We start from the raw sequence: 115,343 nt of genomic DNA on the forward strand, positions 1-115,343 counted from the left end.
GACAAAAGTTTATTGGACAACTTTTTTGAACATCTAACGATGGAAAGATACGCCAATGTTCAATATTTTTCTATGTATCTTTGGTTTCAAGAACGTGATTTAAATGGATTTGCTTCTTATTTTCTAAGTGAATCACAAGGTGAAATGGAACATGCTCAGAAATTTGCAGATTATTTAATCGCTAGAGGACAAAGTGTAAAATTAGATGAAATTTCTTCCCCCGTCCAAACATGGGATTCAATAGAGGATCTGATTTCTTATTCTTTCAACATGGAGGCTGATCTAACTTCATCTCTGCAACAACTTTATTCGATTTCAGAAAGAATTTCAGATACAAGAACCAACGTATTTTTAGATCCAATCATAGATGCTCAAACAAAATCAGAAGATGAATTCGCAAACATACTTGGCAAAGTTAAGTTTGCGTCTAATCAACCTTCTGCAATCTTATTGATAGATAGTGATTTAAAGAAAAAATAAATTACTCTCAAATTTATGTTCATTCAATGTCCTCTTGGTTATTTCAATAAGTAAATTAGAGAAGTTGATTTTCTCATTATTTTTTTTATTTAAGAGCTCAGCTATTTTATAAATCTCATTAACTCTGTTAAAAATATTTTTGTTTTCAGAAAATAACCTTTCCTTCAATGATTTATTTTCGGTAGTTTTGTAAGACTGTTTTATATTTCTGAGTCTATTTGATAAAACTTCTACTTCCATTAACAAGTTGTTAGTAAGCGATTGTGATTCGTTCATCTTTTTATAGGGGTGATGTTTCAATAAAAGAAGGTGCAACACTGACTGTTTGGGTTCCAATAGGAGCTATTAATAACTCAGATGATCTTAATTTAGAAATTAATCTTGTTGATGTTACACGTGTAGAACCGATTAATTCACCAATCCTTTCGTGAGTAAGCCTAAAAGGTAATTCACACCATTTCCCACATCTTCTGCCTAAACGATTTACAAGTATTGAAAACAATGCTTGTAATCGCTGTTCTGCATTGCCTAAATGTCTAATCCTAAGGAGTTGTAAAGTCCATTCATTTACTGCATCAAAACCAATATTCTCATCAATATTTACATTGCTATGAAATGACAAATCTGTTAATGCTTCAACACAGACACCATCGCTACATAAAAGGTCCGTTCTTAATTGATCACCTGATTGTAAAAATGCAAGTGTCATACCCTCAGTTTCTTCACAAGGGCAATAAACTCTAGCAATTCCACTTTCAACTTCAAGGCATGTGCCTTTTGGTCTTGATGAAGGGTCTATTAAAACGGATTGTCCAGTTATTATTCTTACTGATTTTGAAGGAGATTCTCCATAAATATGGAAATTCATTAATTTAATTTTGATAATGAGAATTATTATCAATTATGCACTAAAAAAACACTTATTGCAATAGATTCTCATTATCAAAATAATTTTGAAGTTTTTCTTTACATAGTATTTAGCAATATAATTTAAATAGAATCGTTAAATACTTAATTTATAGATGAGTGTAAAAAGAGTTTGTTTTAAATGTGGAAGTTCTTCATTCGTTTCAGATCGATCTTTAGGAGGTAAGATTGTGTGCTCTAAATGTGGATCTTCTTCATTTACCAATAAATCCTCTTCATTTTTTAAAAGAAAAAAATTAGTATTTCTTGCAATTGCGATAGCTGTTTTTATAATTGTTATTTAGGTAATCTGCTTATGCTCCAAAGTCCATTATTTTTAGTTACTTCTGCTTTAATACCATATAAATTATTAAGATTTTCACTATTTATAACCTTATTTTGATTCCCATCAGCGATTATTTTGCCATTTTTTAGCATTATGACCCGGTCATAAATTTTTGTTATCATTGAAATATCATGAGTTACGCATAATATTTTGGTATTTAATTTTGATAATTCATTAATCTTATCAACTACAAAAAACTTTGATTTATAATCCAAATTTGCAATTGGTTCATCTAAGATTAATATATCTGGTTTTTTGATTAACGCTCTTGCAATAAGTGTAATTTGTTTTTCTCCATCTGATAAGTGGGAAAAATTTTTTTTAGATAAATTTGATATATTCATATTTTTTATGATATTTTCCACCATATAAATATCTCTTTCAGATTTATTTGTTATGTAACAATATTTTCCATATAGTCCACTTAAAATTAAATCAAAAATTTTTAGATTTGGATTTATTCTGTTTTTAATATCATTATTTACAGTGCTTATTCTTTTTCGTAGTTCCCATAAATTTATAAGTTCTTTGTCAAATATTTTCAATTGAGATTCAATAGTTATTACTGGGTAAATGTTTCTATTAATTACTTCTATTAATGATGATTTACCTGATCCATTAGGTCCAATTAAAATTACATTCTCTGAATACTTTAAATTTATATTTAGATCCTTAATTACTTTAGAATTACCCTTAAAACAATTTATATTTTTTGCCTCAAACCAAAATTCATTAACCACTAAAACTTATTGCTCCAGAATACAATCAGTTGAATTGAGCTTAAAATAAATATAAATAGATACAGCCAATTTAACCATGAAGGTCTATTTACTTTCTTCATAAATTATATTATTAACATAAAAAATATTAGTGGAGCAGCAAATCTTACAAATGTTTTTCTAATAATATCTATATTATTTATGATTTCTAACTTCTTTATCTCAGGTGGATATTTCAGTATTACTTTGTCGTATACATCGAGATTTTGAGTTTTATTAATAATTTTCCATGGTTCATCTTTATCTTCAGACTTCTTGTACCATTTCCAAAAATAATTTATTATTCTGTCTTCTCCCAATAATTTTATTTCATCATTATTTATAAATCCCATATCGTGATTATATGTTTGTGTTTTTAAAATCATATAATCCTCATCGAATATCTTATAAAAAATCTTTCTTTGAGTCTCTTTAAATAATAAGAGGTTATTAAGAAGTTTATTTTGTAGAAATTTCCTATAGTGTCTTACTATTACTCTTGCTTTGTTGTTTCCTAGAGGAATATGATCTAAAACTTGCAAATATCTTGATGAGGAAGGATCGCCTTTGTAAATTAATATCCTTCCTGGAGGTATATACTTTATCCGGATAAATTCTTTTGTAGGATCATTCTTGTAATAATAAATACTTTCAATGTATTTGGGATTAATATTAATTTTCTGGTTAAAACTAACTAGTACATTTTTATTAACATCTTTATCAGGGATTGTATCGCCATGAACCCAAAAGATATGAAGGATATCCAAGTGATTTTCAATAATCCTTGACCAATCACATTTGAAGTCAACTAATACCTCCTCAAAGACATAATCCTTGTGTGAAAACCCATTTTCATATAATAGGTAGTTACTTATAGGTGTATCTTCACTTATATTATTTAAATCAGTCTCAGATTTTTTAGAAAAATGTACAAAAATATATCCATTTTTTTCTGAAGTCTTGTATTGAGATAAATGAATTCTTTTGGCGTAGTTATCGTAATTATTATCAACTATATGGCTACATGTTATTCTGTCTAGATTTTGGCAACTTCCCCCAGATGAAAACTTAGCTCCGTGATAAGGGCAGGTTATTACTCCATCTGATAATGTCCCTCCAAAGAAGGAGGCCCCTCTATGTGGACAAATATTTTTAATGCACCTGACGTTTTGATTTTCATCTCTATAAAGAACAAGTGGCTCATCGTAGAGCGAAAAGTAATATAGCTTATTTTTTTTTAGTTCCTTAGAGGGACAAATTGCATACCAACCAAATAAACCTATCTTTAATTCTTTTTGATTTTCTCTAATATCAAACGAGTCAATTTTTACTACCGTTCCTTTTTTAAATGGCTTAAGAGCGGTATTAAAGTCTTTTGATTTAAAAAAATTAATTTGTCTGTTTTCCATAAATTAATTTCTTTTTTTAAATGACTGTTTATCTTTCGGAACTATAACCCAAGTAAATAATCAATTTCTTATAAAAAGAAAATTCTCTATTATTTGTAGCAATAATTATGTAGTTATTGAAAAATATTGAATATCTGTCGTACCTATGTATATTTATTTCATGTTTTTTGTATCTTTTGTGATTCTTTCAAATTTTTAATGTAATCAATAGCATCATCAATATTTTTGTGGAAATTGCACTGACCCAAATAACAACCTATAAATCTTAAGAATTTTCTCTTGCCTCCACTAATTTCATATCTATGTATTGTTCCGCCATCTATAGGAGCATAAATAAGTTCTGGTAAAGCCATATTAAATTTGTATTTAGAACTTAATTAAACAATAATTCATGTTCAAATACATTTCCATAGCTCAATCCATATATTTAATAATTAATTTATTTATTTTTAGATAATTATTTATTGAATACCAAACTATTATTTGTTATTTATTAATTACTGATATAGATTTTTATTATGCCGAAAGCATTTAGGCGTTTTTTAAAAAAACTACCAAAAAAAATTCAAACTTTAAAATACTCATTTAGAGAGTTTTTATCTTCCAAAATGTAAAATAGCTATTATGGTTAACAATTTTTTAATTTCTATATTTTTAAGAAAACATAGTCGGCAGAGTTAAATTCTAAACTATATTAAACTTGCAATTTATGAAATATTATGATCAAAAGAGTTTTTACGATATTTATTTTAACTTTGCTTTTTCTTTTAAGTAGTCCGGTTTACTCATTAGATACTTCTTCTAAAAATCTAGAAAATTATACTAAAAAGATTTCTAATAAGTTCACTAGAACTTACTGCAATACTTACAAATTCGGTATTTCTGATGAAGGAGCTTTGAAATTTGCTATTGGAGAGACTAATAAGGAATTTAAAAATAATAAACTCAATAAGTTGATAGATTATTCTCTTTTAAAAAATTCAATAGTTAATGATTTAGAAAATAATTGCCAAGTTTATGATTTTGCTACTAGTAGTTTAGAAAATTTAAAATTTAACTAAAAAATTTAAATTACTAAGTCTTATTTTTTACCTATCCAATCATTGGGTTTCTCCATCATCCATTCGAAAACTCCCTTAGCATCGAGGTTTTTAGATGCATAAACGAACAAAATTGGAAATATTAAAATTACTGCTCCAATAACTGCTAACTCTATTTTACCTATTCCCATCTCAGTAACTGTTAAGGCAAAATAATTAATCATTATCTTTATTAAATTAAAATTTATATCTACTTAATTTATAAAAATTTCTTGATTCTTTCACTTTTTTACAAAAAATCTTAATTGTTTATAGCTAAGGATATTTGTATAAAGTACCTATTTTATTGATGCAGACTTTTTAATAATTTAAATATTATGCTTCTATTTGATGGTTATGAACCATGAAATTATTTTTTTCAGTCCCATAATTGCATTATTGATGGGATTAATAGTTTTTAAAATTTTAAAAAAAAGAAAGAGATCAGCTAAAAGTATTTATAAATTAATAGATGATTTAGAGAAAAAATATATATATTAATTAATAGATGATTTAGAGAAAAAAATATATATATATTAATCTTTTTCGTAAAAAAAGATTAATCAAACTCTATACCAACCTCTTCTTTTAAATCTCTCTCCAAATCTGGAAGATGAGGTTCAACCCAATGATCTTTGTTATCAATACCAGCTGCATTGACATAATTCATAATGTGTTGATCCACTTGCTTGTAGAGATCATGCAAATTTAAATCCATACGAATATCATGAGCAATTTCAGAGACTTGTTTTTCTGTTAGACAATGATCTGGATGAAGTAAATCACAACATGGAATTCTCTTCTCAATCAATTCATTTAGATTGATTTTTATTTCGTAATCTTGATGGACAGTCATTGATTCTATATCTTTATTATCATTCTAATTATGTTTAAGGTTTTGTATATCTTTAGTCAAGAAACAAAGTTCTTAAGGACCTATAAAGTAATTTTATATAAATAGATCTTCCAAGTCTTTATGCAGATCATCATTCTCTTCTTGTTTTTCTGAAAGGACATTGTAATCCAGTGAAAGTTCTTTTTTTGATGTGTAGAAAAGATATCCAAGGAATCCTAAAAGTAAGGTTGTAGGTAAGATCATTAGCATTTAATTGACTTATAATGAATATAGTGCAACACTTATTACAGTCAAGTGCTGAACTTTAATTAATTTTTAGATGCCTACCAAGAAAAAAAGAGTTGGTTTCATTCCTAGAGAAGATGTTATGAAAATAATTGACAAGTTGAGCATAGAGAACAATTTAAGTAATTCAAAAATAATAAGTATTTTGGTGGAGGAAGCACTTTCTGTAAGAGGTATATTTAATAAAAAAAATGGAAAAGAAACTCAATCATTTCCAGGGAATTATGATCATTTAAAAAACTTACCGGATAATTCTGGTGACTTTATAGGTAATACAAAACTCTCAATTGATACTAAATTAGATCATCGTTTTAATTCTAGTAAATTACCCCATTTTAATGAGGTAAATCAGGAGAATTTTGACTTGCAAACTTATAAAAAGTTTTTATCATTCCTTAAATTTCAGGAAATGATGAATAAATATAACACTTAAAAAGTGTTGCTAAGTGCTGTACTGTGCGTTAAATTTTATTTGTATTTATTGGAGATTTGCATATTAGAAATTATTTATAACCATTTCAAAACTTAAGTTCAATTTATCACTAAAATATTTATTCCTATGCATTCATCTCTCCCAGTTTTATCTGTAAATCTACTCCCTCCAGAAAAGTTATATTGTAATTTTAGTTATTGGAGTTCTTTGTTCTCTCAAGATATGCAAATTTTGTGGGATAGAGCGCATGGAGTACCTTTAGAAAAACTGCCAAAAGGAGTTTCTGATATGATTTTCCCTTATTTATTGCTTGCACTTTCAGACTATAAGACTTCTCAAATTAATAAAATGAATGGAATAGGATTAGACAATCTATTAAGCCTTTGGTTTGATAAGTACTTATTAAATAAAAATGGTTACTTTGAGCTAATTAAAAAATAAGTTTTAAATTAGCTTATTTAATATCAAATTTCATTTATACAAAAATTTATTGCCTTTAATAATTTTTAAGTGTTTCTTTTATAGATGGCGCACATCAATAGTCATGCTATTAATAAATTAAATGGTTTGATGATCATTTCTTTAAATTTCTTTTTAGCAAGTATGTTTATTGTCGTTTTGATAATCTTAATAAGAAGAGATATAAAATTAAGAAAGGCAAGATAAATGAAAATGAATTCAAAGTTTCTGAGCTTGGTATTAAATCTATTATTTTGTTTGTTTATATTTATTATTTGAATTTTTTAGTCTTTATTCATTAATTTTTAAAAATTTCAAAAATCAATATTCAATATTCAAATTTGGTTGACTTTTATTGTTAAAGAGATGATAATATCAAAAATAATTTTTGAATTGTGAGCTCTCTTTCAGATACTTTTGATGATTTTGTTGATGATCTACTTTCATCCGATGTTAATTTGTTGAAAGGGGAACTTGATTTTCTGCTTATGCAACATTTATTTAATTCTTTAGATTTGAAGCTTACAAATAAAACTGAAAATGAAGATTATGAATCATTAGCTGCTTGATATTTATGAAATTTTTTTATGAAAAGTTTTGGGTTCCAGTTTTTGGTCATATTTTATCAAAATTTGTTTTTTTGATAGAAGGCAAAAAGCAAGATTCTAAAAAAAAATAGATTAATTACTTTTTGTCTTTATAAAGTATCTTTAAATACATAATTCAAGTCTATATATTTTGATAACAACAAAAGATGTACTTTAAATTTATGAACATATGCATGGTTGAGATATAAAATAATTGCTTTTTAGCAAATAAAAATGAACAAAAATAATATATTGAAGCCATATACGGTACATTACCGTGATTTTCAAAACATAAGATTAGAAAATTGTTTTTATGCTTTTGACGCTTATGAGGCTAGAACACTAGCAATGGAATTTAATAAGTATATAAATGAGCATCCAAACAGTATAGATCTTATAAGATGCGAAAAATGAATAAAAGTTTTTAGTAATCTAATATAATTTTATTTAAACACTTAAAAACTTATCTATAACTGCTTGACTCAACTCACTAGTATTTCCACTTGCAACAATACCTCCGCGTTGCATCGCATAATATCTATTAGCTTGTCTTACAAAATGTAAGTGTTGTTCAACTAATAAAACACCAATTCCTGTATCTCTAATTATTTGGTTAATTGCATTTTCAATGTCTAAAACTATGTTCGGCTGAATACCTTCCGTTGGTTCGTCAAGTAATAGAAGTTGAGGTTTGCCAAGCAATGCTCTTGCAATAGCTAATTGCTGTTGTTGTCCTCCACTAAGATCTCCTCCTTTCCTCTGAAGAAAATCTTTTAGGATTGGGAAGAGATCATAAATAAATGGATCTATTTTCTTGTTCTTAGATAATCCACCCGGTAGAGACTCCATTCCTAACATGAGATTTTCTTCAACTGATAGATATGGAATAATTTCCCTTCCTTGAGGAACATAAGCCATTCCTTTCCTCGCCCTCTGATGAGGTGCTTTTCTATTGATATTTTCACCAGTCAAATAAATATCGCCTTTTTTTTGTTTTAATAAACCAATTAGTGATTTCAATAAAGTTGTTTTGCCAACTCCATTTCTTCCAATCAAACAAACCATTTCTCCTGATTTAACATTTAAATCTACATCTCTAAGAATATGACTCTCACCATAATAAGTATTTAATGATTTTATTTCGAGTAAATTTTCCATAACTAGTCTTCAGGTCTTCCTAAATAAACATCAATAACTTTTTTGTCTTTTTGTATGGTTTCCATCGTTCCCTCACATAATACTGTGCCCTGATTTAAAACTGAAACATTACTATCAAGTCTTCTTATAAATTCCATATCGTGATCTATTACCACTACGGTATTTTCTCCTGATAAAGATTTTAATAAATCAGCTGTAAGATCAGTTTCTTCATCCGTTAAACCAGCAACAGGTTCATCTACTAACATCAAATCTGGCTTTTGTCCTACTAACATGGCTATTTCGAGCCATTGTTTTTGGCCATGTGATAAGGATCCAGCTTTAGAATCAACTTTTTGAGCTAAATTAACAATCTTCATAAGACGTTCAATCTCATTTAGCTGCTCATCCTTAATACTTTTATTTATAAGGTTTAAGGGACTTTTAGGAGTTGTCACAGATATTTCAAGATTTTCTTTAACCGTTAGATTTTCAAAGATTCTTGGACTTTGAAACTTTCTTCCCACTCCAAGCCTTGCTATTTTATGCTCCTTTCTACCTACTAAAGATTTTCCTTTGAAAATTACTTCACCTTTTGTTGGCTTAACCTTTCCAGTTATTACATCAAGAAATGTTGTTTTACCTGCCCCATTAGGTCCTATTACAGCTCTTAATTCTCCTTTCTTTAAATTTAAATTAAGTTTGTTAAGAGCTAAAAAACCCTCGAAACTAACAGTAATATCTATTAAATTTAGAAGATCCTTATTATTCATTATTCCCCTCCTTATTGTTAACTTCTAAGCTTGGATAAGTTTCAATCTTCCTTTTCAAACCAAATCTTTGAAGAAGGTTCCTAGGACCATCTCCTTGAATCCATCCTAAAACTCCTTCTGGCAGAGCTGTTACAACTAGGATAAATAACCCTCCTTGGATAAACATCCAGCTAGCAGGTAAAGCTTCACTTACTAGACTTTTTGCGTAGTTGATAAAAACTGCTCCTAGTATTGCTCCCAATAAAGTTCCTCTACCTCCAACAGCAACCCATATAACCATTTCTATAGAAAAGGGAACTGTCATAAATTGTGGTGATACTATTCCAGACTGAACAGTATATAAAGCTCCAGAAATTCCAGCGAGACCTCCAGCAATAGAAAATACTATCGTCTTGAATATAACTGGGTTATATCCTGTAAACCTAACTCTTGGTTCATCATCTCGTATTCCTATAAGAATATTTCCAAATCTTCCTCTAACTACCCACTTTGCAAAAAACCATGCCGCTATAACTAGTATGGCCGTTATCCAAAAGAATATTCTTTGCATGGACTCAGAACCTACCATCTGACCAAATAGTTGTGTTACATCTGTTTTCAATCCATTTGTTCCATTTATAAGTTTTTGTTGTCCATTAAAGAAGTTAAAGAATACAAGGAGAGAAGCTTGAGTAAGTATAGAAAAATAAACCCCTTTGATTCTATTCCTGAAAACAAGAAATCCAATTAAACCAGCAACCAATGCTGGAATTATCCAGATAGCGAAGAAGGTGAAAATTGGCGATTTAAACGGTTCCCAGAAAAAAGGCAATTTTTCAACACCGTATAAAGCAAAAAATTCAGGAATATTATTTGGGAATTCAGAAGAGCTTGTTATTTGCAAATACATTGCTGCGCAATATCCACCTAATGCAAAAAATATACCTTGTCCAAGACTTAACAAACCTGTATATCCCCAGATAAGATCTACACCAAGAGCTACTATGGACAAAGATAAGTATCTACCTAGAAGGTTTAGTCTAAATACAGGGAGTAAGGTTGGTGCTGCAATAATTAGAGCTATTAATATTATCCAGAATGATAATACTATTTTTTTATCAAATTTAAATTTACTTAGAGACATTAGTTTTCCACCATCCTGCCTTTTTGAGGAAATAAACCTGTTGGTTTAAATTGCAAGAATATAACTATTAATGCAAATATCATTACTCTTGCCATACTTGTTGTAGCAAAAAAGTTGATTGTGTTTGAGAGTGGTAAAGGCATATCTGGCCAAATTGATAAGAGCCTTCCAGCTCCAATTAAATCAGTCATTATTCCTATTCCAAAGGAAGCAAGTACTGTACCTAATAAATTTCCTACTCCTCCTAGCACTACAACCATAAAACAACCAACGATATAATTTCCGCCAACATTTGGTCCTACAGAACCTAATAGTGATACTGCTACTCCAGCAACTCCTGCTAAGCCAGATCCTATTCCGAAGGTAATTATATCCACTTTTTCAGTAGATATACCAAGGCAGTCACTCATTTGTCGGTTCTGAGTAACTGCTCTAATACGCATCCCCCAAGCACTTTGGTTTAGAAATAATGTTATTGCAATTACAGAGATAAGTGTAATTACAATTATCATTAATCTTGTTTTAGGAAATGCAGTTCCTAAAATTTCTACTTGACCTCTCATCCATGAGGGAGCTGTTACATCAACATTACGAGCACTCGCTCTACTTATTTTGCTTACATTGGATGAAATAACGCTACCGGTAAGAACACCAGTTAAAGCAGCCAATATCCAAGAACTAAATCTAAAATATTTGAAATTTATTGATTCTTTTATTTTTTGGGGAAACGTTGTTGGTAAAAATAAACCAATTATAAGACTTATAACTAAACCAGTCCCATAAGCCAATGGTACACTTCTGACAAATTGTTGAAGAATTAAGCTAACACCCCAAGTGGCGAGGAGAGTTTCTAGTGGACTTCCATAAAGCTTCCTAATTATAGTTTTTTCCAGGAGAATGCCTACTACTCCACTAACAATGAAAGCAAGGAAAATTGAAACTATTATGTATGAATTGTAGAAGGGTTTTAATATGGGTAATTTGAAAATTAATTGCGTAACGTATGTTGTGTAAGCCCCAAGCATCATAAGTTCTCCATGGGCAAGATTTATAACACCCATAAGACCAAAAACAATCGCAAGACCTAATGCCGCAACAAGTAGTACAGATCCGATCGCAACACCATTAAAAAGACTGTCGAGAAGTAACTCCAATGTGAAAAAGTAAATATTTGTTTATATAAAATAAAAGGAGGTGTTAACCTCCTTTTATTTTGAAGCATAGGTTTTAATTAAATTAAAGCTTATACTTTTCTCCTTTTGAAGGATCTGTCCAATCGCATGCAAATCCTTTTGAGCTTGGATGTTTTTGGTTCCATGCTTGAGGAAGAACAACTCCAGTCTCTTCAAGAATTGTAAAGCCACCCTCTGCATTAATCTCTCCAATTCTTACTGTTTGAGATAAGTGATGGTTAGGCATAACTTCAACTGGACCTTGTGGGGCATCAAACTTTTGTCCAACTAGTGCTTCCCTTACTGCGTTGTCGTCGAAAGTTCCAGCATCTTCAACTGCTTGTTTCCATAAGTAAACCATGTTATAAGCAGATTCTTGAGGATCAGCTACAACACGATCTGCTCCCCATCTTTTCTTGAAACTTTTAGCAAATTTCTTAGATGCAGGAGTATCAATTGACATCATGTAATTCCATGCACCGTAGTGACCTTCAAGGAACTCAGGACCAATTGTACTAATCTCTTCTTCAGCAATTGAATAGTTCATTACGTAGTAGCCACTCGAAGGAGTGATACCAGCGTCTTGAATCTGTTTGAAGAATGCAACGTTTTGGTCACCATTAAGTGTATTAATGATTATTCCACCTTCAGGAAGCGCCTTTTTGATTTTTGAGATAATTGGAGCAACTTCAGTATTTCCTAGTGGAAGATAATCTTCTCCAACAACTTTACCGCCCAATTGTTTTACCTGAGCTTTTGTAATTGTGTTTGAAGTTCTTGGGAAAACATAATCAGAACCTACAAGGAAGAAATCTCCACCAGCTGCGGGAGAACGCTTATACATGAAATCTGTAGCGGGTTCTGATTGTTGGTTTGGTGTGGCTCCTGTATAGAAAATGTTGTTAGAACATTCTTGAGCTTCATATTGAATTGGGTAGTAGAGGAACGCATCTTTTGATTCGTAGACAGGTAACATTGCCTTTCTACTTGCAGATGTCCATCCACCAAATACGACAGGAACTCCGTCTTGGTCTATAAGTTTCTTTGATTTTTCAGCAAAGGTAGGCCAGTCAGATGCACCATCTTCAACTATGTATTCTATTTTGTAGCTTTTGCCGCCGACATTAACACCACCAGCAGCATTTATCTCTTCAATAGCCATTTTTTCTGTATCAACAAGAGTTGATTCAGAGATAGCCATTGTTCCGGATAACGAATGCAAAATACCAACGGTTACTGTGTCATCGAAACTTCCGGAGGTTCCGCCTCCACCACACGAAGTTGCAGTGACCGCAAGTGAGGCAGTAGCTAAACCTGCCAAAATACGCCTTGAAATTCTCATGAATTAGGATAAATTAGGTAATTGACCCTCATTAGGGGGATAAAATAAAAGTTATTAACGAGTGAGGATTCGTTTTGTATCAGTCGTAACTTTTTGTTGAATCCAATATATAATTAATTAACATTTTTCTAGTTTGGATTGTTGGGAATATGTGATTCTAAAAATTGAATTATTTCTTCAACTCCTTTGCCGTTACTTAGATTGGTAAAAAACCAAGGTTTCCCTTTTCTCATAAATTCAGTATCACTTTTCATAATATTTAAATCTGCACCAACCATATCTGCTAAGTCAATTTTGTTTATTAATAATAAATCTGACCTTGTTATCCCTGGTCCCCCTTTTCTAGGAATTTTGTCACCGGCAGATACATCAATCACATATATTGATAAATCTACAAGTTCTGGACTAAAACTAGATGCTAAATTATCACCTCCGCTTTCTACAAAAACAAAATCTAAAGGATTATATTTAATTTCTAAATCTAAAACTGCGTTTTTATTTAAGGAACAATCCTCTCTTATCGCTGTATGAGGACAACCTCCTGTTTCTACACCAATAATCCTTCCTTCCTCTAAAACTTTTTTATTTATAAGAAAGTTAGCATCTTCTTTGGTATAAATATCATTAGTAACAACAGCTATCTCATAATTTTTTTTCAGGCTTAAGCATAGAGTCTCTACTAATGCAGTTTTTCCTGAGCCTACAGGCCCAGCAACTCCTACTCTCAATTTGCTGCTCATAAATTAATTTCTAAAAAGCTTTGTATAAAGGTCATTATGATTTTGTTGTGCCATAGCTAAACCTACATTGCCAAAATAGATGTCATTAATTTCTTTGTCCATAATTTCTTTAGAAACTTTTGAAATTATTGCTAATAAATCTCTCTGAATTAATTGTGCTTTTGTTGAACCAATAGGAATAATCCTCAATGCTGCACTAAGTTGGTTTGCACTCCATGCGTAGAAAAAATTCTCAACCATTTCTAACTTCGTAATTTCAAAACAATAACAAGCCCAACTCCACGCAAAAGACCAGGAGTTTTTCTTATTTTTTTTATATATATATTCGAATCCAAATTCTTTGTTTAGATCAAAGAGAGATTTTGCCATTTGAGTTTGTTGTTCTCTCATTTCGACTGAGTCTTTTGATGCGAGGATCCATTTATCCAAACTCATTAGCTTTTGCAAATTACTTTTTAAATTTTTGCCATCGTTTAACTCTTTATAAATATCAAAAAAATCTAATAATAGTCTAGCATCTAGTCTAATCTGGCCAATTTCTAGTTCACTTATGATTAATTCTTTTACCGAATTTGAGTCTTTTAAATCTTTGGTATTTAAGTAACTCTCTAATCCCTCCGAATAACAAAATCCTCCAACTGGTAAGTTAGGGCTTATTAATAAATATTTTAATAAGTGACTTTTACTCATGACTATGGGCGCCTCTTTCCGGAAAAAACTTTTTTTTTGTATTTTTTACATCAACATTAAAATTAAGAAGCATATTTTTAATAACATAATCACTTTTTGTAAGAAGAATGCCTTCTTCGATTTCTACCTCTACGTGCCTATTTCCAAGATGATAAGCGGTTTTAATAAGTTCAATTTTAGAATTTGAACTTATTTCAATTAAATTTTCTGTTTTGGCAATTATCTCTACATAAAAATTGGACTCATTAGTTGAAAGAATATCTCCATCATTTAATTTTCCCTCTCTAGGTAATTGTAAAATTATTTCTTGATCACAATCAGTTAATCTTTTTCCTCGTAAGATTCTTCTTTCTTCTGAACTTAGGGTAAGTTTTAAAAATGAACCTAATTTCGGTTTTTCCTTAATCCAATCAGTTACAACAATTTGTTTATTCATTCTCATAATCAAAATTTTTGGTTACTTTAATCTAGTAATTAAAGAAAACAATTTATGATTAAAACTTCATGGGAAGGTAATTGTTTCTTAAATTTTTTCAATAATAAAGCAAGTTTAGGAAATGTTGATAAAACAATCTTTAAATCTAAATCAACTTCTCCTTACAAGTTATTAAAGTCTACTCATGATCAGGAGGGTAGGTGCATTTTACCTGTACTTCATACTGCAGGGGGATTGGTTGGCGGCGATTTACTTGAGTTTGAGGTAAACCTTGAAAAAAACTCTAAGGTATTGTTGACTACTTCTTCAGCTCAGAAAGTATATGGATCAGTTGGGATATCTAAAATCAATCCAAAAGGAACTTTTTCAAAGCAAAAAAATCTAATAAATATTCTTGATAATTCTCATTTGGAATATCTCCCTCAAGAAACAATTATCTTTGCAAATGGTTTATTTGATCAAATTTTTAAAGTATCTATTTCAGAAACTTCAAGTTTTTTATTTACTGATTTAATAAGACTTGGAAGATCTTCCTCTGGTGAATCTATTGAGAGTGGAGTTTTTAGGTCTAAATTAGAAATTATGAGAAATAATGATTTATTTGATGATTGGGAATATGTTGATCAAATTGAATTATCTAAGGCAAGTTATGCAGCCAAATCAGGTATGGATTACATGCCTGTTTTTGGATCTTTAATTTGGATTTGCAAAAAAGATTTTTCCAAATCGAAAATAAATAATCTTGTGGGAAATATAAAAAAGATTTTCAATGAAACTGATAATAATTTATCTATTGGAATCCTTGAAAATGGAATCTCTGTAAGATTTCTGGGGAGTTCTTCTCAAGAAGCTAGGAAATGTTTTTTTTGTATTTGGAAACAAATTAGGTCTGTTAGTGGATTTTGTGAGCCAAAATATCAAGGTGTATGGCCTTTACAAGATTCTATGAATTATTAATTATGTTCAGAAAGAACCTTTTTTAAGAATAAATAGATTAATTTTTTATTATGCATCTTTCACCTCAAGAAAAGGATAAATTACTGATTTTTTCTGCTGCTCTCTTAGCTGAAAGAAGGCTTAGTCGAGGTCTTAAGCTTAATTATCCTGAAACAATTGCTTTTTTGAGTTTTCAAGTTCTTGAAGGAGCTCGAGATGGAAAAAGTGTAAGTCAATTAATGTCAGAGGGAACTACCTGGCTTTCAAAATCACAAGTTATGGAGGGCATTCCTGAAATGGTTGATGAAGTCCAAATTGAAGCAGTTTTCCCAGATGGGACAAAGTTAGTTACTATTCACAATCCGATTAACTAGTTATGAGTAATTTAATTCCTGGCGAAATAATACCTGAACAAGGTGAAATCGAATTAAATCTTGGTAAGGAAGTTAAAACATTAAAAGTTTCTAATTCTGGAGATAGGCCTGTACAAATTGGATCTCATTATCATTTTTTTGAAGCTAATAAGTCTTTAATTTTTGACCGAGAAGAAGCATTTGGTATGCGTCTTGACATTCCTGCAGGAACAGCAATTAGATTCGAACCTGGAGACACAACTGATGTCAAATTAGTTCCATATTCAGGTTTAAGGTTTGTACATGGTTTTAATTCATTGGTTAACGGTTCTTTAGATACGTAAAATTATGTCCTATAAAATTGACAGAAATACTTATGCGCAAACTTACGGACCCACGACCGGGGATAGAGTAAGACTTGCTGATACCGAACTTTTTATAGAAGTAGAAAAGGATTTAACTACATATGGAGATGAAGTTAAGTTCGGTGGAGGTAAAGTTATTAGAGATGGGATGGGACAGTCTCAATTAAGAAGATCTGATGGAGCTGTAGATACCGTAATAACTAATGCTTTGATCGTAGATTGGTGGGGAATAATTAAGGCTGATGTGGGTATAAAAGATGGAATGATTTTTGAAATTGGTAAGGCTGGTAATCCTGATATCCAGGATAATGTAGATATTGTTATTGGTGCATCAACAGAAGTAATAGCTGGAGAAGGCCATATTCTTACTGCGGGTTCAATAGATACCCATATACATTTTATATGTCCCCAACAAATTGAAACGGCATTAGCTTCTGGAATCACAACTATGTTAGGAGGAGGAACTGGACCTGCAACTGGCACAAATGCCACTACTTGTACTCCAGGTTCTTTTCATATTTCAAGGATGCTTCAATCTGCAGAAGCATTCCCCATGAATTTAGGTTTTTTTGGAAAAGGAAATTCAACAAACGAGAGAAATCTTATTGATCAGGTTGAAGCTGGTGCATGTGGATTGAAGCTTCATGAGGATTGGGGAACGACTCCCTCTACAATAAATTCTTGTCTTAATGTTGCAGATAAGTTTGACGTACAAGTATGTATTCATACTGATACTTTGAATGAGGCAGGCTTTGTTGAAGATACCATCAACGCTATTGCAGGAAGAACTATTCATACTTTTCATACGGAAGGAGCAGGTGGAGGACATGCGCCAGATATTATTAAAATTTGTGGAGAAAAAAATGTTCTTCCAAGTAGTACTAATCCAACAAGACCCTATACGAAGAATACATTAGAAGAACATCTTGACATGTTAATGGTTTGTCATCATTTAGATTCTAAAATCCCAGAAGATATTGCATTTGCTGAATCAAGGATCAGAAGAGAGACTATTGCAGCTGAGGATATTTTGCATGATATAGGTGCCTTTTCAATTATTGCTAGTGATTCTCAAGCTATGGGAAGAGTTGGTGAAGTAATTACAAGAACTTTTCAAACAGCTCATAAAATGAAAGTACAAAGGGGGCCGCTATCGCAGGATTCTGATAGAAACGATAATTACAGAGTAAAGAGATATATTTCTAAAGTTACAATTAATCCTGCAATAGCTCACGGTATTGATAAACATGTAGGGTCTATAGAAAAGGGTAAAATTGCAGATTTGGTATTGTGGAAACCTTCTTTTTTTGCGGTAAAACCTGAATTAGTTGTTAAAGGAGGATCTATTGTTTGGTCCCAAATGGGTGATGCAAATGCTTCAATTCCTACTCCAGGTCCTGTACATGGTAGACCTATGTTTGCAAGTTTCGGCCAATCTCTAATTAAAAGTTCTTTTACCTTCTTAAGTAAAAATGCAATTGATCAAAATATTCCTAATAAATTAGGTTTACAAAAGAAATGTATTGCCGTTGAAAATACCAGAAATATCTCTAAATCACACTTGAAACTTAATAGTAAACTACCAAATATTTCAGTTGATCCTCAAACTTATGAAGTTTTTTCTGATGGGGAACTTCTTACTTGTGAACCCCTTGATGAAGTCCCAATGGCTCAAAGGTACTTTTTACTTTAGAAGTTTTTAATTAATTCTTTTTCAGTTGTCTTTATATCTTGTGACCCTGCAATTGCTAAATCTTCTTGCAGTTTGTTCTCACAAGATAGAACTCTTGACCAACTTGGTAACTGCTGTGTTGTAGGGCAAGCTAAATAATCTACTGTCGCTGGTCTTAAAAGTTTCGCAAATTTTTGTACTGATAGTTCTTCTTCATGCCTATCGTATGGAAGTTGATTAACTGCTGAATCTAATCCAAATTGTTTTACTCTATCTTCTCCAACTCTTTTATAAAGAACTTCTAAGGTTGATAGTTGAGTACTTGTTAAGGTCTCTGCTTGATGCTCCATCAGACCTCTTAAAACACTTGAAAGTATTTCTGTGCACATTTTTTGCAATCCTTCTTTAGATGAATCACCAATATTCTTATGTTTATGATCAAACAAACCTAGGTCAACTTGGGCTATTTTGGAGGTTCTTACGTTTCTATAAACCTCTGATAATAAACCTATCTCTAAACCCCAGTCGCAAGGAATTCTTAAATTCATTGCAAGGTCTTTAGTGAAAGCAAACTCACCAGCTAATGGATATCTAAATGATTGAAGATATTGTAAGAAGGGACCCTTCCCTACCAACTGTTCAAGACTTGCCAATAAGGGACCTACAAATAATCTTGTTGCTCTACCTTGCAATTGATTGGTCTCTAAGGATAACCTGCTGTAAAAGGCCTTTACGTATGATATTCCATAAGATTCATCGAGAAGTGGAAGTATCATTCTTGAAGGATACAAAGGACTAAAAGTTCTTATATCAGCATCAAAAAGAGCAACAACTTCTGATTTTCTAGTGGCAACTCCTATGCCTTGCCAGACAGCCCATCCTTTCCCTGGAGTTCCTAAAAGTTCTAAGCCATTTTTTTCTTGGCTTTTTAATAGTTCTATTACAGAGGGAGAATTAGTCCATTGAACGTGAACTGGAAATGGCATTGAGTCAAAAAAGGAATTTGCTGCTTTAACTTGCTCAACTGTTTTTGCAGATAGAGCAATAACTAATTCATTTAAGCCTGTAAGGTCTTTTAAAACTTCTCTTATGTCTTTTAATGCTGGACGCTCAAACTCTTCATATAAGCAAGGTATTAAAATGCTAGTTGATCTATTTTTAAGACTTTTGTTTAATTCTTTAAGTAAATTTCTTGTAACTCCATATTCATGTATTGTTGTGATTAACCCTTGTTGAAAGTCCATTTTCTAATTGATGTGCAGAATAGTAATAATACTTCGTTGATTTTTTCAAAGTGAAGCAAATTGATTCAGAGAAAAAATTAGATAGATTAAAGATTGAAAAATTGTTAAAAACAATTTATTCAAATAATACTACAGAAGAAATTAATTTTATTTCAAATCAATTATTACAGATTTTAGATGATTTCTCAGAGAAATCTGCTTATGAAGAAATAAGAGATAACGAAAGGTGGAATGAATCTCATTCGGTTTTGATAACTTATGCAGATAGTATTTATAAAAATGGCGAGGCAACATTAAAAACTCTTGGTGAGTTGTTAAGTAAATATTTTGGCAGTCTTTCTAAAGTTGTACATATTCTTCCTTTTCTGAAATCTACAAGTGATGGAGGTTTTGCAGTCTCAAGTTATGATTCCTTAGAAGAAAAATTTGGTGGTTGGGAAGATCTCAAAAGTATTTCTAAAAATCATGATTTGATGGCTGATTTGGTACTAAACCATGTCTCATCATCTCACCCATGGGTTCAACAATTTATTAAATCCCAAGAACCGGGTATATCAAATGTTTTTTCACCGAAACAAAATCTTGACTGGTCAAATGTAGTTAGACCTAGAAGTTCCTCTTTGTTTTCTCAAATAAATACTGAAGATGGCCCTAAACAAGTTTGGACAACTTTTGGCCCAGATCAAATTGATTTGAATTGGCATAATCCAAAAATGACTCTTGAGTTCTTAAATTTAATTATTACTTATTTATCCAATGGAATTAAATGGTTCAGACTTGATGCAGTAGGTTTTATTTGGAAGGAATCAGGAACAACTTGCTTGCATCTACCAAAAGCACATTCAATTGTGAAACTCTTAAGAGTTCTTTTAAATAATCTTCTTGATGAGGGAGTTTTAATAACTGAAACTAATGTTCCTCAGAAGGAAAATCTATCTTATCTGATTCCTGATAATGAAGCCCATATGGCATACAATTTCCCATTGCCTCCTCTTCTCCTAGAAGCAATTATTACTTCAAGAGCTGATATTCTAAATTCATGGATTTTTGATTGGCCAGCATTACCTGATGATACTACTCTTTTTAATTTCACAGCATCTCACGATGGTGTTGGGCTAAGAGCTCTTGAGGGTTTAATGAATGAGCAGAGAATAAAAGATTTATTAATTAATTGTGAGAAAAGAGGCGGATTAGTAAGTCATAGACGTTTATCAAATGGTGATGATAAACCTTATGAATTGAATATTAGTTGGTGGAGTGCAATGGAAGACTCCAGTAGGGATGCTAAAAGATTTCAATATGAGAGATTTATTTTGAGTCAATTATTAGTAATGGCTCTGAAAGGGGTTCCTGCCTTTTATTTACCAGCATTACTAGCTTCAGAGAATGATATCAAAAGTTTTTCTATGACAGGTCAAAGAAGGGACCTCAATAGAGAAAAGTTTAAATCGGAAAATCTTCTAGCAGTTTTAAATAATTCTGAATCTAATGCTAATAAAAACTTAAAATATCTTCGTATTGCTATGGATGTCAGATCTGAATTAAAGCAATTTCACCCTTGTTCGGATATGAAATGTTTATCTAAAGGTAGAAGTGATATTGTTGTAATCAAAAGAAGTAAAGGACCTAAGTCTGTTTATGCAATCCATAATATGACTGAAAATAAAATTAATTATCAATTGAATGATAATGACCTCCCAAAAATAATTGATAATGATTTTAATACCCAAGATTTCTTAACATCCACTAAATACAATTGCAAAAATATTAGTCTTGATCCTTTTCAAGTAATTTGGCTTAGTGCTTTATAAAAATGATTGAAAATTCTTCTATTTGGGTTGTAAGTGATGTAGATGGTACTTTAATGGATCACTCCTATGATTTATCACCTGCTAGAGAAACCATAAAAAAACTACAAAAATTATCTATACCTGTAATTCTTTGTACAAGCAAAACCGCTTCTGAAGTAAAAGTTATTAGGAAGGAATTAAACTTAACAGATCCCTATATTGTTGAAAATGGTGCAGCAATATATGGTGAATCTCTTGAAAAGGTTAATGGAGAAATTATCCTTGGAAAAAAATACGAATTTCTTGAAGAAATCTTAAATCTTATTTCTAAAGAAATTGATTATAAGCTTATTCCTCTAAATGATCTAACTGATGAAGAAGCGACTGATCTTACAGGGATAAAAGGAAACTCATTAAGCTTAATGAGAGATAGGCATTGGAGTATGCCTTTTTTAAATCCGCCAGATTTTTTAGAAGAAAAAATTAAAATCTGTTGTAAAAAGCTGAAAGTCGATGTCTTTAAGGGAAATAGAATGAGTCACCTATTATCTATAAACTCTAATAAAGGGAAAGCAATAAATGCTCTTAAAAAATATTCAAATATTCAAAATATTCAAATTGTAGGTTTGGGGGATTCTCCAAATGATTTGCCTCTACTTTTAAACTCAGATATTAGAATTGTTATTCCAGGAATACATGGACCTAACTTAAATTTAATTAAAAAATTAAAAGATTTTGAATTTACTTTAGCCTCTGAACCAAATGGATATGGTTGGAAAAATGAAATAAATAAATTAATAAATAAGCTAGGACTAATTTAGAAATGTGAAAAATTTAAATATTAATTTTCCTCTTGATAAATTTGAAAAATTAATTATTGATATAGGTTGGGAATCTTTGGATGATTGGTTTAATTTTTGGAATAATCAAAAAAGCATTATTTCAATTAATCAATATTGGAATAATAAAATAAATGATGATTGGATTTGGGGTTTAGCTCTTCCTCTTTTGTCACATGCTTACAAATTTCATAATAATTTTTCTGATAGAAAAATAATTGGTATCTCAGCCTTACCTGGAACAGGCAAAACAACTTTAGGTAAATGGCTTGAAGCAATATCATTAAAATTAAACTTTAAAATTGGGGTTATTTCAATTGATGATTTTTATCTTCCTTCAAATGAAATGAAAATAGCAATTAAGAATAATCCTTGGAATGTCGCAAGAGGTTTTCCTGGTAGTCACTCTGTAAAATTAATGCATGAAAAATTATTAAATTGGAAACTAAAAGGAGAATTAAATGTACCCGTTTTTGATAAATCTTTGAGAAATGGCTTAGGAGATAGATCTCATTGGAGATTAGATAATCCTGATCTATTAATTATTGAGGGATGGTTTTTGGGCATAGAACCTCTTTCTGGAGATTTTAATTATCAAAATGTAAATTCAGTAGAGCTCAGCGCTCATGAATTATCTTATAGGCATAATATTCAAAATAATTTACAGGAATATTTAGAAGTCTGGAGTTTAATTGATAAAATTTGGCACTTTAAGCCTTTGAAGTTTGAATATATGAATATTTGGAAGACAAATCAAGAAAAAGAAATGTTTTTACAGAAAGGAAATGCTCTTCAGGATGAAAAATTATCTAGTTTCTTGAGAATGCTAAATGTTTCTATCCCTCATAATAGTTTTGATGATATAAAATCTTATGCGTTGTTATTAATTGATCAAGAAAGAAAATTAGTTGAGATCGGATTAAATACGTAGAACTTTCTAAATATTTTTTTTAGTAATTTTTTATACATTTTAATTAGCTCTTAATGTTGTTTAATTGTATATATTTTGTTGTTTAGGAATGGTTGAGTTTTCTTACAAAAACGAAAGCTGTAGGATGGTTGTCTTGAGATGTATTGGCCCATCAAATTTTTTTCTTGAGAGAGTTTTATTCCCAACTGATATACTTACTTTTAAAGCACCAAACGATTCAAGAGTAGAAATCTGGGGAAATGAATTATATGGCCCTAAGTTGGAAGAGAGAATAAGAATTTCTGCTGATAATGAAGATTCGACTTTAGTAGCTTAAAAAAATCTTCTAATTGTCTTCGAGTCATAATTTTTTACAAATATATATTTTTTATTGATATTATCTAACTAGTTTTAGTTTTTATAAATGTATTATTTTTCTTCTTTTGCGATAGGCGGCTTTGTGCCTTCTGCAGCTATAGCAGGTGTGTTACTTTTAGTGGGTTTAGGAGCTTTCTTTTACCTTGGTATTAAGGGTCCAACGGATTATTAAACCCGTAGAGTAACTAACAAGTGATTATTTAAATTTTTCATTCAATTATCAAATAACTATGGATTTAACAACTGTTTTATTTATATTAAGCTTACCTTTTGTTTTATTAACTATTTACTTCGGCACAAAAAATGATTTTTATGAAAGTGAAAATTATAAGGGTGATGGTTGTGCTCACGATGTGAAAAGGTAAATCTATTTTTCAGTTCCTATCATTATGAATTCTCTTTTTATATCAAATAACAATTAAATCTATATTTTAGTTTTACCTGCTTTATTTTAATTATTTTTCAAAATTATAGGTATTCAATTAAATTTTTTATATGTTGTCGGAATATTTTAAATTTTTTTTATATGGTTTAATACAGGGTTTAACTGAATTTTTTCCTGTAAGTAGCACTGCACATTTAAAAGTTATATCTCATTTTTTTAGAATTGATGATCCTGGATCTTCTTTATCTGCAATTATTCAATTTGGGAGTGTTTTGGCTTTGTTTTGGTACTTTAGGAAAGATTTTTTAAAATTAAAAAGCCAATCATCAAAAAAAATCTATTATTATTTAACTCATGATAGGTTGTTCAGATCAATTTTGATTGGAACTATTCCAATTATTTTGATTGGTGGGATTATAAAATTATTCGTTCCTAATTTTTTTGATGAGATTCTTCGTTCAAATTTGTCTATAGCTTTAGTTTCATTACTTATGGCATTTTTCATGTACATAGCTAATAGTTCAAATAAGGGTTCTATAAATTTAAAAAATCATAATTATACAGATAGTTTTTTGATAGGTCTTTCACAAGCCCTTGCTATTTTTCCAGGTACCTCAAGATCTGGCGTTACTATTTCTACAGCTTTAGTATCTGGTTGGAGAAGAAGTGATGCTGTTAAATTCTCTTTTCTTTTAGGCATACCTGCTATCTCTTTTGCCGCTATCGTTGAATTCATTTCTTCTTTTGATAAATTTTTCTCATTTAGTTTTGCCCCTCTAATTGTTGGTCTTACGACTACATTTTTATCTTCATTATTTGCTATACATTTCTTATTAAGGTATTTCTCTTCCAATGGTTTGAAAATATTTATTATCTACAGGGTTGTATTTGGTGTAGTAATTCTTCTGAATTTATAAATTGTTGTAAAAAGATTTTGCAATTATGTTAATGTTTAAAAAAATATTGTCTAATGAATATTTTTATATCTTTCCAGCTTGGTGAAGTTGAAGTTTCAAACTTCACTATATTAGTTCTAGTCTTTTTTTCATCTTTTACTTTTATAGCTGTCGGCATAAGCTCATATAAACTGTACAAATCCCTCATAAATGATGAAGATAAGTAATCGGAACGGCGGGATTTGAACCCACGACCCCCACTACCCCAAAGTGGTGCGCTACCAAACTGCGCTACGCCCCGTATTGTTACTATAAAGATAAGTAGGATTTAAATGTTAATCTTTATAGGATTGTTATCAGATCTCAATACACACTTTTCAACTTCCCAATTAAAGTTTTCCCAGATATTTTTATTTAATTTGTAATTACTTCCAGTAAAATCTCCTAATTGAACTTTTGTAGGAGAAGCAGAACAATATTGTCTGCTTCCCGGCGATGCAAGATATTGTTGATGGTAATTTTCCGCATAAAAATATGTATCAATCATTTTTATTTCTGTTTCTATTAATCCATGATTCCTTTTATTAAGTTCTTTTTGATATTGATCTTTACTTGCTAATATAATTTTTTTATTATTTTCATTTTTATAATATATAACTGATCTATATTGAGTCCCAATATCATTACCTTGCCTATTCTTTTGTGTAGGGTCATGACATTCCCAAAACATTTTTAATAGATCACTTATATCTATTTCTCTTTTGTCCCAAATAACTCTTACAACTTCTGAATGACCAGTTAAACCAGAACATACTTCATAATATGTTGGGTTGACCTTATCACCACCAGCATAACCTACTGAAGTTGTAACAACTCCTGGTAATTTCCAAAAACATTTCTCAGCTCCCCAAAAACAACCACATCCAAATATTATCTCATCTTCTTGAGGGGCAGGATCTTTTTTAATATCTGTTTCTAATATTCTATGACTTGATTTAATATTATTGGAAATATTTGTTTCTTCATTATTCATGATATTTTTTAGGAATTCAAACATTACTTAAATTTTTATATCATAAGATAAAAAATCACTTTTTAGCTTTTGATAATGTTAGTGGCTAATTCTCTTTCCCAAAGTTGTTTATATAAACCATTCTCTTTTATTAAATTCTTATGACTGCCTTCTTGTACTATTTCACCGTTATCCATTACCAAAACTCTGTCACAAGTTGCTGCCACAGATAATTGGTGACTAATCATTAAAATCGTTTTGTTACTAATTTCTCTCATCTCATCGATTATTAATGTAGCTGTTTTATTATCGACACTTGCTAAAGCATCATCAAGAACGACAATAGGAGCATTTACGAGCAATGCTCTTCCAAGAGCTGTTCTCTGCCTCTGTCCGCCACTAAGTGTAATACCTCTTTCTCCTACAATTGTTTTAAATTTTTGAGGGAAATTATTAATATCATCTATCAATCCAGCCTTTTCGGCACTATTTTTAACAGATCTCGTTGAAGCTTTTGGCTCTCCAAAACGTAGGTTTTCTGTGATTGTTGAAGTAAATAAGAATGCTTCTTGAGGAACTATTGCAATATTTTTTCTGAGATCTCCTAATTTCATATTTTTTACATCAATTTCATCTAAAAATAATTGCCCGTCTGGAATTTCGATAGTTCTGCCTAAAGACTTTGCGAGGGTGGTTTTGCCACAACCTACAGGGCCAACAATAGCAATAAGTTCTCCTGGGTATATTTTAAAATTGAGGCCATTTAATGAATTAAAATTTGATCCTGGATATTTTATAGTCAAATTTTTAGCTTCTAAAAATCCTTTTATTTTTCTTTTTAAAAATTTCGTGTTCGCTGCATCAAATATATTTGGGTTGTTCTGAAAGATTTCTTCTACACGATCTAAACTTACTTGACCGAGTTGAAAAGTATTCAGTGTAAAGCCCAGAAGTGCAGTTGGGAAAACAAGCCTTTCTACGTAAAGAATTAAAGCAACTAAACCACCTATTGAGATAAATCCACTCTCTAATTGAAAAGTTCCCAAGCCTAATAATATCAATAAAGAAATTGAGGAAATACCTTGTAATAATGGGAATAGGGTACTAGCTGTTCTTGCAAGTTTTATTGCTGAATTTCGATAAGCATTATTGTATATATTAAATTCTTGAATCTCGGCATTTTCTTGAGCATAAATTTTTATTGCACTTATTCCAGAAAGATCTTCTTGTATCAGATCACTTAGTTTGGATAGTGACTCTTGCTGAGCTTTTCTTTGTTTAACCATTCTTCCGCCGAATAAGCTTACTATTCCAAGAATTAATGGGAAAATCATTAAGGCAGATATTGTTAATGTTTTGTTAATCGAAAACATCGATGGGATAGTAAGTGAATATGCTAGGACAATATTGCATAAACTTAAAACAGTAAAACCTAGAAGCCTCCTTATATTTTCAACATCACTTGTAGCTCTACTAATAATATCTCCGCTGCCCTTTTTTTGTATCCATTCTGGGTCTTGTATCAGTAGATGATCGAAAAGTTTCTGACGAAGATTTACCTCAACCTTTCTACCTATTCCAAATACTATTTGTCTAGAAAATAATCTTATTAAACCCATACAAGTTGCTAAAAAGATTAACCATAATGATTTAGAAATTACAAAATCTGAAGAAAAACCGTTTTGTAACTGGTCAATTATATTTTTTACTTCTAGAGGTATTACAACGCTCAATATATTAACTACTAGTAGTGCTAAAGCCCCGTATAAAAACTCTTTTTTGTAAGGTCTTAGGTATTTTGATAGGACTTTTAACTTTAAATTTTTCATTTAATATTTCCAATATGATTAAGATAATGTTTCATTTTTAAATATGTGAGCTAATTTTATAAATGATTCAGTAATTATCTATGAGTAACGAACAAACTCATCCTTTACATACAACAGACAAAAATATTATAGATTCTCTTATTACTAAAGAAAAACCAGAAGAACTTGATTTTATTAATTTAGCTAGATTAATAAATCGTTATGAAAATTTTCCAGGTGAAGTTGAAATGAAAAATGATATTGAGAAAATTTTGAAATTTTGGAAAATAACTAAAAATGAACTTTTTTCAAAAACAAAAAATATTTGGTCCAAAAGTTTCAGGCCTTCTAGTACAAATAAAGATTTAGTTGGTTCAGGTTTTGATACCTCAAACTGATTTTATCTGAATACTTTTCTCAAATAAATGTCTTTTAAACTATCGAATACTGAAATTCTTAATATTTTAATGGAAGGGAGAAACCTTGATGATGCAACCTCTAGATTGCTAATGCAAAGATGGGTTAATGACGAAATCTCTGAGGTTCAAACTGGAGCTTTTTTGAGCGCTTTAAGAGTCAAGGGATGCTCAGGAATAGAATTATCTTCTATGGCTCAAGAACTCTTAAATGTTTGTAAATTGCCAGTAACTAGGCCAAATTTGTATATGGTAGATACCTGCGGAACTGGAGGTGATGGAGCTAATACTTTTAATATTTCTACTGCAGTTGCATTTGTAGCAGCATCTTGTGGTGTAAATATTGCTAAACATGGAAATAAAAGTGCAAGTGGAAAAGTTGGCTCTGCTGATGTTTTATTGAATCTAGGTTTAAATCTTAATTGTTCATTGGAAAAAGTAATTTCAGCAGTCAATGAAATTGGAATAACATTTTTATTTGCACCTGTTTGGCATAAATCTTTAATAAAACTTGCTCCATTAAGAAAATCCCTTGGAATAAGGACAGTATTTAATCAACTTGGCCCATTGGTAAATCCTTTAAGACCTAATGCGCAAGTATTAGGTGTTGCTTCCGAGGATCTATTAGAGCCAATGGGAAGTGCACTATTGAAAATGGGCATGAATAGAGTAGTAGTAGTTTATGGTTCTGGAGGTCTTGATGAAGCTTCACTTCAAGGAGAAAATAAATTAGTATTTGTCGAGAAAGAAACATTAAGATTTTCAAAAATAAATATCACAGATTTTAATCATGAAAATATATCAAATGATAAGCTTGTTGTTTCTGATAGTGACTCTAACGAGGAAATATTAAAGTCTGTTTTGAATGGTTCTGGGAAAAAAGCTCATAAAAATGTTGTTGCCTTAAATACTGCATTAGTCTTATGGGCATCAGGAATAGAAGATGATTTGCATGCAGGCTTTAATAAGGCGTTATTATCAATTAATCAAGGAAAACCTTGGGAAAAATTTTTACTCTTGAAAACCTATTTATCCTCAGATGAATTGGTTCCAAGTTAATGAATAATCCTTATAAAAAAAATGCCAAATTAGTTTTAAGTAATGGGATTATATTTCCTGGATTTTCTTTTGGAGCTTCAGGTACTGCCGTTGGCGAAGTGGTTTTTAATACAGGAATGACTGGTTACCAGGAAGTTATTACTGATCCAAGTTACTATGGACAATTATTAACATTTACTTATCCAGAGATTGGAAATACTGGCATTAATCTTGAAGATTCAGAATCTAGTAATACTGTTAAAGGGATAATTGTTAGAAATTATTCATCAAATAAAAGTAATTGGAGATCTCTTAAGAGTTTTGAGCAATGGTTAGTGGAAAATAATATCATAGGTCTTTATGGAATTGATACAAGGGCTCTTGTTAAAATCTTAAGGTCTAATGGCTCTATGAATGGAGTTCTTACCTCTGAAGATAAAACTTTAGAAAGTTGTTTGAAGATAATTGCTGAAACGCCAAAAATGGAAGGGTTAAATTTATCAAAATTTGTTACGACAAAGCAACAGTATTTTTGGAGGAGTCCTAGTGAAACAAATTTTGACGTCAGAAAAAAACATTCTGAAAAGCGTAAAAAATTAAAAGTAGTTGCAATAGATTTCGGAATAAAAAAATCAATTTTAAACAGATTAGTCTCCCATGGTTGTGAGATTTTAGTTTTACCTTCTCAATCTTCTTTAGAGGAAATCCTTTCTAATAACCCTGATGGGATATTCTTTTCAAATGGGCCTGGCGACCCCTCTTCTGTTTCTGAAGGCATTGCTTTGGCCAAATCACTCATTAAATATGGTGAAATACCTATGTTTGGAATTTGTCTTGGTCATCAAATATTTGGATTGGCTTTGGGGGGATCTACATATAAACTCACTTTTGGACATCGAGGTTTAAATCATCCTTGTGGAAAGGATAATCAAATTGAAATAACTAGTCAGAATCATGGTTTTGCTATTGATCCTAATTCCCTCTCAAATAAGATAGCTAAAATAACCCACTATAACCTTAATGATAAAACTGTAGCTGGATTGGAAGTTAATAATAAGCCAATATTTAGTGTTCAATATCATCCAGAGGCAGGACCGGGTCCCCATGATTCAGATTATTTATTTAAAAAATTTGTTTCTCTAATGTTAGAAAGATGTTGACATATTGTATTCTTTTGATTTGATAATTACATTTGATACTTTTTTGGAGGGATTAGATCATAGAAGATTTCCAAAAGCTAACGGTTTCTTTAAGAGGTAACCTCGATATTAAAACAAATATTATTGTTTTTACTTTTAAAGGGCAACTTGATGCCTTTTCAGAAAAACAATTTAAGACTTTTGTTACTAATAATTTTAAAAATCAGCTTCCATTGGTTATTGATCTAACTAAAATAGATTTTTTAGATTCTTCAGGTCTGGGAGCTCTTGTTCAGACTGCCAAAGAATGTAAAAAATTGAAGTTAGGTTTCTCAGTTGTTGGTAATTCTAGAGTTGCTCAAACAATTAAACTTGTTCGCTTAGGGGATTTTCTTAACTTAAAGTCGAATCTTGATGATGCATTAATTTACTTGAAAAATTGAATTATTGGATTCAAAACTTGGTCCCATATGGATCTCCTGAAGAAATAGGTGTTATTCAACTTGCTTGGCTTGGCGATTCTGTATGGGAACTGCATCAAAGACTTAGACATGTTCATTTTCCTATGAAATCAAAAGAACTACATTTATCAGTTGTGAACGAAGTAAAAGCAAAATCTCAATCAAAATCTTTAAGTCAAATTGAGCACTTATTAAATGCGAATGAAATAGATTTAATTAGGCGTGCTAGAAATAAAACAAAAAGATATCCAAAGTCTGCTGATCCAACTATATATTCAAGAGCAACTGGTTTTGAAACCCTTATTGGCTGGTTATTTCTAAAAGATCCTAAACGATTATCCATACTTTTTGAACATCTTGAAATTTAAAATGCATTAAACTATGAAAAAATCCTCAAATAATTCTTCCGGAAAAAATAGCAAACATCATAAAAAAAATTCTAATTTTTACTCTAAGAATACAAATCTTTCCAAAAAAAATGATAGGTTTTTAGATAATCCTTCTAAAAATAAAGTAAGAAACAGTTTTAATGATAGTGATCAAAAGAAAAGTAATTTTTCATCTTTAACAAAAAGAAACCCATCAAATAAATTTAATGTTGAAGTTTCTCATAAAGAACGGAATAACTATCAAGAGCATTCAAACAAAAGCAATTTTGATGACTGGATATGGGGAAAACATTCGGTTTTTGAAGCACTTATTGGTAAAAGAGCTATTAATAGGATTTGGTGCACATCAGAAATTTTTTCTTCAGAAAAATTTTATATTTTACTTAAAGACTTTAAATCAAAAGGAGTCCTCATTGAAGAAGTCTCTTGGAACAGGCTTTCGCAATTGACTTGTGGTGCCTCACATCAAGGTATCGCTTTACAACTGGCCTGTGCTAAAACAATATCTTTAGAAAAATTAATTTATTATTCTAAAAATAACTCTGCTAATCCCATTATTCTGGCCTTAGACGGAATAACTGATCCACATAACGTCGGTGCAATTATAAGATCAGCAGAGGCATTTGATTGTAAGGGTATAATCCTCCCTCAAAGAAGATCTGCTGGTTTAACTGGTACAGTTGCCAAGGTTGCTGCAGGAGCCCTGGAACACTTACCAGTAACTAGAGTTGTTAATTTAAATAGGGCACTGGATGAACTAAAGAAAAATGGTTTTCTGGTTATTGGTTTGTCAGGAAATGGTAAATTATCGATTTCAAAGTTTTATGAAAAAACGCCCTTAGTTGTAATAGTGGGGTCTGAAGATAAAGGAATTTCATTACTTACACAAAAAAAATGCGATTTTTTATTGAGGATTCCTCTTAAAGGAAAAACTTCAAGTTTGAATGCCTCCGTAGCAGCTGCAATATCACTATTTCACTTAACAAATAAATAATATTTTTCTTGATAATTATTGTATTGATATTCTCTAAAATATTGTTGTTTCAATACATTTATATAATTAATCAAAATTTATTGAATTTTTACTACAAAATTGTATAGAATTTAACAAGAATTATGGCTTTCATAAGCCGATACAATTGATTAGAAATTTTGGTAACAAACTCGGTCTAGCTTGGTGGGCTAAAATTGAGACACAGCATCCTAATACCACATACTGGTATGGTCCATTTATTACAAAACGAAGCTTAAAAGAAAATATGTCTTCTTTTATAAAAGATCTCACTGATGAAGGTTCTACAAACATTAAACACATTTTTGTTCGTTGTAAAAAAGAAGAGCCATTGACTGTTTAATAATCTTTATTTTTAGGAAATAAGTTAAAAATGGATTTTAATTCTTTTAGAAAAGAAATTAATAGTAAGAATGCTTCAGTTAAAGAATTAGTTAAAGATATTTTTTTGAAGATAGAGTCTAAAGATTCTGTTATCAATTCATATACATGTACTACAAAAGATATAGCAATTTCGCAAGCAGAAAACATAGATAAATTAATTGAAAATAAAGAAATTCTTCCTCCTCTTGCAGGCTTACCAATAGCAATTAAAGATAATATTTGTACAAAAGGTGTTACCACCACTTGTGCGAGCGAAATGCTCAAAAGGTTCGTTCCACCTTATGAATCTACAGCTTCAAGTAAATTATGGTCCTCAGGAGGTATTTGTTTAGGTAAAACAAATTTAGATGAGTTTGCAATGGGGAGTTCTACAGAAACTTCTGTGTTTGGGGTTACTTCAAATCCTTGGGATGTTAATAGAGTTCCAGGAGGAAGTTCAGGGGGCAGTGCTGCTTCAGTCGCTGCAGGATTATCTGCTGCAGCTATTGGTTCTGATACTGGAGGCTCAATAAGACAACCAGCCTCTTTCTGTGGTGTAGTGGGCCTTAAGCCCACTTATGGAAGAGTAAGTAGATGGGGATTAGTAGCCTTTGCCAGCTCACTTGATCAAATTGGTCCCATTACTAATACTGTCTCAGATGCTGCTGAAATCCTTTATTCAATATCTGGTAAAGACCCCTTAGATTCAACATGTCTTGATAAGCCAGTACCTAATTATTTGACCGATTTAAATAAATCTATTAAAGATTTAAAAATTGGAATTATTAAAGAATGCTTTGAACATCCAGGTCTTAATTCAGAAGTTAAAGAATCTGTTTTAGCAGGAGTTGAGCGATTTAAAACTTTAGGAGCTGAAATTATCGAAGTTGCTTGCCCTAGGTTTAACGATGGAATTGCCACTTATTATGTAATTGCACCTTCTGAAGCATCAGCAAATTTAGCTAGATACGATGGAGTAAAGTATGGTTACAGATCTAATGAAGGCTCTAATCTTATAGATATGACTTCAAAAAGTAGAGCTGAAGGATTTGGAGATGAAGTACAAAGGAGAATTTTAATAGGAACTTATGCTTTGTCTGCTGGATATAGTGATGCCTATTACAAAAAAGCTCAAAAAGTTAGAACATTAATAAGAAATGATTTTGATAATGCTTTTCAGAAAGTTGATATTTTATTAACCCCCACTTGTCCAACTACTGCTTTTTTAAAGGGTGATTTTGTTAATGATCCGCTTTCTATGTATTTGTCTGATCTATTAACAGTACCAGTTAATTTAGCTGGACTCCCAGCAATTAGTATTCCATGTGGTTTTGATAACAAAGGCTTACCAATAGGACTTCAACTAATAGGTAATGTATTGGAAGAGGATAGAATATTGAATGCTGCAAATATTTTCGAAATTGATGCTCAGGTAATCAAGAATAGACCGATATTCTAAAACTGTATTAATAATTAATTTGTAATCATAAAGTATAGATTTTTTTAAAATTTTCCCTATTTTATATATATAAGTTGATTGAACATGGGTTACGTTTCGCTTCATAATCATAGTGACTACAGTCTGCTTGATGGGGCGAGTCAAATTTCAAAAATTGTAGATAGAGCTCTTGATCTTGGCATGGATTCTATTGCTCTGACAGATCATGGAGTTATGTATGGAGTTCTTGATTTAGTCAAGAAGTGTAAAGAGAAAGGAATAAAACCAATCATTGGAAATGAAATGTATGTAATTAATGGTTCTATTGATGATCCTCAACCAAAAAAAGAAAAAAGATATCATTTAGTCGTATTAGCAAAAAATCTTACTGGCTATAAGAATCTTGTAAAGTTAACGACAATTAGTCACTTAAATGGGATGAGAGGTCGAGGTATTTTTTCTAGACCATGTATTGATAAGTTTCTATTAAATAAATATAATGAAGGTCTCATAGTTTCTACGGCTTGTCTTGGTGGAGAGATACCTCAGGCTATCCTGAAAGGAAGATTAGATGTAGCAGAGAATATAGCTCTTTGGTATAAAAAACTTTTTGGAGATGATTTTTATCTAGAAATACAAGATCACGGATCTATTGAAGATAGAATTGTTAACGTTGAATTATTAAAAATTGGGAAGAGGAATCAAATAAAAGTTGTCGCGACCAATGATGCGCACTACATTTCAAATATGGATGTTGAATCACATGACGCTTTGCTTTGTGTGTTAACGGGAAAATTAATAAGCGATGAAAAAAGATTGAGATATACAGGTACAGAATATATTAAGAGTGAAACTGAAATGCTTGAACTTTTTAAAGATCATATTGATGATGAATCAATTAAAGAAGCAGTGAATAATACGGTAGAAATTTCACAAAAAGTTGAAGTATTCGATTTGTTTGGTAAATATAGAATGCCAAAATATCCTTTGAACGAAGAGAAAGACTCATTTTCTTTGCTTACACAATTATCTAATGAAGGTCTTTTAAAAAGATTAAAAGAAAATAATATTACTGAGGTTGATGATATTTATAAAAGAAGACTATTTTCGGAATTAAAAATTATAAAAGATATGGGTTTTCCAGATTATTTTTTGGTTGTTTGGGACTATATCAAATTTGCTAGAGATAACTCTATCCCAGTAGGACCAGGAAGAGGTTCTGCTGCAGGCTCACTAGTAGCTTATGCTCTTCAAATAACAAATATAGATCCAGTTGAACATGGATTACTCTTTGAGAGATTTTTAAACCCTGCAAGAAAATCTATGCCAGATATTGATACGGACTTTTGTATTGATAGGAGAAATGAAGTTATTGATTATGTTACTAATCGATATGGTGAGGATAAAGTTGCTCAAATAATTACTTTTAATAAAATGACTTCCAAGGCGGTTTTAAAAGATGTTGCAAGGGTTCTAGATATTCCCTATGGAGAGGCGGATAAATTGGCAAAGTTAATACCGGTTGTAAGAGGGAAACCTTATAAACTTAATGAAATGATTGACAAGAATTCTCCTAGTCAGGAGTTTAGAGATAATTATATTAATGACAATAGGATAAAAAGATGGATCGATTTGGCATTAAGAATTGAAGGAACTAATAAAACATATGGAGTTCATGCTGCAGGTGTTGTTATTTCATCAGATCCACTCGATGAACTAGTACCCCTTCAAAGGAATAATGAAGGCCAAATAATAACCCAATACTCAATGGATGATATTGAATCACTTGGGTTATTGAAAATGGATTTCTTGGGTCTTAAGAATCTTACGATGATAGAAAAGACTGTTTCTCTTATTAATCAATCCACTGGAAAGACGATTAACATTGATTCGTTGCCTCAAAATGATTGTAAAACCTTTGAACTTATTGGGAGAGGAGATCTTGAAGGTATATTTCAACTTGAATCTTCTGGGATGAAGCAGGTTGTAAAGGACTTTAAACCTAACTCTCTTGAAGATATTTCATCTATCTTGGCTCTTTACAGACCTGGTCCTCTTGATGCTGGCCTTATACCTAAATTCATAAATCGAAAAAATGGTAATGAAAAGGTTGATTTCCCTCATCCTTTAATAAAGTCAATTCTTACCGAAACCTATGGAATTATGGTTTACCAAGAACAAATCATGAAAATTGCTCAAGACTTGGCGGGCTATTCTCTAGGTGATGCTGATTTACTTAGAAGAGCAATGGGTAAAAAGAAAGTATCAGAGATGATAAAACATAGGAATATTTTTGTTAGCGGCTCTATAAAGAAGGGAGTTAATGAAAAATTAGCAAATGATCTTTTTGACCAAATGGTATTATTTGCAGAATACTGTTTTAACAAAAGCCACTCAACTGCTTATGGTGCAGTAACTTATCAAACTGCATTTTTAAAAGCCCATTTTCCTGTTGCATACATGGCTGCTCTTTTAAGCGTTAACTCTGGCTCTAGTGACAAGATGCAAAGATATATTTCTAACTGTTATTCGATGGGTATAGAAGTAATTTCACCTAGTATTAATTTCTCTGGAAATGATTTCACTATTAAGAATAATCAGATTTTATTCGGTCTCTCTGCTATTAAAAATTTAGGAGATACAGCCATAAGTAAGATAATTGATAATCGTAGTAATTTTGGTAACTTTAAGTCGTTAGCAGATTTATGTGATCGTTTACCTTCAAATGTTCTTAATAAAAGAAACCTAGAATCCCTAATTCATTGTGGAGCACTAGATGAGTTTTCAAATAATAATAACAGAGCTCAATTATTGTCTGATCTAGAACGTGTCATTGAATGGGCCTCTTCACGAAATCGTGATAGATTGTCTGGCCAAGGAAATCTATTTAATTCTAAAGAAGAGTTTTCAAATATTGCATTTTCTGATGCCCAATTAGCTAAAGTTGATGATTATTCTCTTATTGAGAAGTTAAAGTTAGAAAAGCAGCTTTTGGGCTTTTATTTATCTGATCATCCTCTAAAACATTTAACTAAGCCAGCAAAACTAGTATCTCCAATTAGTATTTCTCAGTTAGAAGACATAAAAGATAGAACTAAAGTTTCACTTGTCGGGATGATCCCAGAGTTGAAACAAATCACTACTAGAAAAGGAGATAGGATGGCTATAGTTCAGCTTGAAGATCTTTCTGCTAGTTGCGAAGCAATAGTTTTTCCTAAAACCTATGTCAGATTATCAGAATTTCTCTTGACTGACACTAGATTATTGGTGTGGGGAACGATAGATAAAAAGAGTGATAAAACTCAATTAATTATTGATGATTGTAGAGAAATCGATAATCTTAAATTACTTATTATTAATCTTGAAAGTTCTCAAGCATCAGATGTAAGAGTGCAAAATACCTTAAGAGACTGTTTAATTAGATTTAAACCAGATAAAGGTAAATGTGGAATAAAGATACCAGTTTTAGCTGCTGTAAGAAATAAAAATAGTGTTACCTATGTTAAATTTGGCGAACAATTCTGTATTGGTGATGTCAATGGAGCATGCAAATCGTTAGAAGATAAATCATTCCAAGTTAATTTGAAATCTTTAGTTTCCTAGATCAACTATTCTCCTCAAAATTTTGAGTTGCTGGCTTAAAAGCTGCTTTTGCTCGTTGTATGTTCATGGGAATATTTTCTATACCGAAAAAAGATCCAGGCTCTTTATCCCAACTAGCTGATAATATTCCAAAGCTCAATCCTGCGAGACCTAACAAGAAAAATAATGCTGAAATTGCAATTGTTGAAGATGGCGGTATTTCAGCAATATTTCTTGTAACTAAAATATAGCTAACAATAAATACTGACATCCCTAAAATAGTAGGTATTCCTGCTGTAAAAAAAATTCTTCTTGCCATTCTGTCAGCTACATATTTTGGTATTCCACTTGATGATTGCTTTTGAGTGGTAATTCTTTCAGTTTTTTTTTCTAAATTGGCAAAAGCTTTTTTCTCAGATATATTATTTTTCTTTTTTTTTGATTGCTTTTTTTTCATAGATGGAAATCATCCTCTGATTTCTAATTTCTTTATTAGATCTTTATATTCTTCTACATTTTTGTCTTTTATGTAAGAAAGTAATCTTTTCCTTTTGCCAATCATTTTTAATAATCCCTGTCTTGAGGCAAAATCATGGATGTTGCCTTGTAGGTGATCACTTAATTTTGAAATTCTTTTTGTGAGCATTGCTACTTGAACTTCAACCGAACCTGTGTCAGTTGCATGAACTTGATGAGTTTCAATAAGCTTTTGTTTCTCAGCTGTATCTAGTGACATAAAATTTATTTTTCTGAAATCTATTTTACTACGTTATCTGACTATATTACTACTATCATTATCTAAATAGTTCATAGCTAATTTCAATAAATGTTCAAATGAAATATTTTCTTCTTCTTTATTTATCAAATCTATTATTTTTGTTTCTTTAATAATTACTGGCAAAATATTGTTGATTTCTTTTTTCGTATAATTTAATGATTTTAAGGTTAACTGAACATCATCAAGAATTTTATTAATTTCATTATTGTCTTTAAGGCATTCTTCTTTATTTTTCTCTTCGTTAATATTATATTCATATTTAAATTTATTTTTTAATTCTAAAATTAACCTCTCGGTCATTTTTTTACCTATTCCAGGAACAGAACCTATTAAAATTTTGTTTTGTGTATTAATTGCATTGATAACTTCGCTAATAGAAAATTTATTTAACAAACCCATACCAATCTGAGATCCAATGCCTCTAATATTTAAAATTTGGATAAAGAAATTCTTTTGATCCTTAGAAGAAAATCCAAATAATAAATCGGTATCTTCCTTCTTGATATGTTTTATCCAAAGGGTAATCTTTTTATTAGATGTGTTATTTGTTTTTAATTTAAGAAAAAACGACTCTAATATTTGAATTTCGTATCCAATTCCTTGGCAATTTATTAAAACAAAATATTTCTGATTTGTATGCCAAAATTCAACCAGTTCTCCAGTTATCCAACTAATCAATTAACCACCATCCACCTGACAACCAATTGCTGCTCCAGTTACCGCACCAAGTGGAACTGCCCACCAACGACCCTGTTTTCTAGAAATGGCACCACCTACTCCTCCACCAATTAATGCACCAGCAATCTTCCCATCAGTGCATTCATCATCTTTAATTTTCTCCGCTTTTGCTCCTCCACAAGGTATTTCTACATCTACTTCATAACTTTTTACATAGCCTGGATTTGATTTCGTTCCAGGAATATATTCTTCTCTATATTCAGTCCTGGTACAAGTTACTGATTTTGGAGTTGTTGCATAAACCTGAAGAATAGGAGAAAAACACAACAAAAATGCTAAATAGAAAAATTTCACTGGAATTTTTATTCTTTTTTTATATTCTATGTCCTTTTGATTATTTTGGAAGTAGATATAATAGTTCCTAATAAAACCAGCGAAGCACCTAATAAAAAATTTATATTTATAATCTCATTAAAAAATAGAATGCCCCATATTGAACCAAATAAAACTTGTAAATAATTAATTATTGATGCTTCAGAAGCAGGTAAATTTTTTAATCCTATAGTTAAGAAAGTCTGACCTAATTGAGTGAATAAGCCAATTCCTATTATCCAAACTAATTCACTCCAATTTGGGGTAACCCAATTGATTAATACAATTGGCAATAGAGTTATAAAAGAAACAAGTGGAAAATATTCAATAATTACATAAATATTTTCAGTAAATGAAAGTTTCTTAACTGTGACGTAAGCTAATGCGGTGCAGATTGCTCCAAAAAATGCTATCAGAATCGAAATAATTTCAATTTCAACGTTTATATTTGATAATTGGCTTGGATTCAATATTACTAATATTCCAATCCAGGCAATAATTAAAGCAAAAATTATATTACGCGTTATTTTTTCATTTATAAATATGCCAGCAAATATAGATATAAAAATAGGATATGTGTACTGAATGACTGTAGATATACTAAGAGGCATATTTCTTATAGCGTAAAAAATACAAACTAAAGCTAAAGTTCCTAAAAAACCTCTTAAGATAAGTAATGGTTTATTTTTCCCCCAAGGATTTATATTTTTTATTTTAATTATTAATAATGTAATTATTAAACTTAACAATGATCTGAATAAAACTAATTCATAAATAGGTATCCTTTTATCAATATTTTTTACGCACAAAGTCATCAAACTGAAGAAGAATGAGGCAAATACCAAATTATACTTTTTCAATGAATCAAGTTTTTTTTCTAATTCTTCGACATTTATCATTTTAAAAAATAATTTTATTGTGAAATTAAGTAGATTCTTATTTGATTTTGACCTATAACAAATAAATCATTATTTATTTTTCGATAATAATCTCAATGGTTCATTCTATACACCCAAGAACTATTCAAGAGGTTAAGGAAAAAGCAGATATTGTTGACGTTATATCTGAACATATTGTTCTTAAGAAGAAAGGCAAGGAATTTGTTGGGATTTGCCCTTTTCATGATGATACTAAGCCATCTATGACAGTATCACCTAGTAAACAATTCTATTATTGTTTTTCTTGTGGTGCTGGTGGTAACTCTATTAAATTTTTAATGGAATTTACTCGTGCAAATTTTTCAGATGTTGTACTTTCTCTCGCTAAAAAAAATAATATTAATGTTGAAAATCTCGAGGGTCCCCAAATAGAAGCCTATAAAAAACAATTATCTAGAAAGGAAGAGCTTTATAAAATATTAAGATTCACTAAAAATTGGTTTAAGTCTCAATTAAATAATTCTCTTGGTGTTGACGCTATGAAATATTTAACATCAAAGAGAAACTTGAGTAATAAGATTATTGATAACTTTGAATTAGGTTTTGCCCCAAATTCATGGAATGATTTATTTAATTATCTATCCAAAGTAGAAAAATTTCCTATCAATTTAATATTAGCTTCAGGCCTTGCAATTTCTAAAGATAATTCTGACAAGATTTATGATCGTTTTAGAAATAGATTAATTGTTCCAATACATGATATGCAGGGAAGAGTAGTTGCTTTTGGAGGAAGATCTCTTGATGGTCAGGAACCTAAATACCTTAATTCTCCTGAATCAGAGATATTTGAAAAGGGTAAAATGTTGTTTGCATTCGAAAAAGCTTCTAGCAATATTAGGAAAAGAGATAAAGCTATTATTGTTGAAGGCTACTTTGATGTTATTTCTCTTCATTCAAAGGGTATTACTAATTCTGTGGCTTCTCTCGGTACCGCATTAAATAAGTATCAAATTTCTCAACTATGTAGATGTACAGATAATAAAAATATTATTTTGAATTTTGATTCTGATAATGCAGGTATTTTAGCTACAAAAAGAGTAATTAAAGAAGTCGAGAGTCTATCCATTCATGATCAAATTAATCTTAAGATACTTCAACTAAGTGATTTTAAAGATCCTGACGAATATTTAAATAGTCATACTCCTGAAGATTATTTTAATTTAATTGATAATTCATCTTTTTGGATTGATTGGGAGATTGATCAGATCTTTAAAGATAAAGATTTAACAAAGTCTGAAATTTTCCAGAGCGTTATTTCGTCATTGGTAAAATTGTTGAGTAAACTACCTCAATCATCAACCAGAACTCATTATCTACAAAAAGTTTCCGAAAAATTAAGTAAGGGACAAGCTAGGTTAGCAATTCAGTTTGAACAAGATTTAAGAAATCAAGTAAAGGGATTTCGTTGGCATGGTAGATCAAAAAAATTTGAACAACCAAATGAAATTTCCCGACGTGAGAAAAATGAATCGGAAATAATTTTTTATTATTTACATTGTCCAGATCTTAGGCTATTTATTCGTGATGAATTTCTCAAAAGAGAAATTAATGGTTTTAATACTAGTTATATTCAAAGTTTATGGGAAGCTATTTCAAAAATTGAACAAAATAATTTAGGTCTAAACTACTTAAATGATTTAAAACAATCAAATAGTCAAAATCTTCAAAAAGATTTTTCTTCTATTAACTTAATTTCACTTCTGCCTGATTACTTAGCTGTCAATAATCCTGAATCATCAAATAAAATTAATATTTTTATTAATCCAAATGAGTTGTTTTTAACATTGTTGAGTAATCCTAAAGACAATTTACTAGGAACATTATCACTTCTTGAGAAATATAATTCTCTTAAAAGATGTAGACACTTAATCGAATCTTGGGGATCTCAAAGATTAAAAACTTTAGAAAATTGTATATCTATTTTAATTGATAATCCTTCTTCAGGTTCTTCAAATACAAATAAAGAGATAGATGATCTTTTTAAAGATTTAAACTCAGATGCTATCAAATTTCAGGAATTATATTACTTAGAAAGGCAACATATTAATTTTTTAGATAAACAGCGTTGTGGCAATTTCATCGCTAGTTAATATAAAAAATTTTAATTTATAGGCAGTATTTTTTAATCAAGTTTTTAACTTTTTTGGGTTTATCTTCAAGAACATAAGCTTCTACTTCTTTCGCATAAGTCCCAGAAAAATTTGAACTAGAGAACTCTAATGCTTTTCTTTTACTTTGATGCAATTTGCTTTCTAATTTTTTGATATCCCCTATTGTTTTATTGTTATTACATTTTTGTATCGCATGAGTTGCTTCGTGTCTTAATGCTTTTCTTATCGCCCTTTCTGTTTTGAAGCTATCTTTATTTGGTTGTTGATTCTTATTTCTATAATTTGTTTTCCTTTTTGCGTTTTCAGTACATATTATTATTTTATTTTCTTTAAAATTATGTAGTCCTTTTATTTCTTTGTTTAATAGACATTCAATTTTATTTTCTTCAACTATGTAGTTTGCTTTAATTAATAAGTTAAGAATCTCTTTATCTAATTTGCTTAAAAATAATATAAATTCCATTCTATTTTGTTTACTTCACTATAGTTGGAATTTGTTCTATATCAGTTGTAGATGAGCGACTTAAGAAATTCTTATTCATCTTCCAACTTTGTGGATTTTTTGTAATGGCCCATGTAATTGCATTGTTATTAAATCTTTTATTTAATAAATCAATCGTTCTCATAAGATTTGCAGATTTTTTTAAGTCTTCCTGAGATTTGTAATTGATAACTGATTGCTGTAAATATTCGCTATTAGTTAAATCCTGCATTAAAACACCAGCTTTTGAGAATTTATATTCGGGATTATAAATTTCTTCAGATAATTCAACTACTATTTTTAAAATTTTATTTGTGTCATCTGTTGCATTTGTAAGTTTTCTATGAGCACTTCTTTGATAATTTTGACTTGAATATTTACTGGTTCTGGCAAACACTCTAATATCAGATGATTGCAAATTCTGACTTCTCATTTTTTCAGAGGCTTTTATTGCGTGAGTTGCCAGTGCTTGAGTTAAGTCTTCTAATTTTGTGATAGGCGTGCCGAAACTCCTGCTCACCTGAATTTCTTTTTTTGATTTCTTGTTTTTTTCTATGGGCAGGCATCTATGGCCTTTCAGTTCTAATTGCAGTCTTTTCCCTACGATGCCTAATTTCTTAATGATTTCATTTTCTTCCATATCTCTTAGTTCTCTCGCATTTTTAATACCTTTACTTTGCAACCAATTAGAGGTTTGTTTCCCGACTCCCCATATCTTATCTATACTAATTCTTTTCAAATAATTATTCTCATTTTCGGTTCTAGCTAAATCAAATATTCCAGCTGAATAATCAATATTTTTAGCTAGTTTATTAGCAATTTTTGCTCTTACTTTATTTTCTCCTATTCCTACTGTTATGGTAATCCCTAGATTCTGATATATTAATGATCTTATGCTTCTTGCCCAAGGATATAGATTTTCATCATTAGGTCTAGAAATCGAGACGAATGCTTCGTCAATAGAATAAATTTCTATCTGTTCACAGTAATTTTTCAGTAAATTCATTAGCCTTCTGCTCATATCCCCATAAAGTGAGTAGTTTGAGCTTAAGACTGCTACCTCTAATTTATTTAGTCTTTCTTTGACCTTAAAATAAGGAGTTCCCATTTTAATTTTTAAAGCTCGCGCTTCAGGGCTTCTTGCAATGATACATCCGTCATTATTAGATAAAATTACTACTGGTTTATTTCTCAAATGAGGATTAATATTTTGTTCACATGATGCGTAAAAATTATTAGCATCTATAAGAGCTATTGCATCAATATTTGAAATTCTCATAAATAGCTATGTATTGAATAAATAACAACCCCCCATATCTGTACATCAATATGGTTTTTAAATATAAAATCAGGATAATTATGATTTTCTGCTTTTAAATATAATTCATTATTTTTTATAGATAATCTTTTTATTGTAAATTCTCCGTCTATCATTGCAATGATGATATTCCCTGGCCTGGCTGTTAAGCTCTTGTCTACGATTATTAAATCTTTATCTTTAATTCCTGCATTTATCATTGAGTCACCTTTAACTCTAAGAAAAAAAGTGCTAAACGGATTAGATATTAAATGTTCGTTTAAATCAATATTTTCTTCTGTATAGTCATCTGCAGGAGAAGGAAACCCTGCTGATACCGAATCAGTTAATAAGGGGATTTTAAATTTTTTAGTAGTTGAATCAAAAGAATCCAAGTTTAAATTAATAGTATATATGTACTATATAGCAAAAAATCAAAAAATAGTTAGTTATTAAACTTTTATAGATTAATTTTAGATTGAATCTAATCTTTTTAAGAACGATGATAAGGGGAATTGTTAGATATAGAAATAGCTCTATAGATTTGCTCGATTAGGATTAATCTAGCTAATTCATGAGGAAAAGTTAAAGGAGATAGGCTTAGTACAAGATCTGATTTTTCTTTTATATCTAAATTAACTCCATCAGTATCACCGATTAAGAAATTAATTTTTTTATTTTTAAAACTCAAGAGTAAGGAACATAGTTCAACTGAATTAAACTGTTTCCCTTCTTCACTTAGGCAGATAATAATATTGTTATTGGATCTAAGATTATTTAAATTAAAAGTCTTTAACTCATTAATGACAAGTTCAGGCATTCTTTTTTTGTATTGATTAATTCCATCTCTAATCCAAAGTTTCTTTATTTTGCCGATAGCATAAATTGCTAATCTATTACTGTGAAGCATAAGTAAATATTAAAACTAATTATTCATCAAGAAGATAATTAAATTCATCATATAGTTCCTCTTCGATTGTTAATTTCTTGGATAAATTATGTTTTTTAGCATTCATATTAATTTGATTAATCTCACTTTCTCTTAATGAGTTATTAATGTTAGAAGTCTCTTCTAAAGATTCTGAATTATCAATTAACGAATAAAAAATTTTATTGGGATCTTCTGAATTAAGTGGATTGATAATTAAATTATCATTATTAGTTAAATTTGTGTAATTATTTATATTTTTACTTTCGTTATTTAAATTTTTCTTTTTTTTAAATTTATTGAGTTTATCTAAATTTTTTTTTGATAAGCTCATGATATAAAGTATTAAATAAATTCATATTTAATTTAAACATATTATTTATCTTTTAGATGAATTCTAAAAACTATCATCAAAAAAAAAGATTTGGACAACACTGGTTGGTAAATAAAAAAATATTAGAAAAAATTAAAGAAATTGCTGTTCTTAATGAAAATGACTTTATTTTAGAAATTGGTCCTGGTAAAGGAGCTTTAACATCTAAGTTGTTAGATTCAGAAATTAAAAAATTACATGCAATTGAATTAGATAAAGATTTAATAAATTTATTAAATGATAAATTCAATAATAATGATAAGTTTTCACTGCAGCAGGGAGATATTCTTTCTGTAAATTTAGATTCGATTAATAAGAAGATTACAAAAGTGATTGCAAATATTCCTTACAATATAACTGGTCCAATATTGGATATTTTCATAGGTCGATTGGGCATTATAAAAAACTATAATTACGAAAAAATAATATTTTTGATGCAGAAAGACGTGGTAGATAGGATTTTGTCAAAAGAAGGTAGTCCCAATGCTGGTGCGCTTAGTATAAGAATGCAACTATTATCAAAAATAAAAAGAATATGTGATGTGCCGCCTTCATCATTTAGTCCGCCTCCAAAAGTTTTTTCTTCTTTAGTCGTTTTCGAACCAATTAAAAATGATTTAAGATTAGACATTAGTCTAGAAAAATATATAGATAAACTTCTTCGAATTTCATTTAATTCAAGAAGAAAAATGCTTAGAAATACTCTTAATTCAATACTTTCAAATGAAGAGATAAATGAATTATCTGAATCTTCAAAAGTTTGTTTTAATTTAAGACCACAAGATATTTCAATTGACCAATGGATTAAGCTTGCAGAAAATTGTATTAAAATTAAAAAATAAAAATATAAGTATATGCAAGATTTAGCTAAAACGAAAATTAATATAAAATCTCCCGCCAAAATAAATTTGCACCTTGAAGTTATTGGTAAAAGAGAGGATGGATTTCATGAGTTAGCAATGATTATGCAAAATATCGATCTTGCTGATTATTTAGAATTTGAAATTAATAATAAAGGTTTAATTAAACTTGAGTCTGATTGTAATGATTTAAGCTTATCTGATGATAACTTAATTGTTAAAGCGGCAAATCTATTAAGGAAAAAATCAAATATAGATTACGGTGCGAATATATTTTTAAGAAAAAATATTCCAATTGGCGCAGGTTTAGCTGGTGGATCCAGTAATGCAGCAGCAACATTAATTGGTCTTAATAAGTTATGGGATTTGAACTTAGATCAAGAAACATTATGTTCATTAGCATCAACTTTAGGATCTGATATTCCCTTTTTTATAAATGGTGGTATTCAATTATGTTTTGGAAGAGGAGAAATTTTGGAGAAATTAGATTCAAACTTTGAATATGGAGTAATTCTTTTAAAAAATCGAAATGTATCAGTATCTACAGCTGAAACCTATAAAAAATATAGTAATAGATTTTGTGATCAATATCTTACTGATAGAGAAATGATTGAGAATATAAGAAAAAATTTAAGAGATAATGGTTTAAATAACTTAAATTTTAATAATCAAAATTTATCTATTAAAAATGATTTGCAGTTAGTTGTTGAAAATGAAAATGATTCTGTAAAGCAGGCATTATATTTACTTTCTAAATTAGAAAATTGTCTCACATTTTCAATGAGTGGATCAGGACCTACATGCTTTGCAATCTTTAAAGATATAGAGATTGCTAAAAAAGAATTAACTGCAAATTATAAATTATTTAGAAATAAAGGTTATGATTCATGGGTTTGCACTTTCCTTGAAAAGGGAATAACATTCATATAAATTTTTTTATACAAAATTTTATTGTGGCTGATAATAGTAAAGAGAATATTGAAAAAATCATTCCTGAAAAAGGACCTTTAAATTTTATTGTTGGATCATTAACTAGTTTTTTATTATTCATATTTTTTTATTTTCTTAGCAATAAAATTGCAATTTATTTCTCCTTACATAAACCATCCAATTCTTCTGAAATTGTCCAAAATATTTCTTCTAGTATCAATACCTTAATAATTGGGTTATCTTTTTTGCTAACTTTTTCATTTGCTTTTATAGGCGTTGGACTTTTCATTGTATTTATTCGCAGTTTTTTTCTGAAGAAAAGTTGAATTACCAATATTATAAAAAAAACACTTTCTTTGAATGTCTTTACATGACCTAGGACTTTTGATTCTTTTGCTCTCACCAGGAATGATTTTGTCAATATTACTACTTATAACCTTTGCAGAGGGAGGATAAATTAATTAACCAAAGTGGTAGGATTATATATGAGATTAATTAGGTAATTAATTGTGGCTGGAACATTATTATTTAATGCTTTGAAAGAAGCAATTGATGAGGAAATGGCAAATGATGTTAATGTTTGCGTCATGGGTGAAGATGTTGGTCAATATGGAGGTTCTTACAAAGTAACTAAAGATTTATATGAAAAATATGGTGAGTTAAGAGTACTGGATACTCCAATTGCAGAGAATAGTTTTACAGGTATGGCCGTTGGTGCAGCAATGACTGGATTGAGACCAATAGTTGAAGGAATGAATATGGGTTTTTTGCTTTTAGCGTTTAATCAGATATCAAATAATATGGGCATGCTTCGATATACAAGTGGGGGGAATTATAAAATACCAGCAGTAGTGCGTGGGCCGGGAGGGGTTGGCCGTCAACTTGGTGCTGAACACAGTCAAAGACTTGAAGCTTATTTTCATGCAGTTCCAGGTATAAAAATAGTTGCATGCAGTACTCCTACAAATGCTAAAGGTTTAATGAAAGCAGCAATAAGAGATGATAATCCAGTTTTATTTTTTGAACATGTACTCCTATATAACTTGTCTGAAGAATTACCAGAGGGTGACTATACTTGCGCTTTAGATCAGGCTGACCTTGTAAAGGAGGGTAAAGATATCACATTATTAACCTATTCAAGAATGAGACATCATTGCCTTAAAGCTGTTGAAGAATTAGATAAAAAAGGGATAGATGTTGAATTAATTGATTTAATAAGTTTAAAACCATTTGATATGAATACTATTTCCAAATCAATAAGAAAAACAAATAAAGTAATTATCGTTGAAGAATGTATGAAGACCGGAGGTATTGCTGCCGAATTAATTGCATTGATAACAGAAGAGTGTTTCGATGATCTTGATGCCAAACCAATTAGGTTATCCAGTCAAGATATACCAACTCCATATAATGGAAATCTTGAGAATTTGACAATAATCCAGCCACATCAAATAGTTGAAAAAGTTGAACACTTAATAAGTGGGAGTATATAGTCTATGAAAAGAAGGCAAGGATGGCTTTTTTTTATAATATTCCTACTTACATTATCCGTTTATTTATTAATTAATTATCCTTTACAGTTGGGCCTAGATTTACAAGGGGGTTCTCAACTTACACTTCAAATTATTAAAGAGGAAGGTAACGTAACTAAAGACGAATTGGAGGCTGTTAATTCTGTTATTGATAGACGCGTTAATAATTTAGGAGTATCCGAGTCTAACTTACAAACTCTTGGTGGAGATCAATTAATTTTAGAATTACCCGGAGAACAGAATCCACTTGTTGCTTCAAGAGTTTTAGGAAAAACTGCTTTATTAGAATTTAGAACTCAAAAATTAGGTACATCATCAGAATTAAAAGAATTACAACTTCAGAGATTAAATATTAAAAATTTAATTGAACAATATTCCTCTATAGAAAAAATTCAATATGATGATAATCTCTTAAAAATTATTCAGGATAATCTTAAAGAAACAGAGCAAGAAATAAATTATTCATCTACTACTAATGATTTATATGGGAAGTTAATTGAAGTTAAAAAATACGTGGACAATAAAATTTCAAATCTATTTATCAAAACAGGTTTAACTGGAAAAGATCTTATTAACGCAGGAAGGAGACAAGAACAAACAAATAGTAATTGGGAGGTTTTATTAACTTTTAGTAATTCAGGTGGAGAAAAATTTGCAGAAATTACAAGGTCAATCGCTGGTACTGATCAACTATTGGCTATCATTCTTGATGGGGAATCTATTAGTGAAGCTAGTGTTGGTAATCAGTTTGCTAATACTGGCATTACAGGTGGATCAGCAACAATAAGTGGTAATTTTAGTGCTGAAAATGCAAGAGAATTAGAAGTTCAACTTAAAGGTGGTTCCTTGCCCTTGCCAATTGAAATAGTAGAAACTAACACTATTGGAGCTTTGCTAGGATACAAAAATATTTTAAAAAGTCTTTATGCAGCTATTAGTGGATTAATTTTTGTTGGTGTATTTATGATTTTCAATTATAGAATTTTAGGTTTTGTTTCAGTTCTATCTCTAGTACTTTATGGTTTCTTTAACTTGGCCATATATTCATTAATTCCTATAACTTTAACTTTACCTGGAATCTCTGGGCTTATACTTAGTATTGGTATGGCAGTTGATGCGAATATACTAATATTTGAGAGAATTAGAGAAGAATTATATAATGGCAATACTCTTACAAGATCTATTGATAGTGGTTTTCAAAGAGCTAATTCATCCATTGTTGATGGCCATATTACAACTCTTCTAAGTTGTTTTGTGTTGTTTTTATTAGGAACAAATTTTGTTAAAGGTTTTGCTGCAACATTAGGTATTGGAGTCTTAATTAGCTTGTTTACATCATTAAATTGTTCTAAAACTATTTTGAGATTTTTTACAACATATCAATCTTTAAGACAAAAAAATCTCTACCTACCCAGGAAAATTTTCTCAAATTAATTTTTTATCTCCAACCTTCCTATGAAATTATTTAATCTTGAAATAATTAAAAATAAAAGAAGGATAATTGGTTTTTCAACTTTTCTTATTTCTTTGAGTCTTTTAGGAGTTTTATATTCTACTTTTAATACTTCTTATAGGAAACCTATAAATCTAGGGATGGATTTTGTTGGGGGAAATGAATTAAGAATAGAGAGAGTATGTGAAGAAGAATGTTCTAATATTTCTCCTGATTCAGTTTTAGAAAATTTAAGAGAGGACTCTAAAAATAAAAAATTCTTATCTAGTATTAAATTACAATTCCAAAATAATAATAAATTAATTTCAATAAGAACTCCTTATTTAAGTATTGAAGAATCAAATAATCTTATTACTAATCTTGAGAAAACTATTGGGCCTCTAAATTATGAGAGTAAAGATTCAAGATTAATAGGTCCAAAGCTTGGGAAAAGATTACTTATAAATTGTATTTCTTCTTTGTTAGTTTCTTTAGTTGCAATTTCTATATATATAACTATAAGATTTGATAAGAAGTATGCATTATTTGCCTTATTAGCTTTATTCCATGATTTATTAATTGTTTTTGGTATCTTCTCTTGGTTGGGAATAATATTATCTGTAGAGGTAAATAGTTTATTTGCTGTAGCCCTGTTAACTATTGCTGGATATTCTGTAAATGATACTGTTGTTATATTCGATAGAATTCGTGAGAATTTAAAATCAAGGAAAGATGGCTTTAACGAAACTATTCAATTATCAGTGAATGAATCATTTAGGAGAACAACGTTTACCAGTATTACAACTCTTATCCCTTTATTAAGTATAATTTTGTTTGGATCTTATTCACTTTTTTGGTTTTCTTTGGCCTTATCATTAGGAATTTTAGTTGGAAGCTATTCAAGTATTTTATTGGCTCCATCTTTTTTGCTTAAAGATTAAGCTCATAGCTATAAAATTATGAAATTTAATTATTATTTGATAATTTTACTTTCTTTAGTTTTAATAGATCTTTCCACTGAGTTAAGAATATTATTTGATCATTTTACTTTTAATTCCCTGTACTTTGCTTTAGCTAAACATCCCTTAGCTTTCTTTATACTTTTCTCATATCCATATTTATATAAGAAAATTAAATAAATAATTTTTTATTTATCATTAATTGATTCTTTTATTAAAACTTGTATTACTACAGCAAGAGGAAGGGATAAGATTAAACCTAATGGACCAAAGATGAATGTAAATCCAAATTGTGATATTAAGGTTAAACCAGGAAGTAAATTTGCTTTTTTCTTCATTATAGATGGCATTATTATGTAGCTTTCAATATTTTGAATGATTACATATGCTCCAAAAACTGCTAACGGTTTCCAAAAATTATCTAGTAGTGCAATCGAAATTGGAAATATACCACTAATAACTGGGCCTATATTTGGAATAATATTTAGAACCATTGCTATTAAAGCATTGGATACAACATATTTGACATCTAATATTGATAAAACTATCAATGATAATAGACCTACTGATAACGAACTTATGACCATCGAAAAGGTCCAGTTTGCTAATGCAATATTGCATTTATCCAAAATATTTCTAAATTTATTACGATAATTTTTAGGAATTAACAAAAGTATATTTTCCTTATATTGTTTTGGCTCAATGGAAATCATCAAGCTAACTACTAGTACGAAAATTAATTTTAAGAGACCTGAACCAAGATTCCCTGCGATATTAATTAAGTTCTTGAAGCTTTCTTGAATAGCTTTAACAATAGTTGCAGCATCAGGAATGGTAACTACATTATTTATAAGATTAAAAATGTCTATAACATTTTCTGATTCTTCACCATAAAGTAAATTATTAAATTTGTTCAGATTTGTATTAAGTAGAATATTTATCCTAGATAAACCATTTGGAGTGTCAACTAAAATCTCATTGAATTCTTTAACAAAAGGAGGTAAAACAAGAATAAAAATAGTAAATACTATTAACGAAATAACTGTTAATACTATAAACAAAGATAGAGATCTTGGGATTTTAACTCCTTTTTGTATTTGATTACATAAATTACATACAATATTTGAAATTACCAAAGAGCAAATTATTAAAAGTAGAAAATCTCTTAAAGTCCATATTATTAAAGATGTGATTAAAATTACTGCTAACTTGAAATATGATGAACTACTCAATTTGGATAATATTTTACTTCTTTTCAGAATATCCTAATCCATTTGATTTGGCATAACTATTTGCAAATCTCATGAATCTATCAAAGTCTGATGTGTTTTTCCAAATATAAACTGCTTCTAAAAATATGGGTTCTCCATCAACAAACTTTACTTTAACTTCCCTAGTTAATATTTCACCTTCTGAATCGATCATACGCATACCTGTTATGTCACCATTTGTAATTGAAGATATTGCCTGAGGCTTTTCGAACAAAAATAATGCTTGACCGGTTGTTCCATCTTTACTCCTAGTTAATCTTATTTCAGGCACTACTGGTTCATCAGTTCCTTCAAAAAATTGTATTTTTGCGGTTTTATTTGCTGTCATAATAATGTATTAATAATTATTTAGTTTAAGAAATATTTTTCACATTCGTTTGTAATTATTTTATAAAACATTATTTATTAACTCCAAAATCGCTTCATCATATTTTTTATCAGTTAAATCTAATAACTTAATATTTTCTTTGCCAACCTTTTCAAATTCATAACACCTATCGTAGTAATCAAGAACTGATCTGCAAACTAAGTCCCATTTTTCATTATTAATTGAATCAAGAGCCATTTTTGTTCTTTGTGGCCCTAATCTTTTTTTTATCCTTAATACTGATTCTTGGAGTTCTTCTTTCTTAAAAACACTATAAGTTTCTATCAACTCATCTAACCTGTTTGATTCACTCCTTAAAATTTCAATTCTCCTTGAAGATTTCATTTGATTGAAGAATTCATGAGGTATTTTGCATTTACCTATATTTGCACTTTCAGCTTCTACGAAAATATTATTGGACTTATTAAATGTATTTAATTTTTCTGCAATTTTATTTTCAAATTGTTCATTTGAGGGTTGTTCCTCCATTCCTAAACCTCCAAATGTACTTCCTCTATGACAAGCAAATCGTTCAAGATCAATAGTTTGATATTTATATTTCTCTAGTAATGATAATAATCTTGTCTTCCCTGTTCCTGTCTTTCCTCCAATAACTACTATATTCAAATTTTTTGAGAAACTATCTAATACCCATCTTCTATATATTTTGTATCCTCCCTTGAGTGTTATTGGATTTAATCTATATTTTTCTAGTAGCCAAGCAATGCTTTGTGAACGCATTCCTCCTCTAGAGCAATATAATCTGATATGAAATTCATTATTTTTGTTAGGGATAGTTTTATAAGACTCAATACTCATGAATAAATTATCAAGAAGTAATTCCATTTTTTTTTCAAAAAATTTTAATCCCTCTATGACTGCTTTTTTTCTTCCTTCTTTTTTATAAATCGTGCCAATTATAGATCTCTCATCATTATCAAATAGTGGAATGTTAATAGAATTAGGCAAGTGTCCTTTATAATATTCACTCGGGCTTCTAACATCTATAAGTGGTCCTTTAAAACTTCTAAATTTCTCTAGTTCTTTTCTTTTGAAATACATGGATAGTTTTTATTTTTTTAGATTAATTTTTTAAAATGAATAACAAAGAACAAGATAACTATAATAATGCCACATTAGATGCGATAAAAAAATTTGTAGATTCCAATCAAAGAAAAAGAATAAATTCATTAACTCAAATAGAATCTGAAGTCGAAAATATTTTTAATCTTGGCCCTTCACTGTTTGATATTTTTGATAGAGATGGAGATGACTGGGCTGCTGGTTGGATATTGCAAGTTTTAAAGAAATTTAGGCCTGATTTCTTTAAAAACTCTAAATTCAATAATTGGTTTAACACATATTCAGATATTGATATTAATTATGGAGATTTGCAATTGATGTTGGTTGAGCAAAAATTTGAAGAGGCAGATAGATTAACAAGTTCCTATTTACGAAAATTAGCTGGAAAATTAGCTGAAAAACGTGGATATGTTTTCTATAGTGAAGTTAAAAATATGTCAGGTAAGGATCTTGAATCAATAGATAGGTTATGGACAATTTATTCTACTGGTAGATTTGGATTCTCGATTCAGGCAAAGATATTAAAATCAGTAGGGAAAAAATATGAATTGATGTGGCCAAAAATAGGTTGGAAAAAAGAGGGTTTATGGACTAGATATCCTGGATCTTTTTGCTGGTCATTGGATGCTCCTGATGGACATATGCCTTTAATAAATCAATTAAGAGGAGTAAGACTTATGGACTCTATCCTACGGCATCCTGCTATTGCAGAGAGACATAATAATATTCTTTAAAATGAGGTATTTAATAAGTTAAAATTAAAAGAGATTCAAAATATTATTATGTCCTTATTCCAGGGCAAAAATATTTTAAAAAAATTTTTTAAAAGACCAAAGATTAATTGGTCAAACTACGAATTCGAATCATCATTACAGTTAAATGAATTTGTCGATCAATTATTAGAACCAATTAATAATTCTCAATCAAGCTATCTTATAAAACTTGGTTTACATGAAGCTCTAGTTAACGCAGTAAAACATGGAAATAAATTAGATCCTAAAAAAAATATAAGAGTAAGAAGAATAATTACTCCTAATTGGTGTGTTTGGCAAATTCAAGATCAAGGGAATGGTTTAGAAATAAAAAAAAGAGACTACAAATTACCAAAAAAAATAACTAGTGAAAATGGCCGTGGCCTATACATTATTAATGAATGTTTTGATGATATTAGATGGAGTAGTAAAGGGAATAGGCTTCAGTTGGCTTTAAAAAGGTGATTTTTACTAGGGCAAGGTTGATCTACGTTAATTTCTTTTAGCCATTTAATACTTTCTTCTATATACTCAATAGTCTCTTTTTCATTACAAGAAATAATTAGATGGCATAATCCCGCCGAAATTAGTTCTGCAGAGCGTTTATATTTATTTCCTTTATCTTTATGCCATTTAGAATGATCAATCTTTAATTTCTCATTAAGACATTGAACAAGCTTAATAGTATCTTTATCCCAAAAGTTCATAGAAGTTTTTATTTACTTTACAGCAGACCATACTTTTGTCATAAAAAAGGAATTTGATTTTACATCTTTAAAACCTACTTCCTCAATTTTAGAATTTATATCCTCTTTTATGTAATCACAATAAAAAGGCTCATGAAAGGATTTATAGAAGTTTTCCATTACGGATGTAAAGTCAGGTGAATCACTTATTTGAATTGAATCAGCTAAAACTAATATCCCACCAGGTTCAAGAACTCTAAAAAATTCATTTAATACTTTTGCTCTAATTGTTCTAGGTAATTCATGAAATAAGTAAACACAAGAAATGCATTGGAAACTATCATTTTCAAAAGGTAATTCTTCAGCATTACCTTTTATTAACTGAATTAAATCTCCATCTAAATCTGAAATATATCTACTTGCCTCTTTTAAGTACGAATCAGATAAATCAATCCCTGTAATTTTTTCTTTTGGAAATGCGGCTCTTAATTGTTTTAATGTTCTTCCTGATCCTGTAGCCACATCAAGTATTTTTATATTACTTTTTTTTCTATCGCTAAAAAATTCAAGTCCTTCTTTTATTGGCTTAATTATTCTTCTCCTCATTGAGTCAGCACTTCCATTGAAAAGTATCTCTACTTGTAGGTCATAAATGCTAGCTGAAAAATCTGATAAATAACCATCTGTTTGATGATGAAAATTTCTCAAGTAATATTGAGGATAATTATCTTTATCTATCGATTTTGGAAGATCATCAAAGTTTTGTTTTCTGCGCCTATCCCAAGTATTAGGCATATCGAGCCAAATTTTAGGATATTGAGTTAGATATCTAAGCCATGGCTCGTCAAACAATAATTTTTTTGGATATATATTTTTTTCTGCATCTTTCCAATCTTCTTCTCTTAAAATATCCATTGAATTTTGGATTTGCATTAGAAGTTCCTTATCTATATCAAAATTTTCAAGCTTCGAATCAGGAAGAATAAAATTCATTAATCTTGAACTGATCTGCTTGTGAGCGAAACCTGCAATACTTTTGCTTTGTTGTAGCGTTTTATATGCAATTTTTGAAATAGATTCCCTAGCCATTTTTCAATTTATATATCTATATTCCAACAAAAAAAAAATCAATTTGAGAATATTTTGTGATATTTCTCAAATTGATTAATTTAAAATAATGTGTTCTTTTAACTATGCATCGTAATACATGAAAAATTCATGTGGATGAGGCCTTTGTCTTAGTTGTTGTACCTCTTCGTATTTTATATCGATAAAGTTATCAATAAAATCTTCAGTAAATACTCCCCCAGCTAATAGATAATCCTTATCTGCTTTTAGCGCATTAAGTGAGTCATTTAGAGATGAAGGTACTGTATCAATTTTTGCAAGTTCATCAGCTGGAAGTTCAAATAAATCTACATCTACTCCATCACCAGGATCAATTTGGTTTTTAATTCCATCAATACCAGCAAGCATCATTACAGAAAATGCTAAGTAAGGATTTGCAAGTGCGTCACCTGATCTGAATTCTAATCTTTTAGCTTTAGGGCTTGGACCTGTTAAAGGTATTCTTACTGCCGCTGATCTATTTCCCTCAGAATAAACTAGATTAACAGGTGCTTCGAATCCTGGAACCAATCGTTTATAGCTATTTGTAGTTGGGTTAGTAAATGCTAAGAATGATGGAGCATGTTTAAGTATGCCTCCGATGTACCATCTTGCTGTTTGAGATAAATTTGCATATGCTCCTTCACCAAAAAATAGTGGCTGTCCACTCTTCCATAAACTTTGGTGAACATGCATTCCGGTTCCGTTGTCATTAAAAACAGGCTTGGGCATAAATGTTGCAGTTTTTCCATATTTTTTTGCAACATTTCTGACAACGTATTTATAAGTCATAACATTATCAGCAGCATTTATTAACGAATCAAATTTCATTCCAAGCTCGTGTTGACCGGCACCAGCAACTTCATGGTGATGTTTCTCTGTGGGGATACCTAATTCACCCATAAGAAGAAGCATCTCAGATCTGATATCTTGCGCAGTATCATTTGGAGCTACTGGAAAATACCCTTCTTTATATTGTATTTTGTATCCTAAGTTCCCCCCTTCTTCAATTCTCCCTGTGTTCCATGGTGCTTCAATAGTATCTACACTATAAAAACAACCTCCTTCTTTAGAGTCATATCTAACATCATCAAATAAAAAGAATTCTGGTTCTGGTCCAAAAAATGCAGTATCTGCTATACCAGTTGAATCTAAATATTTTAATGCTTTTTGGGCTAAAGCTCTTGGACACCTATCATAAGGCTCCCCACTTCTTGGCTCTTGAATAGAGCAAATCATACTTAGGGTTTTATGTTTATAAAAAGGATCTATCCAAGCTGTACTTGCATCAGGCACCATTGACATATCAGAGGCATTAATTGCTTTCCAACCTCTTATTGATGAGCCATCAAATGCTAAGCCTTCTGTAAAAGAATCCTCTTCTATCATGTCTGATGTAAGAGTTAAATGTTGCCATTTTCCATGAATATCAGTGAATTTTAAATCGATTAGTTCAATTCCTTCGTCTTTAATTTGACTTAAAACATCTTGAGGAGATTTAGACATAATTTTGTAATACCTATATATGAAATTAATAACTTGATGATTCTTGTTATGTATCAACGGTAACTTTTTTTAAGACTAGGTGTCTTCTTTTAGTGTTTCAAGTCAAAAGTTTAATAATTATTAACTTAAATATTTAAATTGAATGAATTTCTTTAAATAAATATCGCTTATGTGGCGATATTAGTTTAACTTAAAAGTAATTGAATGTAATGCTTTGACAGAAGCAAAACTTATTTCTACTTTAAATGAAGAGAATTTATCTCATTTCTCAAAGACTTATGTTCCCTCTAGACTTTTATTAGGTCCTGGTCCTTCAAACGCACATCCAGAAGTTCTAAATGCTCTTTCCTTAAATCCAATTGGTCATTTAGATGAAGCTTATATTTCATTGATGTCCGATGTTCAACAACTTTTAAGATATACCTGGCAATGTAATAATCGTATGACTCTTCCAATGAGTGGTACTGGAAGTGCAGCTATGGAAGCTTCAATAGCGAATTTTATAGAGGAAGGAGAAAAAATTCTTATCGCTAAAAAAGGATATTTTGGAGAAAGACTAGTTGATATGGCAACTAGATATAAAGCAGATGTATCTGTTATTGAAAAACCATGGGGTGAACCCTTTTCTTACGAAGAAATCAAGTATGAAATAGAGACTAAAAAACCAGCTATATTTGCTATAGTTCACGCCGAAACATCTAGTGGGGTTTTACAACCTCTTGATGGAATAGGTGATGTATGTAGAAAAAATAACTGCTTATTTTTAGTTGACGCAGTTACTTCCCTTGGCGCTCTAGAACTATTGATAGATAAATGGAAAATAGATTTAGCGTATAGTTGTAGCCAGAAAGGATTAAGTTGCCCGCCTGGATTAAGTCCTTTTACAATGAATGAGAGAGCTGAAGAAAAATTAAGTTCAAGAAAAACAAAAGTTCCCAACTGGTATTTAGATTTATCCCTTTTAAATAAATATTGGGGTTCTGATCGCGTTTACCATCACACTGCTCCTGTAAATATGAATTTTGCTATTCGTGAAGGTTTACGATTAATAGCAAATGAAGGTTTAGAGAATGTTTGGCATAGGCATAATACTAATGCAAAGAAACTATGGAATGGTTTAGAAAGTCTAGGTATGGAATTACATGTATCAGCTGAGTATAGATTGCCAACATTAACCACAGTTAAAATACCTCCAGCAGTTGATGGAGATGGTTTTAGAAATCATCTCTTAAGAAACTTCGGAATAGAAATAGGAAATGGACTTGGAGAATTATCTGGTAAGGTTTGGCGTGTAGGACTAATGGGTTTTAATTCATCTGAAGAGAATGTTGATAGATTATTAAACCTTTTTGATACTGAACTAAAGAAATTTACTATTTTTGAGTCCTCAACTTTTTGAACCAAATCTGTAATATTTGACTGCATTCATCTTCTAAAATGCCTCCAATTATTTCCATTTTGTGATGTGCACTTTCATGTTTAGATAGGTCAATTGAGCCACCCAATCCACCTCTTTTCTTATCGTAAGCCCCAAAAATAACTTTACCCATCCGAGCTTGAATAAGAGCAGAGGAACACATAGTACAAGGTTCTAAATTTGTGATAATAGTACATTCATTAAATCTCCAATCATTTTTTATTAGAGATGCCTGCCTAAGTGCCATTATCTCAGCATGACCTAATGGGTCTTTATTTATATTCCTCCTGTTAACCCCTCTCCCGATACATCTTCCTCTCTCATCTAAAATTATTGAACAGATTGGCAGTTCAACTTTACCAATTTCCTTCGATCTTCTTAATATCGATTTCATCCACATAGTGTATTTTAAATTATTTGTTTCTATTCGTTGATCATTATTACTATTTCCATTTTCAAAAATATTTCTCATTTACCAATATTGAGAATAGAATTATTAATAGATATCTTATCTGATGGCTGAAGATTTAATTAATAATAAAGATATATATTTCCCATCATATTTAGGGACTAATGACAAATTGATTACTCTTCTCAATAGGGCAAGTAAAACTCTTTGTGACTGGTTCTCCAAAGCTGATAAAAATGGTCCTTTACCTTTTGATGATAGTTTTAAATGCATTATGCCTGCGGAAGATGGTAACTCTGTAGAAGATTTGTTTTCTGAGATTGAATCTCTTTTGAATAATTCATTTAATCCTGTTCATCCTGGCTCACTAGCTCACCTTGATCCCCCCCCTTTAATTTTCTCTATTTTGGGAGATTTAATTGCTGCTAGTTTAAATAATAATCTTCTCGCTTACGAGTTATCACCAAGTGTAACTTTGCTTGAAGAATCATTATGCAAATGGTTTGCAAAGAGAATAGGGTTTAATGATTTCTCAGGAGGTATAGCTGCTAGCGGTGGTACTTTAAGTAATCTGAATGCACTTATAGCAGCTAGAAATAATGCAGGATTAGGTACAAATCCTAATTCTGTATTACTTGTTAGTGAAGATGCTCATTCTTCTTTCATTAAATGTATGAGAGTAATGGGTCTTGATGCTACTAATCTTGTGAGGATTAAAACTGATAATCAAGGTCGTATGGATATAAATAATCTCAGAAAGTCTTTAGATAAATGTTTAACAGAAAATAAAAAAATATTTGCTATTGTTGCCACCCTTGGGACAACTGTAAGAGGAGCCATTGATCCTATTAAGGAAATAAGTGAAATCTGTAAAAAAAGAAACATATGGCTACATATTGATGGCTCAATTGGAGGTATTTTTGCCATAAATTCTTTTCCAATAGAAGGTTTAAATAATATTAATAGGGCTAATTCGATAACGATAAATCCACAAAAGATTATTGGAATAACAAAGACATCATCTTTGTTATTAGTTTCAAATATGACTACTTTAGAAAATACTTTTAATACTGGACTACCATACATATCATCTAAAGAAAATATTATAAATAGAGGAGAAATAGGCATACAAGGTTCTAGACCTGCAGAGGTTATAAAACTATGGCTAGGTTTACGTTTTTTAGGTCTTAATGGAATAGAAAATATATTAAAATCATCAATTAAGAGAAAAGATTTTTTTATAAAAAATATTAGTAAAAATAAATTTGATATATATTCAGGTCCTCTGCATATCGTTTCATTCTTACCAAAGGAACTTGAGCCAAAAGACTCTGATGCCTGGACTCAAACTAAAGTTAATGAACTAATGAAAAATAATTTTATGCTTTCAAGACCAAAATTTAAAGGTAAATATTTTTTAAGGGTTGTCATGGGAAACTACAATACAAAAGAATCTCATATTAAAGAACTTTTGAGACTTTTAGAAGCTTAACTAATGAATATGGGTAGACCAAAAATTATTGCAATAGTAACAGGGTTTATATCTATAGTTATTTGTATTGCTTACTTACTTTTAATAACTATCTTTGATTTCAGAACTTATCTAAATGATCAATTATCAAACCTTACTTAGGAAATGGAGGCAAACTTTTATTTGTAAAATACTTTCTTATCTCAATTTTTGAAATAGCTTCTTTAACGAAGTTATTTAAAATGTCCTCTCTCTTACTTATACTGTAGATCCTATCTACAACCTCTTGAATTCCTCCATCTCCCCAATCTTGTCCATTTTTAAAATATTCAATTAAACTTAGACCTACTATTTTTATTAACCATCCTGCTGTAATTGATTGTATTGATTTAGATATTATCATTTTAGTCAAACTTGTAGCTAAAGCAGGAGAAAGAATGGCGAGGCCACCTTTTAGTATTCCTTGTTTAGCCAAAACGCTTAGCAATGATTTTGATAAATCTTTTGCATCTTTTTTAGTAAGTTTTATTTCATAAATTTTTGATAATTCCATTATCATTTGAAGGTTAACCGAGGTGGTAGTAAGAAAATCAACCGCTGGAAGTGGATTAACTAGGATTACTCCTCCTGTTACCCACATATATTTATTAATCACTTTATTTGACATTAAATATCTTTGTTCTTGTACGAAATTTTTACTTTTAATACCTAACTTATTTGAGCGAAAAAGAATATTATCTGCCAATAACTCTTCTCCATTATTATCGAGCGTTTCAATTATTTCTTTAAACAAACTTCCTACCTCGGGAACTAAATTTAAAGTATTTGAGTTTATATAAGGAGATTGTTTAGGTATTGCAACAGTTTTAACAACTGAAATTTTACTTTTTCTAGCTGAAGTTATAGAAATTATATTTTCTTTGATGAGGTTATTTTCTTCTTTAGTCCTTAAATCACATTTATTTAGCACTATTATTATTTTTTTTCCTATCTTCAATAATTCTTTAATTAAATAATTTTCGTATTTATTTATGTCCTGATCTAGCACAAAGAGAATTAAGTCAGAATTTGATGCTTGTAAAATTGTTTCTTTTTCTCTTTCTTCGCCTAACTTTGAAGGTTCGAATAATCCTGGGGTATCAATTATATTAATGTTTCTTTTTAAGATTGGGATACGAATTTTATAGCTATTAATTTGCTTTGTTGTCCCAATTTTTGCTGAAGTTTGCCCTACAATATTTTTTAATAAAGATCTTGCTATTGATGTTTTTCCTGAGGAACCAGCTCCAAAAAGAGTAACTTGATAATCTCCTGTTTTTAGTTGTGACTCTAGTTTATTTTTTTGGTAATTTAACAATTCAACTTTTACTTTATCGTTAATTTTTTTGTTTATATTCTCGATCCCTTCCAAACTTATCTTGGCAGCACCGTATGTATTTTTGAATGAAAGTCTATTCTTTTTATTTTTATATATAACTTTATAAACTATTTTTTTAAATAATTTTTTATCATAATTAAAAAAGATATACATAATTGTTATTAAAAATAAAAGCGTATAAATATTTACTACTCTTATGAATATGACAAATAAAATATATAAACACAAAATCAATATAAAATATTTTAAAAACTTTATTTTCAAGTAATTCATATTATCTTTTATTTTTAAAAATGCTATAAAGTAAAAGAATAAAACCGATATTTATAGATATATCAGCAAAGTTAAAAACTGGAAAATTTATAATATTTAAATTTATAAAGTCAATTACAAAACCCTTTAATATTCTATCCATTCCATTACCAATAGTACCGCCAAGAATTAAGCTATAGGAATAATAGTCAATTGAATTTAATTTGTTTTTTCTTAACATTAAATAAATTAGTAATATTGAAAAAATAATACTAATTACAGATAAAAATATTCTACTACCACTTAATATGTTAAATGCTGCACCGTAATTTTTTACAAGGTCTAATCTAAAAAAAATAAATTCTTTATTTATAAATAAATTATAGTTATAAAAAATTAAATATTTTGTTAATTGATCTATTAACAAAATAAAAATACTTAAAGAAAAAAAATATAATTTTGTTTGTATTTTATTATTCATTATTTACTGTATTTTAAACGATTAATAGGTTTGATAAGAATTAGTAGTGGAAAAAGCATTAGAAAATGATATCCAATTTTACCTACTGAGTATTTCCCTAAATTATATAAAAATATATTAAATTTACTGTAAAATATAACCTGTATAAAATTATAAAATATTCCAGTTAAATGCATAGCGCATATTGCTATTAATCCTTTTTTTAAAAAGTTACCAATACTTATTTTATTTCTTGTATTTAAATTATCAATTATTTTTATTAATGGATATGTACCTAATAAATAACCAAAATTTGGAGTAAGTAGATATCCTATTGAACCTCCTTGATGAAAGACCGGAGATATAAATAATCCTAAAAGAATATATATAGAAAATGCTGTGAAAACAACTTTTTTATGGAATATAATTGTTAGTAATATTATTGTTGGAATTTGCCATGTGAGGGGCATTTCAAAGCTATTACTAGTTTTATGGATAAATTGTATTGGAATATAAACAGGGAGCATTGTTGCTATTACTAGTGATTGAAGACTTATTAGTATCTCTACAAATTTATATAATTTGAGCATGAATATAAATTTAATTTATAAACTTCTCAATGCAACAATTGGATCTAATTTAGAAGCTCTTTTTGCCGGTAAAACCCCAAAGATTAAACCTATTGATCCTGAAATTATCATGGTGGAAAAAGTTGTTGTAATTCCTACAGATGCAGGAAGTGGTGTTACCAGAGATAAAAGAAAAACACCTGATAGTCCAGTTGTTGTTCCTATTAATCCTCCAATTGTAGATAAAATCAATGCCTCAATTAAAAATTGAATTAATATATCAGACTGTTTTGCTCCTATTGCTTTTCTTAGACCAATCTCTTCAGTTCTTTCGCTAACAGAAACGAGCATAATATTCATGATTCCTATACCTCCAACCACCAAAGATACTGCCCCAATACCTGCCAACAAAAACGTTAACCCACTTGTTATGTTGGTTACTATATTCAATGCATCTTCTTGTGATCTAACTGCAAAGTCGTCATCTCTAATTATTTTATGTCTTTGTCTCAATAGGTTAGTAATTTGAAATTTTGCTGCACTAGTTGCGTTTTTATTTATCGCTTCCACACTTATGAAACTTAAACTTACACCATATGTAGGATCCTTCCCAGTAATCCTATTTACCATGGTGGTTAATGGAATATAAGCATTTTTGTCTTGATTACTTCCAAATACAGCGCCTTTTGGTTTTAATATTCCGATTATTTCATAAGTATGATCTTTAATTCTGATTTTTTTTCCAAGTGATGAAGATTCATCTTTGAAAAATTCGTCTTTAAGATCTGGGCCTATTACTACAAAACTTCTTGCACTATTTACATCACTTTTTGATAAAAATCTTCCCTTATCTACTTCAAAACTTCTTACTTCGAGAAATTCGGGAGTAACACCCGCAATTGATATGTTAAGGCTTTTAGAATTTGATTGCACTATTTCGTTAGCAGAGATTTGAGGAGCAACTTTTTTAACTGTTGGGACTTGATTATTTATTGCTTCTGCATCTTCTAAAACAAGGTTTTTAGGAAATGAAATACCTCTTCTTCTTGTGTCATTATTTCCAGGAACAATGAATAAAACATTTGCACCTAAATTACTTAATTGGTTTTTTGCTAATGTTTGAGCACCTCTTCCAAGTCCAACAAGTGTAATAACTGATGCATTTCCTATAATTATCCCCAACATTGTTAACGAACTTCTCAATTTGTTCGAAACTAAAGTTTTTGAGGCCATACCGAAGGCTTCTTTTATTGAGATATTCCTAGACATATTTATATTTATCTATTGAATCATCATCTTCAATTTGCCCCATGTATATAACTCCTTCATTAAGTTGCAGTGTAATAAGGTCACCATTACTAATTTGATGATTATCCATATTTTCCAAATTACAAATTGTAGAAATCTTTTTATTTTTTTTGTTAAACAAAGCATAAACATCATTTACTTTTTGATTCGTAACAATACCCGCAATATTTTTACTAAGTGGAATATTTTCCATTAATTCCTCTGGAACAAATAATATTTCTCCTGGACAAATTAAGGATATATCAAGATTATTTTTTATTATTCTTGCTTTACCAGTAACACCGATTTCTCCTATCGAAATTCCTCTTGAAACAATTTTTCTTACTAGACCAACTTTTATTAAATCTGTAGAGCCACTTATACCAGTCAATGTGCCTGCAGTTTGAACTACTAAATCGCCTTGATTTAGGATCCCCATCTCCTGAGCAATTTGCATAGCCAAACTAAAAGTTTTTGCAGTTCTCTCATCATTTTTTACTACTATGGGAGTTACCCCCCAAACAAGTTGCAATCTTCTCGCTACACTCCTCTCTGTAGTAGTTGCCAAGATAGGTGTTGGTGGTCTGAATTTGCTTACATTTCGAGCAGTAGAACCTGATTTTGTTAAAGGGATTATAGCTCCTGCATCAAGTTGTCGAGCTATATTACTTACTGCTGCACTAATAGCATTTGGGATCGTACTAGCTAAGTGACTCTCAATAGCTTTAAGTGGATAATCCCTTTCAATTCTTCTGGCTATAGTTGCCATCGTTTCTACTGCTTCTACAGGATAATCACCAACTGCAGTTTCGTTTGAAAGCATTACAGCATCTGTTCCATCCAAAATTGCGTTAGCAACATCGCTAACTTCAGCCCTGGTTGGCCTAGGATTAGAAGCCATAGAATCAAGCATTTGAGTAGCTGTAATTATTGGTATACCTAATGAATTAGCTTTTCTTATTAATTCCTTTTGTAAAAGAGGAACTTCTTCAGCAGGCATTTCTACTCCTAAATCACCTCTTGCAACCATAACCCCATCACATAAGGGTAATAAAGTATCAATTTGATCAATTGCTTCAAATTTTTCTATTTTTGCGACTACAGGAGTTGAATGCCCATTTTTGTTTATTAAATCTTTTATTTCGTTTATATCGGATGGATTTCTTACGAAACTTAGGGCTATCCAATCAACTCCTTCAGATAAGCCGAATTGTAAATCCTCTTTATCTTTTTCTGTTAATGCTTTTACTGATAACTGAACATCTGGGAAATTTACACCTTTATTATTTGAAAGAACACCCCCTACTGTTACCAGACACCTTAAAAGATTAGCTTTTATATCTACTTTTTCTACAATCATTTCTATTTTGCCATCATCTAAAAGTATTCTTTTCCCTTCGTTAACTTCTTGCGAAAGTTTGTCGTAGGTTACATTAGCAATAGTGTTTGTACATTCAACTTCGTTTGATGTAAGAATAAATTTATCACCTTTTTTAACTTTTACTGGACCATCCTTAAAGCGCCCTAATCTTATTTTGGGTCCTTGAAGATCTTGTAATATTCCAATATCTATATCTAACTTTTTTGATACTTCTCTTATGGTTTTTATTCTCTCAGCATGATCTTTATGATCTCCATGCGAAAAATTTAATCTGAAGGTTGTTACTCCAGCTTTAATTAAATCTGTAATTATCTCTTCAGATTGAGTTGCAGGGCCAATAGTTGCTACTATTTTTGTTCTTCTATTTAAATCAATATTCGACATATATAGATAATATTGCTAGATATAAATAAATTTACCATACCCAAAGTTAGTTATTTAAGTCATGGATTTTAAAACTTATCAGAAAAAAGCCAGGGAAACAGCACAGTATCCTAATTTAGGCTCAAATAATATTTATCCAACTCTTGGTTTGGTTGGAGAGGCTGGTGAGGTAGCAGAAAAAGTAAAAAAAGTTATAAGAGATAAAAATGGAATATTTGATAACGAATCAAAATTAGGTATTAAAAAGGAATTAGGAGATGTTTTGTGGTACATCTCAAATCTTTGCACAGAATTAAATTTTAACTTAGAGGATGTGGCATTACAAAACCTTGAAAAACTAAAATTGAGAGCTGATAAAGGGAAAATAAGCGGTTCTGGAGATGATAGATAAATTCAGCTATAACCTAAGCTTGCATACTGTAGATTAGTAATTAAATTTTGAATAACATTTAAAAGTAAAAAAGCTAATAAAGAAGAAATATCAAATCCACCTATTGGAGGAATAATGCCCCTAAAAATGTTTAAATATGGATCTGTGATAGAAGTTAACGCAGATAAAACTCCATTGCTCCAATCTATACCTGGGAACCATGTAAGTAAAATTCTTATTATTAATATGAAAGAATAAATTGATAAAGTTTGGCCCAGAACTGCGAAAATCTCAGATAACATTATCTTGTTGTAATTTAATATATTCTAACATTTACTTATTATCGTTGCTTGTTGTTAGAGCTCCCTATTTTAGAAAGATATTCGTTACTTACAGCAAAAGTTTGAAAAAACTTTTCTGATAATGATAACCAATATGATCTACCCTCTTTTTGCTTACGTTTGACAATAAACTTCTTTTCTAATAATTCTTTAATGTGGTCATAAGCTCCTGAACCTCTTAAAAGTATAAGATCTGATTGCAGGATCTTTTTTTTGATTGCAATGGTTGCTAATGTCCTTAATTCTGATGTTTTTAAATCAGAAGGAAGTAAATCCTCAACGAATTCATTAAGACTAGATTTTAGTTCGAGAGAAAAACTATTATCAACTTCATTTAATTCAATAGCCGAGCTTGAATTAGAATATTTATTTTTTAGATCTTTAATTACATCATTTATTGAGTTGATATCAGAATTAGTAATTTCTGAAAGATCCCTTTTTGTTATAGGTCTACCTTTTAAATATAGAACAGCCTCAACTTTAGTAACTAGTTCTATATCAGATAGTTGCTTGGTTTTCAGATCGGACTGATTGATTTTTCTTACCGAAATCTTTCCTAATTTACCTTATATTTAATCTGATGCACCAAGGAATAATTTATATGTATCGTTTTGAGTTTCGTCCCAGAATTTATAGCCTAAAATTCTTACAAATTCGTTCCACTCTAAAATTTCATTTCTATCGATTAAAACTCCAATAACAATTTTCCCTACATCCGCACCATAATTCCTATAGTGGAAAACGCTTATCGACCAATTTGATTTCATATTATTTAAGAAATTTATTAGCGCTCCAGGCCTTTCAGGAAACTCAAATCTGTATAAAAGCTCGACAAAATTTCTGTTATTCATTTCTTTAAAATTCTTTGGTAATCTTCCACCAACCATATGTCTAAGATGATTTTTAGATAATTCATCATCACTTATGTCAATAAATGGGTACTCCGAATTCCTAAATTCATCTAAAAGATTTTTTTTATCAATTAATCCATAGACTTGAACTCCTACAAAGATTTGGGCATTGTTTGAATTCGACATTCTATAGCTAAATTCAGTTAGATTTCTATTATCAAGTAACTTACAAAAATTAATTAAACTTCCAGGTCGTTCAGGAATTTCAACTGCCATCATTACCTCTTTGCACTCTCCAAGTTCTGCTCTTTCTGCTACAAATCTGAGCCGCTCAAAATTCATATTTGCACCACAAGCAATCGCTACCATTTTTTTATTTGAATGATTCGAATTAAAAATATCTTTTTTCATTCCTGCAATTGATAATGCTCCTGCTGGTTCTAGTATTGATCTAGTATCCTCAAAAACATCTTTTATAGCAGCACATATTTCATCGGTATTAACCCTAATCATCTTATCTATATATTTCCTTCCAATATCAAAAGTATTTTTACCAATTTTTTTAACCGCTACTCCATCTGCAAATTGACCGACAGAGGATAATTCCACAATTTTTGATTCTTCCAAGGATTTTGTCATAGCGTCTGCGTCTTCAGGTTCTACGCCAATTATCTTTACTTCAGGCCATATTTTTTTAATGTATAAAGATATTCCTGATATTAATCCACCACCACCAACAGCAATATAAATTGCATAAGGTTTTTCCTTTAGTTGCTGTTCAAGTTCAATAGCTATAGTTCCTTGTCCAGCTATTACATCTGGATCATCAAATGGATGAATAAAACATAAATTTCTTTCTTGACTAATCCTTATAGCCTCTTTGTAAGTTTCATCATAATTATCACCAAATAATATAACTTTTGCTCTTAAATTCTTTACTGCATTAACTTTTACTAGGGGCGTTGTAATGGGCATTAATATGGTTGCTTGGCAATTTAATTTCAGAGCACTTAGTGCAACTCCTTGAGCATGATTACCAGCACTTGAAGTAATTACTCCCTGAGTAAGCTGCGATTTACTGAGCTTACTCATCTTGTTATATGCTCCTCTTATTTTGAATGAAAATACATCTTGAAGATCTTCTCTTTTTAGAAAGACTTCATTATTAAGTGTAATACTTAAATTTTTAGCTTTCTCTAGTGGCGTTTTTTTTGCTACTTCATAGACTTCAGCTTGAAGTATTTTTTCAAAATAATCATTCATATATATATTTTTAGCATTAATTATTAATCTAATAAAACATTACATGATCTATTTCAAAAAAAATACTCATTTTGCACCTCGGCGTTTTAAATTATATAAATACCAAACTTTATTAAATGCTTTTAAGTGAGTTAAGTCATCCAAATCAACTTCATGGCTTAACAGTTTCACAATTAGAGGAAATTGCTTGTCAAATTAGAGAAAGGCATCTTCAAGTAGTATCTACTAGTGGTGGACATCTCGGTCCTGGATTAGGTGTTGTTGAGCTAACGTTAGCTTTATATCAAACACTTGATCTAGATTTCGACAAAGTTGTTTGGGATGTAGGACATCAAGCTTATCCGCATAAATTAATAACAGGACGTTTCGGTCAATTCGATTCCCTTAGACAACAAAATGGAGTAGCTGGATATCTAAAAAGAAGCGAAAGTAAATTTGATCATTTTGGTGCTGGGCATGCAAGTACTTCTATTTCTGCCGCTTTAGGAATGGCAATAGCAAGAGATAGGAAAGGTGAAAATTACAAATGTGTCGCTGTTATTGGAGATGGAGCATTAACTGGAGGAATGGCATTAGAGGCTATAAATCATGCAGGTCACTTACCAAGTACTCCTTTTGTTGTAGTTTTAAACGATAATGATATGTCTATTTCACCTCCAGTTGGAGCCCTTTCATCCTACTTAAATAAAGTAAGAGTTAGTCCATCACTGAAATTTTTGTCTGATAGTGTTCAAGAAAGTGTAAAAAATATTCCATTAATTGGTAAGGATATTCCAGAAGAACTAAAAAATATTAAAGGAAGCGTTAGACGTCTAGCTGTTCCTAAGGTTGGTGCTGTTTTTGAAGAACTTGGATTTACATATATGGGTCCAATTGACGGTCATGATATTGGAAATTTAATTAATACATTTAACGCTGCTCATAAACTTAAAAAGCCCGTACTTGTTCATGTTGTCACGACTAAAGGTAAGGGTTACCCTTATGCAGAAGCTGATCAGGTTGGATATCATGCACAATCTGCATTCGATCTGACAACTGGGAAATCTATCCCATCAAAAAAACCTAAGCCTGTTAGTTATAGTAAAATATTTGGTCAAACCTTATTGAAAATATGTGAACAAGATAGCAAAGTCGTAGGTATTACAGCAGCAATGGCTACAGGTACTGGTTTAGATATATTGCAAAAAAATATTCCAGATCAATATATCGATGTGGGAATAGCAGAACAACATGCGGTTACTCTTGCAGCAGGAATGGCATGCGATGGTCTTAAACCAGTCGTAGCTATTTATAGTACTTTTCTTCAACGTGCTTTCGATCAATTAATACATGATGTAGGGATACAAAATTTACCTGTATCATTCGTACTTGATAGAGCTGGGATAGTTGGAGCTGACGGTCCTACTCACCAAGGCCAGTACGATATAAGTTATATGAGATCTATACCTAATTTTGTATTAATGGCACCAAAAGATGAGTCTGAATTACAGAGAATGTTAATAACTTCAATTAACCATAAGGGCCCTACTGCTCTAAGAATACCAAGAGGTTCTGGATTAGGGGTAGCTGTAATGGATGAGGGTTGGGAACCTTTGAATATAGGTGAAGCAGAAGTACTTGAAGAAGGAGAAGATATTTTAATTATTGCTTATGGATCAATGGTCGCATCAGCTATTGAAACAGCAAAGATACTAAAAGAAATGAATGTTAATGCTTGTATTGTTAATGCAAGATTTGTTAAACCTCTAGATAAAAATCTTATTATGCCGTTAGCAAATAGGATTCAAAAAGTAGTTACTATGGAAGAAGGAACTCTAATAGGTGGATTTGGTTCCGCAATAGTTGAACTATTCAACGATAATGAACTAAATATTCCTGTTTACAGAATAGGTATACCAGATGTATTGGTTGATCATGCTTCACCTGATCAGAGTAAAGAAAAACTAGGTCTTATGCCTGATCAGATGGCAGATAAAATTATCGAGAAATATAGGTTAAATAATTAAAAATTTAATAAATAAATTTTTATAAAACACCTCTTGAAGCTAATCCTAGAATAGCCCCAATACCGAATATGTGACCAAGGCAATTAGCTCCTACTACTGATGCGTGACTTAAACCACCATAAAATTTTGAATTAGGTATTTCAAATCCTTCATTAGGTTTTCTTATTGTTGCTCTAGCAATTGCATAAGCAAAAACATTACATGCAATCATTACGACGGCACACTTTGGAGACCAAGAAAAAGTTGCTGGATCTGCAGCTGCAAATAATGTAGTAAACATAAAAAATCGTTATTTTTATATATTCTCTAATACTTTTACCTAAAAAACACAAAATTGTAAAAGGTCTTAAGAGTTGTTTACTTCTAAGGTATTTAAAAACTTTAAAAATCCAAACAAAATAACAAAATCACTTAGGGTTAAGAAGGATTCTGCTAAACCATGCAGGAAGTCAATCTCAACAAGGGTTTTACCATAGTAATATAGAGTAAAAATAGATATTAATATAGTAATCAATACGAATAATACAGTTAACGAAAATCCTGTTTTTACAAAATTATTAACAGATTTGATTTTATATAAATAGAACAAAAATATTGCATAAGGAATTATTGATACTGCGAACAAAAATGTGTTATCGATTGAACCTAATTTCTCTATAAATTTTAAAAATAAATCATTCATAAGTCTCTTTTCCTCTAAAAATCCTTATTGCTGCTAAGGCTAATGTTGAATTTCCTATAAATGTAAATATTCCTTGAAGTGATACTAGACCGTAAAGATTTTCCTGGTTGTCATAGATATGCCAAGTTATCGCACACATAGCACCTATTAAGTTTGGGACCATGGCGAGGCTTAGCCAAAAAAATAAATTATATTTTTTATATGTAGAAATTTTTTTTATGGCAAATATGGCAACAATCCACTCTATTACTGATGAGATATGTATTAACCAAGTTCCAAATGATAATTCGTGCAAAATTTTATATTTTTTTCTTTAAAACGTTGAGAACTTCTTTAGCATGATTTATAGGTAAAACACTAATCCATCTATAAGAAATTTTCCCATCTGGAGAAATCAAAAAAGTATTTCTATCTGAGAATGGAGGAATCCAGGAACCATATTCATCACTAATAATTCCGTGAGGATCAGATAATAAAGTGTAGTTTATTGACTTCTCGCTGCAGAAACTTTCATGAGAATCTTGATTATCGGCACTAATGCCAACAATTTCGGCATTATTTTTTGAAAAATCTTTTTTTAATTCTGAAAATCCTTTAGCTTCAAGGGTACAGCCTGCTGTAAAATCTTTAGGGTAAAAATACATAACAAGCCATTTACCTTTAAAATCACTTAATTCCCAAGTTGTTTTTGTTTTTATGTTTTTATTAAAACCTTCTAACTGAAAGTTGGGAGCCATATCTCCAACTTCAGGAGCAAAATCAAAAGAGAAGGCTGAATTACAATTAAATAAGATAATAAATGGTATTAATATACTTGCAACTAAATTTCTCATCAAATTTAGAATTTTTTTAAATCAACTCCATTTGATTTAGCAAATTTATCTAAACCTACTTTTTGTATAGATTTTAGGGCTTTGGTACTTATTTTTATATTTACCCATTTTTTTCCCTCTTCCCACCATAGTTTCCTTTTTTGGAGATTAACTTGCTGCAATTTTTTTGTACGAATATGTGAGTGACTCACTGCCATCCCGTTATTAGCTTTTGCACCAGTAAGTTCGCAAACTCTTGACATATTTATTGAGTTATATCTTTAAAAATTTTAACACATGACTCAATTTGTTGAATTAAGTAATTCAGAAATTAATTCGGCATTATTATTTTGTAGATTAATTATCTGTTCTTGATCTAATCCGCCAACGGAAAGTTTAGCCATATCGTAAACATGATTAGCAATTTTAGATGCCAATTGATTTTCAATAGGATCTTTTTTATCAATAATTATTTTGTTGCCTGTAATTTTATTAAGACCAACAATAAGAGGATGTTCTTTGTTAATTAAGAGCACATGATATTCAGGTAAGCCTGGCATCTTTTGTTCCATGTAAGCTCCCATATCATTAATTCTTCTCATTTGTTCTGGAAGCAAGATCATCGCTGGTGGAGCATCTTTACTAGAAAGAGACTGCACTTTAACTGTTACTTTCTCATTGTTAAGGGCCTTGATTATAGTATCTCTAAGATTATCTGTATTTGATTTACCATCCTTATCCACAATTTCTTTAGATTCTTTATCTTCTATTTCATTTATTTCTGAATCTACTCTTTGGAATTGATAATCTTCATTTTTACTTTCCAACCATGGAAGAAATTGTGCGTCAATTAAGGGATCTGATTTAATAACTTCTTTATTATCAGATAAACAGATATTTAATGCACTAGATTGAGCAATCAAATCTGAACAGTAAATTATTTTTTTAGAATCATTTAATTTATTTCGCTCTTTGTAATTTGCGAGAGTTGTGAAATATTTATCATTGGACTTGATGAGAGATTTATTTTCAATATCTTTAGTTACGTCTTTCTCTGAATTTATTATTGTTTCGAAAATTATACTGTTATTGACTAAATCAGCAAATTTTTCATCTTCGATAGCACCTATTTTTATAAAAGCAGAGATTGAATCCCATATTTCTGCATAGAATTCTGGAGAATTTTTTATCAAATCCTTCAGTTTATTAGCGATTTTCTTTGAGATAAATGAAGATATAGATCTTACTTTTCTATCAGTTTGTAATGCACTTCTACTAACATTTAGCGGAATATCTGTGGAGTCAATAACTCCTCTTAGAGGTAAAAGGTATTTTGGTACTATCTCCTTAATTGAATCGCTTACGAATACTTGATTACAAAATAGTTTTATTTCTCCCTTTTCCCAATCAGCTCTACCTGACAACTTTGGAAAATACAATATCCCTTGAATGTCATATGGATAATCTGTATTTAAATGAATCCATAACAGTGGATCTCCCTGGAAAGGATAAAGGTATTTATATAACTCAATATAATCTTCATCTTTTAATTCACTAGGTTGTTTTCTCCAAGGAGGATTTTTCTTATTAATTGTCTCTCCTTCTAATAAGACATCTATTGGCATAAAATCACAATATTTTTTTATTAGTGATTTAATCCTTTCAGGCTCGATAAATTCTTTTTCTTCTGCAAGCAGGTGAAGAACAACATCTGTACCAATGGTCTCTCTTTCCGATTCCTCTAACGTGAAATTTGGAGATCCATCACAAGACCATTTGAAAGCTTTTGATTTCCCAATTGCCGACTTAGTTAATATATCAACTCTATCTGCCACCATGAAACTTGAATAAAAACCTAGTCCAAAATGACCTATGAATTCATCATTATCTTTTTTATATTTTGTTAGGAATTCTTCAGCACTAGAAAATGCAACTTGATTTATGTACTTCTTAATTTCTTCATCATTCATTCCAATTCCATTATCGGAGATTGTTAACGTATTTTTTTCACGGTTAATTGTTATTTTTACTTGAGCCTCCTCAGTATTCTCGCAATCACCTGCCATAGAGGCCATTCTTCTTTTACTAATTGCGTCAACACCATTACTAACAAGTTCTCTTAAAAAGATTTCGTGGTCAGAATATACTGCCTTCTTGATAATTGGGAAAATATTTTCGGTATTTATACGAATTTCGCCTTTTTCCATTTAAAAAAAAATCAAACATTTTAAATCTTATTTCGTAAAAACTAGTTAATCAAGTTTAATTAGGAGTATTGTCCGAACAATATATGAATTTAAAAGTTAAATAAATTTTTAAAAGGTTTTATTTAACCCACAAAATCTCACTACAATCATTTTCTTTCATAATTTGATTGGCTTTAGCTAAGTCATCACATGGATTTAAATGTAAGACAGCAATATTTCCTTTTTTCTGCTGTGCTTTTTGTTCATTCATACCTTTTTCTAACAAATAAGAATCTTTAAACATCAATAAAATCTTTTTTTTATCTGTCTTTTCTTCCTTAATTAAATTTCTTAAAATGTCTACTGAAATTGTAAATCCAATCCCATTAAATATCTTCTCATTAGGATTAAATGATCTTACTAACTCATCATATCTTCCCCCTTTTGCGATGACGCTTTTATTTTTACCATTATCCCCAATTAATTGAAAAACTATTCCTTCATATAAATTCAAGTGAGGTTGAAAAGTGGGATCAAGTTGTAATTTAACACCATATTTATTTGATATTTTTGATAATGTTTCAAATAAAATATTTAAGTTATCTAATGTTTTACTAGTACCATATATAGTTTTTAATTTTTTTAATATTTCAATTGGCTCGCCTCTTGTGAATAAAAGATCTTTAAGAATATATTTATCATCTTCATCTATTCCTAATTTTGATAAATTATCTTGATCAAAATTAACCAGACTTTTCTTAATTTCTTCAAAATTATTATTCTTATATTTGTTCAGTATCAAGTCCATTAATTTTGTGGTGCTTACTAGCAGATATAAATTACAATTATCCTTCAAATTAATATTATCGATTGAATCAAACAAAATATTTATAACTTCAATTTCTGGGTATTTTGTATCATATCCAATTAATTCAATTCCACTTTGTAATTTTTCTTGTAACTTAAATGAATTTTTATTATTTTGCTTTTTATCAAAAACCATTCCATTGGTGAATAATCTTATAGGTCTTTTCTTATTTATTAATCTAGTAGATGACAATTTAACAATTGATGTTGTCATTTCTGGCCTAAGACATAATGAATTATTACTTACTATTCCTACAACTTGATTTTCGTCAATAACGCCACGGCCTTTTATGGTCTCTAAAGTATTTATAAATGAGGGTGAAACCTCTTCATATCCCCATAGTTTATAAATACTATTTAAATTATTTATTATGTTTGAGTTATTTTTTACATCGACTAATTTAATTTCCTTTATATCTGTCATTTTAATATTTAACTAATTTTAGGTATAGAGATTTTTTTTAAATGGAGAGACCTTATCTAGTTCATTTTTTAATTCATTCTCAAGGATGGGAGAACAAGCTAAAATTCTTCCTGAACTTAAATTAAATTCGCCTGATGGATAATCAGAAATAATACCACCAGCCTCTTTTACAATAATAGCACCGGCCGCTAGATCCCATACCTCCAATCCTCTTTCCCAATATCCATCTACCTTACCTGCAGCAACAAATGCTAGATCAACTGCTGCCGCGCCTCCTCTTCTAACACCTCTAGTTTTATGTGTTAAATAACAAAATTCAGCATAATTATTATCCTCTGTCTCAAATCTGTCATAAGAGAAACCAGTTACAAGCATACTATCAGAAAGATTAGAGGGATTCGATACTTTAAGTTCACTATCATTGCAGAATGAGCCTAAACCTATACAGGCTGAATATAGTTCATTTAAATAAGGTACTGATATAGCACCTATTATTGGCTTATTTTTATATACAAGACCAATAGAGGTCCCAAAAAAAGGATATCCATGGGAATAATTTGTAGTACCGTCTAATGGGTCTATACACCACGTTAAATCCGAAGATTTTGTTAATTTACCCGATTCTTCTGCGTTTATAGATATGTTTGGTGTCTCTTCTAATAAATATTCTTTTATTTTATTTTCAACTTCCAAATCTACATTGGTAACTAGATCACCCTTTCTACCCTTTGATGATATTTTCTGTATTTTATTGTAATTAACTTTTAAAATATCATTACCAATTTGAGCGGAATTCTTTGCTATTTCATACAAAAAGGAGAAGTTTACTTGATTTGCAAGTTCCTCTATTTCACTTAATTCAAACATGTTAGTTAATCTTCCTCAAATTCCCAAGGTGGCGCAACTCTTGTATTTCCCCTCCCAAAATATTGTCCAAATTGTAAATCGTAAACTTCATCTTCATAAGTAGTTTCTACCTCAAGATCTGAAGTTGCTTTAGCGACACAAAGAAGTGCATAGCCTTTGTCTTTTAAAGCCTGAGATACACCCATGGCTTCAGGTTGTTGTAAAGTACCCGATTTAATTTTAACTGCACAACTTGTACAGCAACCATTTCTACATGAAAATGCAAGTTTGAAACCTTTCTTTTCAAATTCCTTAAGTATGTAATCATCACTATTAACCTGCTCTTGGTAGACCTTTCCGGTTTCCTTATTTTTAATCGTGACTGTGAAAGTCTTTTTCAAATAACTTTCCTCTAAAATGGGATGATCAAGGGTTAAAATGGTTATCTTGGGAGAGGTGGCCGAGTGGTTGAAGGCGCAGCACTGGAAATGCTGTATAGGGGCAACTTTATCGAGGGTTCGAATCCCTCTCTCTCCGTTTTATATTAGTTTATATTGGTTAACTACATCAACTCTTTGTCTATAAAGGATGTTTTAAATAGATGTTAATTTTTTTGGACAAGTTATAAATAATTTTATTTATTTAAATTAAGTTGAAAATATTTGATTTTTACTATTATATGTAGATATCTAAGATAAAAATTGATTAAATTATTAGTAAATTTTGCTTTAATTTAGCGATCTAAAATCATGGGGCAAATAGTTGGAATTGATTTAGGTACTACTAACTCTGTTGTCGGAGTTATAGAAGCTGGTCGTCCAATTGTTATTGCTAATTCAGAAGGGTCTAGAACTACACCTTCTATAGTTGGATTTACAAAAGACAAAGAAATAGTAATAGGAGATCAAGCAAGAAGACAACTTGTTCTAAATCCTAAGAATACCTTTTATAACCTAAAAAGATTTATTGGTAGTGACTGGGATGAATTAGATGAGAATAGTATTTCTGTTCCTTACAATGTAAAGGCTAATAATACTGGAAGCGTTAGGGTTCTTAGTCCAAATACAGAAAGAGAGTATGCACCAGAAGAATTAGTTAGCTCATTAATTAGAAAATTAATTAATGATGCTGAAACATATCTTGGAGATACTGTTGACTCTGCTGTTATAACAGTACCTGCCTATTTCAATGAATCTCAAAGGCAAGCTACTAAGGATTCTGCAATATTGGCTGGTATAAAAGTAGATAGAATCCTAAATGAACCTACAGCAGCAGCTTTAGCTTATGGTTTTGAAAAAAGTTCTTCTAATAATGTTTTGGTTTTTGATTTAGGGGGAGGAACATTTGACGTCTCATTATTAAAAATTTCAAATGGTGTATTTGATGTTAAAGCTACATGTGGAGATACCCAACTAGGTGGAAACAATTTTGACTCAAAAATAGTAGATTGGCTTGCTGAGAAATTTCTTGCTAAGCATAATATTGATTTAAGAAGGGATAGACAAGCATTGCAGAGATTAACTGAGGCTGCTGAAAAAGCTAAATGTGAATTATCAGGATTATCAAAAACTAAAATATCATTACCCTTTATCACTACAAATAAAGAGGGGCCGTTGCATATTGAAGATACCTTAGATAGAAAAATATTTGAATCTTTATCTCAAGATCTATTAGACAGATTATTAGAGCCTGTGCAAATAGCGCTAGATGACTCTGGATGGAACGCAGAAGATATAGATGAGGTAGTTCTAGTCGGTGGCAGCACCAGAATTCCAATGGTTCAACAATTAGTAAAGACTCTCGTTCCTAATGATCCCTGTCAATCTGTTAATCCAGATGAAGTTGTTGCAATTGGTGCTGCGATACAATCTGGAATAATTAGTGGTGATTTACAAGATTTACTTCTTAATGACGTCACACCTTTATCTTTAGGTTTAGAAACAATAGGTGGTCTTATGAAGGTACTTATACCTCGAAATACTCCTATCCCAGTAAGACAATCTGATGTTTTTAGTACTTCTGAAGCTAATCAATCTTCAGTTGTTGTTCAAGTAAGACAAGGTGAAAGACCATTAGCTTCTGAAAATAAATCACTTGGTAAATTTAGGTTATCTGGAATACCACCAGCACCCAGAGGAATACCACAAGTTCAAGTAGCATTTGATATTGATGCTAATGGTCTTTTAGAAGTAAGTGCAACTGATAGAACTACTGGAAGAAAGCAAGCAGTTACAATTTCTGGAGGTTCAAATTTAAATGAACAGGAAATTAATTCAATAATTGAAGAAGCCAAATCGAAGGCTAATGAAGATAGAAAGAAGAGATCTGTCATTGATAGAAAAAATAGTGCTTTAACTCTTATTGCTCAAGCAGAAAGACGGCTTAGAGATGCTTCATTAGAATTTGGACCTTATGGCGCTGAAAGACAACAAAGGGCTGTTGAATTGGCAATTCAAGATGTTGAAGAATTCATAGATGATGATGATCCTCAAGAATTAGAAATTTCAGTAAGTGCTCTCCAAGAGGCATTATTTGGTTTAAACAGGAAATTTGCAGCAGAAAGGAAAACTGATAATAATCCTTTACAAGGTATAAAAAATACATTTGGATCATTAAAGGACGAGCTTTTTTCTGATGATTATTGGGATGATGATCCTTGGGACAATCAAATGAATAGAAATTATAGAAATTCGAGGTATGGTAATTCTAGGGATGATGATCCATGGGACAATGACTATTTCCTCTAAAAAAGACTATTTGTCGATTTTGGGTTTATCCCATGATTTCGATGATAAAGAACTTAAAAAGGCCTTTCGAAGAGAAGCAAGAAAATGGCATCCAGATTTAAATAAAAATGATCTAAATGCAGAAGAAAGATTTAAATTAATTAACGAAGCTTACGAATACTTACGCGAATCCAAAAATAGTAAAGAAAATTTGGATGAAAATATTTATAAAGATTACGAAAATAATAATTTCAAGACAGGATTCCCTGAATTTCAAGATTATCTTGATTCATTATTTGGATATGAATACACCCCTAAAGATTATGACGAATATGATAATGAATCATTAGACGATGAATCCATAAATGATGAATTCAATAATTATGAATATCCTGCAACCTCCCCAGAAGAGCCACCTCCAGTTAAACTCCACCAAGATATTGAAACAGTTATTGAATTAACACCTTATGAGGCCTTAAATGGAGCTTCCATTTTAATAGAACTTGAGGATGAAACCGTAGTAGAAGTTGATACCCCTCCTTTTGCTGGAGATGGATGGAGATTAAGACTTGAAAATATTGCAAGAGGAGGTAAAGATCACTATCTACAATTAAAAGTTCAAACGGAAAGTGGTCTAAGAATTGATGGTTTAAGAGTTCTTTATAAATTAGAGTTGTTTCCTCATGATGCTCTTCTTGGTTGTGCAGTAGAGGTTCCTACCCTTGATGGATATGTCACACTTCAAGTGCCACCAAAATCATCTACGGGAAGAATGTTACGTTTGAAAGGTAGGGGTTTAACATTCGAAGATAATGTAGGTGATCAATATGTTGAAATCTTGGTAGTAATACCTGCTGATATTAATGATGAAGAAATTGCTTTATATACAAGATTACAAGAATTATCACTTTCTGATTCTTAATCAAATAATATATATATAGAAAAATCTACACCTATGAACATATTTGTTCTTTTATATAATTCAGGAACAGATAAGGAAGGAATTCATTCAATCGAACTTAAAGGAAGGACTATAGTTCTTATGTTTGAAGATAAGGATGATGCTATAAGATATTGTGGTCTTCTAGAGGCCCAGGATTTTCCTTCGCCAACTGTTGAGATGATCAACATTGATGAAATAAAAGATTTCTGCGTTAGATTAGATTATGAATGCAAATTAGTAGAAAAAAATTTTGTACCTAAAACCGTAGAAGATAGGTTATTAATTTCACCACCCCAGAAAAACCTAGAAGTTCAAAATTGGGAGGAAGACAAAAATAGTAATAAAGATAACATAGATATAAATACCATTAAGGAAAACCTTGAAAAGTTGCTTTAGCTATTAAAATATCAATTAATTATTAAACAAATAAAAACATGACAACTGCATTATTTGAGACAGAAGTTGGAAACATCAATATTAAATTTTTCTCTGAAGACGCACCTAATACAGTAAAAAACTTCACGAAGTTAATTGGAGATGGTTTTTATGATGGTCTAGCATTTCACAGAGTTATACCTGGATTTATGGCTCAGGGTGGATGTCCAAATACTCGTGATGGTGCATCTGGTATGCCTGGAACTGGAGGTCCTGGATACAATATTAAATGTGAAATCAATTCTAATAAACATCTAAAAGGTTCACTTTCTATGGCTCATGCAGGAAAGGATACAGGTGGAAGTCAGTTTTTTATAGTTTATGAACCACAGCCTCATCTCGATGGAGTTCATACTGTTTTTGGTAAGACTGATGATATGGATATAGTTCTAAAGCTTACTAATGGTTCAAAAATTCTAAAAGCAACTTTAAAACAGTAATTTAGCTCTCAAAAACAATACTAAATGTCTCTTTATCTAGATTAAATTTTCTTGTAGATGAATATAATATTTCATTTTTGATAGTAAATTTAGTATTGATTAATTTGATGCTACTTTTTGGGTGTAATGCTTGTTCAATGTTTCTAGAAACAATAATTCCAATCTTTGTACTATTTTCATAATTGGATAAAAACTGTATAAATAATTCTATATTTTTTATTTCTTCATCAGTAATGTTCGAATTGGTTCTATTCTGATCATGCAAAATTCGCCAAACTAATTTTGGACGATTCCAAAAAGCCAATAATCTTGGTGTACTTTCTAGTTTAATATTAATATTCTTATAACTGCAGAATTTAATAACGTTATTTTTTATTGGAACTAGATCAATAGATTTATATTTCCCGTCAAGAAAAATTGATATAAATGGATCGATATTCCTGGAATTAGGATTATCTTCATCAATCATGTGGCCTAATTTCGTTTTTTTTACACTCAAATATTCTGCATTATTATCGTTTGGACAAATAACTAATGGAACTCTCTCAATAACCTCTATTCCGTAACCACCTAATCCAGCAATCTTTCTAGGATTGTTTGTTAGTAATTTTAGTTTTTTTATTCCTAGATCAGTTAATATCTGTGCACCAACTCCATAATTTCTGAGATCAGCTGGAAAACCTAATTTTTCATTGGCTTCTACAGTGTCTAGTCCACCATCCTGTAAGCTGTAAGCTTTTAATTTATTTATTAGACCAATACCTCTGCCTTCTTGTCTTAAGTAAACAACAACTCCCTCTTCCTCCTTTTCAATCCTTGATAAAGCAGCCTCTAACTGGGGTCTACAATCACAACGTAATGATCCAAAAGCATCGCCAGTTAAGCACTCTGAGTGCATTCTTACTAGGACAGGTTCGCTTAATTTTGATGATTTTTGTTTAACTAATGCAACGTGCTCTGAACCATCAAGTTCATTAACATATCCATAAGCTTTGAAATTACCAAAAATACTTGGAAGTACTGCATCGGATTTTCTAAATACAAATCTCTCAGTTTGAAATCGATAACTTATTAAATCAGCTATTGATATTAATTTCATTCCCCACTGTTTTGCATACTCTTTAAGTTGTGGAAGTCTTGACATGGAACCGTCAGGATTTTGTATTTCGCAAATAACTCCAGCGGGATAAAGACCTGACATTGCCGCAATATCTACAGCTGCTTCTGTATGGCCTGCTCTTTTTAATACTCCACCCTTCTTAGCTCTTAATGGAAATATATGTCCTGGCCTTCTTAAATCATCGGGTTTTGTATTTGGGTTTATTGCAACTTGAATAGTCTTTGCTCTATCTTCAGCGGATATTCCTGTAGTAACATTATTTTCAGGTCCAGCATCAATTGATATCGTAAAAGCTGTTTGATTTTCATCTGTATTTCTATCTACCATTAATGGTAAATCTAAAGAGTCAAGTTTTTCGCCTTGCATAGCTAGGCATATAAGACCTCGTCCCTCTGTAGCCATAAAATTAATTTGCTGTGGAGTTGCAAACTGAGCCGCACATATTAAATCCCCTTCATTTTCTCTTCTTTCATCATCTACAACAATTATGCATTCACCATTTCTTATGGCTGCCAACGCGTCACTGATAGGATCAAATTCAATTTTAAAAGATTCATTTATATCCAAAATTGTTCCATTATTTGATTTGGGACTTGTTTCTTTCATTATTCCTATCAATATAGAAAAATAGTGTTTTAGTTACCTTAAATTCAACACTTTATAATCCTATATCAAAGTCTGCCAATTCAAAAAAATGAATGTTGCAATAGTAGGTGCTACAGGTTACGGCGGTATTCAAGCGGTAAATCTTTTAAAGAAAATTAAAAAATACAAAATTTCATTTTTAGGAGGAAATAAAACATCTGGATCAAAGTGGAATGATAATTTTCCTTTTATTTATCTAGATAATGATCCTTATATAGAAGAAATTTCCGTAGATAATATTTCAAAAAATGCAGATGTTGCTTTGCTTTGCTTACCAAATGGCTTATCTTCAACATTGACAAGGAAATTATTAGATCGAGGACTTAAAGTTATTGATTTATCTGCTGATTACAGATATAAGTCTTTAGATGAATGGAAAAATGTATATTCCAAAGAAGCTGCTATTTATAAAAGAAATGATGATGATTTATGTAAAGAGGCAGTCTACGGTCTTCCTGAAATAAATAAGGAAGCCATCTCAAAGGGAAGATTAATTGCCTGTCCAGGATGCTATCCAACATCTGCTCTTATTCCATTAGTTCCTTATCTATCGCAAGGAATTATTGAAAATGAAGGTATAGTGATTGATTCTAAAAGCGGAACCTCTGGAGGAGGTCGAGAACCAAACCAAAAGCTACTCTTATCAGAATGTGGTGAAGGCTTATCAGCATATGGATTGATAAACCATAGACATACTTCAGAGATCGAGCAAGTAGCATCTATAATTTCTGGAAATAAAATTGAACTGCTTTTTACACCTCATTTGGTTCCAATTTCAAGGGGTATGCATTCGACTATATATGGGAGATTAAGAGATCCAGGATTAACCTCTGATGATTGCAGAATTCTATTGGATAATTATTACAGATATTTCAAAAATATTAAAGTATTACCTGTAGATACATATCCTTCAACGAAATGGGTTAAAAATACAAACCAAATTTTCCTTTCTGTTAAAGTTGATATTCGAAATGGGAGGATTATTATATTATCTGCAATTGATAATTTGCTAAAAGGTCAAACTGGGCAAGCAATTCAAAATTTAAATATTATGAGTGGATTTTCAATGGATGAAGGTCTTGATTTAACTAATAATTACCCATAAAATTACTTCTTATCAAAAACCCAGCTTTAGAGATTGAGTGAGGCAAAATTTTATGCTCAAGCATTTGTATCCTTTTGGATAATGATTCAATATCATCATCATCCCTAATTGACAATGCAGCTTGAATTATCAATGATCCACTATCTACCTCCTCTTCTACAAAATGTACTGAACAACCAGTTATTTTTGAACCATTTAATATAGAGTCCTTTATCGCAGAACCACCTTTATATGCAGGTAGTAATGAAGGGTGAATATTTATTATCTTATTCTTAAATTTATTAATAAAAAATGGAGTAACAATTTTCATCCAGCCTGCCATAACCACAAGTTCAACATCGTAATGAATTAAAGTATTTACAATTTCTAATTCAAAAGCTTCTTTTTGTAGAAAGTCTTTGCTTCTTATAATTTTGTGAGGTATTTTTTTAATTTCAGCTCTTTTTATACAACCGGCTTCATCTTTGTTAGTAATTAAAACTTTTATATCTATATCTAATTCTCCTTTTTCTGAGAGATTAATTAATTCCTGAAAGTTTGTTCCTTTCCCAGATGCAAGTACACCTATTTTTAATTTAGGTGAAAATCGTCTAAATTCAGATATCTCAGGCGAAATTATGTAATTAAATGATCTATCCAATGTTTTTTTAATCCAATAATAAATTCTTATGAAATAAAAAAAACCCTCCAGCCTAAATATTTATATTCAAAAACATATTTATTTGAAGATAAAAATTTAAACAAATTTAAATGATTCAAATCTATGTACTATTCGTATAGATATAATTAAAAGATAAATAAAAGAAACAAATATATAAAATGAATGGAGATTTAAACTCTTGGGATAAATTTTGTAATTATCTTTGGTTTGATAAAAAATTAAATATTTGGTTAGACATAAGCAAAATTAATTTCACAAGTAAAGAGATAAAAAATTTAGAAGATAAATTTATAGATGTTTTTTCATCAATAAAAGATTTAGAAAATGGTGCAATCTCAAATATTGATGAAAATAGACAAGTTGGGCATTATTGGCTTAGAAATCCATCAATTTCACCCTCTTTAAAAATAGGAGAGGAAATTAGAGCAGATATTAATGCAATCTCTGAATTTGGAAAACAAATTTTAAATGGAGATATTAAGAATAAGAATAATCAGCATTATACTGATGTTCTATGGATAGGAATTGGTGGAAGTGGTCTAGGACCATTACTTATTACAGAGTCACTGCAGAAATGTTCTAGAGGCTTAAATTTTTCTTATATCGATAATGTAGATCCTTTTTTAATTAGCGAAAAGTTAGAAGAGTTATCTGAAAAATTATCAACAACATTATTTGTAGTAGTAAGCAAATCAGGTGGTACGCCTGAACCTAGAATTGCTATGGAAATTATTAAAAGTCACTGCGAAAACAATTCTCTTGAATGGAATTCTAATGCTATAGCTATAACTATGAAAGGTAGTAAGTTATTTAAAAAAGCTACTTCTGAAAATTGGTTAAAAATTTTTAATTTGCAAGATTGGGTTGGAGGAAGAACGAGTATTACAAGCTCTGTGGGATTACTTCCATTAGCTCTTATTAATGAAAATATCTCTGAATTTATTAGAGGTGCATCATTAATGGATGAAGCCACACGTATAAGTGATTTTAAAAATAACCCAGCAGCACTATTATCATCCGCATGGTATTTAACTGGGGATGGTATTGGAAAGAGAGATATGGTCGTATTACCTTATAGAGATAGGTTACAAGTTTTTAGTAAATATCTCCAGCAATTAGTAATGGAATCATTAGGAAAGAAATTTAATAGGAATGGTGAAGTAGTTAATCAAGGTATTTCCGTTTTTGGTAATAAAGGATCTACAGATCAACATGCTTATGTTCAGCAACTGAGAGATGGTATTGATAATTTCTTTTGCATTTTTATTGAATTATTAGATTCTCCATCTACTAATATTTTCGAAGAAAAAGAGAATCCTAAAGAATATCTTTCTGGTTTTTTGCAAGGAACCAGATCAGCACTCTCTAGTGAAAACAGACAAAGTATAACTATTACGTTAGAAAAGTTAAATTGTTTTTCACTAGGTGCCTTAATCGCTTTATTTGAGAGGGCTGTATCCTTCTACGCTGAATTGGTAAATATAAATGCATATGATCAACCTGGAGTTGAAGCTGGAAAGAAAGCAGCTGCTAATATTATTGAGTATCAACAAAAAGTAAGTAATTTATTAAATGAAGGTGGAGAATATTCTATAAATGACATAACATCATTATTTGATAATTCAGTTAGTGAACCTATATTTTTCATACTCCGTGAAATGTGTTTCGGTAATGATAATTATTTAGTTAAAGGCGATTGGTCAAATCCAAATTCATTAGTTATTCAAAAAATAAATTCTTAAACAACAATATTCATAATTTTTCCTTTAACAATTATTATTTTTCTTATTTCCTTATCTTGAGTCCATTTTAATATGTTAGGTCTTTTAAAAGTCAATTTTTTAATTTGATCTTCAGTCATATCATTATTAATATTTACTTTGTCTCTAACTTTTCCATTCACTTGTATTACTAGTTCATATGAATCTTCCTTTAGTGCCTCGGCATTAAATGAAGGCCAGTGTTCTAAATGTACAGATTTTTCAAATCCTATAAGATGCCATATTTCTTCTGCAATATGTGGTGCAAATGGAGCCAACAAAATACAAAATGTTTTTAAAGCATCAATTTTTAAATTATTGTTTACGTCATTAATGGAATTTGATAATGAATTATAAAACTTCATTAGTTCTGAAATCGCAGTATTAAATTGGTTATTTAATATGTCATTTGATATTTCCTTTATAGCAATATTCATTGACTTTATTAAACTTTTTTCTTTATCTGGATAGGAATCAAATTTACTATTTATATCTTTTGCACAATTTATATAAAGTTTCCAAATCCTGCTTAAAAATCTAAATTGTCCTTCAACATCTGTATCTCCCCATTCCAAATCTTTTTCTGGTGGTGCTTTAAATAATATAAACATTCTTGCTGTATCTGCTCCATATTTTTTTATAACTGATTCAGGGTCTATTCCATTATATTTAGACTTAGACATCTTCTCGAAAAGAACTTCAAGTTTAGTATTGTCAATTGGATCCTTAGGATTTGACAAGTCAGTAATATCGGAAGGAGAAACATATTTACCAGTTTTATTATTTTTATATGCTGCGGCCTGAACCATTCCTTGCGTTAAAAGTTTTTTGAAAGGTTCATCAATATCAAATAGTTCATTATCTCGCAAAGCTTTAGTGAAAAATCTTGCATATAACAAATGCAATATTGCATGCTCTACTCCTCCAACATATTGATCTACAGGCAACCACTTATTAATTTCATTCTTTTCAAATGGCTTAGTCGAACATTTTGAAGATGGGTATCTTAAAAAATACCAAGATGAACACATGAAAGTGTCCATAGTATCAGTTTCTTTTCTTGCCAATATTCCACATTTTGGACATGTTGTATTTATCCAATTATTATTATCACCTAAAGCATTAATCTTGTTAGCGGAGATTTCCATATCTTTTGGTAATGAAACTGGCAAATCCGATTGGTTTAAAGGAACAGCTCCACATTTTTTGCAATTAACGATGGGTATTGGACATCCCCAATATCTTTGTCTAGATATTAACCAATCTCTTAAACGATATTGAATCTTATTTTCGGCCCATCTATTATTTACTCCCTCCTCTGCAATTTTTAATTTAGCAATAGTATTTGCTAAACCATTATATTGATTTGAATTAATTAGATATCCATTTTCTACATAAGCATTATCAAGCTCCATACATTGTTCACTTTTATCCTTTACTATTACCTGTTTAATATCTATATTGTTTTTCTTAGCAAACTCAAAATCCCTTAAATCATGAGCAGGTACACCCATAACAGCGCCTGTTCCGTATTCATCAAGAACATAACTAGCCACCCAAATAGGTATAGGTTCAGAATTAACTGGATTTATTGCTATTAAGCTGGTTTTTATTCCAATTTTATCAAGTTCATTGTTTTTATTTTTTTTCAAATATTGTTTAAGTTTTTCTATATCTTGTAAGGTTGCCTGATTAGAAATATTTTTAATTAATGAATGATTAACAGAAATTGCTAAATAAGTAACTCCAAATAAAGTGTCAGGTCTTGTTGTGAATACTGTTATTTTCTCTTTTGGATTAGTAATAATATTGAAATTAATATTTGTACCAGTTGATTTTCCTATCCAATTATCTTGCATTATTTTTACTCTTTCTGGCCAGTTATCTAATTTTTCTAAATCATTCAATAATTCATCCGCATAATTGGTAATCCTTAAAAACCATTGCTTTAATGATTTTTTTTCAACTACTGCTCCAGATCTCCAGGATTTACCCTCTGAGTCAACTTGTTCATTCGCTAAGACGGTATTATCTATAGGATCCCAATTAACCTCTGATTCCTTTTGATATACAAGACCTGCCTTGTATAACTCTAAAAATAGATATTGTGTCCAAACATAGTAATCTTCATCACAAGTCGCAAATTCTCTATCCCAATCAACTGATAGTCCCAAAAGCTTTAACTGTGACTTCATATGAGAAATATTTTTTTTTGTCCAGACACTTGGACTAATTCCTCTTTCAATCGCTGCATTCTCAGCAGGCAAACCAAAAGCGTCCCAACCCATTGGATGTAAAACAGATTTGCCCTTAAACCTTTGGAACCGAGCTATTAAGTCTGTAATAACATAATTCCTAACGTGTCCCATATGAAGATTACCTGAAGGGTAGGGAAACATTGATAAGGCATAAAATTTATCGCTATTCTCAATTGATTCATCGGTTTTGTATAAATTGTTTTCTGTCCATATTGACTGCCATTTTTTTTCTATTTCAGATGGATTATATAAATTGGTATCAGTCTCATATTGTTGATCGGGAGAAATCACTTAATTTTTATTTGTTAAATTATTATTTTAATATCCATTGTATAAAATAGAAATAGATTGTTAAAAGTAATAATTTATAATTAAAATTTAAAATATATTATCTACAAATGAAAAATATAACTTTTGAAAAATATCAAGGTAACGGAAATGATTTCGTAGTAATTGATTCTAGAGGAAATGATTTATATAAAAATTACAAGACAAATAAAATATTTGATATAAAACAAATTTGCAACAGGCAATTTGGTATTGGAGCAGACGGTGTGATTTTTATAGAAGAACCTAATGATGATAATTATGCAAAAATGATAATTTATAATTCTGATGGTTCTGAAGCACAAATGTGTGGAAACGGCATAAGGTGTTTAGTTGAGTATCTCCACGTAAATGATTCAATGAATAATAAAAATATAGAATATAAAATTGAGACTAAAGCAGGTTTAAAAATTGCAAAATATATAAATGATGAAATTACAGTAAAAATGGGAGTTCCAATTTTAGAATGTCAAAATATTCCAACAACAATTGAAAAAAAAATAAATTCAATTCCTTCACACGAATTTATTGAGAAAGATTTTAATAATATGGGTTATGCCGTAGGAATGGGAAATCCTCATTTAATATTCTTTTTAAAAGACATAGAGTCAATTGTTCTTTCAAGACTTGGTCCTATATTTGAAAAAAATGAATTATTTCCTGAAAAAACTAATGTGCATTTTTGTCAAATTTTAAATAGAGATAATATTAAAGTAAAAGTATGGGAAAGGGGGGCAGGACCAACCTTAGCTTGTGGAACAGGTGCATGTGCTATCCATGTAGCAGCTTATAAATTAGGCCTTTGTAATTCACAAACCATAGTAACTTTACCAGGAGGTAATCTTAAAATTGATTGGTCAAAAGACGATTGTGAAGTCATGATGACCGGTAATGCTAAAAAGGTTTTCTCAGGATCAATGATAGTAAATTAATGGAAAATAATTTTATCTATTTTGATAATGCATCCACAACTCCATTATCTGAGAATGTTTTAAATATAATTAATTCAACTTACAGGAATTATTGGTATAACCCTTCATCTACATATGAGCTAGGGATAAAATGTTCTACATATCTTGAAAAAATTAGATCTAAAATTGCTTATATATTTGAAGCAGATCCAGAGGATATAATTTTTACATCTGGTTCTTCAGAATCGACAAATATTGTATTTAATAATATTTATGAGAACTTTAAAAATGGTAGAGTTGTTATTTCAAATGTTGAACATCAAGCAACAACTATTTGTGCTAATAAACTAAGAAAACAAAATTGGGATATTTGCCAATGGATGGTAAATAATGATGGAATTTTAAATATTTCAAATATCGAAAAAATATTAAACAATGATACTAAGCTTGTATCAATTATTTGGGGACAAAGTGAAATTGGGACAATACAACCTGTCCAATTTATTGGTTCGAAATGTGAAGAATTAAATATAATGTTTCATTTAGATGGAACTCAAATATTAAGTAATGGAATATTCAGTTGGAAAGATCTTAAATGTGATTTTTTAAGTTTATCTGCTCATAAATTTGGAGGTCCAAAAGGGATCGGTATTCTTCTAACAAAAGAAAAGTCTAGACAAATTTTAAAAAATAAAGACATATCACTTACTCAGGAATTTTCAATTAGACAAGGTACACAAGCTTTGCCATTAATTGCTGGAATGTATGAATCATTAAAGAATATTAAAGGAAAAATAAAATTATATGATTACATAACTGAATTTCCTTCTAGTAATATTAATAAACTTAAAAATTATTTTTTTCATAAAATTAAAGATAATAATCATATAAAGATTACGGGTAGTATTAACCATAGACTTCCCAATCATATTTCGTTTCTACTATTAAATAAACTTTTTGAGCCTATAATGGCATATAAGATTGTTAATTTCATGTCAGAAAATAAAATAGCTATAAGTAGTGGAAGTGCTTGTTCAAGCTCATCTGGGAAACCTAGTTCAACACTTAAAAATATTGGTTTAAAAGATGAAGAATTATATTCAAATATTCGTGTTACTTTAGGTTCAATAAACAATAAGTCAGAAATAGATAAATTTTTAGAACTTATTCAAATATGTATTGACAAATTTTAATGGAAACTAATTACAGACTACCTAAAGATTTGAATGAATCTCTTAAGAATATGGAGGATGCAATTGTTCCAAGTTTATTAGATTCAAACAAAAGATTTACTATAGAATTTAATTTTGAAGGATTGAAGTTTAACAGGATTGGAATAACTATCTACAAAGTATTATCTAAAAATAATAATGTATTCATAACATTTGCTGATCAAGGTGCTGTTGCTTTGGCTCAAAGAGACTATCCAGATATCAAAGATAAAATCTTTACTTTTAAATCATTTTATGAATCTAATAATATAAATAATATTGATAGTGTAATGATATCGATACTACCTCAGCCATATGATTTCGATTCATTTGAACCAATGTCTGATAATTATCAAGGTACGCATTATTCATTAAATCCAAAATTTGAAGATGCCAATATTGGTATAGGAAGTGTTATTAGAGATCGACGTAAAAACTTTGTCAAAACATGGAAAAATATTTATTTTCTTCAGCCTTTAAATAAAGCTGCTCTTATGCATATTTATCCAAATAACTGGTTGCTTTTCAAAGAAGAAAATAAAAGATATTACTTTAAAAAAGAATTTGAAATTAAACCCGATAATGAATCTATTTTTGTAAATTTATAGATTTAATGTGAAAAAAAAAATTCATTCATTTTTCTTAATTGTTCTTGTATTAGTAACATCTCCTTTCTTATTAAGATATTTACTAGCAAATCAGAAAATAACTATTTTAAATAGTTTTTATTTTAATTTCCCGGGAATTATAACTAAAAACAAAATATGTCCTACTTATGATGCTTTATTGAATCAAAGACTTGATGATTCCTTTAGTGTATCAATTATTAATAATAAAGGGGAAATAATAAGTTCCTACAATGAGCATGTTCCAAGGTTGCCAGCATCTAATCAAAAATTATTCTCATCAGCTTATGTTTTAAGTAAATATAAATTAAATAATAATTTAAAAACTTCCTTATTTAAAAATAAAAACGATTATTATTTACAAGGTCAAGGTGATCCAGATCTTAATTATGAAGATATAATCGAACTAATTTCAAATGTTAAAGAAAATAAAATTATTAATTTTAATATTGTAGAAATTGATTCAAAATTATATTGGCCTAATGGTTGGACAAATACTGATAAACTTTACGAATATGGTTCTCCAATTACAACTCTTGCAATAGAAAGTAATCACAATAAATATGATGATATTTATACAGTAAAAAATTTAATTAAAAATTATTTAAAAAATAAATTTCCAAATTCAAAAATAAATATAGATTTTTTTAACTCAGAAAAAACTTCTTATTTAAAAAATATTGAAGAGATAAATAAAATATATTCAACTCCAATTCTTTCATTATTAACTCTAACAAATTCTGAAAGCCATAATTTCACAGCTGAATCTCTCTTCAAAAATGCCTCAAATTCATGGAACGATAATGACTATATAAAATTGAAAAGATGGCTTGAAAATAAGGGCCTCCCAGTAAATAATGCATACTTTGCAGATGCTAGTGGATTGTCTCGTAAAAATAAAATTACGACAAACTTAGTTGTATTGTTTTTAGATAAAATGAGATATTTTAATGATTTTAAAGCTTATCAATCTACACTTTCAATTACGGGTGTAAGAGGAACATTAGCTAAAAGATATGTAAATAGTGAATTATCTGGAAAGTTTTTTGGAAAAACTGGGACTCTTTCAAATGTCTTTGCATTATCTGGCTTTTTATATAAAAATGAAAAACCAATAATTATAAGCATTATCCAAAATTCTTATAAAATTGATAAAGAAAAAGCATTTAAATTATTACGTGATATTTATTACTTGAAATCTTGTTAATAGAAATATTATTTAAAATATTCTTTTAAATCCCTCTCAACAGAGGGAGGTACCATGTGATTAATTTCACCACCAAATTTTGCAACTTCTTTTACTAAAGAGCTACTAAGAAAACTATAATTTGTATTTGTCGATAAAAATATAGTTTCAATATCATTATTAAGAGATTTATTTGTATGAGCAATCTGAAGTTCATACTCAAAATCACTCATTGCTCTTAAGCCTCTAAGAATAAGATTAGCTTTTAGATCATTTGCACAATCAACAGTTAGACCAGAATAAGAAATAACCTCAATATCAGGTAAATGAGAAAGAGAATTGTTTATTTGTATTATCCTTCTTTCAAGATTAAATGTTGGTGTTTTAGAAGTATTTTCTAGAACAGCAACTACTAGATTGCCAAATATTTTTTCAGCCCTTTCTATTAAATCAAGATGCCCGTTTGTTAAAGGATCAAATGTACCTGGATAAAGAATTTTCATGAATTTATTATTATCGAATAAGAAATTTAGTTAAAATAAGATTATTAGCTAAATCAATTATGACATTAAATCTAGAAGCAAAAAAAATCTTATTAAGAAAAATACCTCACGGATTATTTATTTGTGGCGTTAGAGACGAGGATAAAGATGAAGTGAATGGATTTACTGCAAGTTGGGTGACTCAAGGTTCCTTCACACCACCATTAGTTGTAATGGCTGTTAGAGCAGAGGGTTCTAGTCATGAAATAATAAACTCTACCAATAAGTTTTCATTAAATGTGCTCAAAAGTGATCAAAAGGATCTAGCTGCTGTTTTCTTTAAACCTCAAAAAGCATTAGGAGGTAGATTTGAATCTGTTGAATTTAAATTAGGCGAGCTTGGATTGCCTATATTAGTTGATAGTGTTGGTGGAGTTGAATGTAATGTTGTTGGAAGTGTTATGCATGGAGACCATACAGTTTTTGTAGGAGAGGTTCAATCTGCTTATCTTAATAATGATGTTGACTCACTAAATTTATCTTCAACTGGCTGGAATTATGGAGGGTAATAATTATAAATGAGTAATTCCTCTATCGGAAAAATAAATAACAAATATAATTTTAAAATTGAATATAAATTAATTAATAATAAGGAGTTATTAAAATCAAGATTATCCGAAATTCCAAAGTCATCTGGTTGTTATCTTTTTAAAGATATTGATAATAACTTACTTTATATCGGTAAATCTAAAAAACTACGCAGTAGAGTAAGTAGTTATTTCAATAATTATTCAGATTTAACCCCCCGATTAAGTTTGATGGTTCGTCAAATAACTGAAATAGAAATAATAGTTACAGATAGCGAATATGAAGCATTAAATTTAGAGTCAAATTTAATCAAAACAAACAAACCATACTTTAATATTCTTTTAAAGGATGATAAGAAATATCCATATCTTTGTATAACTTGGAGTGAAAAATATCCTCGAATATTTATTACAAGAAGAAGAAGAAATAGAAACAATTTAGATAGATATTATGGACCTTATGTTGATGTTGGATTATTAAGGAGAACGTTATTTACGATAAAAAAAATATTTCCACTTAGACAAAGACCAAGGCCAGTCTATAAAGATAGAACTTGTTTGAATTATTCAATAGGAAGATGTCCAGGTGTTTGCCAAGAAGTTATATCATCTGATGATTATAAAAAAATAATGAAACAAGTATCTATGATATTTCAGGGAAGAAATGATGACTTAGAAATATTTTTACAAACAAAAATGCTGCAATTTTCAAATGATTTAGATTATGAGAATGCAGCAAAAATAAGAGACCAAATTTCAGGTTTAAAATTATTAACTGAATCACAAAAAATATCAATACCAGATTCTTCAATTAATAGAGATATCTTTGGAATAGTTTCAGAAAAAAATGTAGCTAGTATACAAATTTTCCAAATGAGATCTGGTAAGCTAATTGGGAGAATTGGCTATAGTCAAAAATTAAATAATGAAGATGAAAATCTTATTCTACAAAAGATATTGGAAGAGCATTATATGAATGTTGAAGCTGTAGAAATACCATCAGAAATTCTTATTCAATATAACCTTCCAAAACAAGCAACCATAGAGGATTGGTTAACGGAGCTAAGAAAAAAGAAAGTAAAAATCTTAATCCCTAAAAGAAATAAAAAACATGAAACTGTAGAAATGGTTTTAAAAAATGCGAAATTGGAATTAGATAGAATATTAAATGGAATACAAGATAATGAATCATCAATTGAGGATCTTGCCCAAATACTTGAATTAAGCGAACAACCTAAAAGGATTGAAGGTTATGATATAAGCCATATTCAAGGTAGTGACCCTGTAGCATCACAAGTAGTTTTTATTGATGGGATTCCTTCTAAACAGCATTATAGGAAATATAAAATTAAAGATCCAAACGTTTTTATAGGACATAGTGATGATTTTGCTTCGATATATGAAGTAATACATAGAAGGTTTAAAAAATGGTCAAAATTTAAAAAAAGTGGAGGGGATTTTTCAATATTAAATGATAAAACGAATAGTAAATTAGACAATGAACTTCTATCAGATTGGCCTGATTTAATAATGATTGATGGAGGAAAAGGACAGTTAAATGCAGCTATTAAAGCATTAAAAGAATTAAATCTTGAGGAAGAAGTAACTATATGTTCATTAGCAAAAAAAAATGAAGAAATATTTATTCCAGGCTTTACTAAGTCTCTTGATACTGATCAAAATCAAAAAGGAGTTCTTCTATTAAGAAGGGTAAGAGATGAAGCACATAGATTTGCATTATCTTTTCATAGAGACAAAAGATCTAAGAGAATGAATAGATCTCAATTGTCCCAAATCAGTGGATTAGGACCATCAAGAATAAGAGAATTGCTTGAGCATTTTAAATCAATAGACGCGATAAGAATAGCTAGTAAAGAGGATTTATCAAAAGTTAAAGGACTTGGAAAAAATTCAGTAAATGATATATATGAATATTTTAACGAGTTATAAATATTAATTAATTTTTGAAAAATAGATTTCTTGATATTGTTAAATATAACTATATTAAAAATATATATTTATAAATTAATTTAGTAATTTGGCAGCTGAAGCATATCTCTGGTTTAAATCACTTCACATTATTGGTGTAATCGTTTGGTTTGCGGGACTTTTTTATTTAGTAAGACTTTTTATATATCATGAAGAATCTAAAAATATGGATAATGAATTAAAAATTGCCTTTAATAAACAATACACCTTGATGGAAAAAAGGCTGGCAAATATAATCACAACACCTGGAATGATATTAGCTTTAAGTATGGCTGTATGCATGGTTATTATGCAACCAAGTTGGTTAAGTGAGAAGTGGTTGCAAATTAAAATTTCTTTTGTTTTAGGATTAGTAATTTATCATTCTTATTGTTACAAAATAATGTATTCATTACAAAATGGTACTTCAACCATTTCAGCAAAAAACCTTAGATTATTAAATGAATTGCCTACTTTATTATTATTTATAATTGTACTTTTAGTTATTTTTAAAAATAATTTTCCAACTAGTGTTGCTACATGGAGTGTAGTTGGACTAATTATTTTCATGTTGGCTTCAATACAATTTTATGCAAAGATTAGAAAGAAAAATGAGAATTCATTAAGTAATGAATAGGGAAGACTTAGTAAAATTAACTTCAAATATTAATAAAAATAGTTGTCCTAAAAATATTAATTTTCACTGTCATACAAAATTTAGTGATGGAAGTCTAGAACCATATGAACTTTTAGAACAAGCTTATAAAAATAACTTGAAATTTTTATCAATAACCGATCATCATACAATTAAAGCTCATCAATATATAAAAAAATATAATATACTCAAAAATTATCCTAAAGATTCTTTTACATTAATTTCAGGAATAGAAATTAATTGTTTGATCCTAGGATGTTTAGTACATGTAATTGGATTGGGAATAGATATAAAAAGTAAATATTTAAATCCCTACATCCTTGGAGAGTCTCCAATAGGTAATGATTTAAATATTAAATCAGTTATTAAAGCAATAAATTTAGCTGGTGGTTTATCATTTCTTGCACATCCAGCTAGATACAGGATTCCTTTTTATAAATTAATTCCAGAGGCCAAAATACAAGGTATTGATGGAATAGAGGTTTGGTACGATTATGAACTTAATGAAGTATGGAATCCTAGTTTATTTGTATGTTCTGAAATAGATAAATTAGCAGATAAATATTCAATGCTAAAAACATGCGGAACAGATAGTCATGGACTTTCGCTATTAGGTAGATAATTCAGAATTCGTTTTTTTCAATTATTGAATCAGTATTAATAATTATGTTCTTTAAATTTTCAATGACATCTGATGAACAATTATTCCACATTTTTCTATTGACAATTTCAAGAAATCGTTGTGCGATATCTCTTAAAGCCCATGGATTATTCTCTAAAAAGAAATTCCTAAGATCTAGATCACATAACCATGATTTATAAACTTCCTCATAACACCAATCGGAGACTACTTCAGTAGAGGCATCAAAAGCATATAAGTAATCTAGTGTAGCTGAAAATTCAAACGCTCCTTTATAACCATTATCCTTCATTCCATTTATCCATTTAGGGTTAAGTATTCTTGATATAACAACATTATTAATTTCATCTTGTAATTTTGAAATTTTAGATAATCCAAATTTTGATAAATCACCATGATACATTTGAGGTAATTTACCGCTCAATTTTTTTACTGCTGAAGATAATCCGCCCTGAAACTGATAATAATCATCAGAATCTAAAATATCATGTTCCTTATTATCTTGGTTATGAACAACTAACTGCACATTTTTAAGAGCATTTTCTAATGATTTTTTATCCTCTATAGGTTCAAGATTATCACTGTAAATCCACTTACTCCAATTAATAAAAGATTCTCCAAAATCATCAATATTTTCCCAATTAGAATTTGAAATTAGTTCTTGCAGACCAGCTCCATATGAACCTGGCGCTGACCCAAATATACGATTAATTGAATCACCATCTCTTGATGCCCCAGCAAGAGGGTTAAACTTATCGTCCTCATTAAGATTAGAAACAAGATTTATTGCTTTAGAAGTTAATTTAACAAGCTGTGGAAATGCATCTCTAAACATTCCCGAAATCCTTAAAGTAACATCAACCCTCGGTCTTTCGAGAACAGATAAAGGAATGATTTCTAGATCTACTACTCTTCTTGAAGGCCCATCCCAAATAGGCTGTACTCCTAATAAATATAGTATTTGACAAATGTCTTCACCACCGTTTCTCATTGTGGATGTTGCCCATACAGATATTGCTATATTTTTTAAATCTTCTCCATTATCTTGTTTGTATAAATCAAGTATTTGTGAAGCGGATTGAATACCAACACTCCATGCTGATTCAGTTGGCAGTCCTCTCGAATCAACTGAAAAGAAATTTTTACCAGTGGGTAAAGCTTCAGTTTTACCTCTCGTAGGGGCTCCAGATGGACCACTTTTTACATATTGTCCATTTAATGAATTAATAAATGATAATTTCTCATTATATGAAGAATTAATGATTGGATATAGAATCTCTTTTTTTAATAATAAAAAATAATTATTATGTTTTTTTTCATTAAAGAAATAGTCTATTATTTTCTTATTTTTATATTTTTCTAGATTTTTTATATTGGTATTATTTTTGTAAAAAAACAAATATATAAGATATTTTGCTTGTTGTTCCAAAAAATCAATAGCCATTCTAAAGTTTAAAATGTTTTTATTGGAAAAAGTCAATAATATTTTTTTATCATTTTCACTTAGCATTTGATCATATTGATTTGTCCAAGGATTCAAATCTAGTTTTAAATGTTTTGCTATATATTGAATAACACCAATTCTGTTGGCATTTGGTACTCTAGCAATACACATGAATAAATTTATTTCATTAATGTCATTCTGCCTATTGCCAAAAATATGCAAACCTGTCCTAATTTGAGATTCTTTAATTTTGCAAAGAAAGGAATCAATTTCTTCTATTTTATTATTTTTATTCATTAATGTAATTTCGCTAAAGTCATTTTTAATTAATTCAAAAATGGATTTTTCTATTATTTTAATCCGATTAGAATTTAATAATTTTGCTTCAAAATATTCGTCTAAATAATTTTCTAATATTGAAAATTTTCCATATAATTCTGATCTATCCAAAGGAGGGGTTAAATGATCAATAATTGTTGCAGCAGTTCTTCTTTTAGCTTGGGATCCTTCGCCAGGATCATTTACTATAAAGGGATATATGTTTGGTATTGCTGGACAAATAATATTTGGAAAACATTTATTGCTGAGACCTATAGATTTGCCCGGTAACCATTCAACAGTCCCATGTTTACCAATATGGCATATAGCATTTGCATTAAAAACTTTTTCTATCCAAATATATTGTGCTAAATATCTATGTGGAGGTGGAAGATCTGGAGAATGAATATCTCTATCAGTGAAAGCGTCATAACCTCGTTGAGGTTGAATCAATAATGTTATTTTTCCAAATCTAATACCATTTATTGAGAAGCCTTTATTATCTAGATCGATCGCATCAGATGGTTTACCCCAACGATTAATAATAATATTTTTAGGATCAGGCTCAAAATAATTCCAATATTTTAAATATTCACTAAGTGGTAAGTAATCTAATGGTTTATTATTTTGAGATTCAATATCATTAGTTCTAGTTTTTATAAGCATTGACATTAATTCCGAAGAATCTTGAGGATAATTACAAGATCCAAGGTCATAACCTTCTTCTTTTAACCAATTAAGAATATTTATTATTGAAGATGGTGTATTTAGACCAACGCCATTACCGATTCTTCCGTTCTTTACAGGATAATTACTTATTACTAAACAAATTCTTTTATCAAAATTATTAAGTTTCTGAAGTTTCACATAATTTGTTGTAAATTTTGAAATCCATTCAATACCTACTTGATCAGCTTTGTAACTACTTATTTCACTATATAGTGTATTTTCCTTAGAAATTATTTCTTTAAATGCTGAAGGACAGGTAGTAATTCTTCCATCAAATTCGGGAATAATTATTTGCATTAATAAATCAGATGAATTCATTCCAATGGATGAATTTAACCACTTTTTTCTTGATCTATTGGAAGAAAGAAGCTGTAGAATTGGAATTTTAAGGAAAGTAAAAATATTTGTTGAATTTTCAATTAAATCGTTATTTTTGATTTGAGATGAAGAAAATGAAGTTGTAGTAATTATTAGTTTAATATCTTCTTTTTTAAAAATATCTATTAATTTCTTCTGAATAATATGATCTTTTAGTGTTGAAATAAAAAATGTTTTAGGAGATAGTCCGCATTTTCTTAATTGCAAGTTTAGTTTTTCGTTTACTTCAATTTCATTAGCCAAAAAAAGTGATTTATAGGATATTATTCCTATCTTTTCGCCTTTTTCATTTTTCCAATCATATAAATAGGGATCTGCATAAAAAGTAATATTCAAAAACTCATCAGGAATTAATTTTTCATCTACAACTAAATAATTTAAACAATTAAGAAAATTTCTATAATTATCCAATCCTCCAGATCTTAGTAATCTAGAAATATTTAATGCAATTTGTTTTTCTATACTACTTATTTCACATAAGGAAATTTCCTGATCAATGGTACCTGATAGGATTACTAACTTCCTTTTTTTATTAACTGCTTGCCAATTTAAAAGTTGTTCAATTCCATAGTTCCATGTACCTTTATCTCCAAATATTCTAAGTACGACAACTTTTGCATAATTAATTGTCTTTAATAAATAATTATCTATTTGAGCTGAGGAATTTAAATTAGAAATTTCTAAAGCTCTTATATTATTTTTTAATGAAGCAAATTCTTTTTCTAACAATAAGTTTGATATAAGATTTAAATCAGCCTTGACACTTGTTATAAAAATAAAATCTGCAGCCGGTTGCTCAATTAAATCATCCTTATTCTTTTCATTTCCTGCTATATTTAATATCCTGTGCATTTTTATATATAAATAAGGTTTAGAATACGTAAGTAGGTTAAAACAAGTTTACCTTAATTAAATAAATTAAATATGCATGAATTTCTTCCATACGCCTGGTTCGAAGGTAAATGTATTCCATTTAAAGAAGCAAAAATATCAATAGCTACTCATGCACTACATTACGGTACTGCTGCATTTGGAGGAATGCGAGCGATACCTAACCCAACAAACAAAGAAGAATTCCTTTTGTTTAGAACTGATAAACATATAAAAAGATTATCTCAAAGTGCAAAATTACTCTTAACTGAAATTTCTGAAGAATATATTTTTAAAGCCTTAGAAGAAGTTATAAAAAGAAACAAGCCAGAAAAACCTATTTATATAAGACCTTTTGTATATACAAGCGATTTAGGTATAGCTCCAAGGTTACACAATATTGAAACAGATTTCTTTATTTATTGTATTGAACTAGGAGATTATCTATCCCCAGATGGTGTTTCTTGTAGAATGAGTAGTTGGACAAGACAAGAAGATAGATCTCTCCCCTTAAGAGGAAAAATAAGTGGAGCATATATTACTAGTTCATTAGCCAAAACAGAAGCTAGTTTATCGGGTTTTGATGAAGCCCTGCTATTAAATTCAAGTGGTAAGGTAAGCGAAGCTAGTGGTATGAATTTATTTATTGTAAGAAACGGAGACTTAATCACTCCTGGTGTTGATCAAGATATCCTGGAGGGGATTACTAGAGCTAGTGTAATTGAATTAGCAAAATCATTTGGAATAAATGTAATTGAGAGGCCTGTTGATAAAACAGAATTATTAATAGCAGATGAAGTTTTTCTAACTGGTACAGCAGCAAAAATTACACCAGTTAAAAAAATTGAATCAACTGAATTAAATTATGAAAGACCAATAATGAATAAATTAAAAAGTAAGCTTATAGAAATAACAGAAGGTCGTTCTCAAGACTATGATAATTGGGTAACAAGAATTTCACTAAAATAAATTATTTTTTACCTAAAAATGGAATCTTTCAGAACCTATCTAAATAGAGATGAAAAACCATTAATTATTTTTGACGGAGGTACTGGAACATCATTTCAGAACTTGAATCTTACTGCAGATGACTTTGGAGGAAAAGAATTAGAAGGTTGTAATGAAAACCTTGTATTATCATCACCAAAAGTAGTTGAAAGGGTTCATGATTCATTCCTAGAAGCAGGTTGTCATGTTATAGAAACTAATACTTTTGGAGCCTCATCCATAGTTCTTGATGAATATGATATTGCGGATAAGGCATATGAAATAAATAAAAATGCTGCATTAATAGCAAAAAATGCAGCGTCCAAATATGCATCAGTTGATAAACCAAGGTTTGTTGCTGGTTCAATTGGACCAACCACTAAATTACCGACATTAGGTCATATAGATTTTGATGAATTAAAGCAATCATATAAAGAACAAATATATGGTCTTATAGATGGAGGAGTTGATCTTCTGTTAATTGAAACTTGTCAAGATGTATTGCAAATAAAATCTGCCTTATCAGCATCAAAAGAAGTACTTGATAGTAAAAATATAGATTTACCCATAATGGTATCTATAACAATGGAAACAACAGGTACTATGCTTGTTGGATCTGATATCGCATCTGCATTAACAATACTAGAGCCATTTAATATAGATGTCCTTGGACTTAATTGTGCAACTGGTCCAGAACAAATGAAGGAACATATTAAATATTTGTCTGAAAATTCACCCTTCGCTATAAGTTGTATTCCCAATGCAGGACTACCTGAAAATGTTGGTGGTGTCGCTCATTACAGATTAAAGCCAATAGAATTAAAAATGCAGCTAATGAATTTTATCTACGACTTTAATGTTCAATTAATAGGTGGATGTTGTGGGACGACACCTGATCATATTAAATATCTTTCTTCAATAATTGACGAAATTATTGATATTGAAAGGACTATCAAAAATGGTAAGAACAATTCAAGTGGATATATTCCTTCTGCTTCATCAATATATAATTCTGTGCCGTACAAACAAGATAATTCAATCTTGATTGTAGGAGAAAGATTAAATGCAAGTGGATCTAAAAAGGTAAGGGAGTTATTAAATAAAGATGACTGGGATGGACTAGTTTCAATTGCCAAGCAACAACAAAAAGAAAATGCACACGTACTTGATGTGAATGTTGATTATGTGGGGAGAGACGGAGTGAAAGATATGAAGGAAATAACTTCAAGACTCGTTACCAATATAAATTTGCCATTAATGATTGACTCTACAGATGCAGACAAAATGGAAAGTGGATTAAAGTCAGCTGGTGGTAAATGTATTTTAAATTCAACAAATTACGAAGACGGTGATGAAAGATTTGATCAAGTTCTAAATTTAGCATTGGGGTATGGTTCAGGACTTGTTGTCGGAACTATTGATGAAGATGGAATGGCAAGGAATGCAGATAAAAAATATAACATTGTTAAACGAGCGATTAATAGAACAAGAGAATGTGGTTTGTCAGATTATGAGCTCTTTTTTGATCCATTAGCTTTGCCAATATCTACTGGGATAGAAGAAGATAGATTAAACGCTAAAGAAACAATTACTGCTATATCAAAAATTCGTGATAATTTCCCAGATATTCATATCATACTGGGTATATCAAACATCAGTTTTGGTCTTTCACCATTATCTAGGATTAATTTAAATTCAATATTTTTAGATGAATGCATTAAAGCGGGATTGGATTCTGCTATCATCGCACCAAATAAAATTTTGCCATTATCAAAAATTTCTCAAGAAACTAAAAAGCTTTGCTTAGATTTGATATATGACAAAAGAGAATTTGAAGATGATATTTGTATTTATGATCCATTAGTAGAATTAACAAAGGCTTTTCAAGATTTATCTATTCAGGATTTTAAAAAAGCATCTTCAGAAAATAAAAACTTAACTCTGGAAGAAAGTCTAAAAAATCATATTATTGATGGAGAAAAAATAGGTTTAGAGGATCAATTAAATAAAGCTTTAAAAAAATATAAACCTCTTGAAATAATTAATACCTTTTTACTAGATGGGATGAAAGTTGTAGGGGATTTGTTTGGCTCAGGTCAAATGCAATTGCCATTTGTACTACAATCAGCAGAAACAATGAAATTTGCGGTTTCAATTTTAGAACCATATATGGAAACTGTAGATCAAAACATATCAAATGGAAAACTCTTAATAGCAACTGTCAAAGGCGATGTTCATGATATTGGGAAAAATTTGGTTGACATAATACTTACAAATAATGGTTATGACGTTATAAATCTTGGAATAAAGCAAGATGTTTCAGCAATTATAGATGCACAAAAGAAGCACAATGCAGATTGCATAGCTATGAGCGGATTACTTGTAAAATCAACTGCATTTATGAAAGATAATTTAGAGGCTTTTAACAATGAAGATATTAGTGTACCAGTAATATTAGGAGGCGCAGCCTTAACCCCAAAATTTGTAAATGAGGACTGCAGCAAAATATATAAAGGGAAAATATTGTACGGAAAAGATGCATTCACTGATCTTAAATTCATGAATGAATATATGGATAATAAAAAAAAGGGTAATTGGTCAAATACTGAGGGTTTTATTAACAATGAGGGTATAACTATTAATTTAGCCTCATCAAAATCCAACTCTCAAGCTGTTAAAGAATCAATATCAATAAATACCGAGATTTCCAAATTAAATTTAAAAGAAAATTTTATTAGATCTAAATTTATAAATGAAGAAGAACCAATTCAAGCTCCTTTCTTAGGAACGAAAGTCTTGAACGACGTTGATATAGATTTAAATAAATTAATTTTTTATTTAGATACAAAAGCTCTATTTAGCGGACAATGGCAAATAAAAAAAGGAAAAAACCAAAGCGTAGATGAATACAATAACTATTTGGATTCATATGCTAAACCACTGTTAGATAAATGGTTAGAGACAATTATGGAAAAAAAACTTATTTCACCCAAAGCAGTTTATGGATATTTCAAATGCGGGAGAAAAGATAATAGTATTTTCATATTTGATAAGAAATCATTAAATAAAATTTCCCAATTTAATTTTCCAAGACAAAAATCAGGGAATAATCTATGCATAGCTGATTTTTATTGTGATTTGAAAAATGATAATCCGATAGATATATTTCCTATGCAGGCAGTAACCATGGGCGATATTGCTAGTGAATATTCTCAACAATTATTTAAAGAAGATAAATATAGCGATTATTTGTTATTCCATGGGCTTACAGTGCAATTAGCAGAAGCTCTAGCTGAGTATGTCCATGCATTAATTCGTATCGAATGTGGTTTTAGGTCTGAAGAACCAGATAAAAATAGAGAAATACTAGCTCAAAAATATAGAGGAGCTAGATATTCTTTTGGTTATCCTGCATGTCCAAAAGTATCTGATTCAAACATACAATTATCATTGTTGGATGCAAAAAGAATAAACTTGACGATGGATGAATCTGAACAACTTCATCCAGAACAAAGTACTACAGCAATCATTTCACTACACTCAAAAGCTAAATATTTCAGCGCTTAAGCTAAATCATTAGTTATTTTCTAAATATTCAATAATCTCTTCCTGTAGTTCTTCCATCATTTCATTATCACCCAGATCAAGTCCCTCACCCGCGGCATCCTGTGTTAACTCAAGATAATATGAAGCACCATCACTAGATAAAAATTCTAATGCAGAAGTTTCATCACTATCTTTAAAAGCTTCATAAAGAGCTTTAAATGCTATGTTTTCAGTAAATTCCCAATCCATAATGAAAAAAACCTTATTAGAATTATTACCTCCTTACCCCCCATCCTCGTCAACCTTTTTTAAAGAAATGTTGGTGTTTTATTATTATTAAAAAAAATCTATGTCCTTAAATAATCAAAATCAGTTAAATGTCCTAGGAGAAAAAATTAAGGTTTGTAGTTGCGCACCTATGACAGGGTGGTTCAGAGATGGATTTTGTAATTATGACAAAAATGATGGTGGGAATCATTCCATATGTTGCGTAATGGATGATAATTTCCTGAAATATAGTAAATCACAAGGTAATGATTTAATAACTCCCATGCCTGTTTATTCCTTCCCAGGACTAAAGGATGGTGATCATTGGTGTATTTGTCTTGATAGGTGGAAGCAAGCATTATTAGACGGTCTTGCACCAAAAGTCATATTAGAATCAACGAATATTGTAGTCTTAGAATCAGTACCTCTGGAAAAATTGAAAGAATATCAATTTAATAAAAAGTAATTACAAGTTTATTTTTTTTTTTAAAATGATTATGATAAATTTTTTTAAATGAGTTCAGAAATATATTGGAAAAAAGCACTTGAACAAACTCGATTATCAATTGACGATAAATCATTATATCCTCTCAAAACTGATATTATTACAAGAGATATATATGAAAAAGAGGACTTCATAATTAGGAAACTCGATACTTCAAAATTTAATAAAAAAAAAATTTATGGTCCTAAGCAAAATCCATTTTGTCCTTGGGAAAAGATACTAGAAATTGATAAAATTGGAGATAATCATCAACTAATATTAAATAAGTACCCTGTACAGAAAGGTCATATTTTACTTATTACAAATAAATGGAAACCTCAAAATGGGTGGTTAGATATTAAAGATTGGAGAGCGATCCAACAAGTTAATAAAGATACTAGTGGATTATGGTTTTTCAATAGTTCTCCAATTGCGGGTGCAAGTCAACCTCACAGGCATTTTCAACTTCTGCGTAGATCTAAAGGTGAGATATCATGCCCTAGAGAAAAGTGGTTTTTAGAGATGAACTCATATCAAGATCTAAATAGTAAGCTTAAAAAAAATATTATTGTATCCAAATTTAATTTTTTAGAAAATTCATCATGTCTTTTTGAATTTTATTTAGAATTATGCAAGAAATTAGGACTAGGGGACCCTATTAGGGATAATAAACCTGTACATCCTTACAATATATTATTAACTAATAAATGGATCGCAATTATAAAGAGAAAAAATGATCATATTCATGGTTTCAGTATTAACAGTTTAGGATTTGCAGGATATCTATTAGTAACTGAAAAATCAAATATTAATTATCTAAAGAAATTTGGGCCTGAAAAACTTCTAGAAAGTTTTGTTTGAATACTAGTTATTTACTTCAACTTCTTTATCTCTGGTTATTTGGGTTTCTAGAACTTCTATAGATGCTGTTACGGAGGCGATTTTACGTTCAAGTGAATCCTTAATATAATTGAGCATTTCTAATTTCTTATGTTGATAAAAACTTTTTTTTTCTTTAGGTGATTTGAAATAGCAATTAAACATTTTTATTTTAATTATAAAAAGATCCTTAATTAACTTGTGACATGAAAATAAATTGGTTTTAATTTAATAACAATATTCCGTATGGACTTTCAATATTTTTTGAATAAAATTAAATAAATTCCATACTTTTCAAGAAAATATTATTGAATATTCCTGAGAATTCAAATACAAAAAGAATTTCAATTGATTTACCTGAGGAACTAATTTCCAGGTTTGATCAATTACGAAAAGAGTGGGGATTTAGAGCAAGAGGACCTGTAATAGAAAAGATACTTAAAGAACTTCTTCAAGAAGATGATTTACTACCTAAGAACCAACAACAAGAAATAGACTTTAACGAGAAAAATAATAATAATAATGGAAATTTAAATATTGATGATAATACTGCATTGGTATTAATTAAATCAGACATTAAAAAAGAAAATAATGAGATATCTTTAAACAAAAGAGTTTTAAATAAAGATCAATATAAAGAAAAAATCAACTCAAACATAAGCCTTCCCAATTTTGTTGAAAAAAAAGTGAAGAATCTAAGAAGAAGTATTAATAGTGCAAAATTAAAAGAGAATATTAATGATATTCAAATTAATACAATTAAAGAAACTGAATTAATAAAATGTCGAATAGCTTTAATTAGTCATTGGAAAACCTTATATGGAACAGTTCCTAACGATCATGTAGTAGAAGCTTCGATGGATTGGTTTGGAAGTGATATATGGCCAAATCTTGAGGGAACCGAAAATCTACCCTTTACGTGGAGTGCAGCCAATAAATTCATGTCTGAATTATGTCCATTTTGGATAAAGAAAAATCCATCCCTTGAAATTGTTTTATTAATGATTGGAGTTTTAGAAGACCCATTTGCCACATCAGATTTAATTAATAGGATACCAACTCTAATGAGAAGGTTTGTAAGTAGATTTAAGCGAAATAACAGTTCAAATTCATTTGAAACCTTGGACTCAACAATGACGGTACATGGAGCACTTAAATTATTGAATTTATCAACATCCGCAGGATCAGCTCATACATTGCGAAAAATAAAGGAAGCATATAAATCATTGGCCTTGGAAACGCATCCAGATGCGGGAGGATCAATAGATCAAATGAGAAAATTAAATGATGCGTATCAATTGCTAAAAAATTTATATAGAAATTAGTATAACTATTCTTATATGAGACTAAATATAAGTCTAGTAACTAGTCTAATATAAGATTAATACGACCATTATTCCGTTCTTTATCAATTATTTATAAGTCAAAATTAACCTCCTCAATTATCTTGAAGAAATAGAAACTAAAATATAATTTAATTTTTTCATAATGAAGTATTTTGTTGTATAGTTATTCTTATATGAGACTTATAATTAGTCTCGTATTTGGTCTTATATAAGAAATAAAAGATATTAATTTTTTTTATTTGAATAAACTATGTCCAGGTAATTTTTAGCCAAAAAATTATAAATTAATTAATAAATCCAGAAATCATGTCCTCTCAATGTCCAATAAAAAATGAATTTCAATAATTAATTGCTATAACAGGCTTTCAATTTTTATTGTACTGCCTTATAGACAGTACTACTTGGATTGCAGCTTTTGAATGACGGTTTGTTTGCCGATACTAGGAACATCATTTAAACCATTAGCATCAAACCATGGAGCACTTGCCCAATCAAACCCCTCACCAAAAGTATTATCAGGAGAAGTTATATACCAATGACACGATGCATCTGGAACATCAACTGAGCATTTCGACCAATCATCTGACCACTGAGGAACTTGCACCCAGAGCAACGAAGAAAGCAGAAATGAAAGTATATTTATCATGATTAATATCATACAATAGTAGCTAGTTTTGTGCGATTATCAACTATCTCATAGTAGAACCATTAATAGACTTATTATTAGTCTCATTTAAGACTTGTAATTGCGCTAACTTCTCAAGGTTGTATCAAATATTTTCTCAACATTTGAAATAATATTTGAATGAATTGTTGAAATATCTGAGTCGAGTAATGTTTTATCTTTGTCTCTATAGGATAATCGAAAGGTATAACTTATATTATCTTCCCCAAGATTAACATCCTCAAAAACATCAATTAAATCAACATCTTCTAGTAAATTTTTTCCTGTTTTTCTTATTTGAGATATTATTTCATTAATTAGATATTTCTTGCTAAAAATAAAATTTATGTCCCTTTCCATTTTTGGAACAATTGGGTACTGCTTGTATACTGGAATCCATTTATTTTTCCTTGTAGCGGCTCCCAAAAGTATTGGAATATTTATACTAAATAAATAAATTTTTTTTAAAGCCTTCTTATCTAATACAAGTTTAGGGTGAATTTCACCAAAATATCCTGCATCTTTTCCTTCGATAAATAATTTAGCTGTCCTCCCAGGATGAAGGAAATCCATAGAATTAGTAGGCCTATCATCAATTTTTATATTTAAACATGATAAAGCTTCCTTTAACTTGCCTCTTGCCTGATAATAATTAAGATCATTATCTCCAACTGAATTAACCCATTTATCAAATCTTTTATTTCCAAAAATTGCGCCATTCAATATTTCTTCTTGAATAAATTCTGAATTCTTTAAGAAAACATTTCCAACTTCAAAAACATAACAACTTGTTTGTCCAGCTTTTATATTACGATTTACAATCTCTAAATGTTCTTTCCATATATTATTTCTAAGACAGCTAGTCTCTTGTAGCAAAGGGTTAGAAATTTTTATAAGTTTGTCATTTTCTTCTGGAACAAGAGAATAACTTAGTACCTCATTAAAACCATTATCAATAAAGCCATTTTTTATCTTTCTTAAAGCCAACTGCTCTGATGTTAATTTTCCAGGCTTAATAGGATTAGGTAGATTTAAATCAAATCTGTCATACCCTATTAGTCTCGCAATTTCTTCAATTAAATCTATTTCCCTAATTAAATCTTGTGATCTATTAGGAATTACTGCTACATCCCAGCCATATTCTTTACTTTTTAAAGTACAACCTATGAGTTTTAATTTATCAATTATTTCATGATCAGATAAATTTCTTTTATCTAATTGATCATTGGTAATTAATTTACCAAGAATTTTATGTATACGACTTCTTCGTAATTTTATAAAATTATCCTCGTTATTTATTAAATTTGAGGTATGAATAGTTGGTTTAATAATAGTAAAAAATTCTTCTAGAAGATTGATAGCTCTTGTTACAGAATCTATTGTATTTTGAGATGAAATACCTTTTTCATATCTGCTACTAGATTCAGTTCTTATCCCAATTTCCTTCGAGGATTTTCTTATGGTAACGGGATTAAAAACAGCTCCTTCTAGATAAATAGATGAAGTAGTATTGGATACCGAAGTCTCTAAACCTCCCATAACACCAGCGATAGCGATTGGTTTATCACAACAAGTAATTACTGTTATATTTTCATTTAAATCGTATTTTTTTCCATCTAGGCATACGAGACTTTCATTATCTACTGCTTTCCTAACAGAAAAGTCTTCAGGAGTAACTTCCTTACCAATTAGACTTGATAATTTATCTTTATCAAAAGCATGCAATGGTTGACCTTGTTCTAGAAGAATATAATTTGTTAAATCAACTAAAAGATTTATCGATTTTATACCAGATTTTTGTAAACGATCTTTAATCCATCTTGGAGATAATTTTTCACCATTAACTCCATCAATCAGAGTTATAGTATAAAGACAATGTGATGTTATTGCTTCGGTGCAAAGCTTAATTTCTTTAAGTAAGTGAATATTATATCTATGATTTAAATCTGGAAAATTGAATTTTGATTCCAAAAGAGCAGAAATTTCGCGTGCTATACCTATAACTGACATTCCATCAGGCCTGTTAGCTGTAATGGCTAAATCATAAACAAAATCATTTAATTGAAGCAAATTAGACGCTGGAGTCCCCAATTCATGTTTCAAGGCTAAATCTTCATCAATAATCGCAATCCCATCACTGGAGTCCTCTAAACCAAGCTCCTGCAATGAACATATCATTCCTTCACTCAATACACCTCTGATTTCGCTTCTTTTAATAGTTAAATTTACAGCATTTAATTTTGCACCCACAGTGGCAATATAGACATAAATATTTGGTTTTATATTTCGAGCACCACAGATAATTTGCAAATTCTTTGTATTACCAATATCGACATGGCAAATAGAAAGCTTATTGGAACCTTCATGTTTTAAAACAGATAAAACCTTACCTAAAACAACGCCATTAACATTTTTTGAACAGTCTTCTAGAGATTCAACCTCAAATCCCCCTATGGATAATTTCTCAGAAAGATCTTCAGGAGTAGAGTTAATTTCTACTAATTTTTTTAACCAATTATGAGAAACTTTCATGTATAAATTTTATTCAATGATAATAAAAGAATTGGAAATATCTTCAAAATAGTTTCTTGAAGATGTACAATAGAAAATTATACATTAACGTATTAATTAAAATGGCCAAAAAAGGGACAAGAGTTGTAGTTACCCTAGAATGTACTGAGGCTAGAACAAGCACAGACCCTAAGAGATCTAATGGTGTCTCAAGATATACTACCGAAAAGAACCGTAGAAATACTACTGAAAGATTAGAACTAAAAAAGTTTAATCCTCATCTAAACAGAATGACTATTCACAAAGAAATAAAGTAATCAGAACAAATCATGCCTAATTCAATTTTTAAAAAACAATTATCACCTATTAAACCGGGAGATCCTATTGATTACAAAGATGTAGAACTTCTCAAAAAATTTATTACTGAGAGAGGAAAAATTCTACCAAGAAGAATGACTGGTTTAACATCAAAACAACAAAGGGATCTTACATTAGCTGTTAAAAGGGCAAGAATTGTAGCACTTTTACCTTTTGTAAATCCAGAAGGCTAATGCAATATTGGATATAGTTAGCTCTATAATTAATATTCCAAATATTTGAAAGATTTAACTAATTTAAAAACGTATATTATAGATTCTGAAAATCCACATGAAGTGGATGATGCTATTTCTCTAGAAATAAAAGAAGGAAATATGACAAAACTATGGATACATATTAGTAATCCTTGCAAACTTTTTTTGCATGATTCTAATATTGATCTTGAAGCGAGAAGGAAAAACAATAGTTTATATCTTACGGATCAATATATCTCAATGCTCCCTACAGAAATTCTTAATAAGGCAAATCTAGCTCAAAATAAGATTTCAGAAACTATAAGCGCATCAATAGAATTCAACGACGATGGTTCAATAGATAAGTATGAGATAATTGAAGCTATTATCAAACCTAAATATCAATTAACATATGACGATGCAAATGAAATATTGGAATTAGAACCCAAAGAAGAAATTGAATTAATTCAAATTAAAAATTTATTAGAAAAAAGTATCTTATTTAGAAAAAAACAAGGGGCAATTTTATTTGAGGGACCTAATTGTAAAATTAAATTAAATAAAGATAAAATCTTAATAACTAAATTAGAAAAAACGATAGCACAAATTATTGTTGCAGAAGCAATGATATTAATGGGTTATGTTACAAGTTTATTTATAAATAAATATAACTTAGCGGCTGCATATAGAGTTCAAAAAATTAATTGTAATCCAAACGAAATTCTTACAAAATATAATGAAAGTGAAATTAAATATATACTATTAAAGCAATATATGGGAAGAAGTTATATTACAATTAAACCCGGTAATCATGAATCATTGGGGCTACCAATGTATGTACAATGCACTTCACCATTAAGAAGATATTTAGATTTAATTATACAAAGACAGGTTTATAACAAAATTAATAATTATGAACTTCTCAGTACAAGTTCTATTTCTAGAATTATAGATTATTCTAAAAATAGACAAACAGAAAATAATAATATCTTTAAAAATGATAAATTCAAATATTTATCAATATTTTTTAAAAATGAAAATAAAAATTTTTATAAAATAATATTTGTTAAGTGGATTAATTATAAAAAAAATATAGCTTTAGTTTTATTCCCAGAGTATTCACTAGAAATTCTTATTACTCTTTTTGTATCAATAGAAATATATAGTAATAAAATATATAAAGTAAAATATAACATAAATGATAATAATCTTTTAGAGTTTGTTTATTAAAAAAAGAATTTAATCTAACTACTTATTATTAGTAAAAAATATTTGTTAAAATTAGCAAAAAAGTTTTATGAGTTTTGTCATTACTACGCCTTTATATTATGTAAATGATAAACCACATTTGGGAAGTGTTTATACAACAATAATTTGTGACGCCATAGCAAGGTATAAGAGGCTTATAGGCGAAGAAGTTATCTTTATCACGGGAGTTGATGAGCATGGTTTAAAAATACAAAGAACAGCTAATGAGAAAGGTATCGAACCAAAGACTCATTGTGATGAAATTTCAGAAATATTTAATATTAATTGGAAAAAGTGGGATATAACATTTGATAAATTCATAAGAACAAGCTCGAAAAAACACGAATTGGTAGTTAATGAATTTTATGAACGAGTTAAAAAATCAGATGATATCTATATGGGAGTACAAAAAGGTTGGTACTGTGTAGGATGTGAAGAATTTAAAGATAATCCAGAAAACTCATCAACATACAAATGTCCAATACATCAAAAGAATTTAGAATGGAAAAATGAGGAGAATCTTTTTTTCAGGCTATCGAAATACCAAGACCAAATTGAGAAAATAATCAATGAACCTTTCTTCATAGAACCAATTGAAAGAAGAAATGAAATTATAAATTTTGTTTCTAGAGGCTTAAAAGATTTTTCAATCTCAAGAACTAATGTCTCATGGGGCATTCCTGTCCCTGATTACGATAATCATACTTTTTACGTCTGGTTTGATGCTTTGCTTGGATATGTAAGTGCAATTAGCTCTAAGGATACGGATTGTTCATTACAAAAATCAATTAATAATGGATGGCCCGCAGATGTTCATTTAATTGGTAAAGATATACTTAGATTTCACGCCGTCTATTGGCCTGCAATGCTTCTCTCTGCTGGCATGACCATTCCTAAAAAG

Annotated in this window: 122 protein-coding genes and 2 tRNA genes (2 of these 124 only partly in view); 61 read left to right on the top strand and 63 right to left on the bottom strand. The window is 29.9% G+C overall.

Going from position 1 to position 115,343, the window contains the following annotated elements:
* Nucleotides 1-480, top strand: partial view of a ferritin gene (locus JJ844_07855; GenBank protein MBO6975590.1) — the 3' portion only. 75 nt of this gene lie to the left of the window's left edge; 480 of the gene's 555 nt are visible here — the last part of the coding sequence; its start codon lies beyond the left edge, outside the window; its stop codon occupies nt 478-480.
* On the opposite strand, the gene JJ844_07860 is transcribed toward JJ844_07855, so the two are convergent.
* Together JJ844_07860 and JJ844_07865 are read right to left on the bottom strand one after the other, a co-directional pair.
* A complete protein-coding gene (locus tag JJ844_07860; protein ID MBO6975591.1) occupies nt 466-756 on the bottom strand; it encodes a hypothetical protein in 291 nt (96 codons plus the stop codon). The two genes, JJ844_07855 and JJ844_07860, sit on opposite strands and share 15 nt — an antisense overlap.
* Before the next feature lie 4 nt (nt 757-760).
* Nucleotides 761-1,348, bottom strand: a complete 588-nt coding sequence (locus tag JJ844_07865; protein MBO6975592.1) for a Crp/Fnr family transcriptional regulator — start codon at nt 1,346-1,348, stop codon at nt 761-763.
* A 154-nt stretch (nt 1,349-1,502) separates the two neighbouring features.
* Between JJ844_07865 and JJ844_07870 the strand changes: the two genes are divergently transcribed.
* Complete coding sequence (locus JJ844_07870) at nt 1,503-1,691, top strand: hypothetical protein (protein MBO6975593.1); 189 nt, start codon at nt 1,503-1,505, stop codon at nt 1,689-1,691.
* Here JJ844_07870 and JJ844_07875 read toward each other — a convergent pair.
* From JJ844_07875 to JJ844_07885, 3 genes are all read right to left on the bottom strand, one after another.
* A complete protein-coding gene (locus JJ844_07875; protein MBO6975594.1) occupies nt 1,684-2,472 on the bottom strand; it encodes an ABC transporter ATP-binding protein in 789 nt (262 codons plus the stop codon). The genes JJ844_07870 and JJ844_07875 overlap by 8 nt on opposite strands.
* Nucleotides 2,473-2,576: 104 nt before the next feature.
* The gene (locus JJ844_07880; GenBank protein MBO6975595.1) at nt 2,577-3,899 is read right to left on the bottom strand and encodes an aromatic ring-hydroxylating dioxygenase subunit alpha; all 1,323 of its coding nucleotides are present in this window, start codon (nt 3,897-3,899) and stop codon (nt 2,577-2,579) included.
* A gap of 158 nt (nt 3,900-4,057) precedes the next feature.
* Entirely contained in the window at nt 4,058-4,252 is a 195-nt protein-coding gene (locus JJ844_07885; GenBank protein ID MBO6975596.1) for a hypothetical protein, read from the bottom strand.
* A gap of 366 nt (nt 4,253-4,618) precedes the next feature.
* Here JJ844_07885 and JJ844_07890 point away from each other — a divergent pair, with 366 nt between their 5' ends.
* On the top strand, nt 4,619-4,960 hold the full coding sequence (locus tag JJ844_07890) for an RNA-binding protein (GenBank protein MBO6975597.1): 342 nt from the start codon (nt 4,619-4,621) through the stop codon (nt 4,958-4,960).
* 20 nt (nt 4,961-4,980) lie between these two features.
* Here JJ844_07890 and JJ844_07895 read toward each other — a convergent pair whose 3' ends face one another.
* The 3 genes from JJ844_07895 to JJ844_07905 all read right to left on the bottom strand — a co-directional run bounded on the left by JJ844_07895 (nt 4,981) and on the right by JJ844_07905 (nt 6,083).
* Nucleotides 4,981-5,163, bottom strand: coding sequence for a hypothetical protein (locus JJ844_07895; GenBank protein ID MBO6975598.1), 183 nt, complete (start codon nt 5,161-5,163; stop codon nt 4,981-4,983).
* A 374-nt stretch (nt 5,164-5,537) separates the two neighbouring features.
* Nucleotides 5,538-5,834 carry a hypothetical protein gene (locus tag JJ844_07900; GenBank protein MBO6975599.1) on the bottom strand — a complete coding sequence of 99 codons (297 nt, stop codon included), beginning with the start codon at nt 5,832-5,834 and terminating at the stop codon, nt 5,538-5,540.
* 93 nt (nt 5,835-5,927) lie between these two features.
* Nucleotides 5,928-6,083 carry a hypothetical protein gene (locus JJ844_07905; protein ID MBO6975600.1) on the bottom strand — a complete coding sequence of 52 codons (156 nt, stop codon included), beginning with the start codon at nt 6,081-6,083 and terminating at the stop codon, nt 5,928-5,930.
* A gap of 70 nt (nt 6,084-6,153) precedes the next feature.
* Between JJ844_07905 and JJ844_07910 the strand changes: the two genes are divergently transcribed.
* The 3 genes from JJ844_07910 (at nt 6,154) to JJ844_07920 (ending at nt 7,580) form a co-directional block, all read left to right on the top strand.
* Nucleotides 6,154-6,552, top strand: coding sequence for a hypothetical protein (locus tag JJ844_07910; GenBank protein MBO6975601.1), 399 nt, complete (start codon nt 6,154-6,156; stop codon nt 6,550-6,552).
* Between the two features lie 126 nt (nt 6,553-6,678).
* Entirely contained in the window at nt 6,679-6,993 is a 315-nt protein-coding gene (locus tag JJ844_07915) for a hypothetical protein (GenBank protein MBO6975602.1), read from the top strand.
* 413 nt (nt 6,994-7,406) lie between these two features.
* Nucleotides 7,407-7,580 (top strand): hypothetical protein, encoded by a 174-nt coding sequence (locus tag JJ844_07920; protein ID MBO6975603.1) that lies wholly within the window; start codon nt 7,407-7,409, stop codon nt 7,578-7,580.
* Between the two features lie 465 nt (nt 7,581-8,045).
* Here the strand turns inward: JJ844_07920 and urtE are convergent, their stop codons facing one another.
* From urtE to ureE, 8 genes are all read right to left on the bottom strand, one after another.
* A complete protein-coding gene (gene urtE, locus JJ844_07925; protein MBO6975604.1) occupies nt 8,046-8,756 on the bottom strand; it encodes an urea ABC transporter ATP-binding subunit UrtE in 711 nt (236 codons plus the stop codon).
* 2 nt (nt 8,757-8,758) lie between these two features.
* Nucleotides 8,759-9,508: an urea ABC transporter ATP-binding protein UrtD gene (gene urtD / locus JJ844_07930; GenBank protein MBO6975605.1), complete on the bottom strand. Its 750-nt coding sequence runs from the start codon at nt 9,506-9,508 to the stop codon at nt 8,759-8,761.
* Complete coding sequence (gene urtC / locus JJ844_07935) at nt 9,501-10,631, bottom strand: urea ABC transporter permease subunit UrtC (protein MBO6975606.1); 1,131 nt, start codon at nt 10,629-10,631, stop codon at nt 9,501-9,503. The genes urtD and urtC overlap by 8 nt, the downstream gene beginning before the upstream one ends.
* Nucleotides 10,631-11,785, bottom strand: coding sequence for an urea ABC transporter permease subunit UrtB (urtB, locus tag JJ844_07940; protein MBO6975607.1), 1,155 nt, complete (start codon nt 11,783-11,785; stop codon nt 10,631-10,633). Before urtB ends, urtC begins: the two co-directional genes overlap by 1 nt.
* An 82-nt stretch (nt 11,786-11,867) precedes the next feature.
* Nucleotides 11,868-13,145, bottom strand: a complete 1,278-nt coding sequence (gene urtA / locus JJ844_07945) for an urea ABC transporter substrate-binding protein (GenBank protein MBO6975608.1) — start codon at nt 13,143-13,145, stop codon at nt 11,868-11,870.
* A 128-nt stretch (nt 13,146-13,273) separates the two neighbouring features.
* Complete coding sequence (gene ureG / locus JJ844_07950) at nt 13,274-13,885, bottom strand: urease accessory protein UreG (protein MBO6975609.1); 612 nt, start codon at nt 13,883-13,885, stop codon at nt 13,274-13,276.
* A 3-nt stretch (nt 13,886-13,888) separates the two neighbouring features.
* Entirely contained in the window at nt 13,889-14,575 is a 687-nt protein-coding gene (locus tag JJ844_07955) for an urease accessory protein UreF (protein ID MBO6975610.1), read from the bottom strand.
* Nucleotides 14,568-15,017: an urease accessory protein UreE gene (gene ureE, locus JJ844_07960; protein ID MBO6975611.1), complete on the bottom strand. Its 450-nt coding sequence runs from the start codon at nt 15,015-15,017 to the stop codon at nt 14,568-14,570. Before ureE ends, JJ844_07955 begins: the two co-directional genes overlap by 8 nt.
* A gap of 48 nt (nt 15,018-15,065) precedes the next feature.
* Between ureE and JJ844_07965 the strand changes: the two genes are divergently transcribed.
* From JJ844_07965 to ureC, 4 genes are read left to right on the top strand one after another with little or no spacing between them, the layout of a single operon-like run.
* A complete protein-coding gene (locus JJ844_07965; GenBank protein ID MBO6975612.1) occupies nt 15,066-15,968 on the top strand; it encodes an urease accessory protein UreD in 903 nt (300 codons plus the stop codon).
* A 50-nt stretch (nt 15,969-16,018) separates the two neighbouring features.
* A complete protein-coding gene (locus JJ844_07970) occupies nt 16,019-16,321 on the top strand; it encodes an urease subunit gamma (protein ID MBO6975613.1) in 303 nt (100 codons plus the stop codon).
* A gap of 2 nt (nt 16,322-16,323) precedes the next feature.
* On the top strand, nt 16,324-16,644 hold the full coding sequence (locus JJ844_07975; protein ID MBO6975614.1) for an urease subunit beta: 321 nt from the start codon (nt 16,324-16,326) through the stop codon (nt 16,642-16,644).
* Nucleotides 16,645-16,648: 4 nt separating this feature from the next.
* Entirely contained in the window at nt 16,649-18,358 is a 1,710-nt protein-coding gene (ureC, locus tag JJ844_07980) for an urease subunit alpha (protein ID MBO6975615.1), read from the top strand.
* Here the strand turns inward: ureC and JJ844_07985 are convergent.
* Nucleotides 18,355-19,581: a glycosyl transferase gene (locus tag JJ844_07985; GenBank protein ID MBO6975616.1), complete on the bottom strand. Its 1,227-nt coding sequence runs from the start codon at nt 19,579-19,581 to the stop codon at nt 18,355-18,357. The genes ureC and JJ844_07985 overlap by 4 nt on opposite strands.
* 50 nt (nt 19,582-19,631) lie before the next feature.
* Here JJ844_07985 and JJ844_07990 point away from each other — a divergent pair, with 50 nt between their 5' ends.
* The 5 genes from JJ844_07990 (at nt 19,632) to JJ844_08010 (ending at nt 24,800) form a co-directional block, all read left to right on the top strand.
* A complete protein-coding gene (locus JJ844_07990; GenBank protein MBO6975617.1) occupies nt 19,632-21,392 on the top strand; it encodes a sugar phosphorylase in 1,761 nt (586 codons plus the stop codon).
* Nucleotides 21,393-21,394: 2 nt separating this feature from the next.
* A complete protein-coding gene (locus tag JJ844_07995) occupies nt 21,395-22,192 on the top strand; it encodes a mannosyl-3-phosphoglycerate phosphatase-related protein (GenBank protein ID MBO6975618.1) in 798 nt (265 codons plus the stop codon).
* 4 nt (nt 22,193-22,196) lie between these two features.
* Complete coding sequence (locus JJ844_08000) at nt 22,197-23,141, top strand: kinase (GenBank protein ID MBO6975619.1); 945 nt, start codon at nt 22,197-22,199, stop codon at nt 23,139-23,141.
* An 88-nt stretch (nt 23,142-23,229) separates the two neighbouring features.
* Nucleotides 23,230-23,457 (top strand): DUF1830 domain-containing protein, encoded by a 228-nt coding sequence (locus tag JJ844_08005; protein ID MBO6975620.1) that lies wholly within the window; start codon nt 23,230-23,232, stop codon nt 23,455-23,457.
* Nucleotides 23,458-23,993: 536 nt separating this feature from the next.
* Nucleotides 23,994-24,800, top strand: a complete 807-nt coding sequence (locus tag JJ844_08010; protein MBO6975621.1) for an undecaprenyl-diphosphate phosphatase — start codon at nt 23,994-23,996, stop codon at nt 24,798-24,800.
* A gap of 206 nt (nt 24,801-25,006) precedes the next feature.
* Here JJ844_08010 and JJ844_08015 read toward each other — a convergent pair.
* From JJ844_08015 to JJ844_08025, 3 genes are all read right to left on the bottom strand, one after another.
* Nucleotides 25,007-25,080: transfer RNA gene (locus tag JJ844_08015), tRNA-Pro, on the bottom strand.
* Between the two features lie 27 nt (nt 25,081-25,107).
* On the bottom strand, nt 25,108-25,836 hold the full coding sequence (msrA, locus tag JJ844_08020; protein ID MBO6975622.1) for a peptide-methionine (S)-S-oxide reductase MsrA: 729 nt from the start codon (nt 25,834-25,836) through the stop codon (nt 25,108-25,110).
* Nucleotides 25,837-25,874: 38 nt separating this feature from the next.
* Complete coding sequence (locus JJ844_08025; protein ID MBO6975623.1) at nt 25,875-27,620, bottom strand: ABC transporter ATP-binding protein; 1,746 nt, start codon at nt 27,618-27,620, stop codon at nt 25,875-25,877.
* A gap of 80 nt (nt 27,621-27,700) precedes the next feature.
* On the opposite strand from JJ844_08025, the gene JJ844_08030 reads away from it, so the two are divergent.
* From JJ844_08030 to JJ844_08070, 9 genes are all read left to right on the top strand, one after another.
* Nucleotides 27,701-27,997, top strand: coding sequence for a DUF3288 family protein (locus JJ844_08030; GenBank protein ID MBO6975624.1), 297 nt, complete (start codon nt 27,701-27,703; stop codon nt 27,995-27,997).
* Between the two features lie 27 nt (nt 27,998-28,024).
* Nucleotides 28,025-29,074 carry an anthranilate phosphoribosyltransferase gene (gene trpD, locus JJ844_08035; protein ID MBO6975625.1) on the top strand — a complete coding sequence of 350 codons (1,050 nt, stop codon included), beginning with the start codon at nt 28,025-28,027 and terminating at the stop codon, nt 29,072-29,074.
* Nucleotides 29,074-30,213: a glutamine-hydrolyzing carbamoyl-phosphate synthase small subunit gene (gene carA / locus JJ844_08040; protein MBO6975626.1), complete on the top strand. Its 1,140-nt coding sequence runs from the start codon at nt 29,074-29,076 to the stop codon at nt 30,211-30,213. Before trpD ends, carA begins: the two co-directional genes overlap by 1 nt.
* Nucleotides 30,214-30,269: 56 nt before the next feature.
* Nucleotides 30,270-30,635 (top strand): STAS domain-containing protein, encoded by a 366-nt coding sequence (locus JJ844_08045; protein MBO6975627.1) that lies wholly within the window; start codon nt 30,270-30,272, stop codon nt 30,633-30,635.
* Nucleotides 30,632-31,021 (top strand): ribonuclease III, encoded by a 390-nt coding sequence (locus JJ844_08050; GenBank protein MBO6975628.1) that lies wholly within the window; start codon nt 30,632-30,634, stop codon nt 31,019-31,021. The genes JJ844_08045 and JJ844_08050 overlap by 4 nt, the downstream gene beginning before the upstream one ends.
* Before the next feature lie 13 nt (nt 31,022-31,034).
* A complete protein-coding gene (rlmB, locus tag JJ844_08055) occupies nt 31,035-32,036 on the top strand; it encodes a 23S rRNA (guanosine(2251)-2'-O)-methyltransferase RlmB (GenBank protein ID MBO6975629.1) in 1,002 nt (333 codons plus the stop codon).
* A 145-nt stretch (nt 32,037-32,181) separates the two neighbouring features.
* Nucleotides 32,182-32,397 (top strand): DUF1816 domain-containing protein, encoded by a 216-nt coding sequence (locus tag JJ844_08060; protein ID MBO6975630.1) that lies wholly within the window; start codon nt 32,182-32,184, stop codon nt 32,395-32,397.
* 30 nt (nt 32,398-32,427) lie between these two features.
* Nucleotides 32,428-33,876 (top strand): Asp-tRNA(Asn)/Glu-tRNA(Gln) amidotransferase subunit GatA, encoded by a 1,449-nt coding sequence (gatA, locus tag JJ844_08065; protein ID MBO6975631.1) that lies wholly within the window; start codon nt 32,428-32,430, stop codon nt 33,874-33,876.
* A gap of 84 nt (nt 33,877-33,960) precedes the next feature.
* The gene (locus tag JJ844_08070) at nt 33,961-37,458 is read left to right on the top strand and encodes a DNA polymerase III subunit alpha (GenBank protein MBO6975632.1); all 3,498 of its coding nucleotides are present in this window, start codon (nt 33,961-33,963) and stop codon (nt 37,456-37,458) included.
* 1 nt (nt 37,459) lies between these two features.
* On the opposite strand, the gene JJ844_08075 is transcribed toward JJ844_08070, so the two are convergent.
* The 5 genes from JJ844_08075 to JJ844_08095 are packed head-to-tail and all read right to left on the bottom strand — an operon-like array spanning nt 37,460 to nt 40,164.
* Entirely contained in the window at nt 37,460-37,894 is a 435-nt protein-coding gene (locus JJ844_08075; protein MBO6975633.1) for a PAM68 family protein, read from the bottom strand.
* 9 nt (nt 37,895-37,903) lie between these two features.
* Nucleotides 37,904-38,173 carry a 30S ribosomal protein S15 gene (gene rpsO, locus JJ844_08080; protein ID MBO6975634.1) on the bottom strand — a complete coding sequence of 90 codons (270 nt, stop codon included), beginning with the start codon at nt 38,171-38,173 and terminating at the stop codon, nt 37,904-37,906.
* A gap of 33 nt (nt 38,174-38,206) precedes the next feature.
* Nucleotides 38,207-38,893 (bottom strand): Holliday junction branch migration protein RuvA, encoded by a 687-nt coding sequence (gene ruvA, locus JJ844_08085; GenBank protein MBO6975635.1) that lies wholly within the window; start codon nt 38,891-38,893, stop codon nt 38,207-38,209.
* Nucleotides 38,894-39,253 (bottom strand): glycine zipper 2TM domain-containing protein, encoded by a 360-nt coding sequence (locus JJ844_08090; protein ID MBO6975636.1) that lies wholly within the window; start codon nt 39,251-39,253, stop codon nt 38,894-38,896. It lies immediately after the preceding gene.
* A gap of 20 nt (nt 39,254-39,273) precedes the next feature.
* Entirely contained in the window at nt 39,274-40,164 is an 891-nt protein-coding gene (locus tag JJ844_08095; protein ID MBO6975637.1) for a DMT family transporter, read from the bottom strand.
* A 95-nt stretch (nt 40,165-40,259) separates the two neighbouring features.
* Here JJ844_08095 and JJ844_08100 point away from each other — a divergent pair, with 95 nt between their 5' ends.
* Nucleotides 40,260-42,293: a DNA primase gene (locus JJ844_08100; GenBank protein ID MBO6975638.1), complete on the top strand. Its 2,034-nt coding sequence runs from the start codon at nt 40,260-40,262 to the stop codon at nt 42,291-42,293.
* Between the two features lie 16 nt (nt 42,294-42,309).
* On the opposite strand, the gene JJ844_08105 is transcribed toward JJ844_08100, so the two are convergent.
* The 5 genes from JJ844_08105 to JJ844_08125 all read right to left on the bottom strand — a co-directional run bounded on the left by JJ844_08105 (nt 42,310) and on the right by JJ844_08125 (nt 45,354).
* Nucleotides 42,310-42,777: a serine hydroxymethyltransferase gene (locus tag JJ844_08105; GenBank protein MBO6975639.1), complete on the bottom strand. Its 468-nt coding sequence runs from the start codon at nt 42,775-42,777 to the stop codon at nt 42,310-42,312.
* Nucleotides 42,778-42,787: 10 nt separating this feature from the next.
* Nucleotides 42,788-44,074: a Y-family DNA polymerase gene (locus JJ844_08110; GenBank protein MBO6975640.1), complete on the bottom strand. Its 1,287-nt coding sequence runs from the start codon at nt 44,072-44,074 to the stop codon at nt 42,788-42,790.
* Nucleotides 44,071-44,487: a translesion error-prone DNA polymerase V autoproteolytic subunit gene (gene umuD / locus JJ844_08115; protein ID MBO6975641.1), complete on the bottom strand. Its 417-nt coding sequence runs from the start codon at nt 44,485-44,487 to the stop codon at nt 44,071-44,073. The genes JJ844_08110 and umuD overlap by 4 nt, the downstream gene beginning before the upstream one ends.
* A gap of 98 nt (nt 44,488-44,585) precedes the next feature.
* Nucleotides 44,586-45,002, bottom strand: a complete 417-nt coding sequence (locus tag JJ844_08120) for a 23S rRNA (pseudouridine(1915)-N(3))-methyltransferase RlmH (protein MBO6975642.1) — start codon at nt 45,000-45,002, stop codon at nt 44,586-44,588.
* A gap of 19 nt (nt 45,003-45,021) precedes the next feature.
* Complete coding sequence (locus tag JJ844_08125; protein MBO6975643.1) at nt 45,022-45,354, bottom strand: hypothetical protein; 333 nt, start codon at nt 45,352-45,354, stop codon at nt 45,022-45,024.
* A gap of 56 nt (nt 45,355-45,410) precedes the next feature.
* Here JJ844_08125 and rsmA point away from each other — a divergent pair, with 56 nt between their 5' ends.
* The 6 genes from rsmA to secF all read left to right on the top strand — a co-directional run bounded on the left by rsmA (nt 45,411) and on the right by secF (nt 51,088).
* Nucleotides 45,411-46,235, top strand: a complete 825-nt coding sequence (gene rsmA, locus JJ844_08130; protein ID MBO6975644.1) for a 16S rRNA (adenine(1518)-N(6)/adenine(1519)-N(6))-dimethyltransferase RsmA — start codon at nt 45,411-45,413, stop codon at nt 46,233-46,235.
* A 12-nt stretch (nt 46,236-46,247) separates the two neighbouring features.
* Nucleotides 46,248-47,183: a 4-(cytidine 5'-diphospho)-2-C-methyl-D-erythritol kinase gene (locus JJ844_08135; GenBank protein ID MBO6975645.1), complete on the top strand. Its 936-nt coding sequence runs from the start codon at nt 46,248-46,250 to the stop codon at nt 47,181-47,183.
* 23 nt (nt 47,184-47,206) lie between these two features.
* The gene (locus JJ844_08140) at nt 47,207-47,509 is read left to right on the top strand and encodes a DUF3082 domain-containing protein (protein ID MBO6975646.1); all 303 of its coding nucleotides are present in this window, start codon (nt 47,207-47,209) and stop codon (nt 47,507-47,509) included.
* A 183-nt stretch (nt 47,510-47,692) separates the two neighbouring features.
* Nucleotides 47,693-48,676, top strand: a complete 984-nt coding sequence (locus tag JJ844_08145; protein MBO6975647.1) for an alpha-ketoacid dehydrogenase subunit beta — start codon at nt 47,693-47,695, stop codon at nt 48,674-48,676.
* A 3-nt stretch (nt 48,677-48,679) separates the two neighbouring features.
* Nucleotides 48,680-50,149 carry a protein translocase subunit SecD gene (gene secD / locus JJ844_08150; protein ID MBO6975648.1) on the top strand — a complete coding sequence of 490 codons (1,470 nt, stop codon included), beginning with the start codon at nt 48,680-48,682 and terminating at the stop codon, nt 50,147-50,149.
* A 21-nt stretch (nt 50,150-50,170) separates the two neighbouring features.
* Complete coding sequence (secF, locus tag JJ844_08155) at nt 50,171-51,088, top strand: protein translocase subunit SecF (protein MBO6975649.1); 918 nt, start codon at nt 50,171-50,173, stop codon at nt 51,086-51,088.
* A 206-nt stretch (nt 51,089-51,294) separates the two neighbouring features.
* Here the strand turns inward: secF and JJ844_08160 are convergent, their stop codons facing one another.
* From JJ844_08160 to mnmH, 3 genes are read right to left on the bottom strand one after another with little or no spacing between them, the layout of a single operon-like run.
* A complete protein-coding gene (locus JJ844_08160) occupies nt 51,295-52,338 on the bottom strand; it encodes an AI-2E family transporter (GenBank protein ID MBO6975650.1) in 1,044 nt (347 codons plus the stop codon).
* 13 nt (nt 52,339-52,351) lie between these two features.
* Nucleotides 52,352-52,705 carry a photosystem II reaction center protein Psb28 gene (psb28, locus tag JJ844_08165; protein ID MBO6975651.1) on the bottom strand — a complete coding sequence of 118 codons (354 nt, stop codon included), beginning with the start codon at nt 52,703-52,705 and terminating at the stop codon, nt 52,352-52,354.
* Nucleotides 52,706-52,765: 60 nt separating this feature from the next.
* Nucleotides 52,766-53,806 carry a tRNA 2-selenouridine(34) synthase MnmH gene (gene mnmH, locus JJ844_08170; GenBank protein MBO6975652.1) on the bottom strand — a complete coding sequence of 347 codons (1,041 nt, stop codon included), beginning with the start codon at nt 53,804-53,806 and terminating at the stop codon, nt 52,766-52,768.
* Between the two features lie 35 nt (nt 53,807-53,841).
* Here mnmH and JJ844_08175 point away from each other — a divergent pair, with 35 nt between their 5' ends.
* Nucleotides 53,842-54,561: a GUN4 domain-containing protein gene (locus JJ844_08175; protein ID MBO6975653.1), complete on the top strand. Its 720-nt coding sequence runs from the start codon at nt 53,842-53,844 to the stop codon at nt 54,559-54,561.
* A 48-nt stretch (nt 54,562-54,609) separates the two neighbouring features.
* Complete coding sequence (locus JJ844_08180; protein ID MBO6975654.1) at nt 54,610-55,044, top strand: ATP-binding protein; 435 nt, start codon at nt 54,610-54,612, stop codon at nt 55,042-55,044.
* On the opposite strand, the gene JJ844_08185 is transcribed toward JJ844_08180, so the two are convergent.
* The 3 genes from JJ844_08185 to glnA all read right to left on the bottom strand — a co-directional run bounded on the left by JJ844_08185 (nt 55,023) and on the right by glnA (nt 57,878).
* The gene (locus JJ844_08185; GenBank protein MBO6975655.1) at nt 55,023-55,286 is read right to left on the bottom strand and encodes a hypothetical protein; all 264 of its coding nucleotides are present in this window, start codon (nt 55,284-55,286) and stop codon (nt 55,023-55,025) included. The genes JJ844_08180 and JJ844_08185 overlap by 22 nt on opposite strands.
* Nucleotides 55,287-55,298: 12 nt before the next feature.
* Nucleotides 55,299-56,354 carry a methyltransferase domain-containing protein gene (locus JJ844_08190; GenBank protein ID MBO6975656.1) on the bottom strand — a complete coding sequence of 352 codons (1,056 nt, stop codon included), beginning with the start codon at nt 56,352-56,354 and terminating at the stop codon, nt 55,299-55,301.
* A 102-nt stretch (nt 56,355-56,456) separates the two neighbouring features.
* Complete coding sequence (gene glnA / locus JJ844_08195; GenBank protein ID MBO6975657.1) at nt 56,457-57,878, bottom strand: type I glutamate--ammonia ligase; 1,422 nt, start codon at nt 57,876-57,878, stop codon at nt 56,457-56,459.
* 214 nt (nt 57,879-58,092) lie between these two features.
* Here glnA and JJ844_08200 point away from each other — a divergent pair, with 214 nt between their 5' ends.
* On the top strand, nt 58,093-59,277 hold the full coding sequence (locus tag JJ844_08200) for an alanine--glyoxylate aminotransferase family protein (GenBank protein MBO6975658.1): 1,185 nt from the start codon (nt 58,093-58,095) through the stop codon (nt 59,275-59,277).
* Here the strand turns inward: JJ844_08200 and JJ844_08205 are convergent.
* Nucleotides 59,252-59,767: a nucleoside deaminase gene (locus JJ844_08205; GenBank protein MBO6975659.1), complete on the bottom strand. Its 516-nt coding sequence runs from the start codon at nt 59,765-59,767 to the stop codon at nt 59,252-59,254. The two genes, JJ844_08200 and JJ844_08205, sit on opposite strands and share 26 nt — an antisense overlap.
* A 43-nt stretch (nt 59,768-59,810) precedes the next feature.
* On the opposite strand from JJ844_08205, the gene JJ844_08210 reads away from it, so the two are divergent.
* A complete protein-coding gene (locus JJ844_08210) occupies nt 59,811-61,196 on the top strand; it encodes an aminotransferase class V-fold PLP-dependent enzyme (GenBank protein ID MBO6975660.1) in 1,386 nt (461 codons plus the stop codon).
* 133 nt (nt 61,197-61,329) lie between these two features.
* On the opposite strand, the gene JJ844_08215 is transcribed toward JJ844_08210, so the two are convergent.
* Genes JJ844_08215 through pyk form a run of 5 tightly spaced genes read right to left on the bottom strand, consistent with a single transcriptional unit; the run spans nt 61,330 to nt 66,886 of the window.
* Nucleotides 61,330-62,826: a GTP-binding protein gene (locus tag JJ844_08215; GenBank protein MBO6975661.1), complete on the bottom strand. Its 1,497-nt coding sequence runs from the start codon at nt 62,824-62,826 to the stop codon at nt 61,330-61,332.
* Nucleotide 62,827: 1 nt separating this feature from the next.
* Nucleotides 62,828-63,286, bottom strand: a complete 459-nt coding sequence (locus JJ844_08220; GenBank protein ID MBO6975662.1) for a signal peptidase II — start codon at nt 63,284-63,286, stop codon at nt 62,828-62,830.
* A complete protein-coding gene (locus JJ844_08225; GenBank protein ID MBO6975663.1) occupies nt 63,286-63,855 on the bottom strand; it encodes a biotin transporter BioY in 570 nt (189 codons plus the stop codon). The genes JJ844_08220 and JJ844_08225 overlap by 1 nt, the downstream gene beginning before the upstream one ends.
* A 15-nt stretch (nt 63,856-63,870) precedes the next feature.
* The gene (locus tag JJ844_08230) at nt 63,871-65,103 is read right to left on the bottom strand and encodes an ABC transporter permease (GenBank protein ID MBO6975664.1); all 1,233 of its coding nucleotides are present in this window, start codon (nt 65,101-65,103) and stop codon (nt 63,871-63,873) included.
* The gene (gene pyk / locus JJ844_08235) at nt 65,096-66,886 is read right to left on the bottom strand and encodes a pyruvate kinase (GenBank protein MBO6975665.1); all 1,791 of its coding nucleotides are present in this window, start codon (nt 66,884-66,886) and stop codon (nt 65,096-65,098) included. The genes JJ844_08230 and pyk overlap by 8 nt, the downstream gene beginning before the upstream one ends.
* A 61-nt stretch (nt 66,887-66,947) precedes the next feature.
* On the opposite strand from pyk, the gene JJ844_08240 reads away from it, so the two are divergent.
* On the top strand, nt 66,948-67,277 hold the full coding sequence (locus JJ844_08240; protein MBO6975666.1) for a nucleoside triphosphate pyrophosphohydrolase family protein: 330 nt from the start codon (nt 66,948-66,950) through the stop codon (nt 67,275-67,277).
* 2 nt (nt 67,278-67,279) lie between these two features.
* Here the strand turns inward: JJ844_08240 and JJ844_08245 are convergent, their stop codons facing one another.
* The 3 genes from JJ844_08245 to ilvA form a co-directional block, all read right to left on the bottom strand.
* Complete coding sequence (locus tag JJ844_08245; GenBank protein ID MBO6975667.1) at nt 67,280-67,558, bottom strand: YggT family protein; 279 nt, start codon at nt 67,556-67,558, stop codon at nt 67,280-67,282.
* Between the two features lie 38 nt (nt 67,559-67,596).
* Nucleotides 67,597-68,094, bottom strand: a complete 498-nt coding sequence (gene scpB / locus JJ844_08250) for an SMC-Scp complex subunit ScpB (protein ID MBO6975668.1) — start codon at nt 68,092-68,094, stop codon at nt 67,597-67,599.
* Nucleotides 68,095-68,169: 75 nt separating this feature from the next.
* Nucleotides 68,170-69,711, bottom strand: a complete 1,542-nt coding sequence (gene ilvA, locus JJ844_08255; GenBank protein ID MBO6975669.1) for a threonine ammonia-lyase, biosynthetic — start codon at nt 69,709-69,711, stop codon at nt 68,170-68,172.
* 116 nt (nt 69,712-69,827) lie between these two features.
* On the opposite strand from ilvA, the gene JJ844_08260 reads away from it, so the two are divergent.
* Nucleotides 69,828-71,717 carry a 1-deoxy-D-xylulose-5-phosphate synthase gene (locus JJ844_08260; protein MBO6975670.1) on the top strand — a complete coding sequence of 630 codons (1,890 nt, stop codon included), beginning with the start codon at nt 69,828-69,830 and terminating at the stop codon, nt 71,715-71,717.
* 19 nt (nt 71,718-71,736) lie between these two features.
* On the opposite strand, the gene psaK is transcribed toward JJ844_08260, so the two are convergent.
* From psaK to JJ844_08305, 9 genes are all read right to left on the bottom strand, one after another.
* Nucleotides 71,737-71,997, bottom strand: coding sequence for a photosystem I reaction center subunit PsaK (gene psaK, locus JJ844_08265; GenBank protein ID MBO6975671.1), 261 nt, complete (start codon nt 71,995-71,997; stop codon nt 71,737-71,739).
* A 66-nt stretch (nt 71,998-72,063) separates the two neighbouring features.
* Nucleotides 72,064-72,399, bottom strand: coding sequence for a DUF3593 domain-containing protein (locus JJ844_08270; protein ID MBO6975672.1), 336 nt, complete (start codon nt 72,397-72,399; stop codon nt 72,064-72,066).
* Nucleotides 72,392-72,694: a DUF2499 domain-containing protein gene (locus JJ844_08275; GenBank protein MBO6975673.1), complete on the bottom strand. Its 303-nt coding sequence runs from the start codon at nt 72,692-72,694 to the stop codon at nt 72,392-72,394. The genes JJ844_08270 and JJ844_08275 overlap by 8 nt, the downstream gene beginning before the upstream one ends.
* 4 nt (nt 72,695-72,698) lie before the next feature.
* A complete protein-coding gene (locus JJ844_08280) occupies nt 72,699-73,232 on the bottom strand; it encodes a peroxiredoxin (GenBank protein ID MBO6975674.1) in 534 nt (177 codons plus the stop codon).
* Between the two features lie 5 nt (nt 73,233-73,237).
* Nucleotides 73,238-73,474, bottom strand: a complete 237-nt coding sequence (locus tag JJ844_08285) for a 50S ribosomal protein L28 (protein ID MBO6975675.1) — start codon at nt 73,472-73,474, stop codon at nt 73,238-73,240.
* 39 nt (nt 73,475-73,513) lie between these two features.
* A complete protein-coding gene (gene htpG, locus JJ844_08290; protein MBO6975676.1) occupies nt 73,514-75,418 on the bottom strand; it encodes a molecular chaperone HtpG in 1,905 nt (634 codons plus the stop codon).
* A gap of 118 nt (nt 75,419-75,536) precedes the next feature.
* On the bottom strand, nt 75,537-76,688 hold the full coding sequence (locus JJ844_08295) for an ATP phosphoribosyltransferase regulatory subunit (protein ID MBO6975677.1): 1,152 nt from the start codon (nt 76,686-76,688) through the stop codon (nt 75,537-75,539).
* A gap of 18 nt (nt 76,689-76,706) precedes the next feature.
* Nucleotides 76,707-77,555 (bottom strand): inositol monophosphatase, encoded by an 849-nt coding sequence (locus tag JJ844_08300; GenBank protein ID MBO6975678.1) that lies wholly within the window; start codon nt 77,553-77,555, stop codon nt 76,707-76,709.
* Between the two features lie 5 nt (nt 77,556-77,560).
* A complete protein-coding gene (locus JJ844_08305; GenBank protein ID MBO6975679.1) occupies nt 77,561-77,935 on the bottom strand; it encodes a 2Fe-2S iron-sulfur cluster binding domain-containing protein in 375 nt (124 codons plus the stop codon).
* Nucleotides 77,936-77,984: 49 nt separating this feature from the next.
* Here JJ844_08305 and JJ844_08310 point away from each other — a divergent pair.
* The 5 genes from JJ844_08310 (at nt 77,985) to JJ844_08330 (ending at nt 82,078) form a co-directional block, all read left to right on the top strand.
* A tRNA-Ser gene (locus tag JJ844_08310) sits at nt 77,985-78,071 on the top strand.
* Nucleotides 78,072-78,283: 212 nt separating this feature from the next.
* Nucleotides 78,284-80,281: a molecular chaperone DnaK gene (gene dnaK / locus JJ844_08315; protein MBO6975680.1), complete on the top strand. Its 1,998-nt coding sequence runs from the start codon at nt 78,284-78,286 to the stop codon at nt 80,279-80,281.
* Nucleotides 80,232-81,182 (top strand): DnaJ domain-containing protein, encoded by a 951-nt coding sequence (locus JJ844_08320; GenBank protein MBO6975681.1) that lies wholly within the window; start codon nt 80,232-80,234, stop codon nt 81,180-81,182. The genes dnaK and JJ844_08320 overlap by 50 nt, the downstream gene beginning before the upstream one ends.
* Before the next feature lie 33 nt (nt 81,183-81,215).
* Nucleotides 81,216-81,599, top strand: coding sequence for a DUF3110 domain-containing protein (locus tag JJ844_08325; GenBank protein MBO6975682.1), 384 nt, complete (start codon nt 81,216-81,218; stop codon nt 81,597-81,599).
* Between the two features lie 38 nt (nt 81,600-81,637).
* On the top strand, nt 81,638-82,078 hold the full coding sequence (locus JJ844_08330) for a peptidylprolyl isomerase (protein ID MBO6975683.1): 441 nt from the start codon (nt 81,638-81,640) through the stop codon (nt 82,076-82,078).
* Nucleotide 82,079: 1 nt separating this feature from the next.
* Here the strand turns inward: JJ844_08330 and ribA are convergent, their stop codons facing one another.
* Entirely contained in the window at nt 82,080-83,759 is a 1,680-nt protein-coding gene (gene ribA, locus JJ844_08335; protein ID MBO6975684.1) for a bifunctional 3,4-dihydroxy-2-butanone-4-phosphate synthase RibB/GTP cyclohydrolase II RibA, read from the bottom strand.
* Between the two features lie 133 nt (nt 83,760-83,892).
* Here ribA and JJ844_08340 point away from each other — a divergent pair, with 133 nt between their 5' ends.
* Complete coding sequence (locus tag JJ844_08340) at nt 83,893-84,948, top strand: N-acetyl-gamma-glutamyl-phosphate reductase (protein ID MBO6975685.1); 1,056 nt, start codon at nt 83,893-83,895, stop codon at nt 84,946-84,948.
* Here the strand turns inward: JJ844_08340 and JJ844_08345 are convergent.
* Nucleotides 84,932-85,588, bottom strand: a complete 657-nt coding sequence (locus JJ844_08345) for a phosphoribosylglycinamide formyltransferase (GenBank protein MBO6975686.1) — start codon at nt 85,586-85,588, stop codon at nt 84,932-84,934. The genes JJ844_08340 and JJ844_08345 overlap by 17 nt on opposite strands.
* 179 nt (nt 85,589-85,767) lie before the next feature.
* On the opposite strand from JJ844_08345, the gene JJ844_08350 reads away from it, so the two are divergent.
* Entirely contained in the window at nt 85,768-87,351 is a 1,584-nt protein-coding gene (locus JJ844_08350; protein MBO6975687.1) for a glucose-6-phosphate isomerase, read from the top strand.
* Here JJ844_08350 and JJ844_08355 read toward each other — a convergent pair.
* Nucleotides 87,348-89,918 carry a leucine--tRNA ligase gene (locus JJ844_08355; GenBank protein ID MBO6975688.1) on the bottom strand — a complete coding sequence of 857 codons (2,571 nt, stop codon included), beginning with the start codon at nt 89,916-89,918 and terminating at the stop codon, nt 87,348-87,350. The two genes, JJ844_08350 and JJ844_08355, sit on opposite strands and share 4 nt — an antisense overlap.
* Nucleotides 89,919-90,025: 107 nt before the next feature.
* Between JJ844_08355 and JJ844_08360 the strand changes: the two genes are divergently transcribed.
* From JJ844_08360 to JJ844_08375, 4 genes are read left to right on the top strand one after another with little or no spacing between them, the layout of a single operon-like run.
* Nucleotides 90,026-90,886, top strand: a complete 861-nt coding sequence (locus JJ844_08360) for a diaminopimelate epimerase (GenBank protein MBO6975689.1) — start codon at nt 90,026-90,028, stop codon at nt 90,884-90,886.
* Nucleotides 90,886-92,058, top strand: a complete 1,173-nt coding sequence (locus JJ844_08365) for an aminotransferase class V-fold PLP-dependent enzyme (GenBank protein ID MBO6975690.1) — start codon at nt 90,886-90,888, stop codon at nt 92,056-92,058. Before JJ844_08360 ends, JJ844_08365 begins: the two co-directional genes overlap by 1 nt.
* Complete coding sequence (locus JJ844_08370) at nt 92,058-92,684, top strand: DUF1995 family protein (GenBank protein ID MBO6975691.1); 627 nt, start codon at nt 92,058-92,060, stop codon at nt 92,682-92,684. The genes JJ844_08365 and JJ844_08370 overlap by 1 nt, the downstream gene beginning before the upstream one ends.
* 7 nt (nt 92,685-92,691) lie before the next feature.
* Complete coding sequence (locus JJ844_08375) at nt 92,692-93,909, top strand: D-alanyl-D-alanine carboxypeptidase (GenBank protein ID MBO6975692.1); 1,218 nt, start codon at nt 92,692-92,694, stop codon at nt 93,907-93,909.
* Between the two features lie 8 nt (nt 93,910-93,917).
* Here the strand turns inward: JJ844_08375 and coaD are convergent, their stop codons facing one another.
* Complete coding sequence (gene coaD, locus JJ844_08380) at nt 93,918-94,391, bottom strand: pantetheine-phosphate adenylyltransferase (protein MBO6975693.1); 474 nt, start codon at nt 94,389-94,391, stop codon at nt 93,918-93,920.
* Nucleotides 94,392-94,450: 59 nt separating this feature from the next.
* On the opposite strand from coaD, the gene JJ844_08385 reads away from it, so the two are divergent.
* From JJ844_08385 to JJ844_08400, 4 genes are all read left to right on the top strand, one after another.
* Complete coding sequence (locus tag JJ844_08385) at nt 94,451-94,939, top strand: flavin reductase (GenBank protein ID MBO6975694.1); 489 nt, start codon at nt 94,451-94,453, stop codon at nt 94,937-94,939.
* A 9-nt stretch (nt 94,940-94,948) separates the two neighbouring features.
* A complete protein-coding gene (gene uvrC / locus JJ844_08390; GenBank protein MBO6975695.1) occupies nt 94,949-96,907 on the top strand; it encodes an excinuclease ABC subunit UvrC in 1,959 nt (652 codons plus the stop codon).
* Nucleotides 96,908-96,995: 88 nt separating this feature from the next.
* Nucleotides 96,996-97,562 carry a protoporphyrinogen oxidase HemJ gene (gene hemJ / locus JJ844_08395; protein ID MBO6975696.1) on the top strand — a complete coding sequence of 189 codons (567 nt, stop codon included), beginning with the start codon at nt 96,996-96,998 and terminating at the stop codon, nt 97,560-97,562.
* Entirely contained in the window at nt 97,555-98,202 is a 648-nt protein-coding gene (locus JJ844_08400) for a PHP domain-containing protein (GenBank protein MBO6975697.1), read from the top strand. Before hemJ ends, JJ844_08400 begins: the two co-directional genes overlap by 8 nt.
* A 1-nt stretch (nt 98,203) precedes the next feature.
* Here JJ844_08400 and cobN read toward each other — a convergent pair whose 3' ends face one another.
* The gene (gene cobN / locus JJ844_08405) at nt 98,204-101,941 is read right to left on the bottom strand and encodes a cobaltochelatase subunit CobN (protein MBO6975698.1); all 3,738 of its coding nucleotides are present in this window, start codon (nt 101,939-101,941) and stop codon (nt 98,204-98,206) included.
* A gap of 72 nt (nt 101,942-102,013) precedes the next feature.
* Between cobN and JJ844_08410 the strand changes: the two genes are divergently transcribed.
* Together JJ844_08410 and metH are read left to right on the top strand one after the other, a co-directional pair.
* Nucleotides 102,014-102,928, top strand: coding sequence for a branched-chain amino acid transaminase (locus tag JJ844_08410; protein ID MBO6975699.1), 915 nt, complete (start codon nt 102,014-102,016; stop codon nt 102,926-102,928).
* Between the two features lie 18 nt (nt 102,929-102,946).
* Nucleotides 102,947-106,513, top strand: a complete 3,567-nt coding sequence (metH, locus tag JJ844_08415) for a methionine synthase (protein MBO6975700.1) — start codon at nt 102,947-102,949, stop codon at nt 106,511-106,513.
* A gap of 9 nt (nt 106,514-106,522) precedes the next feature.
* Here the strand turns inward: metH and JJ844_08420 are convergent, their stop codons facing one another.
* Nucleotides 106,523-106,741 carry a hypothetical protein gene (locus JJ844_08420; protein ID MBO6975701.1) on the bottom strand — a complete coding sequence of 73 codons (219 nt, stop codon included), beginning with the start codon at nt 106,739-106,741 and terminating at the stop codon, nt 106,523-106,525.
* Nucleotides 106,742-106,841: 100 nt separating this feature from the next.
* Between JJ844_08420 and JJ844_08425 the strand changes: the two genes are divergently transcribed.
* Both JJ844_08425 and JJ844_08430 read left to right on the top strand, forming a co-directional pair.
* Entirely contained in the window at nt 106,842-107,225 is a 384-nt protein-coding gene (locus tag JJ844_08425; GenBank protein MBO6975702.1) for a DUF2237 domain-containing protein, read from the top strand.
* Between the two features lie 48 nt (nt 107,226-107,273).
* Complete coding sequence (locus tag JJ844_08430; GenBank protein ID MBO6975703.1) at nt 107,274-108,104, top strand: ATP adenylyltransferase; 831 nt, start codon at nt 107,274-107,276, stop codon at nt 108,102-108,104.
* A 3-nt stretch (nt 108,105-108,107) separates the two neighbouring features.
* Here JJ844_08430 and JJ844_08435 read toward each other — a convergent pair whose 3' ends face one another.
* On the bottom strand, nt 108,108-108,287 hold the full coding sequence (locus tag JJ844_08435; protein ID MBO6975704.1) for a hypothetical protein: 180 nt from the start codon (nt 108,285-108,287) through the stop codon (nt 108,108-108,110).
* A gap of 143 nt (nt 108,288-108,430) precedes the next feature.
* Here JJ844_08435 and JJ844_08440 point away from each other — a divergent pair, with 143 nt between their 5' ends.
* A complete protein-coding gene (locus tag JJ844_08440) occupies nt 108,431-109,447 on the top strand; it encodes a molecular chaperone DnaJ (GenBank protein ID MBO6975705.1) in 1,017 nt (338 codons plus the stop codon).
* A 418-nt stretch (nt 109,448-109,865) separates the two neighbouring features.
* Here the strand turns inward: JJ844_08440 and JJ844_08445 are convergent, their stop codons facing one another.
* Complete coding sequence (locus tag JJ844_08445; GenBank protein ID MBO6975706.1) at nt 109,866-110,114, bottom strand: hypothetical protein; 249 nt, start codon at nt 110,112-110,114, stop codon at nt 109,866-109,868.
* 105 nt (nt 110,115-110,219) lie between these two features.
* On the bottom strand, nt 110,220-112,664 hold the full coding sequence (locus JJ844_08450) for a phenylalanine--tRNA ligase subunit beta (GenBank protein ID MBO6975707.1): 2,445 nt from the start codon (nt 112,662-112,664) through the stop codon (nt 110,220-110,222).
* Between the two features lie 101 nt (nt 112,665-112,765).
* Between JJ844_08450 and rpmG the strand changes: the two genes are divergently transcribed.
* The 4 genes from rpmG to JJ844_08470 all read left to right on the top strand — a co-directional run.
* Complete coding sequence (gene rpmG / locus JJ844_08455; GenBank protein MBO6975708.1) at nt 112,766-112,960, top strand: 50S ribosomal protein L33; 195 nt, start codon at nt 112,766-112,768, stop codon at nt 112,958-112,960.
* A gap of 12 nt (nt 112,961-112,972) precedes the next feature.
* A complete protein-coding gene (locus JJ844_08460; GenBank protein MBO6975709.1) occupies nt 112,973-113,194 on the top strand; it encodes a 30S ribosomal protein S18 in 222 nt (73 codons plus the stop codon).
* Between the two features lie 45 nt (nt 113,195-113,239).
* A complete protein-coding gene (locus tag JJ844_08465) occupies nt 113,240-114,424 on the top strand; it encodes an RNB domain-containing ribonuclease (GenBank protein ID MBO6975710.1) in 1,185 nt (394 codons plus the stop codon).
* A 67-nt stretch (nt 114,425-114,491) separates the two neighbouring features.
* Nucleotides 114,492-115,343 carry the 5' portion of a methionine--tRNA ligase gene (locus tag JJ844_08470; protein MBO6975711.1) on the top strand. The gene runs 684 nt beyond the window's last position, so the window shows 852 of its 1,536 coding nt (coding positions 1-852); it begins with the start codon at nt 114,492-114,494; its stop codon lies beyond the right edge, outside the window.

Source organism: Prochlorococcus marinus CUG1435 (genome assembly GCA_017644375.1).
Taxonomy (GTDB): Bacteria; Cyanobacteriota; Cyanobacteriia; order PCC-6307; family Cyanobiaceae; genus Prochlorococcus_A; species Prochlorococcus_A marinus_AH.

Excerpts from the sequence above, each read along its gene's own strand:
- JJ844_08425 (MBO6975702.1), top strand. The coding sequence starts at position 106,842 with ATGTCCTTAAATAATCAAAATCAGTTAAATGTCCTAGGAGAAAAAATT.
- JJ844_08325 (MBO6975682.1), top strand. The coding sequence starts at position 81,216 with ATGAACATATTTGTTCTTTTATATAATTCAGGAACAGATAAGGAAGGA.
- ureE (MBO6975611.1), bottom strand. The coding sequence starts at position 15,017 with ATGAGAATGAATAAACAAATTGTTGTAACTGATTGGATTAAGGAAAAA.
- JJ844_07885 (MBO6975596.1), bottom strand. The coding sequence starts at position 4,252 with ATGGCTTTACCAGAACTTATTTATGCTCCTATAGATGGCGGAACAATA.
- JJ844_08135 (MBO6975645.1), top strand. The coding sequence starts at position 46,248 with ATGCAAGATTTAGCTAAAACGAAAATTAATATAAAATCTCCCGCCAAA.
- JJ844_08280 (MBO6975674.1), bottom strand. The coding sequence starts at position 73,232 with ATGAGAAATTTAGTTGCAAGTATATTAATACCATTTATTATCTTATTT.
- JJ844_07970 (MBO6975613.1), top strand. The coding sequence starts at position 16,019 with ATGCATCTTTCACCTCAAGAAAAGGATAAATTACTGATTTTTTCTGCT.
- JJ844_08340 (MBO6975685.1), top strand. The coding sequence starts at position 83,893 with ATGAATGTTGCAATAGTAGGTGCTACAGGTTACGGCGGTATTCAAGCG.
- JJ844_08185 (MBO6975655.1), bottom strand. The coding sequence starts at position 55,286 with ATGAACTTTTGGGATAAAGATACTATTAAGCTTGTTCAATGTCTTAAT.
- JJ844_08110 (MBO6975640.1), bottom strand. The coding sequence starts at position 44,074 with ATGAGAATTTCAAATATTGATGCAATAGCTCTTATAGATGCTAATAAT.
- htpG (MBO6975676.1), bottom strand. The coding sequence starts at position 75,418 with ATGGAAAAAGGCGAAATTCGTATAAATACCGAAAATATTTTCCCAATT.
- uvrC (MBO6975695.1), top strand. The coding sequence starts at position 94,949 with ATGAGTAATTCCTCTATCGGAAAAATAAATAACAAATATAATTTTAAA.
- JJ844_08190 (MBO6975656.1), bottom strand. The coding sequence starts at position 56,354 with ATGGCTAGGGAATCTATTTCAAAAATTGCATATAAAACGCTACAACAA.
- cobN (MBO6975698.1), bottom strand. The coding sequence starts at position 101,941 with ATGCACAGGATATTAAATATAGCAGGAAATGAAAAGAATAAGGATGAT.
- JJ844_08445 (MBO6975706.1), bottom strand. The coding sequence starts at position 110,114 with ATGATAAATATACTTTCATTTCTGCTTTCTTCGTTGCTCTGGGTGCAA.
- JJ844_07910 (MBO6975601.1), top strand. The coding sequence starts at position 6,154 with ATGCCTACCAAGAAAAAAAGAGTTGGTTTCATTCCTAGAGAAGATGTT.
- JJ844_07900 (MBO6975599.1), bottom strand. The coding sequence starts at position 5,834 with ATGACTGTCCATCAAGATTACGAAATAAAAATCAATCTAAATGAATTG.
- metH (MBO6975700.1), top strand. The coding sequence starts at position 102,947 with ATGGAATCTTTCAGAACCTATCTAAATAGAGATGAAAAACCATTAATT.
- JJ844_08120 (MBO6975642.1), bottom strand. The coding sequence starts at position 45,002 with ATGCTTCACAGTAATAGATTAGCAATTTATGCTATCGGCAAAATAAAG.
- JJ844_07955 (MBO6975610.1), bottom strand. The coding sequence starts at position 14,575 with ATGAGTAAAAGTCACTTATTAAAATATTTATTAATAAGCCCTAACTTA.
- JJ844_08330 (MBO6975683.1), top strand. The coding sequence starts at position 81,638 with ATGACAACTGCATTATTTGAGACAGAAGTTGGAAACATCAATATTAAA.
- JJ844_08125 (MBO6975643.1), bottom strand. The coding sequence starts at position 45,354 with ATGAGCTTATCAAAAAAAAATTTAGATAAACTCAATAAATTTAAAAAA.
- JJ844_07895 (MBO6975598.1), bottom strand. The coding sequence starts at position 5,163 with ATGATTAATTATTTTGCCTTAACAGTTACTGAGATGGGAATAGGTAAA.
- JJ844_07965 (MBO6975612.1), top strand. The coding sequence starts at position 15,066 with ATGATTAAAACTTCATGGGAAGGTAATTGTTTCTTAAATTTTTTCAAT.
- JJ844_08245 (MBO6975667.1), bottom strand. The coding sequence starts at position 67,558 with ATGTTATCTGAGATTTTCGCAGTTCTGGGCCAAACTTTATCAATTTAT.
- JJ844_08460 (MBO6975709.1), top strand. The coding sequence starts at position 112,973 with ATGCCTAATTCAATTTTTAAAAAACAATTATCACCTATTAAACCGGGA.
- pyk (MBO6975665.1), bottom strand. The coding sequence starts at position 66,886 with ATGTCGAATATTGATTTAAATAGAAGAACAAAAATAGTAGCAACTATT.
- JJ844_08450 (MBO6975707.1), bottom strand. The coding sequence starts at position 112,664 with ATGAAAGTTTCTCATAATTGGTTAAAAAAATTAGTAGAAATTAACTCT.
- JJ844_08430 (MBO6975703.1), top strand. The coding sequence starts at position 107,274 with ATGAGTTCAGAAATATATTGGAAAAAAGCACTTGAACAAACTCGATTA.
- JJ844_08180 (MBO6975654.1), top strand. The coding sequence starts at position 54,610 with ATGTCCTTATTCCAGGGCAAAAATATTTTAAAAAAATTTTTTAAAAGA.
- ilvA (MBO6975669.1), bottom strand. The coding sequence starts at position 69,711 with ATGAATGATTATTTTGAAAAAATACTTCAAGCTGAAGTCTATGAAGTA.
- JJ844_08320 (MBO6975681.1), top strand. The coding sequence starts at position 80,232 with ATGGTAATTCTAGGGATGATGATCCATGGGACAATGACTATTTCCTCT.
- JJ844_08350 (MBO6975687.1), top strand. The coding sequence starts at position 85,768 with ATGAATGGAGATTTAAACTCTTGGGATAAATTTTGTAATTATCTTTGG.
- coaD (MBO6975693.1), bottom strand. The coding sequence starts at position 94,391 with ATGAAAATTCTTTATCCAGGTACATTTGATCCTTTAACAAACGGGCAT.
- JJ844_08175 (MBO6975653.1), top strand. The coding sequence starts at position 53,842 with ATGAATAACAAAGAACAAGATAACTATAATAATGCCACATTAGATGCG.
- JJ844_08285 (MBO6975675.1), bottom strand. The coding sequence starts at position 73,474 with ATGTCAAGAGTTTGCGAACTTACTGGTGCAAAAGCTAATAACGGGATG.
- JJ844_08300 (MBO6975678.1), bottom strand. The coding sequence starts at position 77,555 with ATGTTTGAATTAAGTGAAATAGAGGAACTTGCAAATCAAGTAAACTTC.
- JJ844_07890 (MBO6975597.1), top strand. The coding sequence starts at position 4,619 with ATGATCAAAAGAGTTTTTACGATATTTATTTTAACTTTGCTTTTTCTT.
- ureG (MBO6975609.1), bottom strand. The coding sequence starts at position 13,885 with ATGAGCAGCAAATTGAGAGTAGGAGTTGCTGGGCCTGTAGGCTCAGGA.
- JJ844_08295 (MBO6975677.1), bottom strand. The coding sequence starts at position 76,688 with ATGACAGATATAAAGGAAATTAAATTAGTCGATGTAAAAAATAACTCA.
- rsmA (MBO6975644.1), top strand. The coding sequence starts at position 45,411 with ATGAATTCTAAAAACTATCATCAAAAAAAAAGATTTGGACAACACTGG.
- JJ844_08435 (MBO6975704.1), bottom strand. The coding sequence starts at position 108,287 with ATGTTTAATTGCTATTTCAAATCACCTAAAGAAAAAAAAAGTTTTTAT.
- JJ844_08410 (MBO6975699.1), top strand. The coding sequence starts at position 102,014 with ATGCATGAATTTCTTCCATACGCCTGGTTCGAAGGTAAATGTATTCCA.
- JJ844_08005 (MBO6975620.1), top strand. The coding sequence starts at position 23,230 with ATGGTTGAGTTTTCTTACAAAAACGAAAGCTGTAGGATGGTTGTCTTG.
- JJ844_08070 (MBO6975632.1), top strand. The coding sequence starts at position 33,961 with ATGGGTTACGTTTCGCTTCATAATCATAGTGACTACAGTCTGCTTGAT.
- JJ844_08215 (MBO6975661.1), bottom strand. The coding sequence starts at position 62,826 with ATGAATTACTTGAAAATAAAGTTTTTAAAATATTTTATATTGATTTTG.
- JJ844_08025 (MBO6975623.1), bottom strand. The coding sequence starts at position 27,620 with ATGAAAAATTTAAAGTTAAAAGTCCTATCAAAATACCTAAGACCTTAC.
- JJ844_07860 (MBO6975591.1), bottom strand. The coding sequence starts at position 756 with ATGAACGAATCACAATCGCTTACTAACAACTTGTTAATGGAAGTAGAA.
- JJ844_07995 (MBO6975618.1), top strand. The coding sequence starts at position 21,395 with ATGATTGAAAATTCTTCTATTTGGGTTGTAAGTGATGTAGATGGTACT.
- glnA (MBO6975657.1), bottom strand. The coding sequence starts at position 57,878 with ATGTCTAAATCTCCTCAAGATGTTTTAAGTCAAATTAAAGACGAAGGA.
- urtC (MBO6975606.1), bottom strand. The coding sequence starts at position 10,631 with ATGTCTCTAAGTAAATTTAAATTTGATAAAAAAATAGTATTATCATTC.
- JJ844_08205 (MBO6975659.1), bottom strand. The coding sequence starts at position 59,767 with ATGAGAAATATTTTTGAAAATGGAAATAGTAATAATGATCAACGAATA.
- mnmH (MBO6975652.1), bottom strand. The coding sequence starts at position 53,806 with ATGTATTTCAAAAGAAAAGAACTAGAGAAATTTAGAAGTTTTAAAGGA.
- psaK (MBO6975671.1), bottom strand. The coding sequence starts at position 71,997 with ATGTTTACTACATTATTTGCAGCTGCAGATCCAGCAACTTTTTCTTGG.
- ureC (MBO6975615.1), top strand. The coding sequence starts at position 16,649 with ATGTCCTATAAAATTGACAGAAATACTTATGCGCAAACTTACGGACCC.
- JJ844_08030 (MBO6975624.1), top strand. The coding sequence starts at position 27,701 with ATGAGTAACGAACAAACTCATCCTTTACATACAACAGACAAAAATATT.
- psb28 (MBO6975651.1), bottom strand. The coding sequence starts at position 52,705 with ATGACAGCAAATAAAACCGCAAAAATACAATTTTTTGAAGGAACTGAT.
- carA (MBO6975626.1), top strand. The coding sequence starts at position 29,074 with ATGAATAATCCTTATAAAAAAAATGCCAAATTAGTTTTAAGTAATGGG.
- JJ844_07915 (MBO6975602.1), top strand. The coding sequence starts at position 6,679 with ATGCATTCATCTCTCCCAGTTTTATCTGTAAATCTACTCCCTCCAGAA.
- JJ844_08095 (MBO6975637.1), bottom strand. The coding sequence starts at position 40,164 with ATGATAAATGTCGAAGAATTAGAAAAAAAACTTGATTCATTGAAAAAG.
- JJ844_08075 (MBO6975633.1), bottom strand. The coding sequence starts at position 37,894 with ATGAAAAAAAAGCAATCAAAAAAAAAGAAAAATAATATATCTGAGAAA.
- JJ844_08270 (MBO6975672.1), bottom strand. The coding sequence starts at position 72,399 with ATGAATGATTTATTTTTAAAATTTATAGAGAAATTAGGTTCAATCGAT.
- urtD (MBO6975605.1), bottom strand. The coding sequence starts at position 9,508 with ATGAATAATAAGGATCTTCTAAATTTAATAGATATTACTGTTAGTTTC.
- urtA (MBO6975608.1), bottom strand. The coding sequence starts at position 13,145 with ATGAGAATTTCAAGGCGTATTTTGGCAGGTTTAGCTACTGCCTCACTT.
- JJ844_07905 (MBO6975600.1), bottom strand. The coding sequence starts at position 6,083 with ATGCTAATGATCTTACCTACAACCTTACTTTTAGGATTCCTTGGATAT.
- JJ844_08370 (MBO6975691.1), top strand. The coding sequence starts at position 92,058 with ATGGAAACTAATTACAGACTACCTAAAGATTTGAATGAATCTCTTAAG.
- JJ844_08225 (MBO6975663.1), bottom strand. The coding sequence starts at position 63,855 with ATGCTCAAATTATATAAATTTGTAGAGATACTAATAAGTCTTCAATCA.
- secD (MBO6975648.1), top strand. The coding sequence starts at position 48,680 with ATGAAAAGAAGGCAAGGATGGCTTTTTTTTATAATATTCCTACTTACA.
- JJ844_07975 (MBO6975614.1), top strand. The coding sequence starts at position 16,324 with ATGAGTAATTTAATTCCTGGCGAAATAATACCTGAACAAGGTGAAATC.
- rlmB (MBO6975629.1), top strand. The coding sequence starts at position 31,035 with ATGAAAAAATCCTCAAATAATTCTTCCGGAAAAAATAGCAAACATCAT.
- JJ844_08100 (MBO6975638.1), top strand. The coding sequence starts at position 40,260 with ATGGTTCATTCTATACACCCAAGAACTATTCAAGAGGTTAAGGAAAAA.
- JJ844_08365 (MBO6975690.1), top strand. The coding sequence starts at position 90,886 with ATGGAAAATAATTTTATCTATTTTGATAATGCATCCACAACTCCATTA.
- JJ844_08260 (MBO6975670.1), top strand. The coding sequence starts at position 69,828 with ATGCTTTTAAGTGAGTTAAGTCATCCAAATCAACTTCATGGCTTAACA.
- JJ844_08210 (MBO6975660.1), top strand. The coding sequence starts at position 59,811 with ATGGCTGAAGATTTAATTAATAATAAAGATATATATTTCCCATCATAT.
- JJ844_08220 (MBO6975662.1), bottom strand. The coding sequence starts at position 63,286 with ATGAATAATAAAATACAAACAAAATTATATTTTTTTTCTTTAAGTATT.
- JJ844_08010 (MBO6975621.1), top strand. The coding sequence starts at position 23,994 with ATGTTGTCGGAATATTTTAAATTTTTTTTATATGGTTTAATACAGGGT.
- JJ844_08105 (MBO6975639.1), bottom strand. The coding sequence starts at position 42,777 with ATGGAATTTATATTATTTTTAAGCAAATTAGATAAAGAGATTCTTAAC.
- urtE (MBO6975604.1), bottom strand. The coding sequence starts at position 8,756 with ATGGAAAATTTACTCGAAATAAAATCATTAAATACTTATTATGGTGAG.
- secF (MBO6975649.1), top strand. The coding sequence starts at position 50,171 with ATGAAATTATTTAATCTTGAAATAATTAAAAATAAAAGAAGGATAATT.
- gatA (MBO6975631.1), top strand. The coding sequence starts at position 32,428 with ATGGATTTTAATTCTTTTAGAAAAGAAATTAATAGTAAGAATGCTTCA.
- rpsO (MBO6975634.1), bottom strand. The coding sequence starts at position 38,173 with ATGTCACTAGATACAGCTGAGAAACAAAAGCTTATTGAAACTCATCAA.
- JJ844_08385 (MBO6975694.1), top strand. The coding sequence starts at position 94,451 with ATGACATTAAATCTAGAAGCAAAAAAAATCTTATTAAGAAAAATACCT.
- JJ844_07880 (MBO6975595.1), bottom strand. The coding sequence starts at position 3,899 with ATGGAAAACAGACAAATTAATTTTTTTAAATCAAAAGACTTTAATACC.
- msrA (MBO6975622.1), bottom strand. The coding sequence starts at position 25,836 with ATGTTTGAATTCCTAAAAAATATCATGAATAATGAAGAAACAAATATT.
- JJ844_08240 (MBO6975666.1), top strand. The coding sequence starts at position 66,948 with ATGGATTTTAAAACTTATCAGAAAAAAGCCAGGGAAACAGCACAGTAT.
- JJ844_07870 (MBO6975593.1), top strand. The coding sequence starts at position 1,503 with ATGAGTGTAAAAAGAGTTTGTTTTAAATGTGGAAGTTCTTCATTCGTT.
- JJ844_07865 (MBO6975592.1), bottom strand. The coding sequence starts at position 1,348 with ATGAATTTCCATATTTATGGAGAATCTCCTTCAAAATCAGTAAGAATA.
- trpD (MBO6975625.1), top strand. The coding sequence starts at position 28,025 with ATGTCTTTTAAACTATCGAATACTGAAATTCTTAATATTTTAATGGAA.
- rpmG (MBO6975708.1), top strand. The coding sequence starts at position 112,766 with ATGGCCAAAAAAGGGACAAGAGTTGTAGTTACCCTAGAATGTACTGAG.
- JJ844_08400 (MBO6975697.1), top strand. The coding sequence starts at position 97,555 with ATGAATAGGGAAGACTTAGTAAAATTAACTTCAAATATTAATAAAAAT.
- dnaK (MBO6975680.1), top strand. The coding sequence starts at position 78,284 with ATGGGGCAAATAGTTGGAATTGATTTAGGTACTACTAACTCTGTTGTC.
- JJ844_07985 (MBO6975616.1), bottom strand. The coding sequence starts at position 19,581 with ATGGACTTTCAACAAGGGTTAATCACAACAATACATGAATATGGAGTT.
- JJ844_08420 (MBO6975701.1), bottom strand. The coding sequence starts at position 106,741 with ATGGATTGGGAATTTACTGAAAACATAGCATTTAAAGCTCTTTATGAA.
- JJ844_08360 (MBO6975689.1), top strand. The coding sequence starts at position 90,026 with ATGAAAAATATAACTTTTGAAAAATATCAAGGTAACGGAAATGATTTC.
- JJ844_08230 (MBO6975664.1), bottom strand. The coding sequence starts at position 65,103 with ATGTCTAGGAATATCTCAATAAAAGAAGCCTTCGGTATGGCCTCAAAA.